This is a genomic window from Buttiauxella warmboldiae (genome assembly GCF_003818135.1).
GTDB classification, from domain to species: Bacteria; Pseudomonadota; Gammaproteobacteria; order Enterobacterales; family Enterobacteriaceae; genus Buttiauxella; species Buttiauxella warmboldiae.
Window position 1 is genome coordinate 115,343 of sequence record NZ_RPOH01000003.1, and the last position, 84,627, is coordinate 199,969.

The 84,627-nt window shown below is 52.1% G+C and carries 79 protein-coding genes, 1 tRNA gene, 1 rRNA gene, 1 pseudogene and 1 riboswitch; of the genes and pseudogenes, 41 read left to right on the forward strand and 41 right to left on the reverse strand.

The genetic code is table 11. The annotated features are described in order from the left end of the window. Positions 1–501 precede the first annotated feature (501 nt). Both EHN07_RS01135 and EHN07_RS01140 read right to left on the reverse strand, forming a co-directional pair. The gene (locus tag EHN07_RS01135; protein WP_124022381.1) at positions 502–858 is read right to left on the reverse strand and encodes a TehB family protein; all 357 of its coding nucleotides are present in this window, start codon (positions 856–858) and stop codon (positions 502–504) included. A gap of 252 nt (positions 859–1,110) precedes the next feature. After that, positions 1,111–2,403 carry an MFS transporter gene (locus EHN07_RS01140; RefSeq protein ID WP_167467257.1) on the reverse strand — a complete coding sequence of 431 codons (1,293 nt, stop codon included), beginning with the start codon at positions 2,401–2,403 and terminating at the stop codon, positions 1,111–1,113. Between the two features lie 427 nt (positions 2,404–2,830). Here EHN07_RS01140 and EHN07_RS01145 point away from each other — a divergent pair, with 427 nt between their 5' ends. Then, positions 2,831–3,871: an aldo/keto reductase gene (locus EHN07_RS01145; RefSeq protein WP_124022383.1), complete on the forward strand. Its 1,041-nt coding sequence runs from the start codon at positions 2,831–2,833 to the stop codon at positions 3,869–3,871. A 42-nt stretch (positions 3,872–3,913) separates the two neighbouring features. Here the strand turns inward: EHN07_RS01145 and fucR are convergent, their stop codons facing one another. From fucR to fucI, 4 genes are read right to left on the reverse strand one after another with little or no spacing between them, the layout of a single operon-like run. Continuing rightward, positions 3,914–4,654, reverse strand: a complete 741-nt coding sequence (gene fucR / locus EHN07_RS01150) for an L-fucose operon activator (RefSeq protein ID WP_124022384.1) — start codon at positions 4,652–4,654, stop codon at positions 3,914–3,916. A gap of 28 nt (positions 4,655–4,682) precedes the next feature. After that, the gene (gene fucU / locus EHN07_RS01155; RefSeq protein WP_124022385.1) at positions 4,683–5,105 is read right to left on the reverse strand and encodes an L-fucose mutarotase; all 423 of its coding nucleotides are present in this window, start codon (positions 5,103–5,105) and stop codon (positions 4,683–4,685) included. Between the two features lies 1 nt (position 5,106). Beyond that, entirely contained in the window at positions 5,107–6,552 is a 1,446-nt protein-coding gene (gene fucK, locus EHN07_RS01160; RefSeq protein ID WP_124022386.1) for an L-fuculokinase, read from the reverse strand. Positions 6,553–6,606: 54 nt separating this feature from the next. Beyond that, positions 6,607–8,385: an L-fucose isomerase gene (gene fucI / locus EHN07_RS01165; RefSeq protein ID WP_124022387.1), complete on the reverse strand. Its 1,779-nt coding sequence runs from the start codon at positions 8,383–8,385 to the stop codon at positions 6,607–6,609. 500 nt (positions 8,386–8,885) lie between these two features. On the opposite strand from fucI, the gene EHN07_RS01170 reads away from it, so the two are divergent. From EHN07_RS01170 to fucA, 5 genes are all read left to right on the forward strand, one after another. Next, positions 8,886–10,385 carry a sugar ABC transporter ATP-binding protein gene (locus EHN07_RS01170; RefSeq protein ID WP_124022388.1) on the forward strand — a complete coding sequence of 500 codons (1,500 nt, stop codon included), beginning with the start codon at positions 8,886–8,888 and terminating at the stop codon, positions 10,383–10,385. A gap of 3 nt (positions 10,386–10,388) precedes the next feature. Beyond that, positions 10,389–11,372 (forward strand): ABC transporter permease, encoded by a 984-nt coding sequence (locus tag EHN07_RS01175; protein ID WP_124022389.1) that lies wholly within the window; start codon positions 10,389–10,391, stop codon positions 11,370–11,372. Between the two features lie 47 nt (positions 11,373–11,419). Continuing rightward, positions 11,420–12,370, forward strand: coding sequence for an ABC transporter substrate-binding protein (locus EHN07_RS01180; protein WP_124022390.1), 951 nt, complete (start codon positions 11,420–11,422; stop codon positions 12,368–12,370). Between the two features lie 130 nt (positions 12,371–12,500). Further along, the gene (locus EHN07_RS01185) at positions 12,501–13,499 is read left to right on the forward strand and encodes a LacI family DNA-binding transcriptional regulator (protein ID WP_124022391.1); all 999 of its coding nucleotides are present in this window, start codon (positions 12,501–12,503) and stop codon (positions 13,497–13,499) included. Between the two features lie 38 nt (positions 13,500–13,537). Beyond that, positions 13,538–14,185: an L-fuculose-phosphate aldolase gene (gene fucA / locus EHN07_RS01190; RefSeq protein ID WP_124022392.1), complete on the forward strand. Its 648-nt coding sequence runs from the start codon at positions 13,538–13,540 to the stop codon at positions 14,183–14,185. A 41-nt stretch (positions 14,186–14,226) separates the two neighbouring features. Here the strand turns inward: fucA and EHN07_RS01195 are convergent, their stop codons facing one another. From EHN07_RS01195 to exbB, 3 genes are all read right to left on the reverse strand, one after another. Continuing rightward, positions 14,227–15,678: a methyl-accepting chemotaxis protein gene (locus tag EHN07_RS01195; RefSeq protein ID WP_124022393.1), complete on the reverse strand. Its 1,452-nt coding sequence runs from the start codon at positions 15,676–15,678 to the stop codon at positions 14,227–14,229. Positions 15,679–15,913: 235 nt separating this feature from the next. Next, complete coding sequence (gene exbD / locus EHN07_RS01200) at positions 15,914–16,339, reverse strand: TonB system transport protein ExbD (RefSeq protein WP_124022394.1); 426 nt, start codon at positions 16,337–16,339, stop codon at positions 15,914–15,916. 4 nt (positions 16,340–16,343) lie between these two features. Beyond that, the gene (exbB, locus tag EHN07_RS01205; RefSeq protein ID WP_124022395.1) at positions 16,344–17,078 is read right to left on the reverse strand and encodes a tol-pal system-associated acyl-CoA thioesterase; all 735 of its coding nucleotides are present in this window, start codon (positions 17,076–17,078) and stop codon (positions 16,344–16,346) included. A gap of 188 nt (positions 17,079–17,266) precedes the next feature. On the opposite strand from exbB, the gene metC reads away from it, so the two are divergent. Further along, positions 17,267–18,457 (forward strand): cystathionine beta-lyase, encoded by a 1,191-nt coding sequence (gene metC, locus EHN07_RS01210; RefSeq protein ID WP_124022396.1) that lies wholly within the window; start codon positions 17,267–17,269, stop codon positions 18,455–18,457. A gap of 180 nt (positions 18,458–18,637) precedes the next feature. Next, positions 18,638–19,297: a DedA family protein gene (locus EHN07_RS01215; RefSeq protein WP_124022397.1), complete on the forward strand. Its 660-nt coding sequence runs from the start codon at positions 18,638–18,640 to the stop codon at positions 19,295–19,297. 49 nt (positions 19,298–19,346) lie between these two features. On the opposite strand, the gene EHN07_RS01220 is transcribed toward EHN07_RS01215, so the two are convergent. Next, positions 19,347–20,237: an AraC family transcriptional regulator gene (locus tag EHN07_RS01220; RefSeq protein WP_124022398.1), complete on the reverse strand. Its 891-nt coding sequence runs from the start codon at positions 20,235–20,237 to the stop codon at positions 19,347–19,349. Positions 20,238–20,428: 191 nt separating this feature from the next. Here EHN07_RS01220 and yqhD point away from each other — a divergent pair, with 191 nt between their 5' ends. Both yqhD and dkgA read left to right on the forward strand, forming a co-directional pair. Then, positions 20,429–21,592, forward strand: coding sequence for an alcohol dehydrogenase (gene yqhD, locus EHN07_RS01225; protein WP_124022399.1), 1,164 nt, complete (start codon positions 20,429–20,431; stop codon positions 21,590–21,592). A 102-nt stretch (positions 21,593–21,694) separates the two neighbouring features. Beyond that, positions 21,695–22,522, forward strand: a complete 828-nt coding sequence (dkgA, locus tag EHN07_RS01230) for a 2,5-didehydrogluconate reductase DkgA (RefSeq protein ID WP_124022400.1) — start codon at positions 21,695–21,697, stop codon at positions 22,520–22,522. Between the two features lie 62 nt (positions 22,523–22,584). Here the strand turns inward: dkgA and EHN07_RS01235 are convergent, their stop codons facing one another. The 5 genes from EHN07_RS01235 to EHN07_RS01255 form a co-directional block, all read right to left on the reverse strand. Next, complete coding sequence (locus tag EHN07_RS01235; RefSeq protein WP_124022401.1) at positions 22,585–24,819, reverse strand: YgiQ family radical SAM protein; 2,235 nt, start codon at positions 24,817–24,819, stop codon at positions 22,585–22,587. A 156-nt stretch (positions 24,820–24,975) separates the two neighbouring features. Continuing rightward, entirely contained in the window at positions 24,976–26,388 is a 1,413-nt protein-coding gene (gene ftsP, locus EHN07_RS01240; protein WP_124022402.1) for a cell division protein FtsP, read from the reverse strand. 63 nt (positions 26,389–26,451) lie between these two features. After that, entirely contained in the window at positions 26,452–27,207 is a 756-nt protein-coding gene (locus tag EHN07_RS01245; protein WP_124022403.1) for a 1-acylglycerol-3-phosphate O-acyltransferase, read from the reverse strand. A gap of 90 nt (positions 27,208–27,297) precedes the next feature. Beyond that, positions 27,298–29,568, reverse strand: a complete 2,271-nt coding sequence (parC, locus tag EHN07_RS01250; RefSeq protein ID WP_124022404.1) for a DNA topoisomerase IV subunit A — start codon at positions 29,566–29,568, stop codon at positions 27,298–27,300. A 227-nt stretch (positions 29,569–29,795) separates the two neighbouring features. After that, positions 29,796–30,203 (reverse strand): YgiW/YdeI family stress tolerance OB fold protein, encoded by a 408-nt coding sequence (locus EHN07_RS01255; protein ID WP_124022405.1) that lies wholly within the window; start codon positions 30,201–30,203, stop codon positions 29,796–29,798. A 353-nt stretch (positions 30,204–30,556) separates the two neighbouring features. On the opposite strand from EHN07_RS01255, the gene EHN07_RS01260 reads away from it, so the two are divergent. Next, the gene (locus tag EHN07_RS01260; RefSeq protein WP_124022406.1) at positions 30,557–31,138 is read left to right on the forward strand and encodes an NAD(P)H-dependent oxidoreductase; all 582 of its coding nucleotides are present in this window, start codon (positions 30,557–30,559) and stop codon (positions 31,136–31,138) included. 37 nt (positions 31,139–31,175) lie between these two features. After that, the gene (locus tag EHN07_RS01265; protein WP_124022407.1) at positions 31,176–31,493 is read left to right on the forward strand and encodes a putative quinol monooxygenase; all 318 of its coding nucleotides are present in this window, start codon (positions 31,176–31,178) and stop codon (positions 31,491–31,493) included. A gap of 71 nt (positions 31,494–31,564) precedes the next feature. On the opposite strand, the gene EHN07_RS01270 is transcribed toward EHN07_RS01265, so the two are convergent. From EHN07_RS01270 to nudF, 11 genes are all read right to left on the reverse strand, one after another. Continuing rightward, complete coding sequence (locus EHN07_RS01270; RefSeq protein WP_124022408.1) at positions 31,565–32,455, reverse strand: dihydrodipicolinate synthase family protein; 891 nt, start codon at positions 32,453–32,455, stop codon at positions 31,565–31,567. Positions 32,456–32,601: 146 nt separating this feature from the next. Beyond that, the gene (locus EHN07_RS01275) at positions 32,602–33,483 is read right to left on the reverse strand and encodes a MurR/RpiR family transcriptional regulator (protein ID WP_124022409.1); all 882 of its coding nucleotides are present in this window, start codon (positions 33,481–33,483) and stop codon (positions 32,602–32,604) included. Positions 33,484–33,660: 177 nt separating this feature from the next. Continuing rightward, complete coding sequence (nanQ, locus tag EHN07_RS01280) at positions 33,661–34,125, reverse strand: N-acetylneuraminate anomerase (protein ID WP_124022410.1); 465 nt, start codon at positions 34,123–34,125, stop codon at positions 33,661–33,663. Between the two features lie 11 nt (positions 34,126–34,136). Then, the gene (locus EHN07_RS01285) at positions 34,137–35,618 is read right to left on the reverse strand and encodes a sodium:solute symporter family protein (RefSeq protein ID WP_124022411.1); all 1,482 of its coding nucleotides are present in this window, start codon (positions 35,616–35,618) and stop codon (positions 34,137–34,139) included. Positions 35,619–35,685: 67 nt separating this feature from the next. Then, the gene (gene nanK, locus EHN07_RS01290; RefSeq protein WP_124022412.1) at positions 35,686–36,561 is read right to left on the reverse strand and encodes an N-acetylmannosamine kinase; all 876 of its coding nucleotides are present in this window, start codon (positions 36,559–36,561) and stop codon (positions 35,686–35,688) included. Between the two features lie 13 nt (positions 36,562–36,574). After that, on the reverse strand, positions 36,575–37,255 hold the full coding sequence (locus tag EHN07_RS01295; protein WP_124022413.1) for an N-acetylmannosamine-6-phosphate 2-epimerase: 681 nt from the start codon (positions 37,253–37,255) through the stop codon (positions 36,575–36,577). A gap of 186 nt (positions 37,256–37,441) precedes the next feature. After that, positions 37,442–39,337 carry a DNA topoisomerase IV subunit B gene (parE, locus tag EHN07_RS01300; RefSeq protein ID WP_124022414.1) on the reverse strand — a complete coding sequence of 632 codons (1,896 nt, stop codon included), beginning with the start codon at positions 39,335–39,337 and terminating at the stop codon, positions 37,442–37,444. A gap of 43 nt (positions 39,338–39,380) precedes the next feature. Continuing rightward, entirely contained in the window at positions 39,381–39,956 is a 576-nt protein-coding gene (yqiA, locus tag EHN07_RS01305; protein WP_124022415.1) for an esterase YqiA, read from the reverse strand. Beyond that, positions 39,956–40,783: a 3',5'-cyclic-AMP phosphodiesterase gene (cpdA, locus tag EHN07_RS01310; RefSeq protein ID WP_124022416.1), complete on the reverse strand. Its 828-nt coding sequence runs from the start codon at positions 40,781–40,783 to the stop codon at positions 39,956–39,958. Before cpdA ends, yqiA begins: the two co-directional genes overlap by 1 nt. Positions 40,784–40,808: 25 nt before the next feature. Next, positions 40,809–41,231 (reverse strand): DUF1249 family protein, encoded by a 423-nt coding sequence (locus EHN07_RS01315; protein ID WP_124022417.1) that lies wholly within the window; start codon positions 41,229–41,231, stop codon positions 40,809–40,811. Positions 41,232–41,233: 2 nt separating this feature from the next. Continuing rightward, the gene (gene nudF / locus EHN07_RS01320; protein WP_124022418.1) at positions 41,234–41,866 is read right to left on the reverse strand and encodes an ADP-ribose diphosphatase; all 633 of its coding nucleotides are present in this window, start codon (positions 41,864–41,866) and stop codon (positions 41,234–41,236) included. A gap of 211 nt (positions 41,867–42,077) precedes the next feature. Here nudF and tolC point away from each other — a divergent pair, with 211 nt between their 5' ends. The 3 genes from tolC to EHN07_RS01335 all read left to right on the forward strand — a co-directional run bounded on the left by tolC (position 42,078) and on the right by EHN07_RS01335 (position 45,564). Continuing rightward, positions 42,078–43,553: an outer membrane channel protein TolC gene (gene tolC / locus EHN07_RS01325; RefSeq protein WP_124022419.1), complete on the forward strand. Its 1,476-nt coding sequence runs from the start codon at positions 42,078–42,080 to the stop codon at positions 43,551–43,553. Positions 43,554–43,722: 169 nt separating this feature from the next. Then, positions 43,723–44,397, forward strand: coding sequence for a DUF1190 family protein (locus EHN07_RS01330; RefSeq protein ID WP_124022420.1), 675 nt, complete (start codon positions 43,723–43,725; stop codon positions 44,395–44,397). 6 nt (positions 44,398–44,403) lie between these two features. Then, positions 44,404–45,564 (forward strand): glutathionylspermidine synthase family protein, encoded by a 1,161-nt coding sequence (locus tag EHN07_RS01335; RefSeq protein WP_124022421.1) that lies wholly within the window; start codon positions 44,404–44,406, stop codon positions 45,562–45,564. Between the two features lie 40 nt (positions 45,565–45,604). Here EHN07_RS01335 and ygiD read toward each other — a convergent pair whose 3' ends face one another. Beyond that, positions 45,605–46,393: a 4,5-DOPA-extradiol-dioxygenase gene (ygiD, locus tag EHN07_RS01340; RefSeq protein WP_167467259.1), complete on the reverse strand. Its 789-nt coding sequence runs from the start codon at positions 46,391–46,393 to the stop codon at positions 45,605–45,607. A 187-nt stretch (positions 46,394–46,580) separates the two neighbouring features. Here ygiD and zupT point away from each other — a divergent pair, with 187 nt between their 5' ends. Continuing rightward, a complete protein-coding gene (gene zupT / locus EHN07_RS01345) occupies positions 46,581–47,348 on the forward strand; it encodes a zinc transporter ZupT (RefSeq protein WP_124022423.1) in 768 nt (255 codons plus the stop codon). Positions 47,349–47,471: 123 nt separating this feature from the next. Here the strand turns inward: zupT and ribB are convergent, their stop codons facing one another. Continuing rightward, positions 47,472–48,125 (reverse strand): 3,4-dihydroxy-2-butanone-4-phosphate synthase, encoded by a 654-nt coding sequence (gene ribB, locus EHN07_RS01350; RefSeq protein ID WP_124022424.1) that lies wholly within the window; start codon positions 48,123–48,125, stop codon positions 47,472–47,474. A gap of 98 nt (positions 48,126–48,223) precedes the next feature. After that, positions 48,224–48,371: riboswitch (FMN riboswitch) on the reverse strand. A gap of 133 nt (positions 48,372–48,504) precedes the next feature. Here ribB and ubiK point away from each other — a divergent pair. Continuing rightward, the gene (gene ubiK, locus EHN07_RS01355; protein ID WP_124022425.1) at positions 48,505–48,792 is read left to right on the forward strand and encodes a ubiquinone biosynthesis accessory factor UbiK; all 288 of its coding nucleotides are present in this window, start codon (positions 48,505–48,507) and stop codon (positions 48,790–48,792) included. A 42-nt stretch (positions 48,793–48,834) separates the two neighbouring features. Here the strand turns inward: ubiK and hldE are convergent, their stop codons facing one another. From hldE to EHN07_RS01370, 3 genes are read right to left on the reverse strand one after another with little or no spacing between them, the layout of a single operon-like run. Next, positions 48,835–50,265, reverse strand: a complete 1,431-nt coding sequence (gene hldE / locus EHN07_RS01360; protein WP_124022426.1) for a bifunctional D-glycero-beta-D-manno-heptose-7-phosphate kinase/D-glycero-beta-D-manno-heptose 1-phosphate adenylyltransferase HldE — start codon at positions 50,263–50,265, stop codon at positions 48,835–48,837. Between the two features lie 55 nt (positions 50,266–50,320). After that, positions 50,321–53,170 carry a bifunctional [glutamate--ammonia ligase]-adenylyl-L-tyrosine phosphorylase/[glutamate--ammonia-ligase] adenylyltransferase gene (glnE, locus tag EHN07_RS01365; RefSeq protein ID WP_124022458.1) on the reverse strand — a complete coding sequence of 950 codons (2,850 nt, stop codon included), beginning with the start codon at positions 53,168–53,170 and terminating at the stop codon, positions 50,321–50,323. 27 nt (positions 53,171–53,197) lie between these two features. Beyond that, the gene (locus EHN07_RS01370; protein ID WP_124022427.1) at positions 53,198–54,496 is read right to left on the reverse strand and encodes a CYTH domain-containing protein; all 1,299 of its coding nucleotides are present in this window, start codon (positions 54,494–54,496) and stop codon (positions 53,198–53,200) included. 243 nt (positions 54,497–54,739) lie between these two features. Between EHN07_RS01370 and EHN07_RS01375 the strand changes: the two genes are divergently transcribed. After that, positions 54,740–55,360: a TIGR04211 family SH3 domain-containing protein gene (locus EHN07_RS01375; RefSeq protein WP_124022428.1), complete on the forward strand. Its 621-nt coding sequence runs from the start codon at positions 54,740–54,742 to the stop codon at positions 55,358–55,360. Between the two features lie 67 nt (positions 55,361–55,427). Next, entirely contained in the window at positions 55,428–56,675 is a 1,248-nt protein-coding gene (locus EHN07_RS01380; protein ID WP_124022429.1) for a multifunctional CCA addition/repair protein, read from the forward strand. 77 nt (positions 56,676–56,752) lie between these two features. Here EHN07_RS01380 and bacA read toward each other — a convergent pair whose 3' ends face one another. Both bacA and folB read right to left on the reverse strand, forming a co-directional pair. Continuing rightward, the gene (gene bacA, locus EHN07_RS01385) at positions 56,753–57,571 is read right to left on the reverse strand and encodes an undecaprenyl-diphosphate phosphatase (RefSeq protein ID WP_124022430.1); all 819 of its coding nucleotides are present in this window, start codon (positions 57,569–57,571) and stop codon (positions 56,753–56,755) included. 107 nt (positions 57,572–57,678) lie between these two features. Continuing rightward, a complete protein-coding gene (gene folB, locus EHN07_RS01390) occupies positions 57,679–58,047 on the reverse strand; it encodes a bifunctional dihydroneopterin aldolase/7,8-dihydroneopterin epimerase (protein WP_124022431.1) in 369 nt (122 codons plus the stop codon). Between the two features lie 107 nt (positions 58,048–58,154). Between folB and plsY the strand changes: the two genes are divergently transcribed. The 9 genes from plsY to ureG all read left to right on the forward strand — a co-directional run bounded on the left by plsY (position 58,155) and on the right by ureG (position 64,389). Then, positions 58,155–58,769: a glycerol-3-phosphate 1-O-acyltransferase PlsY gene (gene plsY / locus EHN07_RS01395; protein ID WP_124022432.1), complete on the forward strand. Its 615-nt coding sequence runs from the start codon at positions 58,155–58,157 to the stop codon at positions 58,767–58,769. Positions 58,770–58,903: 134 nt separating this feature from the next. Then, positions 58,904–59,731 carry an urease accessory protein UreD gene (locus EHN07_RS01400; protein ID WP_124022433.1) on the forward strand — a complete coding sequence of 276 codons (828 nt, stop codon included), beginning with the start codon at positions 58,904–58,906 and terminating at the stop codon, positions 59,729–59,731. Positions 59,732–59,741: 10 nt separating this feature from the next. After that, positions 59,742–60,044 carry an urease subunit gamma gene (locus tag EHN07_RS01405; protein ID WP_124022434.1) on the forward strand — a complete coding sequence of 101 codons (303 nt, stop codon included), beginning with the start codon at positions 59,742–59,744 and terminating at the stop codon, positions 60,042–60,044. A gap of 10 nt (positions 60,045–60,054) precedes the next feature. Next, entirely contained in the window at positions 60,055–60,369 is a 315-nt protein-coding gene (locus EHN07_RS01410; RefSeq protein ID WP_124022435.1) for an urease subunit beta, read from the forward strand. Further along, positions 60,362–62,065, forward strand: coding sequence for an urease subunit alpha (gene ureC / locus EHN07_RS01415; protein WP_124022436.1), 1,704 nt, complete (start codon positions 60,362–60,364; stop codon positions 62,063–62,065). The genes EHN07_RS01410 and ureC overlap by 8 nt, the downstream gene beginning before the upstream one ends. A 9-nt stretch (positions 62,066–62,074) precedes the next feature. Continuing rightward, positions 62,075–62,539 (forward strand): urease accessory protein UreE, encoded by a 465-nt coding sequence (gene ureE / locus EHN07_RS01420; protein ID WP_124022459.1) that lies wholly within the window; start codon positions 62,075–62,077, stop codon positions 62,537–62,539. A 9-nt stretch (positions 62,540–62,548) separates the two neighbouring features. Next, positions 62,549–63,088: a HupE/UreJ family protein gene (locus EHN07_RS01425; RefSeq protein WP_124022437.1), complete on the forward strand. Its 540-nt coding sequence runs from the start codon at positions 62,549–62,551 to the stop codon at positions 63,086–63,088. After that, positions 63,088–63,762 (forward strand): urease accessory protein UreF, encoded by a 675-nt coding sequence (locus EHN07_RS01430; protein ID WP_124022438.1) that lies wholly within the window; start codon positions 63,088–63,090, stop codon positions 63,760–63,762. Before EHN07_RS01425 ends, EHN07_RS01430 begins: the two co-directional genes overlap by 1 nt. A 9-nt stretch (positions 63,763–63,771) precedes the next feature. After that, positions 63,772–64,389 (forward strand): urease accessory protein UreG, encoded by a 618-nt coding sequence (gene ureG / locus EHN07_RS01435; protein ID WP_014071813.1) that lies wholly within the window; start codon positions 63,772–63,774, stop codon positions 64,387–64,389. Positions 64,390–64,475: 86 nt separating this feature from the next. On the opposite strand, the gene tsaD is transcribed toward ureG, so the two are convergent. Next, a complete protein-coding gene (gene tsaD, locus EHN07_RS01440) occupies positions 64,476–65,489 on the reverse strand; it encodes a tRNA (adenosine(37)-N6)-threonylcarbamoyltransferase complex transferase subunit TsaD (protein ID WP_124022439.1) in 1,014 nt (337 codons plus the stop codon). 246 nt (positions 65,490–65,735) lie between these two features. Here tsaD and rpsU point away from each other — a divergent pair, with 246 nt between their 5' ends. The 5 genes from rpsU to EHN07_RS01465 all read left to right on the forward strand — a co-directional run bounded on the left by rpsU (position 65,736) and on the right by EHN07_RS01465 (position 70,408). Continuing rightward, positions 65,736–65,951 carry a 30S ribosomal protein S21 gene (gene rpsU / locus EHN07_RS01445; protein WP_001144069.1) on the forward strand — a complete coding sequence of 72 codons (216 nt, stop codon included), beginning with the start codon at positions 65,736–65,738 and terminating at the stop codon, positions 65,949–65,951. A gap of 166 nt (positions 65,952–66,117) precedes the next feature. Then, on the forward strand, positions 66,118–67,863 hold the full coding sequence (dnaG, locus tag EHN07_RS01450; RefSeq protein ID WP_124022440.1) for a DNA primase: 1,746 nt from the start codon (positions 66,118–66,120) through the stop codon (positions 67,861–67,863). Between the two features lie 154 nt (positions 67,864–68,017). Then, complete coding sequence (rpoD, locus tag EHN07_RS01455; protein WP_124022441.1) at positions 68,018–69,856, forward strand: RNA polymerase sigma factor RpoD; 1,839 nt, start codon at positions 68,018–68,020, stop codon at positions 69,854–69,856. Between the two features lie 186 nt (positions 69,857–70,042). After that, positions 70,043–70,118, forward strand: a tRNA-Ile gene (locus EHN07_RS01460). Positions 70,119–70,249: 131 nt separating this feature from the next. Next, entirely contained in the window at positions 70,250–70,408 is a 159-nt protein-coding gene (locus EHN07_RS01465) for a hypothetical protein (protein WP_124022442.1), read from the forward strand. On the opposite strand, the pseudogene EHN07_RS20795 reads toward EHN07_RS01465, so the two are convergent. Then, positions 70,406–70,496, reverse strand: a pseudogene (locus tag EHN07_RS20795) (cell filamentation protein Fic); the annotation flags it as partial. The gene EHN07_RS01465 and the pseudogene EHN07_RS20795 overlap by 3 nt on opposite strands. A gap of 245 nt (positions 70,497–70,741) precedes the next feature. Between EHN07_RS20795 and EHN07_RS01475 the strand changes: the two are divergent. Further along, positions 70,742–71,032 (forward strand): Bor family protein, encoded by a 291-nt coding sequence (locus tag EHN07_RS01475; protein ID WP_124022443.1) that lies wholly within the window; start codon positions 70,742–70,744, stop codon positions 71,030–71,032. Between the two features lie 25 nt (positions 71,033–71,057). Here EHN07_RS01475 and EHN07_RS01480 read toward each other — a convergent pair whose 3' ends face one another. Continuing rightward, a complete protein-coding gene (locus EHN07_RS01480) occupies positions 71,058–71,495 on the reverse strand; it encodes a hypothetical protein (RefSeq protein ID WP_124022444.1) in 438 nt (145 codons plus the stop codon). A 278-nt stretch (positions 71,496–71,773) separates the two neighbouring features. Here EHN07_RS01480 and uxuA point away from each other — a divergent pair, with 278 nt between their 5' ends. The 5 genes from uxuA to EHN07_RS01505 all read left to right on the forward strand — a co-directional run bounded on the left by uxuA (position 71,774) and on the right by EHN07_RS01505 (position 77,123). Then, positions 71,774–72,844: a mannonate dehydratase gene (gene uxuA / locus EHN07_RS01485; protein WP_124022445.1), complete on the forward strand. Its 1,071-nt coding sequence runs from the start codon at positions 71,774–71,776 to the stop codon at positions 72,842–72,844. 471 nt (positions 72,845–73,315) lie between these two features. Further along, positions 73,316–73,852, forward strand: a complete 537-nt coding sequence (locus EHN07_RS01490; RefSeq protein ID WP_208646964.1) for a TRAP transporter small permease — start codon at positions 73,316–73,318, stop codon at positions 73,850–73,852. 83 nt (positions 73,853–73,935) lie between these two features. After that, entirely contained in the window at positions 73,936–75,207 is a 1,272-nt protein-coding gene (locus EHN07_RS01495; protein ID WP_244202335.1) for a TRAP transporter large permease, read from the forward strand. 20 nt (positions 75,208–75,227) lie between these two features. After that, positions 75,228–76,184, forward strand: a complete 957-nt coding sequence (locus EHN07_RS01500; RefSeq protein WP_124022447.1) for a TRAP transporter substrate-binding protein — start codon at positions 75,228–75,230, stop codon at positions 76,182–76,184. 234 nt (positions 76,185–76,418) lie between these two features. Then, positions 76,419–77,123: a DUF2461 domain-containing protein gene (locus EHN07_RS01505; RefSeq protein WP_124022448.1), complete on the forward strand. Its 705-nt coding sequence runs from the start codon at positions 76,419–76,421 to the stop codon at positions 77,121–77,123. A gap of 65 nt (positions 77,124–77,188) precedes the next feature. Here EHN07_RS01505 and EHN07_RS01510 read toward each other — a convergent pair whose 3' ends face one another. The 4 genes from EHN07_RS01510 to EHN07_RS01525 form a co-directional block, all read right to left on the reverse strand. Further along, positions 77,189–78,466, reverse strand: a complete 1,278-nt coding sequence (locus EHN07_RS01510; RefSeq protein ID WP_124022449.1) for a TRAP transporter large permease — start codon at positions 78,464–78,466, stop codon at positions 77,189–77,191. Next, complete coding sequence (locus tag EHN07_RS01515) at positions 78,457–78,936, reverse strand: TRAP transporter small permease (RefSeq protein ID WP_167467260.1); 480 nt, start codon at positions 78,934–78,936, stop codon at positions 78,457–78,459. Before EHN07_RS01515 ends, EHN07_RS01510 begins: the two co-directional genes overlap by 10 nt. A gap of 76 nt (positions 78,937–79,012) precedes the next feature. Further along, positions 79,013–80,020, reverse strand: a complete 1,008-nt coding sequence (locus EHN07_RS01520; RefSeq protein ID WP_244202333.1) for a C4-dicarboxylate TRAP transporter substrate-binding protein — start codon at positions 80,018–80,020, stop codon at positions 79,013–79,015. A gap of 625 nt (positions 80,021–80,645) precedes the next feature. Further along, positions 80,646–81,554, reverse strand: a complete 909-nt coding sequence (locus tag EHN07_RS01525; RefSeq protein WP_124022451.1) for a GntR family transcriptional regulator — start codon at positions 81,552–81,554, stop codon at positions 80,646–80,648. Positions 81,555–81,692: 138 nt separating this feature from the next. Here EHN07_RS01525 and EHN07_RS01530 point away from each other — a divergent pair, with 138 nt between their 5' ends. Both EHN07_RS01530 and nepI read left to right on the forward strand, forming a co-directional pair. Continuing rightward, entirely contained in the window at positions 81,693–82,715 is a 1,023-nt protein-coding gene (locus EHN07_RS01530; protein ID WP_124022452.1) for a zinc-binding alcohol dehydrogenase family protein, read from the forward strand. A 227-nt stretch (positions 82,716–82,942) separates the two neighbouring features. Continuing rightward, a complete protein-coding gene (gene nepI / locus EHN07_RS01535; protein WP_124022453.1) occupies positions 82,943–84,127 on the forward strand; it encodes a purine ribonucleoside efflux pump NepI in 1,185 nt (394 codons plus the stop codon). A 361-nt stretch (positions 84,128–84,488) separates the two neighbouring features. Here nepI and rrf read toward each other — a convergent pair. Further along, positions 84,489–84,604, reverse strand: a 5S ribosomal RNA gene (gene rrf / locus EHN07_RS01540). Positions 84,605–84,627: the final 23 nt, after the last annotated feature.

Genomic DNA, 84,627 nt, shown 5'->3' on the forward strand with positions numbered 1-84,627 from the left:
AAGGCTCTTGGTGCCGATTGCATCAAGAGGAGATAACCACCGTGATAAGCACAAGTAGTGCCGCTATGTTACCTCTTGCAAGGTAGAATTCTGGTAAGTTTAATTTGATTACTTTGCAACCGAGTATGAAATGATGCCCCTGTGAGAACATTTTTTTGATAAGGTAATCCAATGAATCTATCTTTTACATACGCAGAGGAAAGCAGTTCATAGGCACTTTTAAAGGGATTGAAAATCCCCGTGTCCTTGGTTCGATTCCGAGTCCGGGCACCACTATTTAAAGAAACCAGCCTTAGGGCTGGTTTTTTGCTTTCTGGGGTTTCGGGCTTGCGTTCGATAATTCGTCGCATCCCTGCGACTCACCCTAAGCGCATTTACTAACCATTATTTGTGGGAAATGGTGAACAGCGATATCCCCGTATAAGCAAGTTTGAGAGGGTTCTGGAGCTGTACTTTTAGCTCTGGTTATCCCGATGTTAAGGGATTGATGAATTCAGAAGCTCAGCTCTTCGCCGTATTCACCACCTGCCCAAACCCTTTCCCTTCAAGCTCGGCTTCCGGGGCGGCAAAGAAATCGATATTGAAATAAGTATCGTCGCTCAGCAGTTCAATGCGGTGCCAGTACTGCGGTGGGCTAACGCCAAAATGCCCCGCTTCGATCACCACTTCTATTTCAGCAAGCGTGTCATTTTCATTTTTGAAGCCGATATATTTTACCGCCCCCGCCATCACCGACAGACGCCCATAGACATCTTTTTTAGTGTTGTGGTGAGTGAGCAAGGCTTTTGGAACCGACTCTTTATTCCAGAACGGAGTTGAACGAGTGTGTTTGTAATCTGCCGGAATGCGCTGTGCCATGGTATTCTCCAGAATTAAAATGTATCTGGTGTATATAGAGCAAGTTGCATGCCAAAACTATATCTACCTGTATTTAATGGTTTTTATAAACGGATGAAATAATTAACATGTCATTATGACAATAATCATCAAGGTCAATTTGACTGCTAACTGTCAGATTGACTGCCACCAGCAATCGCGTACGTAAACACATCGAAACGGCTACTTAACAATAAACATTTTTAGAGGCTTACCTCGTCCCTGAGGCCTGAATCATTTAACCGATTTAATCGGCACAATCAGACATGCCGATAACACCACCATGGCAATAGCAAAAATAAACACCGCGCTGTAGCTCGTTGTGACGCTCAAAATAAACGCTCCGAGAGGAGTGACAATCATCTGTGGGCATTTATTGGCGATATTCAACACGCCCATATCTTTCCCCGCATTGGCACCTTTTTCAGGTAGCACCTGGGTCATCAATGCCATATCTATCGACATATAGCAGCCGTAGCCCAGACCTATGACGCCCGCCATAATCAGCATTGATATTTCATTTTGCATAAATAATGGGAAAAGATATGCCGACGCCATAATTATTGAGGAGATAATAACAAACGGCTTACGCAGCTGAAGTTTATCAGACAGATAACCCGAAACCACCGCCGATATAATTAGCATCACTAACTGGATGCTGGCCATCACCCCAATAATGACGTTGGAATCACTTTTCGACAGATTAATATAATCACGCAGAATATAAAGCTGATAATTGACGATCAGCTGGTAGCCCAAAAACATAACAAAGCGCCCGGCGAAGGCCCAGCCAAAATCAGGATATTTCGTTGGGCTTACCCAGAATTGAGTAAAGAACGTTTTCCAGCAAAATGGCTCCCGGGGCATACCTTCGCTACTTTGTTCACGATTAAATAAACAAGATGCCAGTGAAACAACAAAGATCCCAACGGCAAAGAAATAGAATCCAGCAGCTAAGTCGCGATTGGCTATCCAGCCGCCAAAAATAATGCCGAGCGTGCCACCGCCGGTCTGCGCTGCGCCAATAAATCCGGATGCCACACCACGTCGCCTCTCTTCAACTCGGTCAGGTAAAGAAGCGGAAAGCGGCCCCTGAGCCATATTGAGCGCAACGGCGGCAATCACCCAAAAGAGCGTCAAGCCAATGATAGTCGTTTGATGGGCCACCATAGCCAGCGCCACCCCGCCAATAAATGTTCCGCCAACTATCCAGGGCGTCCGGCGGCCAAAGCGAGAGCGAGTCCGGTCCGAAAGAGCCCCTGCTAAGGGTTGGTCAAAGAAGGTAAATATCGACACCACCGTCATAATAACCGCCAGTACGGCAACTTTATCGCCACCGCTAGCCTCGGTTATTTGCTGCACTTGATTGGGTAAAAATACCGATATCACCGCATTATAGAGCGCCAGCAAGAACATAAAATTAGTCGACAGCGAAATTAAAAAGCGAACGTATCTTTTTTTACTGCTGCCCTCGCCTGCTACGGGATCATAAGTTTGCGGGGGCGATGGGGCGAATTTATCAGACATATTACTCTCCTCTCTGCGCGTTATTTTCCGTATGGCCCTTATGTCAAAATCAAAAAAGAGTTCCGGCGATAACGTTACTGTAAAGCGCATTGATGGATAGCGTGATGGTTATAATTCCCCACGGCATGGACAAAATTCTCAAGTCAATAAACTTGTGAGAGGTGTCAAATACCAGAAAATACCCCCCTCTCGCTGCCTCCAATAAGTTTCACCGTACCATGCGTTGCTTAATCGGATAGCTGCATTTTTCATAGCCTGTAACTAACAAAAGATAGCAACGGTCAGCAAGCAGTAGTGGGATAGCCAGAGCGCCATCACGCCGCCAGAGTGTGATCTACCCTGAGCCTTGGGGTTTATGGCATTGCTGTTATCGCCCGGCGCGCTAAAATAGAAACAACGTTTCAAAACACAACTATAAGGAAACATCATGCCGTACCAGGCTTCCCCTTCCCGTTACGAAACCATGCAATACCGCCGTTGTGGGCAAAGCGGCCTGAAACTCCCTGCGCTTTCGCTTGGCCTGTGGCATAGTTTCGGCGATGTGAATACGCTGGATTCGCAGCGTGCGCTGCTGCAAAAAGCCTTTGATTCAGGCATCACCCATTTTGATTTAGCCAACAACTACGGCCCACCGCCAGGATCGGCAGAAGAGAACTTTGGCCGTTTGCTGCGTGAAGATTTTGCCCCCTATCGCGATGAGCTGATCGTCTCTACTAAAGCGGGCTATGACATGTGGCAGGGCCCTTACGGCTCCGGCGGCTCGCGTAAATATCTGTTGGCCAGTCTGGATCAGAGCCTCAGGCGCATGGGACTTGAGTATGTCGATATCTTCTATTCACACCGCGTCGATGAAAGCACGCCCATGGAAGAGACCGCAGACGCCCTTGCTCACGCGGTACAAAGCGGCAAAGCCTTGTACGTCGGCATCTCATCCTATTCTCCGCAACGCACGCAGCAGATGGCTGACCTGCTGCGCGCATGGAAAATCCCGCTGCTTATCCACCAGCCGTCCTACAACCTTTTAAACCGCTGGGTGGATAAGAGCGGTTTGCTTGATACGCTTGAGCAAAACGGTACAGGCTGCATCGCCTTTACTCCGCTGGCACAAGGTTTGTTAACCGGTAAATATCTGAACGGTATTCCTGACGGCTCGCGCATGCATATTGAAGGGAAAAGGGCGCGTGGCCTCACGGAAAATATGCTGTCGGAAGCTAATCTCAATAGCCTGCGTTTGCTCAATGAAATGGCGCAACAGCGCGGCCAGACCATGGCGCAGATGGCGCTAAGCTGGCTGCTTAAAGATAACCGGGTGACATCGGTTCTGATTGGCGCCAGCCGTACCGAGCAGTTAGAGGAGAATGTGAAAGCGCTGGAGAATTTGCACTTTAGCGCGGAGGAGTTAGCCGCTATCGATCGGCATGTCGCTGACGGGCAATTAAATCTTTGGCAGGCATCGTCAGATAAATAATCGAAAGCTTCGCTGATACTTTCAGCGAAGCTTTTAATAATATTAAGCTGTGGGTTCTGCGGTAGCGCAAAACGGTTTTGTATCGCATTCCGTAATAATTTCAGTTACATCAGTCCGCTCGCCAATCCGCACTTCACTGACGCGATCAAATTTGCTTTTATCGATAAGCAGCAAAGACTGTGCCGCTCGCTTGAGCAACACCGTTTTATATTCAGCATTCCAGCTGCGTGTATCCCATAGCGTCCCGGAACTGTCCACGCCCTCACAGGAAAACAGGAACAGGTCGATATCCAGGTTTTTCAGCCCGGCGGCCAATGGCGCATTGATATAGCAGGCATATTTTCGCTGAAGTAGCCCACCGCTGCTAATCAACTCGATGTGCTCACGTTTGGCCAACGCCTGGCAAACCCGTTCGCTGTTGGTAAAAACGGTGAGCGCAATATCAGGAAGCAAACGGGCCAGATACCAGCAGGTTGAGCTGGCATCCAGCGCAATCACCATCCCCGGCACAATCCAGGCAAGCGCGCGATGGGCAATTTCCGCTTTGCTATTCAGGTGGCTTTTCAGGCGCAAATCGAAAGGATCGCCACTTTCATCAGCACCGCGGTTAATGCTTTTCGCACGCCCGTGCTGGCGCATGATTTTTCCCTGCTTTTGCAGCAAACGCAGATCGCGCCGCACCGTTTCCTGGCTCACCTCCAGGCAGTGAGCCAGCTGTTGGGTGGTCAAATTGCTGTACTGCTCAACCAGTTGCACCAGCTGCTGATGGCGTACGGTTTTCATAGTGGCATCTCCCGGCAATGCCCGGATATTAGGGGGTGACGCCCTTCTTTAACAAGATGTTGCCGTACTTCGCCCGTTCCCCTGTGATGACGATCGCAAAGGCATGCCGAGCGCGTTCATAAAACGCATAACGATCTATGCGCTCAATCGCAGGACCAGGCTCACCGTTGAACAGAGCCTGGCGGTAACGCAGCTCAACCCGGCTATCAAGTCCATCTCCCATAACCGGTGCCATCATCACCAGCGGCGGCGCATAGCTGTCCAACTCAAAAAGCGGGATCGTTGCCGCCAGTAAATCACTCACCAGCACACCGTCCGCGCGTATCACCTGTGGGCCGATACTGTGCGCGGGAAAATGCGCATCGGCGAAGATAATTTCATCCCCATGCCCCATTTCAGCGAGCACCTTTAATAGCTCGGGGGAGATAAGCGGCGAGATATTTTTCAGCATGTCACACTCCTTTTTCCACCATATTGCGATAAGCCTCGCATTGTTCGCCAGGGTAAAAATAACGGTACTGATAATCGACCCGATCCCGCGCCTGCTCAGGGGAGCTAAACGCGCCGCAACCAGACCAGGCAAACATCGCCGCTCCCAGCACCGTGGTTTCAGCATCGGCCAGCACTTTGACCGGCAGGTCGAGAATATCGGCTTTTATCTGGTTCCACAGCGCGTTACGGCTGCCGCCCCCCACCAGCAGCAGCTCTTGCGCCTGAAAACCGCCGATAGATTGCAGAACCTGCAAATTATCCCGTAACTGCCAGCTGAGGCTTTCCAGCGCCGCACGATAAAAATGCCCACGTGTTGTTGCCAGCGTCGCTCCCGTCCAGCCTGCATGTGACGGGCGTGCCATTAATCCGCAATTCATCCGCAACCCTTCGCACCCCGGCTCAACCTCCTGCGCTGCCGCAATCATCTGCTGATAAACCGGCCCGGGTTCAACATCCTGCCAGTGAAGCTTACGCACCCACTCCAGCACGCCGGAAGCGAGCCACTGTAAGCCCGGATTATATAAACCCGGCAAACTATCCAGTTCACAGGTTGAGCCTGCATAACGCGGCAACAGCGCGGTATTAACCGTCTGGCTGCGCGCCATTAAGATTTCCCAGGTTCCGGAAGAAAGCACCGGCTGCGCAAGCCCGACACCCGAGCCAAACAGCGCAAACTGCGTATCGTGGCCCGCTGAAATGACCGGTATGCCCGGCGTCAGCCCTAACTGCGAGGCCATTTCGGGCAGCAAGGTGCCGATCGCCTCGCCGGGTATCACCTGGCGCGGGAATAACCGTTCAGGTAAACCCACCGCCTGCAAAATGGTGCTGCTAAAGCAGGCTCTATGGATATCCAGCATCTGGCTGGTGCCCGCCATGGTGCGGTCGGTAGTCAGCTCGCCAGTCAGGCGCTGGTTAATTAAAGAGGAAATAAACAGCCACGCCCCGGCGCGCTCAATCAGTTCTGGATACTGCCGTTTAAGCCACAACAATTTATAGAGCGTGTTAAAGCTGAACTGGCCGACGCCCGACAGCGTTTGTAAATCCTGCGGCGAAATCAGGCGGTTAATCGCCGCCATGGTTTGTACGGTGCGCGGGCATTTCCAGCTAATAATCGGGTACAGTAATTCACCGCGCTCGTCGGTTAGCGCCCCGTCTACGCCAAAAGTGGTCACGGTCAGGGCTCGAATTTCCCAGCCGCTCAGCTGCCCCACAACCTGCCGGCAACAATGCTGCAGACGCTGGAGAATAGCGTCGAGGGACCAGTCGTACCAATGCGGGTTTTCCGCTGATAGCTGGCTTTCGTTGGCAACGGCGGCCTGCGCGACGATTTTCCCGCCGCGATCCACCGCCATCGCCCGCACATTCGTTGCCCCACAATCCAGTACCAACACGGCTTCTTGCATCATCGATGCCTCCTGCTTTTCAAGGTCGCCATTGGCAAAATGGCGGCACTGGCGTGTTTAACGTTGATAAAGCGGGCCGTAGTTCTGACAGGCGCGATAATCCTGACCTTCGCTGTCCATACCGTGCGCCGCCCATGCGGAAGGGCGATAGATCGCCTCGTCCACAACGTTATGCATACACACGGGAATGCGCAGCATTGAAGCGAGCGTAATCAAATCCGCGCCAACATGGCCGACGGTCAGCACGCCGTGGTTCGCGCCCCAATTTGACATGACCGACCACACATCTTTGAACGGGCCAACGCCGGTGAGACGTGGGGCAAACCAGGTGGTCGGCCAGGAGGAGTCAGTGCGTTTATCGAGCGTGTCGTGAACCTCTTGCGGCAGATCGATGCTCCAGCCTTCGGCAATTTGTAGCACCGGCCCCAGGCCTTTGATCAGATTGATGCGGCTCAGAGTGAATGGCACACCACCGCGCGTCAGGAAGCGCGATGAGAAACCGCCGCCGCGGAAATATTCATGCACCGCGGGGCACCATTCGGTTGCGGCAAGGCAGGCATCGGCTTCTTGCTGGCTGATTTGCCAGTGCGGTTTCATGGTTGGGTTTCCGGCGTCATCCTGCTGGCGACAGGTGCCATCCAGCGCCGCCGAACCCGAGTTAATCAGGTGAATAATGCCATGTTCGGCACGCCCGGTGAGCGCTTTCCCCGTCACACGTTTAACCACCTCCGGCGACCAGAAAGTACGCACATCGGCAAATATCTGCGCGGTGCCCGTCAGCAAATGCCCGAACAACATCGCCGCCCCATTCAGGCTGTCGTTTTCGGTGGCAACAACGTAGGGCTGGCGCACGCCATTCCAGTCAAATGAACTATTCAGCAGGGCTTCTGCGGTATCGCCATTAGGATATTGATCGGTCCAGTGCCGCTGCCCCTGAAAACCTGCGGCAATGGCGTTATAGCCCAGCGACTCTTCCACGCGCCCTTTTTCGGCAAGTTTCGCATTCCCCTGCATCATGTCTCTGATACACATCGCCATCAGCAGGCTTTCACGTAATATCGCGTGGTTTTCCTGTTCTGTGCGGTGGTGCTGCTCGGCGTTTTTATCTTCGCCGTACCTGAAGTTTTTCTCCGCCCAACTCAGTGCCAGCTCAAACTCTTGTTCATCATAGATTTTATGGTCGATGCGCCGGCGCAGTTCGGTCATATCCACCGCCTGCACCTTCATGCCGAGATAGGACTCAAAAAAGTTGTGATCGACAATCGACCCCGCGATCCCCATCGAAACGCCCCCCACGGACAAATAGCTTTTGCCCTTCATGCTGGCGACGGCAAGGCCTGCGCGTGCAAAACGCAGCAGCTTTTCCTGCACATCAGCCGGGATAGACGTATCGTCAGCTTCCTGCACGTCATGGCCGTAGATTGAAAACGCTGGCAAACCTTTTTGATTATGCGCGGCGAGTGCGGCGGCCAGATAAACCGCCCCCGGACGCTCGGTGCCGTTAAAGCCCCAAATGGCTTTCGGGCGCAGCGGATCCATATCAATGGTTTCGCTGCCGTAGCACCAGCATGGCGTGACGGTGATCGTCAGCCCGACGTTCAGGCGGCTGAATTTTTCGTCACAGGCGGCGGATTCGGCCATTCCGGCAATCGTGGTGTCAGCAATGACACAGTCAACGGTCATGCCGCAGGCATGGCGTAATTGCTCACTAAGCAGCTGCGCCGTGGCCTCAGCCATCTTCATGGTTTGTTGTTCAAGGGATTCGCGCACGCCCATTCTGCGGCCATCAATCACCGGGCGGATGCCTATTTTGGGTAAGGAATTAATATGGTTCATAAAGGAGCCTCATATTGATAAAGCTGTTATTTGTGAACGAGATAAAAGCACTTACGCACGCAGAGAAAGCGTGAATAGCGTAAAAAGTGAAAATAGCTAACTCGAATTAGCATAGAGAGTGAGCCATAAAATCGACAATGAAATTATCTTTGAATTGTGATGGTTTTCACGAGTTTTAACTTCCAGGGAAAGTGTTAATAAAGATAGTTTCCCGCACAAAGAAATAATTAACTTATTTTCAAAGAGATAAATTATTGATGCCGCGCCGCGTCACAATTTGATAGCAAATTATTTGTCGAAACCGCCGAGTTTGAATAGTTTTAAAACGGTAAAGCTAACTCGAGTTAGCGATTCTTGCAGTTCAAGGGGCTTATACACCGAGAAAATCGGGACGTGGGCCATACGCAGTAGCCTGAACCCGGAAAAATAACGCCCTCAGGTATCTGTCTTGCCCGTTAAATACCGACCGCGAACACCTGATCATTTCAAGGGAAAGCGCTATGGCAGATAATTTTTTGCAAATGAATAATATTACCAAACGCTTCCCCGGCGTTCTGGCGCTAAGTAACGTCAGCTTTAATTTGCGCCGTGGCGAAGTCCATGCGTTGCTTGGGGAAAATGGCGCAGGAAAATCGACGCTGATGAAAGTGCTTTCCGGCGTTTATCGCCCGGATGAAGGTGAAATTATTTTTGAAGGGAGTAAGGTCAAATTCGACACGCCTCTCGATGCACAAAAATTAGGTATCACCATCATTCATCAGGAATTTAATTTATTTCCGGACCTGACAGTAGAAGAAAATATTTATATTGGCCGTGAATTTTGTAAAAACAATCGCTGGCGGCTCGACGTCCCGGCACAGCGCGCATCGGTGAAGGATATTCTGGCAAAACTTAATCTCAAAATTAAGCCAGAAACACGCGTTTCAGATTTAACGGTTGCTCAGCAACAGATGGTCGAAATCGCTAAGGCCATTTCGGTCAACGCCAAAGTGCTGGTGATGGATGAACCGACTGCCGCGTTGACGGAAAGCGAGATTGATAGCCTGTTTCGCGTCACGCGCTTGCTGAAAGAGCAAGGCACCGGCGTGGTTTACATCTCGCATCGCCTGGAAGAGCTGGCGCTGATTGCTGACCGCGCTACCGTGATGCGCGACGGGCAATACATTGATACGGTGGATTATGAAACGGTACAAATCAGCGACCTGATTACCAAAATGGTGGGGCGAAAGCTCGGTGATATTTATCCGCGCCGCCCGCCGTTTACCGGTGAGCGTAAGGTGCTGGAAGTTAAAAACCTTCAGCGTAAGGGCGTGCTGCACGATATTAACTTCAGCCTTTATCAAGGAGAAATATTGGGCCTTTCTGGCTTAATGGGGGCCGGGCGAACTGAGCTTGCACGCGCCTTGTTTGGCGCAGACCCGATTGATAGCGGCGAAATATATCTTAACGGTGAATTAACCCAAATAGACAATGTGCATCAGGCCATTGAGAAAGGCATTGGTTATTTAACCGAAGATCGCAAAAAAGAAGGGCTGGCATTAGGGTTATCTGTTGAACTCAATATCATGCTAGGAAATTTCCCTGAGTATTCCGATAAGTTTGGCATGGTTAAAGAGAAACAGTGTGCAGAAATAAGCCAGCAGCTGGTTAATACATTACGGATTAAAACACCTCACTTACAACAGGCGGCCCTTAATCTTAGCGGCGGTAATCAACAGAAAATAATTATCGCCCGCTGGGTCTGCAAAGATACCGATATTTTAATTTTTGATGAGCCAACCCGGGGTATTGACGTAGGAGCAAAACTAGAAATTTATGAACTGATGAATCGCCTGGTGGCTAAAGGGAAATCCATCATCATGATTTCTTCTGAATTGCCCGAAATTCTTGGCATGTGCGATCGCATATTAGTGATGCGCAGCGGCCACATCACAGGTGAGCTGGACAAAGCCAGCGCCTCTCAGGAATCCATTATGAAATATGCGACGTTAGAGGACTGAATAATGACCGATTCATTCACGCCTACCAGCCAGCCGGTAAAAACACGCCGCCTGAACAAAGCGCTCCTGATGCGCCTTGCGCCGTTATTTAGCCTGGTGTTATTGGTGATATTTTTTAGCTTCAGCTCCCCCTTCTTTTTTAACACTGAAAATATCATGACGATTGCGCTGCAAACGTCGGTGATTGGCATCATGGCGATCGGGGTGACCTACGTCATTATCACCTCCGGCATCGACCTGTCGTTAGGCTCAGTAGTGGCATTTTCCGGCGTCGTGGTCGGGCTTTGCGCCTCTTATGCCATGCCGCTGATTGTTTGCGTGGTTGCCGGGATGCTCGCGGGCGGGCTATGCGGCTGTATCAACGGCCTGCTGGTCACTCGCGCCACTATTCCGCCGTTTATCGCCACGCTGGGTCTGATGATGTCAGTGCGCGGTATCAATATGGTGATGACCGACGGCCGGGCCATTTATTTCTCTGATTATCCCATGTTTAAAATGCTGGCCCAGGGACGCCTGTTCGATGTGCTGCCCTACCCGGTGTTTTACCTGCTGATTATTGCGCTGGTCGCCGCCTGGATCCTGAAAAAAACGGTGATTGGGCGTTACGTCTACGCCGTGGGCAGTAACGAAGTGGCGGCACACCTTTCCGGCATTAAAGTTCAGCGCGTCAAAATTTTTGTCTACGCCTTCTGTGGCCTGTTAACCGGTATCGCAGGCGTGATCCTCGCCTCGCGCCTGAATTCCGGCCAACCCACCGTGGGCGTGGGTTACGAACTCGAAGCCATTGCCGCCGTGGTGATTGGCGGCACCAGCCTGATGGGCGGCGTGGGCACCATCGGCGGCACCATTATTGGCGCCTTCATTATGAGCGTGCTGAAAAACGGCCTCAACCTGATGGGGGTATCTCAATTCTGGCAGATGGTTGCGATGGGTATCGTGGTCATCGCTGCGGTTTATCTCGATACGTTACGCAAAAAAATGCGTTAACACTCTTACCCTGCAAAAACCCGAACATCAATAACGGAGCTTATGAGATGAAAACCAAACATATTCTGAGTGCGCTGTCCCTTGCTGCGCTGATGGTTAGCACAGGCTACGCCAAAACATTGACGCTGCCGGTGGTGAGTAAAGGCTACCAGCATGAATTCTTCCAGACGGTAAAAATGGGGACCGTCGCGGCGGCAAAAGATTTAGGCGTCGAAACCAGTTTTGTCGGCCCGGCTGACGAAACCCAAATCGCTGAGCAGATTCAGCTTATTGAAAACACCATGGCGAAAAAACCGGACGGTATTTTGCTTGCCGCGCTCGATGCTAACGCATTAACGCCGCTGGTTGAAACCGCCAACAGCCGCGGGATTAAAGTGGTGACCTTTGACTCGGGTGTCAATTCAGACATTCCCGTAAGCTTCGTTGCCACCAACAACGTGAAGGCAGGTGCGCAAGCCGCCGACGCGCTGGCAGCAGAAGTGGGTGGCAAAGGTAAAGTCGGAGTGATTGCGCACGTCGCCGGAACCAGCTCCGCCATCGAACGTTCTGAAGGTTTCACTAAGCGGATGAAAGAGAAGTATCCGCAAATTACCGTGCTGCCGGTGCAGTACAGCGATGGCGACCCACAAAAAGCGATGGATAAAACTACCGATATGGTGCAAGCCAACCCTGATTTAGCCGGGATCTATGCTACCAACGAAGGTTCAACGCTGGGTGTGGCCAACGCCATTGATAGCCTCGGCATTAAGGGTAAAGTGAAAGTCATCGGTTTCGACAGTACCGAAGCCATTATCGGTTTCCTGAAATCCGGCGTGCTGCAAGGATTCGTGGTCCAGGATGCCTACCAGATCGGTTATCAGGGCATTAAAGCGCTCGATGAAGCAATTAAAGGTAAAGCCGTAGCTAAGATTATTGATATCCCAGTTAAATTTGTCAGCATGAAGAACATTAACGATCCGGCAGTGGATAAGCTGCTGCATCCGTTTGCTAAAAAGTAACAGCAACGCCCCTTTGCGCTAACGCAAAGGGGTCGCCTGAAGGCCGTGGCACACTTCAGTGGTTTTCGTGGTTTATCGCTTTGGAATTATAATGGCAGCTATTTTGATATAACGGACTGGGGCAGCAGGCATGGCTAAAACGGTAGAACAGATCGCAACGGATCTCAATTTGTCGGTCACGACAGTGAGACTGGTATTAAGTGGTAAGGCGGAACAATATCGTATCAGTCTGAAAACCCAGACCCGAATTAATGAACATGTAGAACATTATGGCTATACCATTAATCATTCTGCCCGCAGCCTGAAACTCAATAAAACAGAGACGCTGGGGCTTATTATCCCCTGCATTTCCAACGTGTTTTTTGCCACACTCGCTGAAAAGTTAGAATTACGCTGCCGTAAATCTGGCTTTCAGTTAATGATCAGCTGTACTTATAACGACGTGGATTATGAGAATAAACTGGTCAAGGCGCTTATTGCACGCAACGTTGACGGCCTGTTTATTGCCCCGTCGACGCTTGAGAATCAGCAACATCATTTACGCCAGGTGAAAAAGCCGCTGGTTTTGCTCGATCGTGATTTTAAATTTACCGATAACGCGCTGGTGGAAAGCGACAACTTTGCGGGCGGCATTACCCTGACCGAGACAATGCTTGCCGCCGGGAAAAAGCCCCTCTGGTTCCTGGTAGGCGATACGGCTTTGCCCAGCATTCATGAGCGTCTTCAGGGCTATCAGCAAGCGCTTAAACAAAACGCGCTGGCCGAGGAAAACTGGGTGGCGGAAGCCCAGGACAATACGCCGGAAGGCGGTGCACAGCTGATGAAAGAACTTATCGCGCGCGCAGGCGTGCCGCAGGCGTTTATCGCCTCTTCGCTACCGATGCTTGAGGGGGCGATAAAAACCCTGCGCGAACATTGTGGCGTGATCCCGCAACATATCAATATCGGCACCTTCGATGAACACCCCATGTTAGGGTTTTTATCCAATAATGTCTGGTCAATGCGCCAGGATGAAGATACCTGGGCGGAGAAAGCCTTTGAATTAATGCAGCAGGCTATCGACGGCCACCCGGCGCGGCGAACTGAAAAAGTGAATATGGTGCTCATTAAGCGTGAGAGTAATCACTAAATATTATTTTCACCGTTCACAGGATATGGAGAAAAGAGATGGAAAGAGAGGTACTGGCACGTGAAATAATAGAAACCTGCCTTGAAATGACGCGCCTTGGTTTAAATCAGGGGACCGCCGGAAATGTCAGCGTGCGCTACCAGGGCGGCATGTTAATTACGCCAACCGGCACCCCCTATGAGCGATTAACAGAGTCAAGCATTGTCTTTGTCGATGCCGCAGGCCAATTTGAAGAGGGTAAAATCCCCTCCAGCGAGTGGCGCTTTCACCAGGCGGTTTACCATACCCGGCCTGACGCCAATGCGGTGGTGCATAACCATGCGGTGCACTGCACGGCGGTGTCGATTCTCAATCGTCCTATTCCCGCCATTCATTATATGATCGCCGTCGGCGGGGGAAATTCGATTCCTTGCGCGCCTTATGCCACGTTTGGCACCCGCCAGCTTTCAGAGCATGTCGCCCGGGCGATGAAAGATCGCAAAGCGACGCTTTTGCAGCATCACGGCCTGATTGCCTGTGAAGAAAATCTGCAAAAAGCACTCTGGCTGGCTCACGAGGTAGAAGTGCTGGCGCGGCTTTATCTCACCACGCTCGCGATTGTCGATCCGGTACCCGTGCTTCCTGATGAGGAAATCGCCCTTGTGCTGGAGAAGTTTAAAACCTACGGCTTACGCATTGAAGAATAAGCAGGGCGGCCTGCGCCGGAACTTAACCCGACACAGGCCAATCAGGCGAGACGAAACACCGAAATTGCCTGCTGTAATTCATCGGCCTGCTGCTGTTGCTGGCGAGCGGCTTGTACGGTTTGCGCCGTATGCTCCACATTGTGCTGAACGCTTTTATCAATGCTGGCAATGCTTTCGTTCATCTGGGTAATACTGAGGCTTTGTTGCCCGCTCATCTCTGAAAGCTCTGCCACCAGCCCCGCCAGCGCATTGATGGAACCAATCACCTGCTGCATGGTTTGCCCGGCGTTTTCCACCTGCTGCGAGCCTGTGCGGGTGCATTCCACCGACACGCTTATCAACTGGCGAATATCCTTCGCCGCATTTTCGCAGCGTAATGCGAGAGTGCGAACTTCCGCAGCCACCACCGCAAATCCCCGGCCATGAGCCCCTGCCCGAGCCGCCTCAACGGAAGCATTAAGCGACAGGATATTGGTCTGGAAGGCAATGCCGTCGATCAGTTCGAGAATATTACTGATGCGTTCCGACTCGTCACGAATTTGTTCCATGGTGTGCGTCGCGGCATCAATACTAACGCCGCCTTTACCGGCAAGAGTGCTGGCCTGAGCGGCGAGCAATCTGGCGCTTTGTGCTTTCTCATTGGTGGCCTGGGCTGCGGAGCTAAGCTGCTCCATGGCGCTGGCGGCAACGGCCAAAGCTGCGGCCTGCTCATCCGTGCGTTTTGAGAGAGCTGCATTGCGCTCGATAATGCTGTCCGATGCGCTGAGTACCGATGCCACGCCGCTGCTCACCTGGCCCAGCGTATTTCGCATAGTGGCGAGTGTGGTATTAAAGGTTTGAGCAAACGGGGTGCAGCTATCTTTTTCGCTGCGCGCAAGGGTTAAACAGCCCGGCTGGCGATTAATCTGCGCCGCCAGCTGGGCGACTTCGCTGGCGGAACGGGCATCGTCCGCCATTCGCAAAGCCATATAAATAAGTATCAGCGCTTGCGCCACCACAAAAATAGCGTGAAAGAGCACCATATGCAGACCCGGATGGATAAAACAGATAATCCCGAATAATTCATTGGCCTGCAGCCAGGCAAATAGCCCATGGTGAATTGCCGCTACCGCCGCCCCCATTAATACCGGGCGATAATCCCGATACGCTAATAATGCTGATAACAGCACAAAAACCGCAAAGTGATATTCCGTCTCACCTTCACCTAACTGAATTAACAGCGCGGCAAAACCCATTAAGGTGAAAGCGTAAAACAACCGTGTGAGTAATTTACCGGGGAATAGCATCCTGATAACGCTGGAGATGGCAGCGAGCAGGCCACCGGCTACCAGCGCGACGGGAAGCGCATCATAAGCCCACCCCGCCGCAAGTGAAATGCCAAACAGCCCCCATACCACAAAAAGCATTAATACATCAGCCTGTAGATAAATAGTTCGCAGAGAAGCCGCCTCGGGCTGTTTAATGTCGGAGTGTAAAACAGTCATCGTTGCCATTGGGTTATCCACAATTTTTATTATTCCGCTCTGCTAAATGTTTTTACAACGTCGCAATTAGCTACAAAAAAAGCATAGAAGGTTATCGTTAGCGCGAGTCTGTTTTTCTGCGCGAACCAATAAAAAGAGTGGGTGATTTGCTAATTTGAATTAAGTCAGACGAGAATGCGTCAAAATGAAAAACGGCCCGTTAGTTAAACTAACGGGCGTTTCAGGATGCGTAGGTTTAGCGCATTTACTGAGTCTTAGTGACCTCTTGCCCCACTAATCCAATCTTCAGATAGCCTGCCTGATGCAGCGTATCCATCACATTCATCATAGTTTCGTAATCAACCGATTTGTCTGCGCGGAAGAAGATTGTGGTGTCTTTCTTGCCTTCCGTCGCCGCCATCAGCGTGTTAACCATGTTCTCCTGAGTGACTTCATCGTTGCCAATAAACATAGTTTTGTCCGCTTTGACGGAGAGATAGATCGGTTTTTCAGGGCGCGGCTGCGGCTGGCTTGAAGACGCGGGAAGGTTAACCTTCACATCGACCGTCGCAAGCGGCGCTGCCACCATGAAGATAATCAGCAACACCAACATGACATCGATAAACGGCGTCACGTTAATATCATGCATTTCGCCGTTATCGTCGTGGTTTTCGTTAAAACTCATTGCCATGGGATCAACCTACACGCAGTTTCTGAGCTGTACGTACCGGGCGAGACTGAGAGCTTGCAGCCAAATCCAGGTCACGACTTTGCAACAGCAGAACCTGAGCGGCGACATCACCCAACGAGGCTTTATAGCCGCCAATCACACGGGCGAACACGTTATAGATAACCACCGCTGGGATTGCTGCAACCAGGCCGATAGCCGTTGCCAGCAAGGCTTCTGCGATACCCGGCGCGACGACCGCCAGGTTGGTGGTTTGCGACTGAGCAATACCAATGAAGCTGTTCATAATGCCCCAGACGGTACCAAACAGACCGACGAACGGGGAGATCGCACCGATGGTCGCAAGGAAACCGTTACCGCGTCCCATGTGACGACCTGCCGCCGCAACGCGGCGCTCAAGACGGAAACCGGTACGCTCTTTAATGCCTTCGTTATCTTCACTGCCGGCGGAAAGCTCAAGCTCGTTTTGCGCTTCATTGATAAGCATGGTGCTGAGGCTTCTCGCATCAAACGCTTCAGCCATTTCACTGGCTTCATCCAGAGAGCGGGCATTAGCCAGTTGCTGCTGCTCGCGCTTCAGACGGCGCTTTTGCGAAGAGAGCTCAACACTTTTGCTAAAGAAAATTGCCCATGTCACGACCGAGGCCAGAATCAGGCCGATCATCACAATTTTTACCACGATGTCGGCATGTTGATACATGCCCCAGACAGAGAGGTCTGTCTGCATCAAATTATTCGTCACTCTTACTCTCCACCACGAAACAAGACAAAAACTGGTCGTAATAATATCAAAACGGCATCGAATTGATAGTAGTTCTCATTAGTATTTAAAGAGTGCCCGAAATTGTCTATGCATTCCTTGCGCTTACGCAGCAAAAAGATGATAAGTTAAGTTTGGACATCCAGATGGTTAAACAGGGTAAAGTGAACATGACTGCGAAGAAGCACATTGAAACGGCGCTGGTGAATGCCGGGCGCGATAAAAAATTCACCCAGGGTTCAGTTAACAGCGTCATTCAACGCGCTTCTTCATTAGTTTTTGAAAGCGTGGAGGCCAAAAAACAGGCGACGGCCAACCGCGCTAAAGGCGAGTTATTTTATGGCCGCCGCGGCACCCTTACCCACTTCTCCTTGCAGGAAGCGATGTGTGAGCTGGAAGGCGGCGCGGGCTGCGCACTGTATCCTTGTGGCGCGGCAGCGGTAGCCAACGCGATTCTGGCGTTCGTTGAGCAAGGCGATAATGTGCTGATGAGCGGCAGCGCTTACGAACCAAGCCAGGATTTCTGTACCAGAATCCTCGCTAAGCTCGGGGTCACGACCACCTGGTTTGACCCGATGGTTGGCGCAGGCATTGCCGAACTCGTGCAGCCCAATACTAGAGTCGTCTTTCTGGAATCCCCAGGCTCGATCACCATGGAAGTCCATGACGTACCAGCCATGGTTGCGGCAGTACGCAGCGTGGCCCCTGACGCCATTATCATGATTGATAACACCTGGTCGGCGGGCATTCTGTTTAAGGCACTGGATTTCGGTATCGATATCTCCATCCAGGCGGGCACCAAGTATCTGATTGGCCATTCCGATGCGATGGTGGGTACGGCAGTGTCGAACGCCCGCTGCTGGGATCAGCTGCGTGAAAACTCCTATCTGATGGGGCAGATGCTGGATGCCGACACGGCCTACATGGCCAGCAGAGGTTTGCGTACTTTAGGCGTGCGCCTGCGTCAGCATCATGAAAGCAGTTTGAAAATTGCCGAATGGCTGGCGCAACATCCGCAGGTTGCCCGCGTAAACCATCCTGCGCTGCCTGGCAGTAAAGGGCACCAATTCTGGAAACGCGACTTTACAGGGAGCAGCGGCTTATTCTCATTCGTGCTAAAAAAACGGTTAAATAACCAGCAATATCAGCACTACCTGGATAATTTCCGCTATTTTAGTATGGCCTATTCCTGGGGCGGCTATGAATCGCTTATCCTTGCCAACCAGCCTGAAGAGCTAGCGAAAATCCGCCCGGCAGGCGGGATAGACTTCACCGGGACTTTAGTGCGCGTTCATATTGGTCTGGAAAATGTTGACGATCTGATTGCCGATCTTGACGCAGGTTTCCAACGGATAGCCTAAAATTGCCAAATGTGGGCGCCTGAAAGGGAAGTTTTTACGCTTTCAGGATGTTTTGTTGCGCCTGCGATCAAGATGTCGCCGGTGTTTTGGCGTTACACTACGCCCCTAAAATTAAAGTATGCCCGATCTAACTGCTCTGGATTCGGGCCTGCTCAATAAAGTGGTTCCACAGGATTTGCCATGGCTGTTATACACAATATCGTTCAGGCGCTCTGGCAACATGATTTTGCTGCACTCGCGGACCCTCATGTTGTTGGCGTGGTTTATTGCGTCATGTTTGCGACGCTGTTTCTCGAAAATGGATTACTGCCCGCCTCGTTTTTGCCGGGGGACAGTCTACTGCTGCTGGCAGGAGCGTTAGTGGCAAAAGGGGTGATGGATTTCGCCCCAACCATCCTGTTTTTAACCGCAGCGGCAAGCCTGGGCTGCTGGCTGAGCTACGCGCAAGGCCGCTGGCTAGGTAATACCAGAGTGGTAAAAAGCTGGCTGGAACAGCTGCCGCCGCAGTATCACCAACGGGCAACGGTGATGTTTGACCGCCACGGCCTATTCGCACTGCTCGCCGGGCGATTCCTGGCGTTTGTGCGTACTTTGTTACCGACCATGGCGGGTATTTCCGGTCTGAGCAATCGCCGTTTCCAGCTCTTTAACTGGTTAAGCGGGCTGCTGTGGGTCGGTAGCGTCTGCAGCCTGGGCTATGCCCTGAGTATGATCCCATTTGTGAAACGCCACGAAGATCAGGTGATGACTTGCCTGATGATCCTGCCGATGGTGCTGCTGGTTGCAGGGCTGGCAGGCGCGCTATTTGTGGTACTCAAAAAAAGATTTAGCCCCGCATAAGCCTGCTCTGGGTGGTTAATGCCAATTAACCACCCTTCCCTAATTCCCGCTATATCACACGCATACGCGCCGCATCTTCGCCCGGCGTCACACCAAAATAGCGCTTAAACTCGCGGCTAAACTGGGAAGCGCTTTCATACCCCACACGAATGGCGGCGGCGCTGGCCTTCATCCCATCGTGTAAAATCAACATCCGTGCCTTATGCAGGCGGTAGCTCTTGAGATATTGCAGCGGAGAGGTGCTGGTGACCGACTTAAAATTATGGTGAAACGCCGAAACGCTCATATTCGCTTCAGCGGCCAGCTGGTCTACGGAAAGGTTCTCGGTGTACTGCATTTCGATACGTCTGAGCACGCGGCTTATCAGGCTGAAATGCGTCTGTCGGCTGACCAGCGCCAGTAAAGCCGCGCCGCATGACCCCACCAGAATGTGATAGAGAATTTCGCGGACAATCTGTTTACCTAAAATGCGCGCGTCCAGCGGGTGCTCCAGCACGTCCAACAAACGTTCGGCAGCGCAGAGGATCTCTTCAGAAAGCTCGGCGGAATTGATCCCAGTGGAACAGGTTTGTGGATGTGCTAAATCATCCTCGCCGATATCCATCAGCAAATCCTGCAGCTGCAAAATATCAATATTGATCCGCACGCCAGCCAGCGGCACCTCAGGCGTGGCAAAGGTCTCACATTCAAACGGCAGCGGCACCGTCAGCAGCAGATATTCGTTAGCATCGTAGCGAAACACGCGATCGTTGAGATAACCCGTTTTGTGGCCCGAAAAGAGAATAATGATCCCAGGCTCATACATTACCGGCGTGCGGGCATAGGGTTTGGTGCCGTACAATAATGTGACGTTGGGCAATGAACTAAGTCCATTATTTTCTTTTTGTATCAGATAATTAATTTTTCTGGTTAACTGCTGACAAATCGCTTTCCGCTTCATTCCCCTGCGCTCCACAAAGCCTTGATGACGTTAACAGTGTGCGACTAATTTTTCTATTTCTCCAGCCCCCAGGAGAAACAGGCAAGACAAAGGCAGGAATAAGCATTGAGCGAACCTGTCCCGGGGCTGACAATGAATGCCATCAAATCCGCGAAATTTTGTCTGTTACGATTAATAACGGGAATCTATAAATGAACAACTTCAACCTACATACCCCAACCCGCATCCTGTTTGGTAAAGGCGCTATCTCTGAACTGCGCGCACAAATCCCCGCTGACGCCCGCGTACTGATTACTTACGGCGGCGGCAGCGTGAAGAAAAACGGCGTGCTGGAGCAGGTATACGCCGCGCTCGAAGGGCTGGATATTCTCGAGTTCAGCGGTATCGAACCTAACCCGACTTACGAAACGCTGATGAAAGCAGTAGAAGTGGTGCGCCAGCAGAAAGTGACTTTCCTGTTAGCCGTTGGCGGCGGTTCGGTGCTTGATGGCACTAAATTCATCGCGGCGGCGGCTCGCTATCCGCTGGATCAAGATCCGTGGAATATCCTGCTGACGCACGGCAACGACGTGAAAAGCGCCATCCCAATGGGTTCTGTGCTGACGCTGCCGGCAACCGGTTCTGAATCAAACAAAGGTGCGGTGGTTTCCCGCCGCGCAACCGGCGACAAACGGGCCTTTATGTCTGAACACGTGCAGCCAGTATTTGCCGTGCTTGATCCGGTTTACACCTATACCCTGCCGCCACGCCAGGTCGCCAACGGCGTAGTTGATGCGTTTGTTCATACCGTTGAGCAGTACATCACCTACCCGGTAAACGCTAAAGTACAGGACCGCTTTGCCGAAGGCATTCTGTTAACGCTGGTGGAAGATGGCCCGGTGGCGCTCAAAGAGCCTGAAAACTATGACGTGCGTGCCAACGTGATGTGGGCGGCGACCATGGCGTTAAACGGTCTGATTGGCGCAGGCGTTCCGCAGGACTGGGCAACGCATATGCTGGGCCACGAGCTGACGGCGATGCACGGCCTGGATCACGCTCAGACGCTGGCAGTGGTTCTGCCCGCTTTGCTGAATGAAAAACGCAACGAGAAGCGCGGAAAACTGCTGCAATATGCTGAGCGCGTGTGGAATATCACTGAAGGTTCTGCAGAAGAACGTATTGATGCGGCCATTGCCGCAACGCGTAATTTCTTCGAACAAATGGGAGTCCCAACTCGCCTGTCAGCCTACGACCTTGACGGCAGCTCTATCCCGGCTCTGCTGGTGAAACTGCAAGAAAAAGGGATGACCGGGCTGGGCGAACATCAGGATATTACGCTGGACGTCAGCCGTCGCATTTACGAAGCAGCACGCTAATTTAGCCATTTGGTTTTCGTTTTTGAGTATTTGGTCCAGACTTAAACGCAATTGTTACGCCGGGGCATCGCCCCGGTTGTATCGCTACTTAAGGAGGAATGCATGGCCAATCCAACCATAATCAAGCTCCAGGATGGGAACGTGATGCCGCAGTTGGGCCTCGGCGTCTGGCAAGCCAGCAACGACCAGGTTCTGATTGCCATCGAAAAAGCGCTGGAAGTCGGCTATCGCTCGATTGATACCGCAGCCGCGTACAAAAATGAGGACGGCGTGGGCAGCGCGCTAAAACAGGCCGCGGTCCCGCGTGAAGAGCTGTTTATTACCACTAAACTCTGGAATGACGATCAGCAGCGTCCACGGCAGGCGCTGGAAGAAAGCCTTGAAAAATTGCAGCTCGACTATGTCGATCTGTATCTGATGCACTGGCCGGTGCCGAGCAAAGATCATTATGTGGAAGCCTGGAAAGGCATGATCGAACTGCAAAAGCAGGGGCTGGTGAAAAGTATCGGCGTGTGTAATTTCCAGCTTAACCATCTGCAGCGTTTAATCGATGAAACGGGGGTCTCGCCGGTCATTAATCAGATTGAACTGCACCCTCTGCTGCAACAGCGCCAGCTTCATTCGTGGAATGCCACACATAAAATTCAGACCGAATCCTGGAGCCCGCTGGCGCAGGGTGGCGAAGGGGTGTTCGATAAGAAAATTATTCGCGAGCTGGCGGATAAATATGGCAAAACCCCGGCGCAGGTGGTGATTCGCTGGCATCTGGACAGCGGCCTGGTGGTGATCCCTAAGTCCGTCACGCCGTCGCGTATTGCTGAGAATTTTGACGTGTTTGATTTCCGTCTTGATAAAGACGAGCTAGGCGAGATTGCGAAGCTCGATTGCGGCAAGCGCCTGGGACCAGACCCGGATGTGTTTGGCAGTTAAGATTTAAAACAACCCTCACCCCTAACTCTCCCACAAGAGAGAGTTAGGGGTGAGGGCATTAACTATACCGGACGCTTCCTGCCTGCTGGCTTAGTCGCCGTTTTAGCGGCTGGTTTTGCCCCTGCCGCAGGCTTCGCGCCAGCAACAGGTTTAGCACCAGCTTGCGGAGCACGACGCTGATGCGCCATGGGCGTATGTTTGGTCAATGCCGGACGTGCGCCACGGTTATGACGACGCGCTTCGCGCATCTCTTCAAGCGTAGGGGAAGGCACCAGGCACTCACGACGACCGCCAATCAGGTGTTTTTTACCCATGGCTTCCAGCGCTTCACGAATTAACGGCCAGTTAGCCGGATCGTGGTAACGCAGCAGCGCTTTTTGCAAACGACGCTGGCGGTCGCCTTTTGGCACCACGACATCTTCGCTCTTGTAGCTAATCTTACCGAGCGGGTTTTTACCGGTGTAATACATGGTCGTCGAGTTCGCCAGCGGCGACGGATAGAAGTTCTGCACCTGATCGAGACGGAAGCGGTTTTTCTTCAGCCACAGCGCCAAATTCACCATATCTTCATCACGCGTACCTGGGTGCGCGGAGATAAAGTAAGGGATCAGATATTGCTCTTTACCCGCCTGTTTTGAGTAGGTGTCAAACAGCTCTTTAAAGCGCTGATAGCTGCCCATCCCCGGCTTCATCATCTTAGAAAGTGGCCCTTCTTCGGTATGCTCCGGAGCAATCTTCAGATAACCACCTACGTGGTGAGTCGCCAGCTCTTTGATATAGCGCGGATCTTCTACTGCAATATCGTAACGAACGCCGGAAGCGATAAGGATCTTCTTCACACCTTTAATCTCACGCGCGCGACGATACAGGTTGATCGTCGGCTCATGGTTGGTATCCATATGCGAGCAAATATCCGGGTATACGCAAGATAAACGGCGGCAGGTTTGTTCCGCACGCGGTGACTTACAGCGCAGCATGTACATGTTGGCGGTTGGGCCACCCAGATCGGAAACCACGCCGGTAAAACCGGGAACCGTATCGCGCATCGCTTCAATTTCGCTGATGATTGAATCTTCAGAGCGGCTCTGAATAATGCGGCCTTCATGTTCGGTAATAGAACAGAATGAACAGCCGCCGAAGCAGCCGCGCATGATGTTCACTGAGAAACGGATCATCTCATACGCAGGAATTCGCGCTTTGCCATAAGCGGGATGCGGAACGCGCTTATAAGGCAGAGCAAACACGCTGTCCATCTCTTCGGTTGAGAGCGGAATAGCTGGCGGGTTGATCCAGACGTAACGGTCACCGTGTTTTTGCATCAGCGCACGGGCGCAGCCAGGGTTGGTTTCATGGTGCAGAATACGGGAAGCATGCGCGTACAGCACTTTGTCGTTTTTAACTTTTTCGAACGACGGCAGCAGCACGTAGGTTTTTTCCCACGGCTTCATCGGCGCGGGCTTCACCACAATGGCCTGTGCTTCATTGAGCGGTTTATCGGTTTTACCGGTTTCCGCACACGGCAAATCTTCACCGTAAGGATGGGGAATCGGGTCGATGCGGCCAGGGGTGTCCAGACGCGTAGAGTCCACGCCAGACCAGCCCGGCATCGCTTCTTTACGCATCATTGCGGTGTTGCGCACATCGCAGATTTCCTCGATCTTCTCCCCCAGCGCCAGGCGATGAGCCACTTCCACCAGCGGGCGCTCACCGTTGCCGAAAATCAGCATATCGGCTTTGGCATCCACCAGAATGGAGCGGCGAACGGTATCAGACCAGTAATCGTAATGCGCGGTACGGCGCAAGCTCGCTTCGATGCCGCCGATAATAACCGGCACGTCGCGCCAGGCTTCTTTACAACGTTGGGTGTAGGCAAGTGAAGCGCGATCGGGGCGTTTACCCGCCACGTTATCCGGCGTGTAGGCGTCGTCGTGACGCAGTTTTCGGTCCGCGGTATAGCGGTTGATCATCGAGTCCATGTTGCCTGCGGTCACGCCGAAAAACAGATTCGGTTTGCCAAGGCGCATGAAGTCATCTTTGGTATTCCAGTCCGGCTGGGCGATGATGCCCACGCGGAAGCCCTGGGCTTCCAGCATGCGGCCGCAGATCGCCATACCAAAACTCGGATGGTCAACGTAGGCATCTCCGGTAACCAGAATGATGTCACAGCTGTCCCAGCCTAACTCGTCCATTTCCTTGCGTGACATGGGTAAAAATGGTGCCGGGCCAAAACAGGCAGCCCAGTATTGTGGCCACGAAAAGAGTTCGCGATCGGGCTGGATCAAGCTTACAGAGCTCATAATGCTTCCGAAAAATAGATAAAAAATGATTTAAAAATAACCAAAGCCGGCGATTATACGCTGCTCAGGGGTCAAAAATGAAGGGTAATTACAATGTTAAAAAACAAGGCCCTCACCCCGGCCTCTCCCCCAGGAGAGGGTTAGAGTGAGGGTGGTTTACGGCGCGGGTTGAACCAGTAATTGCCCAATCGAACCACGGTCCGCCATTTCCAGCGTCTGGCTGGAATAGAGGAACGGGAAATGTTCCCAGGAGGGTTGCCCAAAGTAGACCAGTAGCTCCACCTGCCCATCAACCCAAACCGTATCTTTCCAGCCGCGATCCTCGCCAAACGGAGCCGCACCGTTGACGTTTTTAATCAGGAAGCTCACCCCTTCAATATGGAAAGCCTGCGGCATATCAGAACGCACGGTCCAGCGCTCCCAGCTGCCCTGCTGCGTCTGAATATCAATGCGTTTCATATCCCACAACTGGCCATTAATACCGGGGTCGTCGCCCAGGGTGATTTCACGGCTGCGGGTCGGGTTGCCGTTGATAATCTCATCCGGCAGCAGGCGCATTGGCAGGGTATCCGTCACCAGAGGCAGCAGCCCGGTGGCGCGCAACGTCAGAACCAGCGTGGAGATCAGGATGCTTGAGGGTTCAAAGAAGCCGCGGATGCGGTCCATAATGCCAGCCGCTTCGCCGCAGGTGATCGACACTTCCTTGCCATCGCTCATATCCACCAGGATCTCACGGCGTTCGCCCGGCGCCAGTGAGAGCTGCTGCACGGAAACCGGTGCCGTCAGGAACCCCTGATCGCTGGAGATAACGTGCATCGCACGGCCATCGCTCATTTGCAGCAAATAGCGCCGCGAGTTCGAGGCGTTCAGCAAACGCAAACGCACCCAGCCGCGAGAAACCTCAACATATGGCCCCTGCACGCCGTTCACCAGCAGCGTATCGCCAACAAACCCGCCGTTGCCCGGCTCTTCATAGGCAGGCGCGCCAAAGTTATCCAGCCGCTTATCCTGAATCATCACCGGGAAATCATCCACGCCATAGTGGTTAGGGATAGGGAGTGATTTACTCACCTCATCTTCGATAATCCACATGCCTGCCAGACCTGCGTAGACCTGTTTTGCCGTACGATTTGGGGTGTTAGCGTGATACCACAGCGTTGCCGCCTGCTGGCGAATCGGCAGCACCGGTGCCCAGTCTACGTTTGGCTGCATCATACGCGCCGCGCCGCCCATCAGCGGACCGGGGACCTGCAAACCGGCAATCGTCATCGCAATATTTTCCTGCAGACGATTGCTGTAAATCATTTTCACGTCGTCGCCGCTCCATACGCGAATGGTCGGCCCAAGATAACGTCCGTTCAAACCCCAGACCGGTGCCTTCACGCCGCCGGTAAATGACCAGTGCGCCCGTTGCAGGGTCAGGAACAAAGGTTGCCCACGACGGGATTCCAGTAAAGGGGGAACGGGTAAAGGTTGTTGCAGCCCCGCTGCGTTTGCCCTCAGTGGCACCGAGCCGGCACAAAGTGCGGCTCCTGATGCCTGTAAAAACTGACGCCGACTGAGTGACATAATTGCTCCATGTAAAACTGAATAACGTGGGGCGGTACAACACGCACCGCCAAAATAAAGCGATCAGTTCGCCTGCTTTTTTTCAACCCGGCCGGAGGCTTCACGATCCGCAACTTCTTTATCTAACTCATCGATTTTTGCCATCATAATTTCACGGCAATCGGTCGCCAGCTTGCGCACCTGATCTTTGCCGTACTGGCTGACATCAATAGGCGGCAGCATCTCAACAATCACTAAACCGTTATTCCAGCGGTTCAGCTTAATTTTATTACTGGTACTGGAAACGCACACCGGAATAATCGGTACGCCAGCAGCAATGGCGGCATGAAATGCCCCCATTTTAAACGGCAGCAGGCCGCGCCCACGGCTGCGCGTGCCTTCCGGGAACATCCAGACCGAGACTTTCCGTTTCTGAATCTGCGCCACAACCTGGGAGATAGTGCTATGAGCTTTTGAGCGATTATCGCGGTCGATAAGCATATTCCCGGTGAGCCAGTAGAGTTGGCCAAAAAATGGGATCCACAGCAGGCTTTTTTTCCCGACGGTGACCGTCGGCGGCTGCACAATACTCGCCGCCGTCACCATATCGAAATTATTCTGATGGTTGCCGATATAGATAGCCGTCGGGTGATGTTCAGCCCCGGCCGGTAAACGCGTTTCTACTTTCAAACCAAAAACGGGCGCCAGACGACCAAACAGATGACCAAAGGTCGCCACATGGCGTGGGTTACGCGGGCTAAACAGGCAATAAATACAGCCCAAAATGCACACCAGCAGGCAATAAATGATAACGATGATAAAACGTACGATGGATAGCATAACAACCTCAAAAGCCAAAATCGCTGACAAGTATGACTTGCTTCAGGGTAAAAACACCGAACCGGCGGCTTTCAGGCCGCCAGTTTCCGATCACTCTTCGCTGTCACCGGCTCCCGGGCGCAGCGGAGAGTCAACCTCAACGCGATCGATGCGTTGCAGGCCTCGCATCAGGGTTCCGCGACGGCCGCGCTCGCCGGTTATTTTCTGCAACTCCTCCGGGCGCAGCTTAATTTTGCGCTTGCCGACGTGCAGAGTAACGGTGCTTTGTGGCGGCAGGACAAACAGATGAGCCAGTTTATCTTCGCCTTTTGCCGCTTCAGCAGCAGGAATGGAGATGATTTTATTCCCTTTCCCCTTCGAAAGCTGCGGTAAATCCCCCACCGGGAACATCAGCATGCGGCCCGCGGCGGTAATAGCCAGCAGCATGTCATCGACGCTTGAGATCTCCATCGGTGGCATCACTTTGGCATTTTCCGGCAGTGAAATCAGTGTCTTACCGGCGCGGTTACGCGCCACTAAGTCACTAAAGGTACAGACAAAACCGTAGCCGGCATCGGACGCCATCAGCAGTTTCTGCTCGTCTGGCGCCATCAGGACATGTTCAACCACGGCTCCCGGTGGCGGCGTCAGCTTACCGGTTAACGGTTCACCCTGGCCACGCGCCGAAGGTAGCGTAATAGGATCAAGCGCATAGCTGCGCCCGGTGGAGTCGATAAACGCCACGGGCTGGTTGCTCTTACCTTTCGCACTACCGAGGAAGCTGTCGCCCGCCTTGTAGTTCAAACCCTGGGCGTCGATATCGTGACCTTTGGCGCTGCGTACCCAGCCCATTTGCGACAGCACAATGGTGACGGGTTCAGACGGCGTCATATCATGTTCGCTCATGGCTTTCGCTTCGCCACGTTCACGCAACGGCGAACGGCGGTCATCGCCATAAGCGTCTGAATCAGCCTGTAATTCTTTCTTCAGCAAGGTATTCATTTTGCGTTCAGACGCCAGAGTGCCCTGCAACTGGTCACGCTCTTTTTCCAGCTCGCTCTGTTCGCCGCGAATCTTCACCTCTTCAAGTTTTGCGAGGTGGCGCAATTTCAGCTCGAGAATAGATTCCGCCTGAGTTTCGCTTAGCTCAAAGCGCGACATCAGTACCGGTTTCGGCTCATCCTCGCTACGAATGATATGAATTACTTCGTCGATATTAAGGAACGCCACCAGCAAACCTTCGAGGATATGCAGGCGTTTAAGCACTTTCTCCAGGCGGTAGCTCAGGCGGCGGCGCACCGTTTCGCGGCGATAAACCAGCCACTCGGTCAGAATTTCCAGCAGGTTTTTCACCGACGGACGGTTATCCAGGCCAATCATATTGAGGTTAATACGGTAGCTTTTCTCAAGATCGGTGGTGGCAAACAGGTGGTTCATTACCTGCTCGACGTCGATACGGTTAGAGCGTGGAACAATCACCAGCCGCGTCGGGTTTTCGTGATTCGACTCGTCGCGCAGGTCTTCAACCATCGGCAGCTTTTTCGCCCGCATCTGGCTGGCGATTTGCTCAAGCACGCGCGCGCCGGAAACCTGATGCGGCAGCGCGGTGATGACCACATCGCCATCTTCTTTTTTCCATACGGCGCGCATACGCACGGAGCCACGTCCGCTCTGGTAAATTTTACGAATCTCATTACGCGGGGTAATGATTTCGGCTTCCGTTGGGTAATCCGGGCCCTGAACGATATCCAGCAACTCATCGAGAGTGGTTTTCGGCTGGTCAATCAGGGTGATTGCCGCCTGCGCCACTTCACGCAGGTTGTGCGGAGGGATATCGGTCGCCATACCCACGGCTATGCCGGTGGTGCCGTTGAGCAGAATATTTGGCAGGCGCGCGGGCAGTCGTGAAGGCTCCTGCATGGTGCCGTCAAAGTTCGGCACATAATCGACCGTCCCTTGCCCTAATTCACCCAGCAACACTTCCGCATATTTTGACAGGCGCGATTCGGTATAACGCATCGCAGCAAAGGATTTCGGATCGTCCGGCGCCCCCCAGTTGCCCTGGCCATCAACCAGCGGGTAACGGTAGGAGAACGGCTGCGCCATCAAGACCATCGCTTCATAGCAGGCGCTGTCGCCGTGCGGATGGTATTTACCCAGCACGTCGCCGACGGTACGGGCAGACTTTTTGAATTTAGCGCTGTTGCTTAATCCCAGCTCCGACATCGCATAGACGATACGACGCTGGACGGGCTTTAAACCATCGCCAATGAACGGCAGAGCGCGGTCCATAATGACGTACATGGAATAGTTGAGATACGCATTTTCCGTGAATTCGTGCAGCGCAAGGCGCTCTGCACCATCATGAGTTAACTCACTCATTAATTATTCATCCTCAAACTGACGAGCCGAATGTGGCCACAAACGGCGTAATTGCCGCCGATAGTACCTTATATAGCTCTTTCGTCACAGAGGAGGCGCATCTTTAAGCGAAGGGAGGCGACAAGAAACGAGCCGCGATTTGGGACAGATGACAAAACTTTTCGTCGGTTGAATCAGCGCCAGTATCATCCGACAAATGAGCCGCTGTTAGCGGCTCACGGGGTGATTTATTTAACTTTAGTAATTTGTTTCACATCGATTTCGACCGAGTTCCAGTCCTTATCCACCTCCCCCTGGATTTCAACATTATCCTGCGGGGTGATGGTCTGGCCATTCCAGCGTTTAGCGTCGATATCGACATTAATCGTGCCGGAGGAATCACGGAAGATGTAATGATCGCCGCCGATGCGTGATTCAATCTTGCCGCGCAGCGTCACCCAGGTGTCATCAGAGAGGGATTTAGCCTTCTCGGCGGTGGTATTGCTACCGCTTGGGCCCACGAAACCGCCAGCAGGCTGCGCGTTCTGCGTCTGGGCGGCTGGAGCGTTGGGATCGGAGAAGCCCCCCTGTTTTGCCGCCAGTGCAGGTGCGGAGGAGATGGCCAGGATAGTCAGAATAGCGGCTACTTTTTTCATGATTAATTCTCCGTGGTGAACGATTAAAGCCTGTTTAACCCGGTAAAGCTTCACGCGATGTCGATTTTTCAACCCGTTGACACATTGATTACCCGGTTATCTTTTGCCGTTTACCCTCGACGATTTTTTCTAAAACAGGCAGTGGTAAAGCTTACTGACTGACCGGCAAGGGTCAATAAAGAACAACAATCATACTACGCAATGATGGCGGCGACGGCAAAAAACCTGACTTATCGCGCTCGGCACGGCGTATTATTGCGTTTACAGCAAAAGTCTTTGGCGGTTTTCCGCATTTAAACGTGAGATCTATCACGGTAGACTGCGCGCCAGACGCAATAATTTAAGGACTAACCATGAGCAACATTCTGATTATCAACGGCGCGAAAAAATTCGCCCACTCTAACGGCCAGCTTAACGACACCCTGACCGACGTCGCGGAAAGCTTTTTGCGCGACCTCGGGCATGATGTTCAGGTTACCCGCACCGATAGCGAGTACGACGTAAAAGAAGAAGTCGCAAAATACCTGTGGGCCGATACGGTCATTTATCAAATGCCGGGCTGGTGGATGGGCGCGCCGTGGACCATGAAAAAATACATTGATGATGTGTTTACCGAAGGTCATGGTTCCCTGTATGCCAGCGATGGTCGCACGCGTTCTGACGCAGAGAAAAAATATGGCTCCGGCGGCCTGATTCAGGGCAAAACCTATATGCTCTCACTGACCTGGAATGCGCCACTACAAGCCTTTGAAGATAAAGAACAGTTCTTCCACGGCGTCGGGGTTGACGGTGTTTATCTGCCCTTCCATAAAGCCAACCAGTTCCTGGGGATGGAAGGCCTGCCGACTTTTATCGCCAACGATGTGATGAAAGCTCCTGATGTTCCGCGTTTTATCGCTCAATACCGCGAGCATCTGGGCCAGATTTTTGCTTAACTGTTGCGGTGCTTAAAGCTTAAATAAGGAGCTCATCATGCTTACAGTCATAGCTGAAATACGTACCCGCCCGGGCGTTCATCATCGTCAGGCGGTATTGGACGCTTTCGCCAAAATTATTCCGACCGTCCTCGAAGAAGAAGGCTGCTACGGCTATGCGCCGCTTGTCGATCATCATGCGCAGGTGGCGTTCCAGACCACGGCTCCGGACTCGGTGTTTATGGTGGAAAAATGGGAGAGCGTGGCCCATCTCGAAGCCCATCTGCAAACGCAGCATATGAAAGAGCACAGCGCCGCGGTTAAAGACGACGTGCTGGATATTCATATCCGTATTCTGGAAGATGCAATTAAGTAATCCGTATACCAGAAGACACAAGAGGGAGCGGCGTTAACACCCGCTCCCTTTTTTAGCGCTATAACATAGAATTACAGGAAATCAGCCTTGCGGAAGGCCTGCAGCGCATCTTGTTTCTGCGGCTCGGTCATTGGGCGCAGCGGGCGGCGCGGGTCGCCAACATCAATACCGTGAAGTTTCATCGCCACTTTACCGGCAGCCACACCACCGTACTGAACCAGCACGCGAATAATGGCGATAACTTTATCCATACACGCCGCCACGTCTTGCCGATCGCCGTTATTAAAGCTAGCAATCAGGCGGTGATAGAGCGGTGCTGCGTAGTTATAGGTGCTGCCAACCGCGCCCACGGCGCCACAGGCCAGGCCTGCGGGTAAAAACTCATCGACACCAAACGGAATATCGAACTGGCCATTATTGACGCGCACGCAGCGTTGATATTCGTACATGTCGCTGGAGTTGAATTTCATCCCCGTAAGGTTTGGTATGCGGTCTGCAGCGGCGAGCAGGAACTGCTCCATGTCGAGGTTCACACCCGACATCCCGGAATGGTAATAGTAGAAACCTTTAGACGGCGCGGCGGCGGCGTTGATGCGGCAATACTCCACCAGATCGTCAATGTTGCCAGGTTTGAAGAAGCAAGGGCCAATCACCGAGGTGGCAAAAATATCCAGCGTTTCGGCATGGCGGCTAAGCTCAAGGGAGTCCGCAATACTTAATGCGCCGGTATGCAGCGTGATGCTCAATTTCCCCGCGCTTGCTTGCACCCAACGTTCGGCAATTTTTTTACGCTCATCAACAGAACAATGAATGCCTTCACCGGTCGTCCCCAGAACATAGGCACCTTTTACCCCCTGTTCGATCAGATGTGCGGCAATCTGGTCAATAACGGGGTAATTGACGCTGCCATCCGCGCTAAACGGGGTATGCGGTGCGGCGATTAAGCCAGTTAACTTTTCCATGCAAGCCTCTTGGAGTTTTACTTCTAATGATTTGTGATAATGAAGTTTAACTCTATATTAAGGCTGCAAATGGAGCGTTGCAACCATCACGGCGCAGCTAACGGGGCTTAATGCGTTGAACTGTGATCGATGCCGCGATTGCGCAGCTACTTTGCCGTATTCAGCGCGTCCATGGTGCGCAGCTTGCTTTCGCGGGCCTGCTCCGGGTCGGCCTGCACCAGCAAGGTATAAAGTAAGTCCAGCACGAAGAGCTGAGCCGTTTTGGTACCAATCGAGTCCCCCTGCAGCATGCCCTGACGGTTGCCGTTGATCAGGCTGAAATCAGCAGCTTCAATCAGCGGCGAGCCTAAATTATGGGTTAGCGCCACGGTCGTCGCCCCTGCCTGTCTGGCAAGCTTGAGGGCATGGACGGTTTCAGGAGAAGTCCCGGTATGGCTGATTGCTATCGCCACATCGCCCGCTTTGAGCAAGGTAGCCTGCATATACATAAAGTGATTATTGGTGACCGCATCAACCCGCAGACCAATCCGCATCAGCTTATGCTTCATATCTTCCGCCGTGATACCCGAAGAGCCGACGCCAAAGATGTACACCGAGTGGCTGGCGCGCAACGCGCTGACCACCTGAGTCACCTGCTTCATATCCAGTAGGTTCAGGGTTTCAGACAACACGTTGTGAATGGTGCTTTGCAGCTTTAAACCGATGGTATGCGCATCGTCCTGCTCGCTGATTTCCGCATCCAGCAACGGGCTGCTGTTATCAGATTCCGTGGTGGCTAGCTCAATCGCCAGATCCATTTTGAAATCCTGAAAGCCTTTGTAGCCAAGGGTGCGGCAGAAACGAATAACGGTGGCTTCACCAGCCTGCGTCTCACGCGACAGCTCAGCGATAGATAACTGAGTCACCTGCTGTGGAGCGCTCAAAATAAAGTGCGCAATACGCTGTGAAACACGCGTCAGGCTATTTTGCATCGCGCCAAGCGTATCGAGGATTTTTCCGGGTTTAAGGCGTAGGGCTTGAGGCTCCATAATTTCCTGCCGTTGAGTGCGTAAGATGGCGAAAAGTCAGCAATATCGAATGGGGCAAAGCGTAGCAAGTCTATGGCGGTAAAAAAAGCGCGATCTCAGCATAGGGGGTATGCCAGATCGCGTGGTCAAAGAAAAACAGGTTGGTCTGGATATTATTATGGCGTTTTAACGCAAACCTCACAGACAGCGATAATGAACTTTAATCACCACTTTGCTGATTGCCTGCGCCGTCTCACTAATACAGCCAGGCTTGTGCGGCTCGCCTGGAAGGAAAATCGCGAACATTCCCGGCTGCATATGTAATGTCTGGCAAGGCGCGACCGCATCACAAAGCAGATAATCATCCTCTTCGTGATAGGCATCGGGCTCCAGCGCCGCCCCTGCTGGGCCAAAATCGATACGCTCTCTGCCGCTGAGTAATACCTGAACATCGAGATATTCACGGTGTTGCTCGTAACGCTTACTCTCTGGCAGTGCGGTATCAAAGGTCATGACATTCATAAAGATTTTGTCACCGTCTATCTCATGACGGCCCGCCGCTAATGTTTCCGGCTCAAGCGCCAGCGCCTGTTTGATGATAGCCAGCAGCTGAGGAGCGATACCGCTCTGCGCGCCGAGTTCTGTCACTTTCCCTAAAATCATGATGTCACCTTTTATTCAGCTGAGTTATCAAGCGTCAGCGGCGGTGCTGAAGCAAATAACGGTGCGAAAATCACGCCGCTGATCACCACGCTCAACGAGCCAATCACGCCGTAGAAGAAGAAGTTCAGGTCCGTGGCGTAGCGCGCGGCTAACACCGCCACAATACTGACCACGATGCCCAGCGCCGCACTGCCCGCATTAGCGCGTTTGCAGAAAATACCCAGCATAAACAGACCGGTCATTGGCCCGCCCATCAAGCCAATCAGGCTGTTAAACGCATCCCAGATTTCTGACTCATCGGCCATCACCAGCCACACGGTCGCAGCGCTGCTGAAAATACCCGCCACCAGAATGACCAGTTTAGCCATGCGCATGCTGTTTTCCGGCGTTCTTTTTTGGCGGCTTAACCGCTGGTAAATATCGGAGTTAAAGCAGCTGGAGATACTGTTCAGGCTGCTTGAAATGCTGGACTGCGCGGCGGCAAAAATCGCGGCGATAATCAAACCTGCAATGCCTGCGGGCATTTCTGTCACCACGAACAGCGGTAAAATGCCGCCGATGTTAAAGCCCGCCGGTAACAAGGTCGGATTTTGCTGATAGTAAACAAACAGCGCGGAACCGATAGCAAAGAAGAAGATCGGAATGATGGCGACCAGTTTGGCGTTGGTCAGCAGGGTCTTCTTCGTCTCTTCAATGGAGTCGGTGACAATATAGCGCTGCACCACGTCCTGGCTTGCCGTAAACTGTTGAATATTGGCAAAAAGGAAGCCAATCATCAGCACCGGAACGGTACTTTCCGTCCAGCTCCAGCGGAACTGCGCGGCCGGGAAGAATTTATCGGCCTGCTGGGTGACCGTGAAGATCTCCCCCACGCCGCCCTGCACTTTGAAGCAGATCACCACAAAAATCAGCACCGCACTGCCTGACAGCAGCAGCCCCTGAATCACGTCAGTCCAGATAACCCCTTCAATACCGCCCATCCAGGTATAAATAATGCACATCACGCTAATCAGCAGCACCAGAACCACAGGATCAATGCCGATAAACGGGCGCAGCGCCAGTACGGTTAAGAAGGTAATAATGGCGATGCGGCCAATGTGAAACATCATAAATGAGACGCTGGCAAACAGGCGGCTGCGCACATCAAACCGCGCTTCCAGATACTCGTAAGCGGAAGTCACTTTTAGCTTACGGAAAAAGGGAATATAGAAGTAAAAAACCAGCGGCAAAATCGCTATCGCCAGATACTGGCCGAGAATAAACGTCCAGTCTGAGGTAAAGGCTTTAGCCGGGATCGACATAAACGTAATCGAACTCAGCGTGGTGGCAAATACGCTGACGCCCGCAGCCCAGCCGGGTATCCGCCCGCCGCCACGGAAATAATCATCCGCCGTTTTCTGCCGCTTTGAGAAGTAAACACCGACTAGCATCATAGCCAGTAAATAGCCGAAAAGAACTGCGTAGTTAAAGATGCCGAAAGAGTGGGTCATGATGGCACTTTCCTGCTTATGGTTGTCATAGGGATGAGGTCATTGTCTGATTTTTAAATTTTATCAACGATCAGACTGCGTGATGTTCCGCCCAGAGAGCGGCCCCGATTAATCCCGCATCGTGCTGGTGATAAGCGGAATACACGGGGACGTGAAACGCCGCTGGCAGGATTGCGAGCTGTCGCTCAACCTGCTGACGGTAATCTGGGGCAAGCCCGACGCTGCCACCCAGCACAATGCATTCGGTATCCAGCAGAGCTTTAAGATTGGCGATAAGCTCGCCAATCGCCTGCGCTGAGCGGGCGACTAACCGCTGTGCCTGCTGGTTTCCAGCCCGGGCCTGAGCAAAAATTTCGCGGGCATTTTTCCCTTCTAATTCTTGCGATGCCCCTGCGGCAATGGCTCGGCCTGAGGCAATCGCCTCAACGCAACCTACTCGCCCGCAGCCGCAGCGCGGCCCGTTCGCATCGGCCTGGGTGTGCCCGATATGGCCGGCAAAAGCGTGGGGACCGGTTAACAACTCGCCGTTGATGACGATACCGCCACCGACGCCGGTGGAAACAGTAATAAAGGTCACGTGCTTAAACTGCGCCGACAGATGGCAATATTCGGCCCATGCGGCAGCCTGCGCATCGTTGAGAACCACGCACGGCAGGCCCGTAAGTTTTGCAACCGTAGCCTGCAGCGGAAAATGGTTAAGGCCGCCAAGGTTATCGGGATTGAGCGCGGTAAGAATACCGTTATCAATAATGCCGGTAGAGGCAATCGCCACCCGTTGCGCTTTGCCCTGATAGGCCTCAACCAGCTGCGCTAGCGCCTGCCGCAGCGCTTCTGGCTCGGCACCCGCGGGAGTCGGGAGCTCCATACGCTGCGAGATTTGATGCTGATTGTTGACTAGCGCCGCGGCCAGCTTGGTGCCGCCGATATCTATAGCGAGTGTGTGCATGATGTTCTCCGGCCTAGCGTTTAACGGCATCGCTGAACCACTGGCAAATATGCTCGATGCGGGTGATGGCTGACCCAACGGTCACCGCCCATGCGCCACGATCGATAGCCTGCGCGGCCAGTTCTGGCGAGTTATAGCGCCCCTCGGCAATAACCCGGCAGCCCGCGCGGCTTAGCTCCGACACCATTAACAGATCCGGCTCTGCTGGCGTAAGCGCCGTGGTGTAGCCCGACATGGTGGTGCCGATAAATTCAACACCTTTATGCTGGCAGTTCAGACCCTCTTCCACCGTTGAGCTGTCTGCCATCGCCAGTAAGCCGTGGTGGTGAATTCGCGCAATCAGCTCATCGATAGCAACCGGGCGCGGACGGAAGGTGGCGTCAAATGCAATAATGTCGGCCCCCGCTTGCGCAAGGGCATCAACATCATGCAAAAACGGAGTGATGCGTACCGCGGAATGTTCCAGATCGCGTTTCATAATGCCGATAACAGGTACCGAAATCAGAGGACGCGTCGCTTCGAGGTTAGCAATGCCCTCAATGCGCACGGCAACCGCTCCGGCAGAGACGGCGGCCTGGGCCATTGCCGCCACGATCTCGGGCCTGTCCATGGGGCTACCGGGTACCGGCTGGCAGGAGACGATAAGCCCGCCGTACTCGCGCACGCTCTGTTCTAATTTTGCTAGTAGTGACATTCTGCTCCGCCTTGCAACTCTTAATGAAGTTTAACTCCAAAAAAGAATAGCGGATGGAGTATTACTATTTCAAGCTGCAAACGGGAAAAGTGTGAAGGGGGTCATACGCAAGGGAGAGAGCACATTGCGGGAGAGCAACCAGAAACAGCGGCTGTGAGCCGGTGTTCCTGGTTTAAGGGGGCGAAATCAGACCTCGATATCCGCCATATCGCCTTTATCCTGTAGCCAGTTACGGCGATCTTCGGAACGTTTTTTCGCCAGCAACATATCCATCATCGCCATGGTTTTGTCGTTGTCTTCTTCGTCGATGGTGAGCTGCACCAGGCGACGCGTATTGGGATCAAGCGTGGTTTCGCGTAATTGCAGCGGGTTCATCTCGCCCAGCCCTTTAAAGCGCTGCACGTTCGGTTTCCCTTTCTTACGTTTAAGCTGCTCAAGCACGCCCGCTTTTTCTTCTTCATCCAGCGCGTAATAAACCTCTTTACCGAGGTCGATACGATACAGCGGCGGCATCGCAACGTAGACGTGGCCATTGCGTACCAGGGTTCGGAAGTGGCGCACGAACAGCGCGCACAGCAGCGTGGCAATGTGCAGACCGTCAGAGTCCGCATCCGCAAGGATACAGATCTTGCCGTAGCGCAGCTGGCTCAGGTCTTCACTATCGGGATCGATACCGATCGCCACGGAAATATCGTGCACTTCTTGTGATGCCAGCACCTCGTCGGAGGAGACTTCCCAGGTGTTGAGGATCTTGCCTTTCAGCGGCATGATCGCCTGATATTCACGATCGCGAGCCTGTTTCGCCGAGCCGCCTGCGGAATCCCCTTCCACCAGGAAGAGTTCGGTACGGCTCAAATCCTGTGCCGAGCAGTCGGCCAGTTTGCCAGGCAGCGCCGGGCCGCTGGTCAGCTTTTTACGCACCACTTTTTTGGCGGCACGCATACGGCGCTGAGCGCTGGAAATTGCCAGTTCTGCAAGCTGTTCCGCAATCTGGATATTCTGGTTCAGCCACAGGCTGAAGGCATCTTTCACTACGCCGGAAACGAACGCTGCACACTGGCGCGATGACAGACGTTCTTTCGTTTGCCCGGCAAACTGCGGATCCTGCATTTTCACCGACAGCACGTAAGCACAGCGCTCCCAGATATCTTCCGCAGAGAGTTTCACGCCACGCGGCAGAATATTGCGGTATTCGCAAAACTCGCGCATCGCATCAAGCAGACCCTGGCGCAAACCGTTGACGTGCGTACCGCCCTGCATAGTGGGGATCAGGTTAACGTAGCTTTCCGTCAGCAGCTCGCCGCCTTCCGGCAGCCACAGCAGCGCCCAGTCAACCTGTTCCACGTCACCGGCAAAGTTGCCGACAAATGGCGATTCCGGCAGCGTCGGCAGGCCGTTTACCGCTTCGCACAGATAATCTTTCAGGCCGTCCTGGTAGCACCAGCGCTGTTCGGTATTGTTGACTTTGTCGGTAAAGGTGATTTCCACGCCCGGGCAAAGCACCGCTTTGGCTTTCAGCAAATGGCTTAAACGGGAAACCGAAAAACGAGGACTATCGAAGAAAGAGGCGTCCGGCCAGAAGTGAACGCTGGTGCCGGTGTTGCGTTTACCGCAGGTCCCGACCACCGCCAGCTCCTGGACTTTATCGCCATTTTCAAACGCGATGCTGTAAACCTGCGCGTCACGGCGCACGGTGACTTCAACGCGTCTGGACAAGGCGTTCACCACCGAAATCCCCACGCCGTGTAAGCCGCCGGAGAACTGGTAGTTTTTATTGGAGAATTTACCGCCCGCGTGCAGGCGGCAAAGAATCAGTTCGACAGCCGGCACGCCCTCTTCCGGGTGGATATCAACCGGCATACCGCGTCCGTCATCGATAACTTCTAATGACTGATCGGCATGGAGAATAACATCAACACGCTTCGCATGGCCTGCCAGCGCTTCATCCACGCTGTTATCAATGACTTCCTGGCCCAGATGGTTTGGACGGGTGGTGTCGGTGTACATCCCGGGGCGGCGGCGAACAGGCTCAAGCCCGGTGAGTACCTCAATGGCATCGGCGTTATAACTGGATTGCGTCATGGTTTATTCGTTCAGATAGCGAAACAGGAATCCGACATCAGGCTCAGTTCAGGCCAAGGAAGTCGACGATCTGGGTGAAATAATCTTCGAAGCCTACAAAGGCGTGATTACCGCCGGATTCAACCGTCTGGCGACAGGAGGTGTAATACGCAACCGCCTGGCGATAATCGAGCACTTCGTCACCCGTTTGTTGCAACAACCAGATGAGATCTGGCGAATCTAACGGGTCAACCTGCATGACTTTAAGATCGTAAATATGGCGAGACTCTAGCACATATTGCTGCCCGGTGTAGGGGTTCTCGTTGCGGCCAAGATAATCGGCCAGCAGTTCAAACGGCCGAACCGCCGGGTTAACCACCACCGCAGGCAGCATAAAACACTGCGACAGCCAGGTGGCGTAATAGCCGCCCAGCGACGAGCCGACCACCCCCAGCGGTTCACCGCCGTGCTCCAGCACCAGCGACTCCAACAGCTCTGCCGCATCCGCAGGATACGGCGGCAGTTCCGGCACCATCACTTTGATGTGCGGATGGTTCTGCGCCAGCCACTTTTGTAAGCCGGCGGCCTTGGCAGAATGCGGCGAACTATTGAAGCCGTGTAGATAAAGTAGCGTTGACATCAATACCCTTCCGACGCGATATCTGGATTAAACACCGCACCCTGCAGGCGACAAACCTCCGTCGTCACTTCACCACTCGGGTGCAGATCCAGCCAGCGCCAGCCGGGCTCAATAGTGTCGAGCGTGAAGTTGGCGCAGTGCGGTTTGAACTGGATGCAGGTCGACGGGGTTGCCAGCATACGGCGGCCATTCCAGTCGAGATCTAACTCCTGATGGATATGCCCACAGACCAGGGTTTTCACTTTTGGGAATTTTTGCAGCACATCATCCAGCTCGGCGGCGTTGCGCAGGCTATGCTGGTCAAGCCAGCTACAGCCAGCCGGAACAGGATGATGATGCAGCAGCAGCAGAGTGTGGCGCTCAGGTGCACCGGCGAGCTTGCGCTCCAGCCACTCGAGCTGGTAGTCGCTCAGTTCGCCATGGGGGACGCCAAACACCTGGCTGTCCAGCAGTAAAACCTGCCAGCTATCGCCCAGGAAAACCTGTTTTGCCGGCGAGATCCCCGCTTCCAGCAGCGAGCTAAACATCGCCGGCTGGAAATCGTGATTGCCGGGGAGCCAAACACAGGGCGCGGGGATTTCCGCAATGCCTTCAGCAAAGTGCTGGTAGGCTTGCGCGCTGTGGTCCTGGGCTAAATCCCCCGTGGCAATAACCAGATCGCAATGACGCTGTTGGGCAAGGATGGCCTCGATAACCGCCTGATAACTCATCCAGGTATTGATGCCAAGCAGCGTTTCGTTCTTTCCAGAAAACAGGTGGGTATCGGTAATTTGCAAGATCCTGATCTGGCCCCCACCGGCCACAGGAAGATTTAACAGGCTTTCCAAATGGTGTCCTTAGGTTTCACCCTCACTAACAAACCGGAACCGCCATCGCTCCATGCGCCAAACAATAACGCAGCCAATCGGCCAGAAACTGGTTAATTTGATGCTTTTCGTCGCGCTGATGCAACTTTTTATTAGGATAATCATAGCGCGCTTTAAAGCGGAAGATCTGCTGGCTTGAACACACTTCCGCGACCATCGCATCATGATAGAGCCTGACTGACATCGACGGCAGGCTCCAGTAGCTCACTGCCGGGGCCGTTTGTTCAATTTGCACCAGCGTGGTGTAACGTGTCGACTCAACAATAGCCAGCCGATATTGGGCGCTACTGACCTGATAAGTGATGTTTTCACCCACCTCATCATGACGAGGAAGCAGACGTCGTAGTTGTGCAAAATTTGTCTCGCACAGGCGCATCATTTCCGGAAAGTCAGGGGTGTAGCGCTTCATGTTTAGTTATTCCACTCTGCTCTTAATTTCTCATGATGCAATTGCAGCCAAAGCAGGGCGATGACTGAAGCCGCGTTATCGATTTTCCCTTCTTCGACTAATTGATAAGCCTCCTCCCGGCTCACGACATGAACTCGAATATCTTCATTCTCATCCGCCAGACCATGTATGCCCTGCGCATTTTTAGCGTCCACTTCCCCCACAAGGATAGAAGAACGCTCGCTGGTTCCACCGGGGCTGGCCAGGTAGTTGATAACCGGTTTGGTGCGACCGACAAACAACCCCGCTTCTTCAACCGCTTCACGGCGCGCAACGTCTTCGACGCTTTCACCCTCTTCGATCATCCCCGCGACCAGTTCCAGCAACCATGGACTCTCGCTGGTGTCGTAGGCGGCAATCCGAATCTGTTCTATCAACACCACTTCGTCTCGCACAGGGTCATAGGGTAGCAGCACTGCGGCGTGCCCGCGTTCTAAAATTTCACGGCGAACTTCACCACTCATTTCGCCATTAAACAAGCGATGGCGAAAACGATAAAGATCCAGTGAAAAAAATCCGCTATAAAGCGTTTCCCGTGCAATAATTTCAACATCGTTTTTACCTAACGTGACAAGTTGAGCATTTTGCTGCGTCATGATGATTCCCTGATATTTTTATGCGTATGAAGTGCGTAATGGCAAGCCAGTTTAGCTGCTGCTTCACTTTCTATATGGTAGATTGATGAAAAATAAAGGCAGATGGCACATTACGCCAAGCCGCCGAACGGGCAGTCTCTGCTAGAATCGGCGATCGTTTCGGCTCAATCCGCGCTGACAAACAAATTCTGCTTCACAACAAGGAATGCAAATGAAGAAACTGCTCCCCATTCTTATCGGTCTGAGCCTAACGGGTTTCAGCGCCATGAGCCAGGCAGAAAACCTGATGCAGGTTTATCAGCAGGCACGTTTAAGCAACCCGGATTTGCGTAAATCCGCCGCCGATCGTGATGCCGCATTCGAAAAAATTAATGAAACACGCAGCCCATTACTGCCACAGCTCGGCCTTGGCGCCGATTATAACTACAGCAATGGCTATCGTGATATGAAAGGCATCGATTCCAATGTCGCCAGCGCCTCTTTACAGTTAACACAAACCATTTTTGATATGTCGAAATGGCGCGCCCTGACGCTGCAAGAGAAGTCCGCGGGTATCCAGGACGTGACCTATCAAACCGACCAGCAAACGCTGATTCTGAACACCGCGACAGCCTATTTTAACGTGCTTAGCGCCATTGACGCCCTCTCCTATACCGAAGCGCAGAAACAGGCTATTTATCGCCAACTGGACCAAACGACTCAGCGCTTTAACGTAGGTCTGGTGGCGATCACCGACGTACAAAACGCCCGTGCGCAATACGATAATGTATTAGCGAACGAAGTGACGGCGCGTAATAATCTGGATAACGCGGTAGAAACGCTGCGTCAGGTCACCGGAAATTACTATCCGTCGCTTGCGTCATTAAATGTCGACGGCTTCAAAACCGACAAACCTGACAGCGTGAATAATCTGCTGAAAGAGGCGGAAAAACGTAACCTGGCGCTATTGCAGGCACGCCTGTCTCAGGATTTAGCTCGCGAGCAGATTCGCTATGCTGAAACTGGCCATATGCCGACGGTTGGTTTAACTGCGTCGACGGGGGTTTCTGACACCACCTACAGCGGCTCTAAAACCACCAACAGCCAGGCGTATAACGACAGCAATATGGGGCAGAACAAAGTCGGCCTCAACTTCTCGCTGCCATTGTATAGCGGCGGTGCTGTTACCTCGCAGGTGAAACAGGCGCAATACAACTTTGTTGGTGCCAGTGAACAGCTGGAAAGCGCGCATCGTAGCGTGGTGCAAACGGTTCGTTCTTCGTTTAACAACGTGAATGCCTCTATCAGTACCATTAACGCTTACAAACAAGCGGTTGTTTCTGCGCAAAGCTCGCTGGATGCGATGGAAGCCGGTTATTCCGTGGGGACGCGCACCATCGTTGATGTGTTGGATGCAACCACCACGCTGTATAACGCGAAGCAGCAGCTCTCCAGCGCTCGTTATAACTACCTGATCAACCAGCTGAATATTAAATCAGCGTTGGGGACGCTTAACGAACAGGATCTGATGGCGTTAAACGGCGCATTGGGTAAACCAGTACCAACCACCGCAGACAGCGTTGCACCTGAAACGCCAGACCAGAATGCTCGTGCCGATGGTTATACGGCCGCAGCCACTGCAACGCCTGCAAAAGCCACTCCGGCATCAGCAACAGGCAGCAAATCAGCTAACCCATTCGGTAACTGATCGTGGTTTTCGGGGGCATGGCAACCTGCCCCCGTCACAACTTGAGCCTTTTAACGTAAGGCAACGTAAAGATCCCCCGGCAAACAGCCGTCATCGCTTTAATTTCAACCATTCATCCCCTATTCTAAACACCATATTAGCTTCACTCCTTTGGGCCCAGGACAGAACAATGAAACGGACAAAAATCATAAATCACGCAACGTTCCGCAAAAGCTGGAACGCTCGCCATCTGACACCGGTCGCGCTGGCGGTTACCGCGGTGTTTATGCTTGCCGGTTGCGAACAAAACGACGAAACCGTCTCCATGTATCAAAACGCGGATGACTGTTCACAGGCAAACCCGGGCAAAAGCGCCGAATGTACCACTGCTTTTAACAGCGCGCTGAAGGAAGCAGAACGTACCGCGCCGAAATATGCTTCGCGCGAAGAGTGTATTGCCGAATTTGGTGAAGGCCAGTGTCAACAAGCCCCTGCCCAGGCAAGTATGGCAGGTGAACAAGCTCAGGCTCAGCCGCAGCAAAGCGGCAGCTTCTGGATGCCACTGATGGCAGGCTACATGATGGGGCGTCTGATGGGCGGCGGTGCGGGCTTCGCGCAGCAACCTCTGTTCACCTCCAAAAACCCGGCCAGCCCGGCTTACGGCAAATATGCCGATGCCAGCGGTAAAAGCTACGGCGCAGCAACGCCAGGCCGTACCGCTACCGTCCCGAAAAGCGCGCTGGCACCAAAACCTGCAACCACCAGCACGGTAACCCGCGGTGGCTTCGGTGATTCAGTGGCGAAACAATCGACCATGCAGCGCAGCAACAGCGCAACGGGTTCTTCTCGCTCCATGGGTGGCTAATAAATAATGGAAAGAATTGCGATTACCGAGCGCCCGGACTGGCGCGAGAAAGCCACAGAGTACGGTTTCAACTTTCACACCATGTACGGCGAACCGTACTGGTGTGAAGACGCCTATTACCAGCTGACGCTGCCGCAGGTTGAACGCCTGGAAGAAGTGACCGCAGAGCTGCACCAGATGTGCCTGAAGGTGGTGGAAAAAGTGGTGAGCAGCGATGAGCTGTTAGCTAAATTCCGCATTCCTAAACACACCTGGGAGTTTGTGCGCCAGTCATGGGCTTCGCAACAGCCTTCACTCTATTCGCGTCTTGATATCGCATGGGATGGCGTTGGCGAACCTAAGCTTCTGGAAAATAACGCCGATACGCCAACCTCTTTATATGAAGCCGCCTTCTTCCAGTGGATCTGGCTGGAAGATCAGATTCAGGCGGGCAATCTGCCTGAGGGAAGCGATCAGTTCAACAGCCTGCAAGAGAAGATCATCGAGCGTTTTGCTGAATTAAAACAGCAGCACGGCTTTAACCTGGTGCATTTTGCCTGCTGCCAGGACACGGTTGAAGATCGCGGTACCGTCCAGTATTTACAGGATTGTGCAGCCGAAGCGGAAGTGGCCAGCGAATTCGTCTATATGGAAGATATTGGCCTGGGCGAGAAAGGCCAGTTCACCGATTTGCAGGATCAGGTCATCAGTAACCTGTTCAAGCTCTATCCGTGGGAATTTATGCTGCGTGAGATGTTCTCCACCAAGCTTGAAGACGCGGGCGTACGCTGGCTGGAGCCTGCCTGGAAGAGCATTATCTCCAACAAAGCTTTGCTGCCAATGCTGTGGGAAATGTTCCCGGATCATCCAAATTTGCTACCCGCTTATTTCGCCGAAGATAGCTATCCGCAGATGGATAAGTACGTGGTGAAGCCTATCTTCTCGCGCGAAGGGGCGAACGTGAAAATCATCGAAAACGGCGCAGAAATTGCCCGTGTTGATGGCCCGTACGGCGAAGAAGGCATGATCGTGCAGGAATTCTATCCGTTGCCTAAATTTGGCGACAGCTATGTGCTGATCGGCAGTTGGCTTATCAACGATCAACCCGCCGGGATCGGCATTCGTGAAGATCGGGAATTAATCACTCAGGATCTTTCACGTTTCTACCCGCATGTGTTTGTAGAGTAATTTGATTGCCCCTCTCCCATCAGGAAAGGGGCAATCTATCTCAGCCAATTTGCACCGAAAGCATACTCAACGACCCCATCTCTATCCCATCAACCGGTAGCGTTATCGGCTCTTGACCATCCCACGTCCCCAGCACATACAACAGCGGCAAATAGTGATCCGGCGTGGGGTTAGATAACGAGCCAGCTTCGTGTTGTAAATAGTTCACCAGCGGGTGTTCGGCTACAGGCCCAGACCATGCGAGGTTATCTTTCACGTACTGGTTAAACGACTCAGCCCACGGATACGGCGTATTTTCACCGTGCCAGCGGACGGTACGGAGGTTATGAACCACGTTGCCGCTGGCAATCAGCATAATGCCCTGTTCGCGCAGCGTTGCCAGCCTGCGCCCTATTTCAAAATGCCAGGCTGCCGGTTTCGTGCTATCAATACTAAGCTGTACCATGGGAATATCCGCATTCGGATACATTTTGATCAGCACGCCCCAGCAACCGTGGTCAAAGCCCCAGGCCTCCTGGTCCTGCGTCACCGGAACCGGTGCCAGCAACTCAACCAGCTGCCGGGCAAGCTCGGGCGAACCCGGCGCGGGATAATGCGTATCATAGAGCGCCTGCGGGAAACCAGCGAAGTCATGGATAGTTTTTGGTGTTTCCATGGCCGTCACGCCCGTGCCTTTCGTGAACCAGTGCGCGGAGACCACCACAATCGCTTTTGGTCGCAGTAAGGTTTCTCCCAAATGATGCCATGCGCGGGTATAGTGATTATCTTCCAGCACGTTCATGGGGCTTCCGTGTCCAAGAAATAGTGCAGGCATACGTTGAGTTGTCATGATGATGTCCTTGAGGTTTATAAACACCACAGTACGCGTTTTTACGTCATCAGAAACTCGGATAAGTATGATGAAGATCTTCAGGAAATTTGAATGTAAGCGCTGAGTAAAGCTTCATCTCCGGCTCTCGATTTTTATCGCCTCGCCCATTAATATAAATGAGAATAATTATCAAAAGGAGCAATAGATGTCAGTACCTTTGATTCTGACCCTGTTAGCAGGGGGAGCCACTTTTATTGGTGCCTTGCTTGGCGTACTCGGCCAGAAGCCGTCAAACCGCGTGCTGGCATTTTCCCTAGGTTTTGCCGCGGGCATTATGCTGCTTATCTCGCTGATGGAGATGCTGCCCGCCGCGCTTCATACCGAAGGAATGTCGCCTGTATTGGGCTACGGCATGTTTATGCTGGGTTTGCTGGGCTATTTCGCCCTTGACCGCGCCCTGCCCCATGCGCATCCGCAAGATTTAATGGACCGCAAACCGCAGCCGCGGAATTTACGGCGCACCGCGCTGTTGCTGACGCTCGGCATTAGCCTGCATAACTTCCCGGAAGGGGTTGCCACCTTTGTCACGGCCAGCAGTAATCTGGAGCTGGGCATGGGAATTGCGCTGGCGGTGGCCCTGCACAATATTCCTGAAGGGCTGGCCGTTGCAGGCCCGGTATACGCGGCCACGGGCTCGAAACGCAAAGCTATTTTCTGGGCCGGGATTTCAGGGCTGGCAGAAATTCTGGGCGGCGTGCTGGCATGGTTGATTTTGGGCACTATGGTATCGCCCGTCGTGATGGCGGCGATTATGGCGGCGGTGGCAGGTATTATGGTGGCGCTATCGGTGGATGAGTTGATGCCGCTTGCCAAAGAGATCGACCCGCATAACAACCCGAGCTATGGCGTGCTTTGCGGTATGGCGGTAATGGGGTTTAGCCTGACACTGCTGCAAACCAGCGGCATTGGTTGAAAAAACTGGACCGATGACAAAGCTCGTGGCTTTCGGCTAATTATCAAAGAGAAGGAAAAACCACGTCTTCCCTTCTCTTATCATCAATCTCAGCCCGGTGTAAAAAACCGGGCTTTTTATTTTTTAGCTGGCTTTGCGTTCGTGAGCCTGGCGGTATTTCACCAGATCTTCAATCGTCACCACGGCCATATTGTGCAGGCGGGCAAAGGTGATGCACTCTGGCGCACGCGCCATGCTGCCATCATCGTTGGTCAATTCGCACAGCACGCCGGCAGGTTTAAAACCGGCAAGCGTAACCAGATCGATAGTGGCTTCCGTATGGCCGCCGCGAGTTAACACGCCGCCCGGCTGAGCACGCAGCGGGAACACATGGCCCGGGCGGTTCAGGTCGCCTGGCTTTGCGCCATCGGCAATGGCGGCACGCACGGTAGTAATACGGTCAGCGGCAGAAACGCCGGTCGTCACCCCGCTTGCCGCTTCGATAGTCACAGTAAACCCGGTGCCATAAGCACTGGTATTGTTCTCAACCATCATGGGCAGTTCGAGCTGTTTACGGCGTTCTTCAGTCAGGCACAGACAGACAATACCGCTGCCGTGGCGAATGGTCAGCGCCATTTGCTCAACGGTCATGGTTTCGGCCGGAAAAATCATGTCGCCTTCGTTCTCGCGATCTTCATCGTCAAGAACCATGACTCCACGACCTTCACGCAATGCTTCAAGAGCATGTTCTACGCGTTGTTCAGGAGTGCCAAATGCAGAAAGGAGCGTCTGATTCATGGTAAAAAAACCTCATTAACATTATGGTTACCAGAATCAGGGCGGTCTTAGGAGCTATAAAAATAACGTGAGCAGGCTAACTAAAGCTTGAGCTTGGTCGTTACTCTCTCCCATCCGGACTATAACCGTCGGCCCCGGAATTACACCGGATCTGCTGACCTCCAGATTGCTCTGGAGCGCTCGCGGGCTTTCAGCGTGCGCTGATTTACCGCCGGTGGGGAGTTACACCCCGCCCTGAGAATAAGCAGACTTACTATAACGCCGATGATTTTCTCTGGCAACGCCAAAGCTTAGAACATTTCGGGTTTCTAAGGAGCCGCACAGGCATTACAATTAATGCCAATACCGTAAGACAATCCCGTAGATTATGGAAGCCGCTATGATTGACCCGAAAAAAATTGAACAGATCGCACGCCAGGTCCACGAGTCAATGCCGAAAGGGATTCGTGAGTTCGGAGATGATGTCGAGAAGAAAGTTCGTCAGATTTTGCAGTCGCAGCTCACGCGTCTGGATCTGGTTAGCCGTGAAGAGTTTGATGTGCAGACGCAGGTGTTGCTGCGTACTCGTGAAAAACTGGCGTTACTGGAACAGCGTTTGACTGAGCTGGAAAGCCGTAGCGTTCAGGCAGCGCCAGAAGCAACGCCGCCAGCTGAACCTCATATGTAAAAAAAAGCCCCGTCATGATACATGATAAACGGGGCGCTTTTTTTAAGCTTCGTGGTTCTGAATCTTCTTAATTATGTTGGTGGTTGAGCAACCATCCTCAAAGTTCAGCACCATCACGTCGCCGCCGTTGGCCCAGACCTCTTTACTCCCGGCAATATCATCCGGTTTGTAATCACCGCCCTTGACCAGCAAATCAGGCAAAATTTCGCCAATTAAGCGCTGCGGCGTGTCTTCTTCAAACGGTACCACCCAGTCCACCGCTTCCAGAGCGCCTAACACGATCATACGCTGATCCTGCGGATTTACCGGGCGAGTTTCACCTTTCAGCCGTTTAGTGGAAGCATCGCTGTTGACCGCAACAATCAGGCGATCGCCAAGCCTGCGCGCGTTTGCCAGATAAGAAACGTGGCCGGCATGAAGAATATCGAACACGCCGTTGGTCATTACGACTTTCTCACCGCGCTTACGCGCCGCAGCAACAGCGACTTTCAGCTCTGCTTCAGTCATGACGCCGAAACCAGAATCAGCGCGGCCACGCACGGCGTTTTCCAGCTCGATCGGGGAAACGGTAGACGTACCCAGTTTACCGACGACCACGCCTGCCGCCGCATTGGCAAAGTAGCACGCTTCTTCAAGGGTATTGCCCGCGGCAAGCGTTGCCGCCAGCACGCCAATAACGGTATCCCCCGCACCGGTCACATCGTAAACTTCCTGCGCCTGAGTCGGCAGATGGAACGGCTCGATCCCCGGCTGCAACAGCGTCATACCGTGTTCGGAACGGGTGATCAGCAGTGCGCAAAGATCGTATTCAGCAATCAGCTTCATACCCCGTGCCACCAGCTCTTCATCGTTATGGCACTTGCCCACCACCGCTTCAAACTCGGAGAGGTTTGGTGTCAGCAGCGTCGCGCCGCGATAACGATTAAAATCAGTGCCTTTCGGATCGATCAATACCGGCACGTTAGCGGCACGGGCAAGGCCAATCATGTGCTGAACGCTCGCCAGCGCGCCTTTTGCGTAGTCAGAAAGCACCAGTGCGCCAATATGTGGCAGCGCCTGGCTAATGCGCTCGTGCAACGGCTCCGGGTCAACGCCTGCAAAACCTTCTTCAAAGTCGAGACGGATCAGCTGCTGGTTACGGGAAAGCACGCGCAGCTTGGTAATGGTCGGATGAGTCGGCACCGACACAAAATCGCACTTAACGTTTACGCCAGCCAGCGTTTGGCTGAGCGCGCGCGCGGCATCGTCAATACCCGTCAGGCCTACCAGACGTGAGTTCGCTCCCAGCGAAGCAATGTTCATTGCCACGTTTGCAGCGCCACCAGGCCGTTCTTCAATGTTGTCGACCTTTACCACTGGTACCGGCGCTTCCGGGGAGATGCGGCTTGTAGGGCCATACCAGTAGCGATCCAGCATCACATCACCAACTACCATGACGCCTGCACGGCTGTATTCGGGCAGCGTTACTTTCATTCCTGACTCTCCAGAGAGGGATAAAATTTTGTCGCGGATAATATCACAATTTATCTCAGGCGCGTGTTTGCGGCTCGCTGAGCCACCTGTGCCAGCTTGTCAGGACCTGTTCGCGTTCCTGAGTGAACGTATCCATGGCCACATTGCCCGGCAGTTCCTGCAACGCCAGGTGATGAAGCTCATCGCGTAGCGTGACATAAGCATGGGTCAATGCTTTCGCTTCATCATCGCTCATGATGTCATTTTGCGCCATTAGCGCCAGGATGCGCACGTTATCAGACCAGCGAGTCAGTTTTGGAGCCTGCGCCGCATAACGCAACACCAGATATTGAGTGATAAATTCAATATCGGTAATTCCGCCTTCATCTGCTTTAATATCAAAGCGATCGCGATGTTTACCGCCTAAATGCGCGCGCATTTTTGCACGCATTTCACGCACCTCGGTCTGCAGCTTTTCACCTGCGCGTGGCAGAGATAAAATCTGACGGCGAACGGCATCAAATTGGTGTTTCAGCTGCGGATCGCCATACACGATACGGGCGCGCACCAGAGCCTGATGCTCCCAGGTCCAGGCTTCATTTTGCTGGTAATCAGCAAAAGCTTCGACGGTTGTCACCAGCATTCCCGCAGCCCCGGAGGGGCGCAGGCGCGCATCCACTTCATACAAAATGCCTGATGAGGTGCGGGTACTGAACAGGTGCATTACGCGTTGTGCAAGGCGCAAATAGAACTGGCGACCGTCAATTTCACGCTCGCCGTCGGTCATCACATCGGATGGGCAATCGTGCAGGAAAACCAGGTCCAGATCGGAACTGTAGCCCAGCTCCCAGCCGCCGAGCTTGCCGTAACCCACCACCGCAAAACCGCGCCCTTCGCGGTTGTGCAGATGTTTTGGCTGGCCGTAGCGAATCACCATCTGTGCCCACGCCTGCTGAACCACCGCATCGATCATCGCTTCGGCAAGCCAGGTCAGGTGGTCGCTCACTTTCATTACCGGAAGCGTGCCGGTGATATCGGCCGCCGCCACGCGCAGCAGCTGCGCCTGCTTAAACTGGCGCAGGGCTTCGAGCTGCTGCTCTTCATCCTCTTCCGGCACCCGTAATAAATACTGGCGCAGCTCGTCGCGGTAGGCATCGGTGGCAGTCGGTTGATAAAGCGTATTCGGGTCGAGAAGCTCGTCGAGCAGGATCGGGTAACGCGCTAGCTGGCTGGCAATCATCGGCGAAGCGGCGCACAGCGTAATCAGGTGTTTTAGCGCGCCGGGATATTCCGTCAGCAGCTCGAGGTAAGTGGTACGCGTGACAATGCCGAGCAGCAACGGCGTTAAGCGCGATAACGGCAGCGGCGCATCGTTGCGTGAGCAGGCTTCACACAGCAGGCGCGGCATCAGTTGATCCAGCACCTGACGGCCACGCGGGCCAATAGTGCGCTTGTCGGTATCCTGGCGGAAATCGCTCACCAGCCGTAAGACTTCAGCACGCGCCTGCGGCGTTAAATGCTCCAGCACCGGCGTATTATCATCGGCATCCTGCGCATCCAGCCACAGTTCGCGCCAGGCCTCCGCGAGCTTATCTTCCCCCGGCTCCGGCTCATCATCGCCAATCAGTTCGTTAAACACCTGGCGCACCGCATTCATATGCTGTTGCAGGGCCTGTTGCAGTTCATCCCAGGTGGCTAAATTCATACCCCACGCCAGACGCGCGCGGTTGAGCTCATCACCCGGCAGCGTTTGGGTCTGCTCGTCATTGATGCTTTGCAGCAGGTTTTCGAGGCGGCGCAAATAGAGATAAGCCGCTTTCAATTTATCCGCATCACCTTCCGGTAACAGGTGCAATTGCTGGATCGCTTCAAGAGTGGGCAGTAAAGAGCGGGACTGTAGCGAGGGTTCGCGCCCGCCGCGAATTAGCTGGAAAACCTGCACGATAAACTCGGTTTCGCGGATGCCGCCTGCACCGAGCTTAATGTTGTCCGTCAGCCCACGGCGCCGCACTTCACGGGCGATCATCCCTTTCATGTTACGCAGCGATTGAATAACGCTGAAATCGATATAGCGGCGGAAGACAAACGGCCGCAGCATATTGCGTAGCTCCTGGCTCCACGCGTCACCGGTATCGCCCATAATACGGGCTTTCACCATCGCGTAGCGTTCCCAGTCGCGCCCTTGCTCCTGGTAATAATCTTCTAGTGCGGCATAGCTCAGCACCAGCGGGCCGCTGTCGCCAAACGGACGCAGGCGCATGTCGACGCGATAAACAAAGCCGTCCTGCGTCGGCTGATCCAGCACTTTAATCAGGCGTTGCCCGAGGCGAGTAAAGAACTGTGCGTTATCCAGCTCGCGCCGCCCGCCTTGCGTGGAGCCGTTTTCCGGCCAGGCAAAAATCAGGTCAATATCAGAGGAGAAGTTCAGCTCGCCGCCGCCCAGCTTCCCCATTCCGAGGATCATTAGCGGCTGTGCGACACCAGCCGCATTACAGGGCGTGCCCCATTCACGACAACACGCGGCATACAGCCAGTCGCGGGCGGCAATAATCAGGGTTTCGGCCAGCGCACTAAGCTGCTGAAGAGAGCTTTCGGTCACAGAGAGCTGCAACGCCTGCGCCCAGGCGATTCGCACCATGATGCGGCGGCGGAACAGGCGCAGCGCCGTCATTAATGCAGGCTCACTGTTAACACCCTGCAACTCTTCCTGTAGCCAGGCGGCGTAATGCTGCCATTCGTCGGCCTGCGGAGGAGATTGCTCCAGTTCCGCAAGCCATACGGGATGAGCCGCCATGCTGTCACAAACAAAATCACTAAACGCCAGCACGGCCTGAGCCTCAGAGCTCAGGGCCTGGCGGTCAATCTCTTGTGGCAGACGCGCCAGCGCCGCCTGCAAATGCTGATCTAAAAGTGGCGCTTGCGACATCATGGTCGTATCCCTTAGAAACGATGGTTATTTTCCGCTATGCAGCCAGAAAGGCGCCTGCGAAATAGCTTCATTACGATAATGTTCAATCTCAACCTGCTGGCGAGTCACAATCGCATGGCGCAGCCCCTGCCAGTTTTCCAGCCACGGCTGGGTTTTCGCCTCTTCATACACTCCCGCCAGCAGGCGAATAGAGCCGGTTTCGCGCGCCAGGCGCGGTAGCTGATCGGCATAGCTATCGCCTAACGGGCGCTGGAACGTTTCTTTTAGTTCTGCGGCGTGGCGCGAAAGATGGGTATCGGCAAAACGTTTAAACGACCCCGCCAGTTTGACGTTAGCTTTTTCGTCAGTAAATGGCTGCCATTCGCGTCCAACCAGCCATGCGGTCAGAGCCAGTTTGGCCTGGCTGCTTTCGACGCTGAAAGCCAGCTCGGGCGCTTTAAGCGCCGATGCCAGCATGGCTTCATAAGCGGCTGTCAGCTCGCGTAATTGCGTGCTGGCCTTACGGGGAATGATACCGCCGAATAGCGCCAGCGCGTGGCGCACCAGACCAACCGCTTCCAGTACCTGAGCTTTCGCCTTGCCGTTGCCACGCAACCAGAGTTCTTCGTGGTATTGCCAGTGGTTGAGCGCCAGCTCCAGCGAACCTTCCAGCCCCTGTTCTACCGTGGCTTTTGGTGCAACGCGCAGAACGGTTAACGGTTTGATTTCACGTTCCGCATTACCGTGCGCCAGGTGATAGCCGCGCGCAGCTTTGCTCAGGCTACCCTGACGTAACCCCGGTTGTGCAACCAGCTGTCTGGCAAAAGCCAGCAGGTCTGCCGTTTCGCCTGCCAGTAATTCAAGCTCCAGCTCGCACAGGGGTTCAGCCAGCTCACCCGCTTTTACCTCGCCCTGGTCCAGCGCCAGTTCGATACGACTTTTCCCATGGGTCACAACCCACTTCTCGCGCGCAAAATCAGTGCTGAACAGCGGGTTAAGCTGTGCCTGTAACTCATCAGCGAAGACGCCTTCCGGCCAGACTTCTGCCGGGAACTGCGCCAGCGCCAGTTCCGGTGAAGCCAGCTCAACGTTGTATTCCGGGCGCTGATGCAGCCCACCGGTCACGCGGCCTGCGATTTTCAGCGTCATTTCATAGCGGCCGTTATCGCCGCGAATACGCAGCCCCATATCATGGCGGCGCAGCTGGTTGTCGGCGGTTTCATAATAGATATTGAGCAACTGGCGAGGTTCAGCGTGCTCGCTTTCCAGCGCGTTTAAGGTGTTACGCAGTGCATCCAGCTCAGCGGGATTCACAATAAACTTGAGTTCGATTTCCTGAGTCATCGTCTTTTTACTTTTAGTTGGGTCACATCGGGCTGACGCCCGCAGAACTTAATCGTTTAATGGCGGTCAGTAGATAATATTTTTCGCCAAATTACCATGAGCGGCGCGTATTTTGACGGGCCGTCAGCCGCGAGTAGTGGGTCAGATTCACACCAGGATGATTCCCATTCAGGTTTACGGATTGCGCCGTCAGACTGATGCCACTACTATCGTTCCACTATTTATGACAATAATGACGAAATCATGCACAAATTCCGCCTAATTTGCCTTACTTTGCTCTCGCTTAGCGTTTCTGTTGTGGCTCATGCCGATGAAAAACGTTACGTCTCTGACGAATTGAATACCTGGGTGCGTAGTGGTCCCGGGGATAATTATCGCCTGCTCGGCACCGTGAATGCGGGTGAAGAAGTCACCCTGCTGCAGAGCAATGAAGAAACTAAGTATGGCCAGGTGCGTGATAGTGATGGTCGCACCTCCTGGATCCCACTGGCTCAGTTAAGCACCTCGCCAAGCCTGCGTATTCGCGTGCCGGCTCTTGAAAACCAGGTCAAAACGCTGACTGACAAACTCACGAATATCGACACCACCTGGAATCAGCGCACCGCTGATATGCAGCAAAAAGTGGCGCAGAGCGATAGCGTGATTACCGCGCTGAAAGAAGAAAATCAACAGCTTAAAAATCAGTTAATCGTGGCGAAAAAGAAAGTTGATGCCGCGAACGTGCAGCTTGATGACAAGCAACGCGCCATTATTATGCAATGGTTTATGTACGGTGGCGGCGTCGCCGGTTTCGGTCTGCTGCTTGGACTGCTGCTGCCTCACATGATCCCAAGCCGTAAGAAGAAAGACCGCTGGATGAACTGATTCGCCACCCTGTATCCTACACTTAGCAAATATCTTTATTGGTCAACAGATGCAGGGGCGTTAAAGGGTGAAGATTTATCTGGTCGGTGGTGCGGTGCGTGATGGGTTGTTGAGAATACCGGTTAAAGATAAAGATTGGGTCGTGGTGGGAGCCACGCCGCAGGAAATGCTCGATGCAGGCTTCCAGCAGGTCGGGAAAGATTTTCCGGTCTTCCTGCACCCTCAGTCGCGTGAAGAGTACGCCCTGGCGCGCACCGAGCGTAAATCAGGCCTGGGCTATACCGGTTTTACCTGTTATGCCGCGCCTGATGTCACGCTTGAGCAGGACCTGCTGCGCCGTGACCTGACGATCAACGCCATTGCCCGAAGCGAAGACGGCGAGTTTATCGACCCGTTCGACGGGCGGGCCGATATTGAAAAACGCCTGCTGCGCCATGTCTCACCCGCTTTCAATGAAGACCCGCTACGTGTTCTGCGCGTCGCGCGTTTTGCGGCCCGTTATGCACACCTCAGTTTCCAGATTGCCCCGGAAACCATGGCGCTGATGTCTTCGATGACCGCTAACGGCGAGCTTGAACACCTCACCCCCGAGCGAGTCTGGAAAGAGACGGAAAATGCGCTCACCAGCCGTAACCCGCAGGTTTATTTCGATGTGCTGCGCAAATGTGGCGCGCTGAAGGTGCTATTCCCGGAAATCGATGCGCTGTTTGGCGTGCCGGCACCTGAAAAATGGCACCCGGAAATCGACACCGGCATTCACATTTTGATGACGCTGGCGATTGCCGCACAGCTCAGCCCGGAAGTAGACGTGCGTTTTGCTACGCTGTGCCACGATCTGGGAAAAGGATTAACGCCCAAAGAGTTCTGGCCGCGCCATCATGGGCATGGTCCGGCAGGCGTTAAACTGGTTGAACAAATGTGCCAGCGCCTGCGCGTCCCCAATGAAATTCGTGATCTTGCCCGGCTGGTTGCCGAATATCACGACCTGATCCATACGATTTCGATTTTGCAGCCAAAGACTATCGTCAAACTGTTCGATGCTATCGACGCATGGCGTAAGCCACATCGCGTTGAGCAAGTGGCATTAACCAGCGAAGCGGATGCCCGTGGGCGCACCGGTTTTGAAGCCAGCGACTACCCGCAGGGCCGTCTGCTGCGGGCAGCGTGGGTTGCGGCGCAAAGCGTGACGAATAAAGAAGTGCTCGATGCTGGATTCAGCGGCCCGGCGATTCGCAATGAGCTTACTCGTCGCCGTATTGCCGCTGTGGAAGCCTGGAAAAAAGAAGCCGGACTGGTTACGCCAGGCGCTAACTGACTGCCGCCCGGCTAAAAGCGGGGAGTAAAACCCCACAAAAAAGCCGCTCATTTTGAGTGGCTTTTTTGTGGTCAGCGTTAAAAGAAGACGAAATAAACTGCTGCAGCAACCGCAAAACGATAAATCGCAAATGGAATAAAGGAGATTCGCTTAATAATTTGCAGGAAGGTTTTAATCGCAATCAGCGCCACAATAAATGCGGTAATAAAGCCAACCGCAAACATGGGCAAATCAGCCATGGTCAGGAAGCCGATGCTCTTGTACACATCCAGCACCGTGGCTCCCATCATCATGGGCACCGCCAGCAGGAAAGAGAATTCTGAAGCCGCGTAACGGCTGACGCCCATTAACATCCCGCCTGAAATTGTCGCACCAGAACGAGAGAAGCCCGGCCACAGAGCCAGACACTGGAAACAGCCAATGATAAATGCCTGGCGATAGGTCATGTCATCAATGCCCACCGCGCGCGGTTCTTTCGGTTTGAGCAACTCTGCGGCAATCAGCAGCACGCCGCCCACCACCAGCGCATACATCACGTTTATCGGGTTAAAGAGCGATTTGATGGTGTCGTGGAAAATTAGCCCCAGAACCACGGCTGGCGCCATGCCCAGCAGAATATGGATCAGCGACAGCCGTCCTTTCCCTTCCCCCTCGTGAGGCTTACGGCCAAAATGAATACCAATAAGGCCAAACAGGCGGCGCCAGAACATCACGACGACAGCCAGAATGGAACCTAGCTGGATGACGACCTCAAAGGTTTTCGCCTTATCACCCTCGAAACCCAGCAGGTGGCCGACGATAATCATATGGCCGGTAGACGAGACAGGTAAAAACTCCGTTAGTCCTTCAACGACGCCAAGAATTGCAGCAATAACTAACGAGTGCAGATCGCTCATTAATAAATCCTCTAACCCCTAAAAACGAACATAAAAAAAGCGGCACCTGCCGCGAAAAGATGACAGTTATGACCAGCTTGCCAGGATTTGGTTTAACAAATCTAAATTTATTTATCGGCTTTCGGATTAGCGCCACGCTCAATCACAACCCCGACGTTTGCTGCCTGCGCTACAGCACCAGGCTTGCTGACTTTTAAGCGCACCCAGGGCGAGTTAAAGCGGGTCAACAACAGCTGAGCGACCTCTTCAGCCACGCGTTCCACCAGCGCAAAACGGCCGCCTGAAACATGATTGATGACCGCTTCGCTGACATCAGCGTAGCTCAGACAATCGTTTACATCGTCGCTGCTGGCCGCCTGGCGGTTATCCCATGCCATTTCGATATCCAATACCAGCTTCTGGGAGATAGTCTGTTCCCAGTCATAAACACCAATCGTGGTGATGACCGTAAGTTGCTCTATAAATACAATATCCATCGCGCCCTGCCCGGTTTTTAGTCACGCCAGATACCACTTCCGGCGAAATATGCGTATTATCCACAGATGCAGAGAATACAACGACACTTTCAAAATGGAACAGCGTTATGAGTGCAATCGCGCCTGGCATGATCCTGCTTGCGTATCTTTGCGGCTCAATTTCTAGCGCCATTCTGGTCTGCCGGGTTGCCGGCCTGCCCGATCCCCGACTCAACGGCTCCGGCAACCCAGGTGCGACCAACGTCTTACGACTTGGCGGTAAAGGTGCAGCCGTAACGGTACTGATTTTTGACGTTCTCAAAGGAATGTTACCCGTCTGGGTAGCTTACGAACTCGGCGTGACGCCGTTCTGGCTGGGGCTTATTGCCATCGCCGCCTGCCTTGGCCATATCTGGCCGGTGTTCTTTCATTTCCACGGTGGCAAAGGTGTGGCGACAGCCTTTGGCGCAATCGCCCCCATCGGCTGGGATTTAACCGGCGTGATGGCGGGAACCTGGCTGTTGAGCGTGTTACTGAGCGGTTACTCCTCTCTGGGCGCCATCATCAGCGCGCTGATCGCCCCGTTCTACGTCTGGTGGTTCAAACCGCAATTCACCTTCCCGGTCGCGATGCTCTCGTGTCTGATTTTGATGCGCCATCACGATAATATTCAACGCCTGTGGCGACGTAAGGAAACGAAGATCTGGACGAAGCTCAAGCGTAAGAAGAAAGACGCTAAATAACCCGTTCGTTATGCCTTAATCTCACAAACCAGCTCACATGAGCCGATTTTTTATCCATAAGAGACTCATATGATAGCCTTCATTTCTGCCAGGGCATACTGAAATGCCCCCGATAATGAGCAGATGGATGCAGCATGTTAGCAGCTCAGGTCACTGATAATACGTATAAAGGCTGGCAGGCATCGCTTGCCCTGCAGTTTTGTCACACCCCTGAGAAAACCCTCCTGCACTCTGCTCATCACATTGGGCCACTTACCGTTCAGCGTCCGTTTTATCCCGAAGGCGAAACCTGCCACCTCTATCTGCTGCATCCCCCTGGCGGAATTGTGGGCGGCGATACGCTGGATATTTCCGTTAGGCTGGACGCCAAAAGCCACGCGCTTATCACCATGCCCGGTGCCAGTAAGTTCTATCGCAGCAGCGGTCCGCAGGCTCGTCTGAACCAGCATTTTTATCTCCACGAAGATGCCATGCTGGAGTGGCTGCCGCAGGACACCATTATCTTTCCCGGTGCGAACGTCGCGCTGCATTCCATCTTTCACCTGCACGCCACCAGCACGCTGCTGGCGTGGGAGTTGTACTGTCTGGGCCGCCCGGTGATAAACGAAACCTTCAACCACGGCACGCTGGAGAGCCGCCTTGAGGTGTGGGTGGATGACGAACCGCGTCTGATTGAGCGGCTGCATCTTCGCGAGGGCGATCTTACGCCCGTCGCCGGGCATCCGTGGATCGGCACGCTGTTGTTCTATCCGGCAAGAGAAGAACATCTCGACACAGTGCGCGAGCGGCTTACGTCGTTAGAAAACTTTTCCGGAGCGACGCTCACCGACGATCTGCTGTCGGTGCGTTTTCTCTCCGACGACAACCTGATTTGCCAGCGGGTGATGCGCGATATCTGGCAGTCGCTTCGCCCGCTTCTGACCACCAAAACCGCCTGCTCGCCGCGTATCTGGCAGACATAAGAGAAACGTTATGGAACTGACCCCCAGAGAAAAAGACAAGTTATTGCTGTTTACCGCCGCGCTGGTTGCCGAGCGCCGCCTTGCGCGTGGGGTAAAACTCAATTACCCGGAATCGGTCGCGCTGATCAGCGCCTTTATTATGGAAGGCGCTCGTGATGGCGAAACCGTCGCCTCACTGATGGAAGCGGGCCGCCACGTCCTGACGCGCGACCAGGTGATGGAGGGTGTGTCGGAGATGATCCCGGATATTCAGGTGGAAGCCACCTTCCCGGACGGATCCAAGCTCGTCACCGTCCATAACCCGATCTTGTAAGGAGCGCGTGATGATCCCAGGCGAATACCAGATCCAGTCAGGAAACATTGCCATCAACGTCGGGCGAGAAACCCGGCGAGCGATCGTCGAAAACCACGGCGACAGACCGATCCAGGTGGGATCGCACTACCACTTTTACGAGGTCAACCCGGCGCTGAAGTTCGACCGGGAAGCCACCCGAGGCTACCGGCTGAATATTCCGGCAGGTACCGCCGTGCGCTTTGAACCCGGCCAGAAACGGGAAGTGACGCTGGTTCTGATGGCGGGCGCACAGCGCATATTCGGCTTTCGCGGCGAGATAATGGGAGAGGTGAAAAATGGCTGAGATTTCCCGTCAGGCTTATGCCGATATGTTCGGCCCCACCACCGGCGATAAAGTGCGACTGGCCGACAGCGAGCTGTGGATCGAAGTGGAAGACGATCTCACGATCTACGGCGAAGAGGTCAAGTTCGGCGGCGGAAAAGTGATCCGCGACGGCATGGGCCAGGGGCAGATGACCGCCGACGACTGCGTGGATTTGGTGCTCACCAACGCGCTGATTGTCGATCACTGGGGGATCGTGAAAGCGGATATCGGCGTTAAAAACGGGCGGATTTTTGCTATCGGCAAAGCCGGGAACCCGGATATTCAGCCCGGCGTGACGATCCCGATTGGCGCGGCGACGGAAGCGATCGCCGCCGAAGGGAAGATCGTTACCGCCGGCGGGATCGACACCCACATCCACTGGATCTGTCCGCAGCAGGCGGAAGAGGCGCTGGTCTCTGGTGTCACCACGATGATTGGCGGGGGCACGGGCCCTGCGGCAGGCACCAACGCCACGACCTGTACGCCAGGGCCCTGGTATATCGCGCGAATGTTGCAGGCGGCCGATACATTACCGGTGAATATCGGCCTGCTCGGCAAAGGTAACGGTTCTAACCCTGATGCCCTACGCGAGCAGATCGCAGCGGGTGCTATCGGGCTGAAGATCCATGAAGACTGGGGCGCAACGCCTGCCGCCATTAACTGCTCACTGGAGGTGGCCGAAGAGATGGATATTCAGGTGGCGCTGCACAGCGACACCCTGAACGAATCCGGGTTCGTCGAAGATACGCTGGCAGCTATCGGCGGGCGCACCATCCACACCTTCCACACCGAAGGCGCGGGTGGCGGCCATGCGCCGGATATCATCACTGCCTGTTCACATCCAAATATTCTGCCCTCCTCCACCAACCCGACGCTGCCCTACACGGTAAACACCATCGACGAGCATCTGGACATGCTGATGGTCTGTCACCACCTCGATCCAGATATCCCTGAGGACGTGGCTTTTGCTGAATCCCGCATTCGCCGGGAGACCATCGCCGCTGAAGACGTGCTGCACGATATCGGCGCATTCTCGCTTACCTCGTCAGATTCTCAGGCAATGGGTCGCGTGGGAGAAGTGATTATTCGCACCTGGCAGGTTGCGCATCGCATGAAAGTACAGCGCGGCGCGCTGCCGGAAGAGACGGGCGATAACGACAACTTCCGCGTGAAGCGCTACGTCGCCAAATACACCATCAACCCGGCGCTGACCCACGGCATCGCCCATGAAGTGGGATCGATTGAAGCGGGCAAACTGGCGGATCTGGTGGTATGGTCGCCAGCATTCTTTGGCGTCAAACCCGCCACCATCGTTAAAGGCGGGATGATCGCCTGCGCGCCGATGGGAGATATCAACGCCTCAATTCCTACGCCCCAGCCGGTGCATTACCGCCCGATGTTCGGCACGCTGGGCGGGGCGCGCCACGCAACGCGTCTGACGTTTATCTCACAGGCAGCCCATGCAAATGGCATCCCGCAGCAGCTTAATTTGCAGAGCGCAATCGCGTTAGTGAAAGGCTGCCGGACGGTGAAAAAGGCCGACATGATCCATAACGATTTACAGCCGAATATCACCGTTGACTCACAAACCTACGAGGTACGTGTCGACGGCGAACTGATTACCAGCGAACCGGCAGAGGTTTTGCCGATGGCACAACGCTATTTTCTGTTTTGAGGAGTGATGATGATCTATCTAACCCAACGCCTGGACCACCCCCACCCCATCACCGCCAGCGTGACGCTGCCGATTGACGTGCGGGTGAAAAGCCGCGCCCGCGTAGCGCTGAGCGACAACCGCGAGGCCGGGCTGATGCTACCGCGTGGTTTGCTGCTGCGCGGCGGGGATCTGCTGACCACCGACGACGGCAGCGAGGTGATCGAAGTGATCGCAGCAGCAGAGTCCGTCTCTGTGGTGCGCTGCGCCGATCCGTTCCTGCTCGCCCGCGCCTGCTATCACCTGGGCAACCGCCATGTGCCTTTGCAAATCATGCCTGGTGAACTGCGCTATCACCACGATCACGTTCTCGACGACATGCTGCACCAGTTCGGGCTGGAGGTGACCTTCGCCAGTCTGCCGTTTGAACCGGAAGCAGGGGCTTATACCAGCGCAGCCCACAACCATAGCCACTCTCACGCTCATTCACATTAAGGATTAATCATGCGCAAGTTCTTCCCCCTGTTACTGCTGGCCTTTTCCGTTCCGGCGCTTGCCCATCCTGGGCACGGTACTGACAGCTTCCAGGCCGGCTTTCTTCACCCTCTGGCCGGGCTTGATCATCTGCTGATGCTGACCGGTGCAGGCGTGCTCTCCGCGCTGAGCGGCCGCAAGCTGCTGCTGCCGTTGGCGACCCTCGGCATGATGCTGACCGGTGCCGTGGCGGGTAGCCTGCTCGGCGGCTTTAGCGGCGTGGAAATGCTGATTATCGCCTCGCTGGCGGTCTGCGGCGTGATGATGTTTAAAACCGAAAACCGCCTGCTGCTGGCGGTACCTGCCCTGGCGATGTTCCACGGCTGGGCGCACGGCGTGGAGATGTCCGGCCACAGCTTCTGGCTATTCACCAGCGGCTTTATGTTTGCCAGTGCCATGGTGCTGTGCATCAGTTTCGCGGCAGGATTACTGCTGCGCCGTCACGACCGCCTGCGTAAAACCTTCGGCGGCGGGCTGATTGTCTCTGCCCTGCTGGCGCTGATGAGCTGATGGAGTACTCCCGCCAGTGGCTGCGCCTGATGCAGCTCTCCAGCAGTAGCCTGCCGGTCGGGTCGTTTACCTGGTCGCAGGGGCTGGAGTGGGCTGTAGAAGCCGGGTGGGTCACGAACGCCGACGCGTTCAAACGCTGGCAGATCCAGCAGATGGAGCAGAGCTTTTTCTGCGTCGACCTGCCGCTATTTATTCGCCTGTACCGTGCCTGCGTGCATCAGGATTTGGCGGCAGCAAAACGCTGGACAGCATACCTGCTCGCCTGTCGGGAAACGCGCGAACTGCGTGATGAAGAACGCAACCGTGGCGCAGCCTTTACTCGCCTGATCAAAAGCTGGGAGCCAGATTGCCCGGCAGAATGGCTACCGCTGTTTATGCAGAGCCAGCTCTGCGGCATGGCATGGCTCGGCGTGCGGTGGGGCATTGGTGCACGCGAGCTGGCGCTGAGCCTTGGCTACAGCTGGCTTGAGAGCGCGGTGATGGCGGGCGTCAAGCTGGTGCCGTTTGGGCAGCAGGCAGCGCAGCAGCTGATTATCGACCTGAGCGACCATTTTGCCGCCGGGTTTGAACAGACATTTTTACGTGACGACGACACGCTGGGAGCAGCGACGCCGCTGTCCGCCATCGCCTCTGCGCGCCACGAAACACAATATTCACGACTATTCCGTTCCTGAGGAGTCAACATGGCTGATTATAAACACCCCCTGCGCGTTGGCGTGGGCGGCCCGGTAGGATCGGGCAAAACCGCTCTGCTGGAAGCGCTCTGTAAGGCAATGCGCGATACATATCACCTTGCGGTGGTAACCAACGATATCTACACCAAAGAGGATCAGCGGATCCTGACCGAGGCGGGTGCGCTTGAACCGGAACGCATTGTGGGCGTGGAGACGGGCGGTTGCCCGCATACCGCCATCCGCGAAGATGCCTCAATGAACCTGGCAGCAGTGGAAGCGTTAAGCGAGAAGTTCGGTAATCTGGATCTGATCTTCGTTGAAAGCGGCGGCGACAACCTCAGTGCGACGTTCAGCCCGGAGCTGGCGGATCTGACCATCTACGTTATCGACGTGGCCGAAGGGGAGAAGATCCCACGCAAGGGCGGGCCGGGGATCACTAAATCTGATTTTCTGGTGATCAATAAAACCGACCTTGCGCCCTACGTCGGTGCTTCGCTGGAGGTGATGGAGCGCGACACCAACCGCATGCGCGGCGAACGTCCATGGACGTTTACCAACCTGAAAGCGGGTGACGGTTTAGCGACGATTATTGCGTTTCTGGAAGAGAAAGGGATGCTGCGGGTTTAGTGCCGTTTACCGCCGGGTGGCGGCTTCGCCTGGTGCGGCCTACGGTTTTCCAGGCCCGGTAAGCGCAGCGCCACCGGGCAAAAAAATCACGCCTTCGGCAGCTCAGCCAGCGGCCAGCGTGGGCGCACCGTCACGCTCAGCTCACCCGCCGTTCCGGCTTTCAGCCGAATCATGCCCGCGTAGGCAATCATCGCGCCATTATCGGTACAGAATTCAGGACGAGCGTAGAACACTTCACCACGGCGTTTTGCCAGCATCTCAGCCATTCGCGCTCGCAGTGTGCGGTTGGCGCTCACGCCACCGGCCATCACCAGCCGTTTAAAGCCCGTTTGATCCAGTGCGCGTTTGCATTTGATCATCAGCGTATCAACCACCGCATCTTCAAACGCCCGCGCGATATCAGCACGGGTTTGCGCATCGGCTTCATTACCACGAATGGTATTGGCGGCAAATGTTTTCAGGCCAGAGAAGCTGAAATCAAGCCCAGGACGGTCGGTCATGGGGCGCGGGAACGTAAAGCGCCCTTCAGTGCCCTGCGCCGCCATTTTTGACAGCATTGGGCCGCCCGGGTAATCGAGCCCCAGTAGTTTGGCTGTCTTATCAAAAGCCTCACCTGCCGCATCATCAATAGACTCGCCAAGCAGCTCGTATTGACCGATACCGGTGACGCTAATCAGCTGTGTGTGACCACCGGAGACCAGCAGGGCGACAAACGGGAACTCAGGCGGGTTTTCTTCCAGCATCGGGGCCAGTAAATGCCCTTCCATATGGTGCACCGGCACCGCAGGAACATCCCAGGCGAACGCCAGTGAACGGCCAATGGTGGCCCCTACCAGCAGCGCCCCTACCAGACCCGGACCTGCGGTATAGGCCACACCATCAATATCTTGTGCGGTTAATCCTGCCTCTTTCAGCGCCGCCTGAATCAACGGCACGGTTTTGCGCACATGGTCGCGGGAAGCCAGCTCCGGCACCACGCCGCCATAGTCAGCGTGCAACTTCACCTGACTATACAATTGATTAGCTAACAAACCCTTTTCATCGTCGTAAATGGCGATGCCGGTTTCATCACAGGATGTTTCTATACCCAGTACACGCATGGCGGTCTCTACCTCAAAGTCTTGCGGCGAGTTTAAGCTCCTGAGCGCTTATTGTAAAACTTTGCTCACATACTGGGCGCAGGTGGTGTATAATCCGCACCCTTGGAAGATTCCGGCCTTAAAAGCCAGGTTTCTGGTTGTCCGGTGCTTTACAAAGCAGCAGTAGTTGCAGTAAAATTCCGCACCATTTTGAAATAGCTGACGCCTCAGTCAGCGGCAAACCGAATTTATCAAAGGTGAGAGTTAATGCCGGTAATTAAAGTACGTGAAAACGAGCCATTCGACGTAGCACTGCGTCGCTTCAAGCGTTCTTGTGAGAAAGCAGGTGTTCTGGCGGAAGTTCGTCGTCGTGAGTTCTATGAAAAACCAACGACTGAACGTAAACGCGCTAAAGCTTCTGCTGTGAAACGTCACGCGAAGAAACTGGCTCGCGAAAACGCACGCCGCACTCGTCTGTACTAATATCCTGGGGGTTTACGCCTCCGGAACAGACCAGTAGTAGTTGTAAAGGCCGTGCTTCCGAAAGGAATGCGCGGCTTATTTTCGTTCATCAACTGACATACTTCCTTCTCTTTCACCATGCCGCAGTTTCGCAAACCTGAAAGAAAGCGAGTACCAAACGGGGCCTATGGCTGGACGAATTCCACGTGTTTTCATCAATGACTTGCTGGCTCGCACCGACATCGTCGATCTGATCGATGCGCGTGTTAAGCTTAAAAAGCAGGGCAAGAACTATCATGCGTGCTGTCCGTTCCATAACGAAAAAACCCCCTCTTTCACCGTAAACGGTGAAAAACAGTTTTACCATTGCTTCGGCTGTGGGGCACACGGCAATGCCATCGATTTTTTAATGAACTATGACAAGCTTGAGTTTGTCGAAAGCGTTGAAGAACTGTCGGCAATGCACAATCTTGAAGTGCCTTACGAAGTCGGTAGCGGACCAAGCCAGATTGAGCGTCATCAACGGCAAAGTCTGTATCAATTGATGGATGGCCTGAACGCCTTTTATCAGCAATCCCTGGCTCAGCAATCGGCTGAATCTGCACGCCAGTATCTGACGCGGCGTGGTTTAAGCAGCGAGGTTATTCAACACTTCGCCATCGGCTACGCCCCTCCCGGCTGGGATAACGTCTTAAAACGTTTTGGTGGCAATAGCGAAAACCGTCAGGCTCTGACGGATGCGGGCATGTTGGTCACCAACGAGCAGGGTCGCAGTTACGACCGCTTCCGCGAAAGGGTGATGTTCCCCATCCGCGATAAGCGAGGCCGGGTAATTGGTTTTGGTGGCCGTGTGCTGGGCGATGGCCAGCCAAAGTATCTGAACTCCCCGGAAACCGATATTTTCCATAAAGGCCGCCAGCTGTATGGCCTGTATGAAGCGCAACAAAGCCAGCCGGAACCGGCGCGCTTGTTGGTGGTAGAAGGTTACATGGATGTAGTGGCGCTGGCGCAATACGGCATTTCCTACGCCGTGGCCTCGCTGGGTACCTCAACCACCGCCGACCATATTCAGCTGCTGTTCCGCGTCACGGATACCGTTGTCTGTTGTTATGACGGGGATCGCGCAGGACGAGACGCTGCATGGCGTGCTCTGGAAACTGCGCTACCTTATATGACGGACGGACGTCAGCTGCGCTTTATGTTCCTGCCGGACGGTGAAGACCCCGACACGCTGGTGCGTAAAGAAGGAAAAGAAGCATTCGAAGCACGCATGGAACATGCCCTGCCGCTTTCGACGTTTCTGTTTAACAGCCTGATGCCGCAGGTCGATTTAAGTTCACCTGACGGTCGTGCGCGACTGAGCACCCTTGCGCTGCCCCTGATTAGTCAGGTACCTGGTGAAACGCTGCGTATTTATCTGCGCCAGGAGCTGGGTAACAAACTGGGCATTCTGGACGATAGCCAGCTTGAAAAGCTGATGCCAAAGCTTGCGGAAAACAGTACGCCGCGTCCCGCTCCGCAGCTAAAACGCACAACCATGCGTATACTGATAGGACTGCTGGTACAAAATCCAGAGCTGGCACCCGGTGTGCCGCCGCTTAGCGGTCTGGAAGAGGCGAAGTTGCCAGGATTAAAACTGTTTATCGACCTGGTAAACACCTGCCTGGCGCAACCTGGTTTAACCACCGGGCAGCTTTTAGAGCTCTATCGCGGCACAAATGAGGCCGCCACCCTTGAAAAACTCTCTTCATGGGACGATATAGCAGATAAGGACATTGCAGAAAAAACGTTCAACGACGCACTTGAACATATGTTTGATTCGGTGCTGGAGTTAAGGTTTGAAGAATTGATGGCACGTTCCAGAACGACGGGGCTTACCCCTGCGGAACGTGAGGAAGTCCGCGTGATAACGCAATCACGCGCGAAAAAGTAATTACTATCGGCTTAACTGCCGAACATTAGTCGGGTCAAACCCGAACGCCGCAAGGATGGGCAGCGGCAATAAAATAAGTCAGCCCTCGTTACGTTATTGTTGGCGGTTTCGCCGACCGACACCAACCCTAATACTGAAGTGTGGATACCGTCTTATGGAGCAAAACCCGCAGTCACAGCTAAAACTTCTTGTTACCAAAGGCAAGGAGCAAGGCTATCTGACCTATGCCGAGGTCAATGACCATCTGCCGGAAGATATCGTCGACTCCGATCAGATCGAAGACATCATCCAAATGATCAATGACATGGGCATTCAGGTGATGGAAGAAGCACCTGACGCCGATGACCTGTTGCTTGCTGAAAACTCAAACAACACGGACGAAGATGCGGAAGAAGCCGCCGCTCAAGTCCTGTCCAGCGTAGAATCTGAAATTGGGCGCACCACTGACCCGGTTCGCATGTATATGCGTGAAATGGGTACCGTTGAGCTGTTAACCCGTGAGGGTGAAATCGATATCGCTAAGCGTATCGAAGACGGTATCAACCAGGTGCAGTGCTCCGTTGCTGAATATCCGGAAGCGATCACTTACCTGCTTGAACAGTACGACCGCGTAGAAGCAGAACAAGCACGTCTGTCTGATTTGATCATCGGCTTTGTTGACCCGAATGCTGAAGAAGACCTTGCCCCTACCGCCACTCACATTGGTTCTGAGCTAACCAGCGAAGAAAACACTAATAGTGACGATGAGGAAGAAGACGAAGAAGAAGCTGACGATGACAACAGCATCGACCCAGAGCTTGCCCGTGAGAAATTTGGCGAACTGCGCACGCAGTACGAACGCACTCGCGACACGATCAAAGCGAAAGGCCGTGCACATGCTGATGCTGCCGCTGAGATTCAGCAGCTGTCAGAAGTCTTCAAACAGTTCCGCCTGGTGCCGAAGCAGTTCGACTACCTGGTAAACAGCATGCGCGTCATGATGGACCGTGTTCGTACGCAAGAACGCCTCATCATGAGATTGTGTGTTGAACAGTGCAAAATGCCGAAGAAAAACTTCATCACCCTGTTCACCGGCAACGAAACCAGCGAAACCTGGTTCAACGCGGCTATCGCCATGAACAAACCGTGGTCTGAGAAACTGCATGACGTTGCGGACGACGTGCATCGTAGCCTGCAGAAACTGCAGCAGATTGAAGAAGAAACCGGCCTGACCATTGAGCAGGTTAAAGATATCAACCGTCGTATGTCTATCGGGGAAGCGAAAGCGCGCCGTGCGAAGAAAGAGATGGTTGAAGCAAACTTACGTCTGGTAATTTCTATCGCTAAGAAATACACCAACCGTGGTCTGCAATTCCTCGACCTGATTCAGGAAGGTAACATCGGCCTGATGAAAGCAGTTGATAAGTTTGAATACCGCCGTGGTTATAAGTTCTCAACTTATGCAACATGGTGGATCCGTCAGGCTATCACTCGCTCCATCGCCGACCAGGCGCGTACCATCCGTATCCCGGTGCATATGATTGAGACTATCAACAAACTCAACCGTATTTCGCGCCAGATGCTGCAAGAGATGGGCCGCGAGCCGACGCCAGAAGAGTTAGCAGAACGTATGCTGATGCCGGAAGACAAGATCCGTAAAGTGCTGAAAATCGCTAAAGAGCCAATCTCCATGGAAACGCCTATCGGCGACGATGAAGATTCGCATCTGGGTGATTTCATCGAGGATACTACCCTCGAGCTGCCGCTGGACTCTGCAACTTCTGAAAGCCTGCGTAATGCAACGCATGACGTTCTGGCTGGCCTGACCGCGCGTGAAGCAAAAGTCCTGCGTATGCGTTTCGGTATTGATATGAACACCGACCACACGCTGGAAGAAGTGGGTAAACAGTTTGACGTTACCCGCGAACGTATCCGTCAGATCGAAGCGAAGGCACTGCGTAAACTGCGCCACCCAAGCCGTTCTGAAGTTCTGCGTAGCTTCCTGGACGACTAATTACACATCGCTCCCTCAAAAGCCCTCTTCGCGAGGGCTTTTTTGTCTGCATACCCAGGCATTATAGCCAGCCCCAATATCAGAGCTGAAAATTATAACAGTTTGATTAGACTTTGATTATAAAACCAGCAGATGCTACACAATCACTGGATTGAAGCTCTGAGTTACATTATAATCCTGCGCCACGGCCCCTTAGCTCAGTGGTTAGAGCAGGCGACTCATAATCGCTTGGTCGCTGGTTCAAGTCCAGCAGGGGCCACCAAATAAAACAAGGACCTGGATAAGAAATTATCCAGGTCCTTTTTGTTTGCGTTAAATTAAAATCAGGTAACATTTTTGCTTCACACCCGAAATCTCAGCTTTTACCCTGAGAAATATGACAAGGGCTTGCTCATGGGAAAACAATCTACCCAATCTCAGGTTACAAAAGCTCAGATTTATCGCTCTGTCGCCAGCTCTACCGCTATCGAAACGGGTGTTTCTGTGCAAAAAATTGAGCAGCAGCTCAAACAAAATCAAGCACAGGCGAAAGCTGTTGGCCTTGCCCGTTAGCTGCATCATGGGGCTATAGTTCTCTGATTCGCGCCTGTATTACCTTGAAGTAAAACGCCTTGTGCTCATCCCATAAGCTGTAATCCAGTCAGCCTTCCCCGCCGTGAATAACCTTAGTCATGAATGAGTGACATGCCCACGCCTTTCCCTAAATGCTAAACAACATGTTCCATGATTAACTGTGGTTACGATGCCCGATTAAGCCTCTCTCCACCATTACACGAAACTGAAGCCTGCTGCCATATGAGGAAAATTTGCAGCCTGGTTACTACCGTTTAAGAATCCACTCCTCATGCCGCTTTACTATTAGGATCAATAATTAATGGAAGAATAATGAAAACAACGCTTACCGGTATCATAGCCGCGCTACTGCTAGCCGGCTGTGCGCAACAAACCTTTATGATTAATAGCGGTGTAACACTGACCCCTCGTCAAACGCTGACTCAGCACTTTTTCCTGCATGGCATCGCTCAACAGAAAACCATAGATGCGGCCGCAGTATGCGGTTCAGCAAATAAGGTTGCAAAGGTGGAAGTAAAACAAACTATGCTCAACGCACTGGCATCAACCTTCACAATGGGTTTATACAGCCCACGCGAAGCGAAAATCTACTGCCTCAACTAATCATCTATCAACTGGCCGCAGCCATTTATGGGCAGGTATAACTAAATGGACCACGTGGGCAGGGCCGCATTATGGCGTTAATCTGCATTGGATATATTTTGTACATCCCGCCATTAAATGGATCTATTAGTAGCCAGCCCGGTATACCGAAGGTGATCAAATTTCCGAAAGTGTACCAACCGTTCAGTCGCGACTGTAATGGCACTATGGTGGGGTAGTGGTTCGCATCCAGGAAGGTGACGGTGTAGGAGAGCTTGCCAAAGTAGCTGCCGTCAGCCTTTGGCAATGTGATGTATTGCGGCGTGATTCCACGAGCTGCGATCGTTCCATGGTTATCAGAGATAACAAAGTTTGCCCCCGTAGGTTTACTCTCAATATACAGAGTCTGCGCCTGTTCACCCACGATGCTGGCGCAGCCGCTTATTAGCAGAGATGCTACAAGAAGTGACAATATTTTTGCCATTTTCTGTTTTCCTTTCAAAACTATGTCTGTCTGTAAAGCGACTGCTGTTGCCCAAAGATTAAATAGAAGCATTCTGTAACGGCTCCGTCACACCGCCCTCTTCAATGGCTGTTAATTAAAAAATAAACAGCCATTTCTCATCACCACACGACAACTTCAGTGACGCTTGCCAAATTTATGAAAATTTTTTGCCTACCCTTTGCAGGAAATTATACTTCGCGCCGATAAATTCTAGTATGGTAGTAAATAAGCACACAACCTAAATGGAGACGATATAAATGCACATGACAATGCGTTGGTTCGGACCAGAAGAAGATAAAATTCCGCTTGAGCATATCCGCCAGGTTCCGGGAGTCGAGGGCGTTGTTGGAGCGCTGTACGATGTGCCTGTTGGTGAAACATGGCCTGCGGATAAAATTGAAAAACTCATTGGATACGCCCATCAGGCTGGCCTGAAAATGGAAGTCATTGAAAGCGTGAATATTCACGACGAAATCAAAATCGGTGGACCGGATCGCGATCGTTGCATTGAGAACTACAAGCAGACAATCCGCAATCTGGCACGCTATGGTGTGAAAGTTATCTGTTATAACTTTATGCCTGTTTTCGACTGGATGAAAACGGACATGAACTACCAGCTACCGGATGGTTCAATGACGATGGCATTCGAGAAAAAGGATATCGACAAGAGTCTCACCGATGTTGTCAAAGAAGTCCTTGATAACTCAAATGGCTTTGCCCTCCCTGGCTGGGAGCCTGAACGCTTAGCGAAGGTTCAGGAATTGTTTGCCAGGTACGAAGGGATTGATGACGATAAATTACGTAATAATCTGGTCTATTTCCTTAAAGAAATTATCCCTGTTTGTGAGGAAGTAGGGGTCAAAATGGCTATCCATCCTGATGATCCTCCCTATTCAATTTTCGGGCTACCCCGAGTCGTGAAAAATCGAAACGATCTGGACTGGATTTGTAATGCCGTTAATTCGGAAGCAAACGGCATCACTCTTTGCACGGGATCCATTGCAGAAGATCCTGATAATAATGTTTATGAAATCCTCGCTGAGTTTACTCGTCGTAAACGTCTTCATTTTGCCCATGTCCGAAATATCAAAATAATTAAGGATAAGGATTTTTATGAATGCGCTCACCCTTCTTCATATGGCTCTCTGGATATGTATGAAGTGATGAAAGCACTAAGCGATAACGGTTTTGAAGGTTATATCCGGCCAGATCACGGGCGCTTTATCTGGGGAGAAACAGGCCGTCCAGGCTATGGTCTTTTTGATCGGGCTCTTGGCGTAACTTATCTTCTTGGTCTCTGGGAAGGGCTTCAGAAACAGAAGCGCTAAATCCACATCCAAATTAAAGGCAGCATTGATTACTCAATGAAGTGTATAAATGCTGTCCATTTTGTACATTTTTCATCCCAAAAGATAAGGTGAAGCAAAAATTTTACCGCCAGTCTGAATCAGTGTAGGTAGGTTTCAACTGCCACGGCCTTTGATAATCTGCAAGCCCACTAATTTTACCAGGTGATTATTCTATAACTCAAATATTGTGATCTGAAACCGTTTTTTATTTTAATTAAAGCTGTATTCTGATCTTTCTAAACAGACTGATACTGAAGAGGATTATTAACTTAGCCATAATACTAAGCGAAGATTTTTCCCAAAGCACTTCATATCAACTCGTCCTGGATAATAGCAGGAGATGTAGGTATGCCTGAAAAGCAACATGTACTGAGTAACGGCAATAACAATTAAATAACATTAGTAGTTATTTGGCAGCATACTTATTTAAACACCAGAGGATGGTTCGCCATGATAATCAAATCAATAAACAACCATTTAATCCGGGCACTGTGTGGTGTCTTAGCACTATTTATGGTTGCGATGATCATATCTGTCGTTTGGCAGGTGTTTACGCGATTTGTTTTAAAAGATCCATCAAGTTTTACCGATGAGTTATCAAGATATTTACTGATTTGGATCGGCGTATTAGGGGGAGCATATACTTACGCCATCAAACGTCATTTAGCATTAGAGTTAATCGCCCCCAAGCTAGGCCGTACCGGTCAGCTGGTGCTGAGTATTATTATTAACTTTGTAATTATCACCTTCTCTTTAGTTGTATTTACCTATGGTGGATATGACCTTGTCTCAAATACATTATCCAATGGCCAAATATCACCAGGGATAGTTATTTTTGGTAGTAATTTGCTGATTGGTTACGTTTATCTGGCCGTACCGCTGGCGGGTGCTTTTATCAGTTACTTTGGTATCGTCGATATTATTAGTTCATTCATCGCATTAATGAAAAAAGAAAGTCATCATCCAGCGGAAGGAGATTCTCTATGACACTCACGGATTTATTATTTACCCAGGAGTTCCTCAGTAACGCACCAGATGCATTTCATGATTTCCTTCCGGTATTTGTATTGATGGGTGTGCTGGCTGTATTGCTGATAATCGGTGTGCCGATTGCATTCTCAATAGGCATTGCAGCAATGTTAACGGTGTTTATTGATTTCCCTATTGATAAAGCAACCGTGCTCATCTCGCAGAAAATGGCGAACGGCTTAGATAGTTTTGGCTTACTGGCGCTACCCTTCTTTATTGTCGCGGGCAATCTGATGAACCGCGGCGGCCTCGCGACCAGATTAATTAACTTTGCCATGCTGCTGGGAGGACGCCTTCCAGGGTCCCTTGCTCATGTGAATGTCATGGCGAATATGCTCTTTGGTTCACTTTCTGGGTCCGCCGCCGCATCGGCAGCAGCTGTGGGTGGCATCATGCGCCCTCTGCAAGAAAAACATAATTATCCGAAAGATTTCTCGACTGCAGTAAATGTTGCCTCATGCCCATCCGGCCTGCTGATTCCACCCTCAAATATTCTTATCTTATTTGGCCTGGTAAGCAGCACCTCCGTGCAATATCTTTTTATTGCCGGCTATATTCCCGGCATCATGATGGGATTGAGCATTATGCTGGGGATATTTCTCTTCGGCCGACACTACAATATCCCTCGGGAAAGAATTGTTTCGCACGCTAAAGTCAGCAAAGTCATTCTGGACGCACTGCCAAGCCTTAGCCTGGTATTAATTATCATGGGCGGCATCCTTGGTGGGGTATTTACAGCCACAGAAGCCTCCGCTATTGCTGTGGTTTACGCTTTGTTCCTGGGACTTGTCTATCGCGAACTTAAATTCAAAGACATGTACCCTATCCTGATTGAGAGTGTTATTACGACGTCAATTGTCTTATTAATGGTGGCAACCTCTTCAGCGATGTCATGGTCAATGGCTAATGCTGATATCCCAACGTTTATTTCTAATTTTGTACTTGAAGCATCAACAAATCCCCTGACGATTATCCTGTTGATGAACGTTATTTTACTGGTTGTCGGCACATTTATGGATATGACGCCAGCCGTATTGATTTTCACCCCTATTTTCTTACCTATCGCGACGCAGCTGGGTATCGATCCGGTTCATTTCGGCATCATCCTGGTCTTTAACCTGTGTATCGGTATCTGTACGCCACCTGTGGGTACAGCACTGTTTGTCGGGTGCAGCGTCTCCGGTATCAAATTAGGAAGCGTTATTCCAAAAATGTTACCTCTATTTTTACTGATGATCGCCACTCTGGCATTAGTCACGCTGTTCCCATCACTCTCTTTGTGGCTGCCAGGTTTGGCAGGATATAAATATTAATTAATATAAAGGACGATACCATGAAAAAAATCATTCTTGCATGCAGCCTGTCAATCCTCACTATGGGCAGCGCGTATGCAGCCAATCTGAAGCTGGCACATGAATTACCAACGGAACATCCAGTGCACAACTCACTGGACTGGTTTGCCAAGCAGGTCAGAGAGCGCACGGGTGATGTCAGAGTAAAAGTTTATCCTAATGGTCAACTGGGTAATGAGACTGAATTACTGCAAATGGTACAAAACGGAAATATTGCTTTTACCAAAGTGAGTGCCGCACCGCTGACTGCTTTTGCAGCCGATTATAAGCTTTTATCCTTACCTTATTTATACCGAGACCGCACACAATACGATAAGGTCCTGCTGGGCCCGATTGGCGATAAGATTCTTGAATCTTCCAAAAATTCAGGTTTTATTGGCCTGGCTTTTCTTGATGCCGGATCGCGTAGTTTTTATACCGGTAAGCCAATCAAAACGCCTGAAGATTTAAAAGGGATGAAAATCCGCGTACAAAACTCTTCGCTGGCTATTGATACCATTAAAGCGTTGGGCGCGACACCGGTACCGCTGCCTTATAGCGAGCTGTATTCTGCTTTGCAACAAGGTGTGGTTGATGGTGCAGAAAATAATATCCCATCCTATTATTCATCTCGCCATTTTGAGGTGAAGAACGTCTTCTCTTATGACAAACACAGCATGGTTCCGGATGTATTAGTCGTTTCCACTCAGATCTGGAATTCACTCTCAGAAAAAGACCGTAATACTATTCGCGAAGTGGCAAAAGAGACGGTGAAAATTCAGGATGAAAACTGGAAAAAGTACGTTGATAAATCTATTCAAGAGCTGCAGAAAAACAATGTGACATTTGTTGAAAGTGACATTCCAAAATTCCAGGAAGCGGTTAAGCCTGTCTATGAAAAATTCAGAAAAGAAAACCCGGAACTTGTTCCTTTGCTGGACGAAATCCAGGCACAGTAATTTTTATTAGCTAACACAAGGTTACTATCGGCCCCTATTCCGGTAGATATTTACTTCCCTCACTGAGGCCTTCCGTAGGCCTCAGTTTCTTTTCCCGCGGGTAGAAGACTTGTTGCCTGGGGCGTTTACTATCTGCACACCTTTTGCTGGCATAGCTCAGAATAAGTTGCTCAATATCGCCTTTGTGAGATGCTGCTAACCCCGTTCATTGGCATTAATAAGGCGTTATCAATAATGGCGACTCAAACACCGATGCAGGCAAAAACAACGTTCAGCCCAGCCACTCTGCACTTTCTTAATCAACTGGCACAAAACAACTCACGCGACTGGTTTAAAGCAAATCAGGATGAATACGAAAATAATGTGAGAACACCTGCTCTGCGGTTTATTGAACAGATGCAGCCTGGTATTGTTGCCCTTTCTCCCAAACTCACTGCGGTGCCGAAAAAAGTGGGTGGCAGCCTTATGCGCCCGCAAAGGGACAGCCGTTTCAGCAAAGATAAGACCCCTTACAAAACCAATGTCGGCATTCAGTTTCGTCATTTCCAGGGCAAGGATGTCCACGCGCCTGGCCTATATCTCCATATTGCCCCGGAAGGTTGCTTTATCGCGGCCGGAATCTGGCATCCGGAGTCAAAAGTTTTAAATGCCATTCGCCGGTGTATTGATGAAAATCCCAACGCTTATCAAAAAGCATTGCAGGCGTTGCAAGCTCGTGGATTTACCATGGATGGCGATAGCCTGATTCGTCCGCCAAAAGGCTTCGACCAGACTCATCCCCTGCTGACGGAATTAAAACGTAAAGATTATATCGCGATAAAGAACATCGACTTTGAAGAGCTCTGCAAGCCAGATGCCATCAACTTCTGCCTCGAGCAATTTCAACATTGCTCTCTATTGATGGCCTATCTGTGTTTTGCGCTGGAGCTGGATTTCTAGAATAGAAATCAATTATATACTCATAGAAACAGCGGGTTTTTATCAGGCATTTATACTTTCCGGGATTATAGTCCCGGTAAAAATGTTGTCAGGGCCGGAATGAATGTCACCATCAGCAGCACCAGGATTAAGGCAGCAAGCAGCGGTAAAACCTCACGAATAAACTCGGTAATTTTTACTCCGGTGATCGACGTTGCGACAAACATGACCGTACCCATTGGCGGTGTTAAGCAACCAATCGCCAGGTTGAGGATCATCACCAACCCAAAATGAATAGGGTCGATCCCTAACAATTTCACGGTTGGCATCAGTAAAGGGACCAGCACAATAATTGCAGCGTTACCTTCGATAAACATGCCTAATATCAGCAAGACGGCGTTAACGATCAATAAGAAGACATACGGATTGTCAGAAATACTAGTCATCGTCTGGGCTACGTTCTGGGCTATTTGTTCGTTGGTTAATACCCAGGCCAAAGCAGAACAGGTCATGATAATGAGCATCACGCCAGCAGTGGATCGAGCTGTTTCCAAAAAGGATGCAGCAATATCTTTAAGAGACATCTCGCGATAGAAAAGTGTGCCAATTACTATAACAAACAGAACTGCAACGGCACCAGCTTCGGTTGGGGTAAAAATCCCAAAACGAATCCCACCGATAATAACCAATATCAGCAATAACGCGGAGAAAGCCCCTTTCCCGGTTTCCCATAATTCACACCAAGTTGGACCATGGCTACGAGCAGGTTTATAACCACGTTTTTTTGCCAAAAAATAGATGGTTAACATCAATGCGACACAACACAGCAAACCAGGAATAATTGCTGCCATAAACATTTTGCCGATGGATACATCAGCGACAAAACCGTAAATAATAAGCGCAATACCAGGAGGAATGATCGGCGTAATTAATGACCCTGCAGCAGTTACCGCAGCAGAGAAGGCTCGGCCATAACCGAGTTTGGTCATTTCTGGCACCAGCATTTTTGACAGCATGGCGCAATCAGCAAGGTTTGATGCAGATAGCCCTCCCATCATGGTACTGAGCAATACGTTTGATTGTGCTAATCCACCGGGATAGTGCCCAGAAAGCACTTCTGTAAATTTAAGCATCCTACGGGTTATGCCAGTATAATTTAACAAATTCCCCAATAAGATAAAGAAAGGAATGGCCAACAGCGTGACATTTTCGCCCGCGCCGATAATACGCTGAATAGCAATTAACGGGGATATATCTCCTGACATAAAGAAATAGATCAGTAATGACACCAGCACGCTGAGAAAAATAGGTAGATTTATTAAAAAACACAACAGCAGAATAATACAAGCTACGGCTACAGACATACCTCCTCCCCTTTTTTAAATTTAATGATATCCTGATACAAATGTTGTAAGCAAAATAAGACCATAAGCCCTGCACCAATTGGCACAGAAATATCAATGTAAAAATAGGATATACCGAGAATGGAGGTGATTTTATCTTCAGCAATTCCTGATAACTCATATCCTAAATAACCTAAAAAACTAAGCGCCACAATAGAAATCACATGAGTGATAATCGCGAACACAAGTCGCCCTCTGAATGGTAGAAGACTGGTAAAAGCATCAATACTGACATGCATGCGTTTGCTCATTGCGGAGGCCGCACCTAGCATTACCAACCAAATGTAGCAAACAATAAGAACTTCTTCTCCCCAAAGTAAAGGATCATTTAAAATCCAGCGCATTAACACTGCAACAATGGTAATTAATACAATAAATGCGACTGCCAACGAGGACAGAATATCACTCAAATTATTCAACAGCCGATACATGACATACCCCTCATTACCGCCAATCCAGCAGAAATTGAATAGTGAAACCATAAGATTATGGCTTCACAGACAAATTTTATAAATTAATTATTTCTTGTGTTTTGTCATATAAACCAGGCGTCCACTCTGGAAATTTTGTGTAGAACGATTTAGATTTTTCTTTAAATAATGATTTATCAACCTCAACTACAGTAACGCCTTCTTGCTTCATTTTTTCGATAATTTCTTGCTCTTGTATCAGCACTAATTCAGTCAGGAATGTCCCGGCTTGATCACCCGATGCCACCAATGCAGTCTGAATATTAGCAGGCAGTTTTTTCCAGGTTCCCTCCCCCATAACCAGGTTAGTAATGTTCTCTACGTGACCGGTGAGGATTAAAAATTTAGCCGCCTCATAATGTTTTTGGCCATACAGTACGGGAATCGGGTTTTCTGCCCCATCAATTATTTTCAAATTCAAAGAGGTATACACTTCCGCAAGTGGCAGTGGCGTAGGCGTCGCTCCCATTGCTTTCATTCCTTCAATTTGGATACGATTATTGGGTACCCGAATTTTTAATCCCTTGAGATCCTCCGGTGTTTTCACCATTCGGTTAGTGAGCATATGACGTGAGCCATATAGCCAATCTTTCGTGACAATATGCAAACCTTTTGCGTCAAGTTTACCACTCATCTCTTTATAGAGGTCTGATTGATTCAGTTTGAAAATATCTTTGTAGCTAGCGCCAAGATAGGGTCCAAACATAATACCGAAATCAGGGACATAATCAGAGAAGAATGCCCCATCGGCTAGCGTGATAAGTGGGCTTCCCAGCTTCATCTGTTCGATAACATCTTTTTTCGAGCCTAACTGTGAGCTTGGGTATGGGATCAGTTCACCCTGCCCTCCGGTTTGTTCTTTAAATAATCTGGCCCATTCGTGAATAGCCTTATCGAACGGTTCCCCGGGGTTATTTTCATAAGCCACTTTCAGAATATATTTTGCTTCAGCTTGGGCTATCCCACTGAACGCAGCAATAGACATCACCGCTCCTATTGCCGTAGCAAAAATTTTTCTTATATATGAAGCAGATAGTTTCATCATATTCTCCGTTGTTATGTGCAGGGTTTTCCGGTTTGTTGTTTTTTTCTAGAATGTAAACTGGTTCAGCTATTTAATTTTTTGCTATTTTTTATTTATAACTAAATTTACGTATTGGATTCTACTGACGATAGATGCAGCGTTATGGTAACAGATCCATATCTGTCGATTATTGTGCAACCGCTTAACTTTTTCGGTCTTTAATCTGTTTTTATTCTTCGTAAATAATAACCTCAAAATAAGTAATCCTTTAAGCGGAAACTATTACAATGGTTACTATCTAGAATGTAATAATTTTCCGCAGTTAACGAATACTGCCCCCATTGTTTATGATGTTATAAAAATATGCAGCCTGGATTGTTCCAGCCACTCGCGATGCTACCCACAGAGATCGGTATCTCTCAGATAATATCTTTGATGATCTGAACTCACCTGCTTTTTTAGCCTAAAGGGCAATACGCAGTGGCCCGTGGCATTTAGCTTTCTGCATTGCGGCAAAGATAATCAATTCCACCCACATCGCTATTTATAACAAGCAGCAGCTCACAAATGCTGCTGGCGATTGCCCGATTCATTGGCGCTCAAGACGCACATGATAAACACCAACTGATCCGTGAGTGAAGGACCATTACCGCAGAATCTTCTGATTGATTGAACGAATCATCGACTGTTTAGCAGTATTCAAATGATTGCGTAGCGCCATAACAGCATCCAGATCGTTACGGCAAATAAGTGCGCTAAGAATGATCATATGTTCGTCAATAGCGATAATATTGCGCTGCTTAAGATCGCTTTCATCCCATTGATAATGAAAGTGAAATATGACAGAAATGATCTCAAGTGATTGATCAAAAAATACATTCCTCGCGGCCGAAAGGATCAGAGCATGAAAGTCACGATCCAATTGTGAGAACATTTTTAAATTATCACCAATGGTATTCCTCAACACTCTATGATGTTCAAGCAATGTTTTCGCACTTAACCAGCGCGGGTCTGAATCAGGTAAGTTAAGAAAATTTTGCAGTGAGTGGAGCTCAAGCATTTCACGAAGTTCAAATAATTGCTCAGCATAGGCCTGATCAAACTCCTTCATACTCCATTGGCCTCGCTTTTCACTGACAATTAAATTGTAGCGGCAAAACTTTAATAAATATTCCCTTACAACCGATGGGTTTACTCCTGCTATTTTAGCCAGTTGCATTTCACTGAACGTTTCCCCTGCCTGTAATTGCCGCTGGTTAATCATCGAAAAAAACGATTTTTCAAATATACGAGTTTGTTCTTCCGGAGAAATAGAGATGCATTCAAACCCATCCTCTTCATCAGGAACTCTTATCATGCTGTAATTACTACCTATTTTAACCAACACACCGCGTAACTCTAGGTGCAACAGGATATGGCGAACAGTAGTACGGCTGATACTAAACATATCCGCAAGTGCCGATTGTGAAGGTAACGGCGAGGGGATATATCTCTTTGCCATACCCTCAATAATTTGATTAACGACGTTGCGGCGTAAATTTTGTGAGCGGCTCATCCTCACCTCCTTTTCTTCATTAAAACCCAATTTAAAACATTTTTTTGCGTTCCTATTCACATCCATGACATATAACGCCCCTGACTTCACTGTTTTTAAACAATAACAATCGGTAAATAAAACAGGAGCTCATAAACAATGAACACTATGCAAACGCTTATCTGCGATGAACCTAAAAAATTAGTTTGGAAGCAAAGACCTATCCCAAAACCCGGTAATCGGGAAGCCTTAATTAAAATCAAAACGGTAGGTATTTGTGGAACTGATATTCATGCCTGGCGTGGCCATCAACCTTTTTTTAGCTATCCACGTGTTTTGGGCCATGAAATATGTGGTGAGGTTGTCAGATTAGGGAAAAATATCGATCGCCTTAAAGTGGGGCAGCAGGTAACGGTTATTCCTTATATTGCCTGCCATCAATGTCCTGCCTGCCTCAGCGACCGTACCAACTGCTGCGAAAATATTTCCGTTATTGGCGTCCATCAGGACGGTGGTTTTAGCGAATATTTAGCCGTGCCAGAACGCAATCTGCTGACGGTAGAGGGTATCGATCCTGAGGCCGCAGCGCTGATAGAACCTTTTGCCATTAGCGCCCATGCAATACGCCGCGCTGCCATTCGGCCCAATGAGCATGTTCTGGTGGTAGGTGCTGGTCCTATCGGCCTGGGAGCAGCGGCGATTGCTAAAGCCGATGGCGCACACGTTATTGTCGCCGATACCAGCGAGGCACGGCGTATGCATGTAGCAAAAAATCTCGGGCTGGAAACGCTCGATCCTTCACATGCGGATTTTGAACGGCAAATTCGCGCGGCGTTCAGCGGATCTCTGGCACAAAAAGTTATTGATGCCACGGGTAACCAGAACGCCATGAATAACACAATAAATCTTATCCGTCATGGTGGCAGCATTGTATTCGTCGGCCTGTTTAAGGGGGACCTGCAATTCTCAGATCCGGAGTTTCACAAAAAAGAGACCACCATGATGGGTAGTCGTAACGCTACGGAAGAAGACTTTGCCAAAGTGGGTCGTCTAATGGCACAAGGCGCATTAAACGCGCAAATGATGCTGACACACCGTTACCCGTTTCCTGGACTTGCAGAAATCTACGAGCAGGATGTAATAAATAACCCACAACTAATCAAGGGCATTATTAAATTCTGAGCCTGAAAAATTGAGAATATGATATTGTCAGCGTTATTCAAGAGAGGGTAATGCTGATTATTTCCCAGATTCACGCAACATCAATACCGCGAGCTTTCGACCCTTTACATTCTTTCACCTACTTCCAGCGCCATAAAATTTAGCTAAAAAGTTGCCAAAACGTTAAATGCGTCACACTTGCGGTGCTACACTACGCGGCTTAATTGAAAGTAGCGCAAGGCGAGAAAATGAGTGAGTCTATAAAAGAAACAATCGAACCACAGGCCGTATCGCGACCTAACTGGTCAGCAGTATTTGCCGTGGCATTTTGCGTGGCCTGTCTGATCACCGTGGAATTTTTACCCGTCAGCCTCCTGACGCCAATGGCGCAGGATCTTGGGATCTCTGAAGGCATGGCCGGGCAGACGGTCACCGTTACCGCTTTTGTCGCCATGTTTGCCAGCCTGTTTGTCACAAGCCTAATCCGCTCAACCGACAGGCGCTACGTGGTCTTTCTGTTTTCTGTGTTACTCACTCTCTCCTGCCTGCTGGTTTCCTTTGCCGAAAACTTCACGATGCTGTTAATTGGTCGCGCCTGTTTAGGGATTGCCCTTGGCGGATTCTGGGCGATGTCAGCCTCCTTAACCATGCGGCTGGTCCCTGCGCGTACCGTGCCAAAAGCCCTGTCGGTGATCTTCGGCGCAGTCTCAATCGCACTGGTTATCGCCGCTCCGCTGGGCAGCTTTTTAGGAGGCATTATTGGTTGGCGCAATGTGTTTAACGGCGCAGCATTGATGGGTGTCGCCTGCATCATTTGGGTATGGAAAGCACTGCCGCCGCTGCCAGGTGAATCCACACTGCATAAGCAAAACATATTTGGCCTGCTACAACGCCCGGGAGTGATGGCGGGTATGATAGCCATATTTATGACTTTTGCCGGGCAGTTCGCTTTCTTCACCTACATCCGTCCGGTGTATATGACTCTCGCCGGATTCGATGTCGATGGTCTGACGCTAGTATTACTGAGCTTTGGTATTGCGAGCTTTATCGGAACATCCCTTTCCGCCGTCTTCCTCAAACGCTCTCTCAAGCTGGCACTGACCCTCGCACCGTTGATTCTGGCACTGAGTGCATTGGTTCTGGTGTTGTGGGGAAGCGATAAAGTCGTTGCCTCAGCCGTTGCCATTATATGGGGTTTGGCCTTCGCACTGATCCCCGTCGGCTGGTCTACGTGGATCACCCGCTCACTTGCCGATCAGGCAGAAAAAGCGGGGTCAGTTCAGGTTGCGGTTATTCAGCTAGCTAACACTTGCGGTGCCGCTATTGGCGGGTTCGCTCTGGATAACTTCGGCCTGCTTTCACCGCTGGTATTGTCCGGTAGCTTGATGTTGCTGACGGCGATTCTGGTGGCAACAAAGGTGCGAGCAAAGTAAGTTATTCCCGCCCTTCCTCACGCTCACAGCGCGATGCATAACCGGCGGGCAGGAAGATAATCTGCATTTGTGTAGGAATGCTTAACGTACTTATTCCAGATAGCAGTATCGTTTTCCTGTCGGCGCCAATAGGTCTTCTGTAACACCAGCTTTATGGCATAGCAAACAAGAAGATGCGTTATTCTGTTTTTGCAAAATCGTAGTAAGTCCTTGATTAACGAACGGTGCCGGTATGTACCGTATCTGGTTCATATGGCTGTTCAAAGCGTGATGGATATAGCTTAGCTGGGCAGGGGGAATTCATAAATCGCAGACAGCAAAAAGCCCTGTACATCAGTACAGGGCTTTCCACTTATTTGGAGCCTGGCAGTTCCCTACTCTCGCATGGGGAGACCCCACACTACCATCGGCGCTACGGCGTTTCACTTCTGAGTTCGGCATGGGGTCAGGTGGGACCACCGCGCTAGTGCCGCCAGGCAAATTCTGTTTCATCAACCGTC

What these genes read in the sequence shown, in the direction of transcription:
- EHN07_RS01135 (WP_124022381.1), bottom strand. Translation starts at nt 858, where the DNA reads ATGGCACAGCGCATTCCGGCAGATTACAAACACACTCGTTCAACTCCG.
- EHN07_RS01140 (WP_167467257.1), bottom strand. Translation starts at nt 2,403, where the DNA reads ATGTCTGATAAATTCGCCCCATCGCCCCCGCAAACTTATGATCCCGTA.
- EHN07_RS01145 (WP_124022383.1), top strand. Translation starts at nt 2,831, where the DNA reads ATGCCGTACCAGGCTTCCCCTTCCCGTTACGAAACCATGCAATACCGC.
- fucR (WP_124022384.1), bottom strand. Translation starts at nt 4,654, where the DNA reads ATGAAAACCGTACGCCATCAGCAGCTGGTGCAACTGGTTGAGCAGTAC.
- fucU (WP_124022385.1), bottom strand. Translation starts at nt 5,105, where the DNA reads ATGCTGAAAAATATCTCGCCGCTTATCTCCCCCGAGCTATTAAAGGTG.
- fucK (WP_124022386.1), bottom strand. Translation starts at nt 6,552, where the DNA reads ATGATGCAAGAAGCCGTGTTGGTACTGGATTGTGGGGCAACGAATGTG.
- fucI (WP_124022387.1), bottom strand. Translation starts at nt 8,385, where the DNA reads ATGAACCATATTAATTCCTTACCCAAAATAGGCATCCGCCCGGTGATT.
- EHN07_RS01170 (WP_124022388.1), top strand. Translation starts at nt 8,886, where the DNA reads ATGGCAGATAATTTTTTGCAAATGAATAATATTACCAAACGCTTCCCC.
- EHN07_RS01175 (WP_124022389.1), top strand. Translation starts at nt 10,389, where the DNA reads ATGACCGATTCATTCACGCCTACCAGCCAGCCGGTAAAAACACGCCGC.
- EHN07_RS01180 (WP_124022390.1), top strand. Translation starts at nt 11,420, where the DNA reads ATGAAAACCAAACATATTCTGAGTGCGCTGTCCCTTGCTGCGCTGATG.
- EHN07_RS01185 (WP_124022391.1), top strand. Translation starts at nt 12,501, where the DNA reads ATGGCTAAAACGGTAGAACAGATCGCAACGGATCTCAATTTGTCGGTC.
- fucA (WP_124022392.1), top strand. Translation starts at nt 13,538, where the DNA reads ATGGAAAGAGAGGTACTGGCACGTGAAATAATAGAAACCTGCCTTGAA.
- EHN07_RS01195 (WP_124022393.1), bottom strand. Translation starts at nt 15,678, where the DNA reads ATGGCAACGATGACTGTTTTACACTCCGACATTAAACAGCCCGAGGCG.
- exbD (WP_124022394.1), bottom strand. Translation starts at nt 16,339, where the DNA reads ATGGCAATGAGTTTTAACGAAAACCACGACGATAACGGCGAAATGCAT.
- metC (WP_124022396.1), top strand. Translation starts at nt 17,267, where the DNA reads ATGACTGCGAAGAAGCACATTGAAACGGCGCTGGTGAATGCCGGGCGC.
- EHN07_RS01215 (WP_124022397.1), top strand. Translation starts at nt 18,638, where the DNA reads ATGGCTGTTATACACAATATCGTTCAGGCGCTCTGGCAACATGATTTT.
- EHN07_RS01220 (WP_124022398.1), bottom strand. Translation starts at nt 20,237, where the DNA reads ATGAAGCGGAAAGCGATTTGTCAGCAGTTAACCAGAAAAATTAATTAT.
- yqhD (WP_124022399.1), top strand. Translation starts at nt 20,429, where the DNA reads ATGAACAACTTCAACCTACATACCCCAACCCGCATCCTGTTTGGTAAA.
- dkgA (WP_124022400.1), top strand. Translation starts at nt 21,695, where the DNA reads ATGGCCAATCCAACCATAATCAAGCTCCAGGATGGGAACGTGATGCCG.
- EHN07_RS01235 (WP_124022401.1), bottom strand. Translation starts at nt 24,819, where the DNA reads ATGAGCTCTGTAAGCTTGATCCAGCCCGATCGCGAACTCTTTTCGTGG.
- ftsP (WP_124022402.1), bottom strand. Translation starts at nt 26,388, where the DNA reads ATGTCACTCAGTCGGCGTCAGTTTTTACAGGCATCAGGAGCCGCACTT.
- EHN07_RS01245 (WP_124022403.1), bottom strand. Translation starts at nt 27,207, where the DNA reads ATGCTATCCATCGTACGTTTTATCATCGTTATCATTTATTGCCTGCTG.
- parC (WP_124022404.1), bottom strand. Translation starts at nt 29,568, where the DNA reads ATGAGTGAGTTAACTCATGATGGTGCAGAGCGCCTTGCGCTGCACGAA.
- EHN07_RS01255 (WP_124022405.1), bottom strand. Translation starts at nt 30,203, where the DNA reads ATGAAAAAAGTAGCCGCTATTCTGACTATCCTGGCCATCTCCTCCGCA.
- EHN07_RS01260 (WP_124022406.1), top strand. Translation starts at nt 30,557, where the DNA reads ATGAGCAACATTCTGATTATCAACGGCGCGAAAAAATTCGCCCACTCT.
- EHN07_RS01265 (WP_124022407.1), top strand. Translation starts at nt 31,176, where the DNA reads ATGCTTACAGTCATAGCTGAAATACGTACCCGCCCGGGCGTTCATCAT.
- EHN07_RS01270 (WP_124022408.1), bottom strand. Translation starts at nt 32,455, where the DNA reads ATGGAAAAGTTAACTGGCTTAATCGCCGCACCGCATACCCCGTTTAGC.
- EHN07_RS01275 (WP_124022409.1), bottom strand. Translation starts at nt 33,483, where the DNA reads ATGGAGCCTCAAGCCCTACGCCTTAAACCCGGAAAAATCCTCGATACG.
- nanQ (WP_124022410.1), bottom strand. Translation starts at nt 34,125, where the DNA reads ATGATTTTAGGGAAAGTGACAGAACTCGGCGCGCAGAGCGGTATCGCT.
- nanK (WP_124022412.1), bottom strand. Translation starts at nt 36,561, where the DNA reads ATGCACACACTCGCTATAGATATCGGCGGCACCAAGCTGGCCGCGGCG.
- EHN07_RS01295 (WP_124022413.1), bottom strand. Translation starts at nt 37,255, where the DNA reads ATGTCACTACTAGCAAAATTAGAACAGAGCGTGCGCGAGTACGGCGGG.
- parE (WP_124022414.1), bottom strand. Translation starts at nt 39,337, where the DNA reads ATGACGCAATCCAGTTATAACGCCGATGCCATTGAGGTACTCACCGGG.
- yqiA (WP_124022415.1), bottom strand. Translation starts at nt 39,956, where the DNA reads ATGTCAACGCTACTTTATCTACACGGCTTCAATAGTTCGCCGCATTCT.
- EHN07_RS01315 (WP_124022417.1), bottom strand. Translation starts at nt 41,231, where the DNA reads ATGAAGCGCTACACCCCTGACTTTCCGGAAATGATGCGCCTGTGCGAG.
- nudF (WP_124022418.1), bottom strand. Translation starts at nt 41,866, where the DNA reads ATGACGCAGCAAAATGCTCAACTTGTCACGTTAGGTAAAAACGATGTT.
- tolC (WP_124022419.1), top strand. Translation starts at nt 42,078, where the DNA reads ATGAAGAAACTGCTCCCCATTCTTATCGGTCTGAGCCTAACGGGTTTC.
- EHN07_RS01330 (WP_124022420.1), top strand. Translation starts at nt 43,723, where the DNA reads ATGAAACGGACAAAAATCATAAATCACGCAACGTTCCGCAAAAGCTGG.
- EHN07_RS01335 (WP_124022421.1), top strand. Translation starts at nt 44,404, where the DNA reads ATGGAAAGAATTGCGATTACCGAGCGCCCGGACTGGCGCGAGAAAGCC.
- ygiD (WP_167467259.1), bottom strand. Translation starts at nt 46,393, where the DNA reads ATGACAACTCAACGTATGCCTGCACTATTTCTTGGACACGGAAGCCCC.
- zupT (WP_124022423.1), top strand. Translation starts at nt 46,581, where the DNA reads ATGTCAGTACCTTTGATTCTGACCCTGTTAGCAGGGGGAGCCACTTTT.
- ribB (WP_124022424.1), bottom strand. Translation starts at nt 48,125, where the DNA reads ATGAATCAGACGCTCCTTTCTGCATTTGGCACTCCTGAACAACGCGTA.
- ubiK (WP_124022425.1), top strand. Translation starts at nt 48,505, where the DNA reads ATGATTGACCCGAAAAAAATTGAACAGATCGCACGCCAGGTCCACGAG.
- hldE (WP_124022426.1), bottom strand. Translation starts at nt 50,265, where the DNA reads ATGAAAGTAACGCTGCCCGAATACAGCCGTGCAGGCGTCATGGTAGTT.
- glnE (WP_124022458.1), bottom strand. Translation starts at nt 53,170, where the DNA reads ATGTCGCAAGCGCCACTTTTAGATCAGCATTTGCAGGCGGCGCTGGCG.
- EHN07_RS01370 (WP_124022427.1), bottom strand. Translation starts at nt 54,496, where the DNA reads ATGACTCAGGAAATCGAACTCAAGTTTATTGTGAATCCCGCTGAGCTG.
- EHN07_RS01375 (WP_124022428.1), top strand. Translation starts at nt 54,740, where the DNA reads ATGCACAAATTCCGCCTAATTTGCCTTACTTTGCTCTCGCTTAGCGTT.
- bacA (WP_124022430.1), bottom strand. Translation starts at nt 57,571, where the DNA reads ATGAGCGATCTGCACTCGTTAGTTATTGCTGCAATTCTTGGCGTCGTT.
- folB (WP_124022431.1), bottom strand. Translation starts at nt 58,047, where the DNA reads ATGGATATTGTATTTATAGAGCAACTTACGGTCATCACCACGATTGGT.
- plsY (WP_124022432.1), top strand. Translation starts at nt 58,155, where the DNA reads ATGAGTGCAATCGCGCCTGGCATGATCCTGCTTGCGTATCTTTGCGGC.
- EHN07_RS01400 (WP_124022433.1), top strand. Translation starts at nt 58,904, where the DNA reads ATGTTAGCAGCTCAGGTCACTGATAATACGTATAAAGGCTGGCAGGCA.
- EHN07_RS01405 (WP_124022434.1), top strand. Translation starts at nt 59,742, where the DNA reads ATGGAACTGACCCCCAGAGAAAAAGACAAGTTATTGCTGTTTACCGCC.
- EHN07_RS01410 (WP_124022435.1), top strand. Translation starts at nt 60,055, where the DNA reads ATGATCCCAGGCGAATACCAGATCCAGTCAGGAAACATTGCCATCAAC.
- ureC (WP_124022436.1), top strand. Translation starts at nt 60,362, where the DNA reads ATGGCTGAGATTTCCCGTCAGGCTTATGCCGATATGTTCGGCCCCACC.
- ureE (WP_124022459.1), top strand. Translation starts at nt 62,075, where the DNA reads ATGATCTATCTAACCCAACGCCTGGACCACCCCCACCCCATCACCGCC.
- EHN07_RS01425 (WP_124022437.1), top strand. Translation starts at nt 62,549, where the DNA reads ATGCGCAAGTTCTTCCCCCTGTTACTGCTGGCCTTTTCCGTTCCGGCG.
- EHN07_RS01430 (WP_124022438.1), top strand. Translation starts at nt 63,088, where the DNA reads ATGGAGTACTCCCGCCAGTGGCTGCGCCTGATGCAGCTCTCCAGCAGT.
- ureG (WP_014071813.1), top strand. Translation starts at nt 63,772, where the DNA reads ATGGCTGATTATAAACACCCCCTGCGCGTTGGCGTGGGCGGCCCGGTA.
- tsaD (WP_124022439.1), bottom strand. Translation starts at nt 65,489, where the DNA reads ATGCGTGTACTGGGTATAGAAACATCCTGTGATGAAACCGGCATCGCC.
- rpsU (WP_001144069.1), top strand. Translation starts at nt 65,736, where the DNA reads ATGCCGGTAATTAAAGTACGTGAAAACGAGCCATTCGACGTAGCACTG.
- dnaG (WP_124022440.1), top strand. Translation starts at nt 66,118, where the DNA reads ATGGCTGGACGAATTCCACGTGTTTTCATCAATGACTTGCTGGCTCGC.
- rpoD (WP_124022441.1), top strand. Translation starts at nt 68,018, where the DNA reads ATGGAGCAAAACCCGCAGTCACAGCTAAAACTTCTTGTTACCAAAGGC.
- EHN07_RS01465 (WP_124022442.1), top strand. Translation starts at nt 70,250, where the DNA reads ATGGGAAAACAATCTACCCAATCTCAGGTTACAAAAGCTCAGATTTAT.
- EHN07_RS01475 (WP_124022443.1), top strand. Translation starts at nt 70,742, where the DNA reads ATGAAAACAACGCTTACCGGTATCATAGCCGCGCTACTGCTAGCCGGC.
- EHN07_RS01480 (WP_124022444.1), bottom strand. Translation starts at nt 71,495, where the DNA reads ATGGCAAAAATATTGTCACTTCTTGTAGCATCTCTGCTAATAAGCGGC.
- uxuA (WP_124022445.1), top strand. Translation starts at nt 71,774, where the DNA reads ATGCACATGACAATGCGTTGGTTCGGACCAGAAGAAGATAAAATTCCG.
- EHN07_RS01490 (WP_208646964.1), top strand. Translation starts at nt 73,316, where the DNA reads ATGATAATCAAATCAATAAACAACCATTTAATCCGGGCACTGTGTGGT.
- EHN07_RS01495 (WP_244202335.1), top strand. Translation starts at nt 73,936, where the DNA reads ATGGGTGTGCTGGCTGTATTGCTGATAATCGGTGTGCCGATTGCATTC.
- EHN07_RS01500 (WP_124022447.1), top strand. Translation starts at nt 75,228, where the DNA reads ATGAAAAAAATCATTCTTGCATGCAGCCTGTCAATCCTCACTATGGGC.
- EHN07_RS01505 (WP_124022448.1), top strand. Translation starts at nt 76,419, where the DNA reads ATGGCGACTCAAACACCGATGCAGGCAAAAACAACGTTCAGCCCAGCC.
- EHN07_RS01510 (WP_124022449.1), bottom strand. Translation starts at nt 78,466, where the DNA reads ATGTCTGTAGCCGTAGCTTGTATTATTCTGCTGTTGTGTTTTTTAATA.
- EHN07_RS01515 (WP_167467260.1), bottom strand. Translation starts at nt 78,936, where the DNA reads ATGTATCGGCTGTTGAATAATTTGAGTGATATTCTGTCCTCGTTGGCA.
- EHN07_RS01520 (WP_244202333.1), bottom strand. Translation starts at nt 80,020, where the DNA reads ATGATGAAACTATCTGCTTCATATATAAGAAAAATTTTTGCTACGGCA.
- EHN07_RS01525 (WP_124022451.1), bottom strand. Translation starts at nt 81,554, where the DNA reads ATGAGCCGCTCACAAAATTTACGCCGCAACGTCGTTAATCAAATTATT.
- EHN07_RS01530 (WP_124022452.1), top strand. Translation starts at nt 81,693, where the DNA reads ATGAACACTATGCAAACGCTTATCTGCGATGAACCTAAAAAATTAGTT.
- nepI (WP_124022453.1), top strand. Translation starts at nt 82,943, where the DNA reads ATGAGTGAGTCTATAAAAGAAACAATCGAACCACAGGCCGTATCGCGA.